Below are 92,691 nucleotides of genomic sequence, written 5' to 3'. Positions count from 1 at the left end.
ATCCATGGACATCACTGGCGCATCCGCTGTCGTCACCGGCGGCGCGAGCGGGCTCGGCCTCGCCACCGCCCGCGAACTGGCTGACGCAGGCGCACAGGTCGTGCTGCTGGACTTGCCGACCAGCGACGGCGAACAGGTCGCCGCCGCGTTCGGCGGATCGGCGGTGTTCGCCGCGGCCGACGTCACCGACGAGGTCGCGGTGTCGGCCGCGTTCGACGCCGCGGAAGCTCTCGGCCCCGTCCGCGTGGTCGTGAACTGCGCTGGCATCGGCACCCCGGCGCGGGTGCTGACCAAAGAGGGCAAGGCCGCGCCGCTGGCCGCTTACCGGAAGATCGTCGACGTCAACTTGGTCGGCTCGTTCAACGTCCTGCGGCTCGGCGCGGAACGCATGCTGCACGCGGACCCGGAAGGCGAGGAACGCGGAGTCGTCGTCAACACCGCGAGCGTCGCGGCATTCGACGGCCAGGTCGGGCAAGCCGCCTACTCGTCCAGCAAGGGCGGGATCGCGGGGATGACCCTGCCGGTCGCCCGGGACCTGGCGCAGCACCGGATCCGGGTCGTCACCGTCGCACCCGGCCTTTTCGACACCCCGCTGATGGCCACCCTTCCCGAGGAAGCACGGGTCTCGCTCGGCGCCCAGGTGCCGCATCCCAGCCGGCTGGGCGATCCCCGGGAATACGCTTCGCTGGTCCGGCACATCGTCGCCAACCCGATGCTGAACGGCGAGGTCATCCGGCTCGACGGCGCGATCCGGATGGCCCCGCGCTGATCCCTCCGGCACCGCCCGCTCCCGGCAATTCAAGGAAGAATCCACAGGAGTACCGATGTATCCCGGAACTTACGCGGAAACCGATCCGGACAGAGCAGCTGTCATCATGGCCGGCAGCGGGGAACGGCTCACTTTCGGCGAGCTGGAACGGAATTCTCGCCGGCTCGCACACCGGCTGCGGGCCGAGGGCTTTCGACGCGGAGACGTAATCGCGCTGTTGTCCGGAAACGATCCGCGCGTCTTCGAAGTGTACTGGGCCGCCCAGCGTTCCGGGCTGTACGTCACGGCGATCAACAAATTCGCCAGTCCTGACGAACTTCGCTACATCCTGGAAGACAGTGGCGCCCAGGCCCTTTTCCTCGGGCCGGGCACGGCCGACGCCGCGACCGGGCTCGTCGCCCGCGACACGGTCCGCTACGCGGTGGCGTTCGGCAGTCCGCCGAACGGCGAGGACGGCTGGCTCGACTACGCCGCCGAAATCGCGTCGGCGCCCGGCACGCCGCTCGCCGACCAGCCGCGCGGCGGCGACATGCTCTACTCGTCGGGCACGACCGGCCGGCCGAAGGGAATCCGGCCTCCGCTGCCCGATCGGCAGGTCGGCGAACCGGGCGACAGCATGGTCGCGGTGTTCGGCGACCGGATCGGGCTGGACGCCGAAACGGTGTTCCTGTCCCCCGCGCCGCTGTACCATGCCGCGCCGCTGCGGCTGTGCGCCACTGTGCAAGCACTCGGCGGCACCGTCGTCGTGATGGAGAAGTTCGACGCGCAAGCGGCGCTGGCCGCGATCGAAAAATATCGCGTGACCCACAGCCAATGGGTGCCGACGATGTTCGTGCGGTTGCTCAAGCTCCCGTTCGAGGTCTGTCGTCGTTACGACCTCTCGAGCATGAAGATCGCCGTGCACGCCGCCGCGCCCTGCCCGCCGGAGGCCAAGCAGCAGATGCTCGAGTGGTGGGGCCCGATCCTGCACGAGTACTACTCGTCGACCGAAGTCGCCGGAATGACCTGGATCAGTCCGGACGAATGGGCCGCCCACCCCGGGTCGGTTGGCCGGCCGATCCTCGGCATCCTCCGCATCTGCGACGAGGAAGGTCACGAAGTCCCGACGGGAACCGTCGGAACGGTGTACTTCGAACGCGACGAATGCCCCTTCGAATACCACAACGATCCGGAGAAAACCCGCACCGCCCAGCACCCCCAGCACGCGAACTGGACCACTGTCGGCGATCTCGGCTACGTCGACGACGCGGGCTTCCTCCATCTCACCGACCGCAAGGCGTTCATGATCATCTCCGGCGGGGTCAACATCTACCCGCAGGAGATCGAGGACGCCCTCACCATGCACCCGGCAGTCGCGGACGTCGCTGTCGTCGGCGTGCCCGACCCGGAGATGGGCGAGCAAGTGAAGGCGGTCGTCCAGCTCGCAGAAGGAAAGGCCGGGAGCCCGGAGCTCGAGGCGGAACTCATCGCACACGTCCGTTCCCGGCTCGCCGCGTTCAAAACCCCGCGGACCGTCGACTTCGTCGACAGCCTGCCCCGCACCCCCACCGGAAAACTCGTCAAGGGCCCGCTCCGGGACCGCTACCGGGCCGCTGCCCGCTGACCCCTCGTCGGAGGACGACCACCATGACCACCCTCCAGGGCCGCACCCTGCTCATGTCCGGCGGGAGCCGCGGAATCGGCCTCGCGATCGCGGTGCGCGCCGCGCGCGACGGGGCCAACGTCGTGATCCTCGCCAAAACCGACCAGCCGCACCCTCGCCTCCCCGGCACCGTGCACACCGCGGTCGCCGACATCGAACACGCCGGCGGGCAGGCGGTGGCAGTGGTCGGGGACGTACGGCGGGACGAGGACGCCGAGCGCGCCGTCCGGACCGCGGTGGATCGCTTCGGCGGCATCGACATCGTCGTCAACAACGCCAGCGCGCTGGACCTGCGCAGCACCGCGGACATCACGATGAAGAGCTACGATCTCATGCAGAGCATCAACGCCCGCGGGACGTTTCTGCTCAGCAAGCTCGCCATCCCACATCTGGCCAAGAGCGACCGCGCGCACATCCTCACCCTTTCCCCGCCGCTGGACCTTCGTCCGCAATGGGCAGGCAGCTACCTGGCCTACACGATGGCCAAGTACGGGATGAGCCTGGTGACCCTCGGACTCGCCGAGGAGCTGCGCGAGCAACGCATCGCCGCCAACTCGCTCTGGCCGCGCACCACGATCGCCACCGCCGCAGTAGCGAACCTGCTCGGCGGAGAGCACGGCGTTTCCCGAGCCCGCACCCCTGAGATCGTCGCCGACGCCGCGCACGCGATCCTCGTCCGAGACAGCACCGATTGCACCGGAAACTTCTTCATCGACGAGGACGTCCTCCGCGAAGAAGGCGTCACCGACCTCGCTCGCTACCGCGCCGGCGAAAGCGGCCAGCCACTCGACGCCGACCTCTTCCTCGACCCGATCGGAGACGGCCAATGAGCCTCGTGTCGTACACCTGCCGCGACGGCGCCGCCTGGATCCGCTTGACCGACAGCAGCCGGGGCAACCCGCTCAGCCAGGCCATTGTGGACGAACTGGCCACCGCGGTCCGGCAAGCCCGGCACGACGACGCCCGGGTCGTCGTCCTCGCCGCGGAAGGTCGCGCCTTCAGCGTCGGCGGCGACGTGTCCGCATTCGCGAGCGCCGACGACGTCGAACAGGCCATTGACGACCTGGCGGAAGCCCTGCATCGCACGATCAGCGAACTGCACCGGATGGACGCCGTGGTCGTCTCGGTCGTGCACGGCGCCGCCGCCGGCGCCGGCCTGGCACTCGCGGCGGCCGCCGACCTGGTCCTCGCCGGAGCGTCAGCCCGATTCACCCTGGCCTACACCAAACTCGGCTTCACTCCCGACGGCGGGACCTCGCTGCTCACAGCTTCGCTCGGGCTCCACCGCGCGCTGCACCTCGCACTCCTGAATCCGGTGCTGACCGCGGAGCAAGCCCACGCCTTCGGGCTGGTCGCCCAGGTCCACCCGGACGACGAACTCGCGGCGGCGGCGGAACAGGTCGTCCGACAACTCGCTGCGGGCTCGAGGGCGGCACAGGTCGCAACCAAGCGACTGCTCCGGGAGGCGGCTGCTCCAGCGGCCGAAACGCTGCTGCGCCGGGAAACTCTGTCGATCCGCGCACGGGCGGCTTCCCCGGACGGCCGTGAAGGCGTGGCTGCGTTCGCGGAGAAGCGCACGCCCGAATTTCCCTCGAACTAGCCGGGCTAGGACACGCTGCGTTGCTGCCGCTCGACGCCACCGCAAGACGGCGGCCCTCAGGCACATCCGTGTCCCGCAGGAAATTCGCGCCCGCTCACTTCCGGCCCGCGCGCGAGGTCGTAAAGCCTGGAATGGCCGAGCGGGGGTGCTCGCAGTCGAGATGCCACTTGGGGTGCGCGCCGGGCAGGCAAGCGGCGTGTCGTCGGATTCGCGGGCCGCCCGAGAGCGATCGCCCGACCGGATCAGATCGATGCTCGCGCCTCGCGTCTCATGCGATCGTGCTGTGCGTTCGCCTGCGAGGCTAGGATCAGCAAGCACGTTGCGTCAACCAGAATCATCCTTCGGCACCGCGGAATTCTTCCCGTCGCGCGACCGGTGCCAGATGACGCGCGTGATCGCCGAGCGCGGGCTTCCAGGCCGAGCGTGCGACGGCGGCCGAGTCCAGGCGCTAGTCCACGCAGGTGCCGTACTGTTGTTCCCTACCAATACGCAACTCGTGCGCACCGCCTTCGCTCGCACGAGCGGGCAGGCCCCGACAGCCTCCGGTTCAATGGCCTGAGCGAAGAGCAGGCCCGGACGATTCCTGCTCGGACCGAACCAGCTCCTGCCCCGGTTCCTGTTTCCGGGCCGCCCGGATCCGGTCGAGCGCGCCGCCCGCCGCCGCCTCCGTCACTCCGCCGAAAGAATCGTTACGACACAAGCGTTCCCGTCCATGCCCGCGGCTCCCCCGCCCATCGTCTCGACCAGCCCCACTCGGTGCCGGGCCACCTGCCGGTCACCGGCGTCCCCGCGCAACTGCCACGCGATCTCGGCCAGTTGCGCCATTCCGGTCGCACCGAGCGGGTGGCCGCGCGAGAGCAGGCCGCCGCTCGGGTTGACCGGCTGCGCTCCGTTCCGCGCCGTGTGGCCGGACGGCGCGAGTTCCGCGCCCTTTCCCCGCGGTGCGAGGCCGAGCGCCTCCAGCGTGACGATCTCGCCGATGGTGAACGCGTCGTGCACTTCGAGCACATCGACTTCCTCCGGCGAGCGGCCCGCTTGCGCGAACGCCTGTTCCGCGGCCCGCGCCACGCTGGCGAACCCCCATACGTCGGGGCTCCGGTGGTCCCACAGCGCGCCCGAGACCATCGCACTCGCCTCGACCCGCAGGTCGCGGGGGTTCCCGCGCGCACCGCCGACAATCGCCGCCCCGGCGCCGTCAGAGGTCGGGCAGCACTGCAGGAACGTCAGAGGTTCGGCGATCATCCGCGATTCCAGCACCTCGGCGACGGTCGGCGCCGAGGACCGCAGCTGCGCGCGCGGATTGTCCATCCCGTTGGCCTTGTTCTTCACCGCGATCGCCGCCAGCTGCTCCGGCGTCACACCGAACTCCGCGACGTAACGCTGCGCCTGCAGGGCATAGAGCCCGGGCAACGGCAGCGATGCCGCGCCCTCCGGGTCGCTCGCCTCGGGCACGATCGCACCGGAGAACAGCGTGGACATCTGGTCCACCCCGAGGACGAGCACGCACCCGAACCGCCCGGCCCGGACCGCTTCGACGGCTTCGTGGTACGCGCTTGTCCCGCTGGCACACGCGTTCTCGACGGTCCACATCGGAATTCCAGGCAGCCCGATTCCGCGCTGCACACGCGTGGCGACGCCGGGCGGGCCGAATACGGAGCCGACCACGATCGCCTCGATCTGGCCCGGCCTGACCTCCGCGTCCCGTACCGCCTCGGCGATCGCGTCCCAGGCCAGGCTTTCCACCCGCCGGTCGGGGAACCGGCCGTAGTCCGAAGTGCCCACGCCCCACAGCATCGGCTGGTTCACGAGCGCACCTCCTGCGCGGCCACCAGGTCGCCGCCGTCAGTCCCGGTGATCCGCGCTCGCGTACCCGGCGGCACCGCGGCCAGCTCCGCGAGGTGGACGAGCACCCGCGGCCCGTCGTCGAGATCGAGGTAAGCCAGGCCGAACGGGGCCCGGCGAACACCGACTGGAATCGCGACGACGGTGGCGGACCACACGGCGCCCGTCGGCGCGAAGCGCTCGGGTGTCACTTCCCCCTGGCACACCGGGCACCACGGGATCTCGTGCTGCGCCGAGGGGTACCGGCAAGCAGCGCACCGCACGCCCAGGACCGCGGTACCGTCGAACACCGGCCTCGGGTCGGCGACGGGCAACCCTCCGGCCGCCGCCCCGGACCGCCGTTTCGTCGGCCGTCCCACGCCCAGGTCCGTCATCAGTGGTCTCCCTCCAGAGTCAGGGAGAAGTCGCCCGCTTCAATGTGGAGATAGGCCCCTACCGACGTCTCCACCAGCTCGCGGATGAACCGGACCTGGCTGCCCGTCGGGGAGAAGTCCCGGTCCCGCCGCGGGGTGGCACGCATGACGTCGATATCGTTCTCCGGGACCAGCAGCCGCAGGATCAGCTCGTCGTCGCTGATCGACCGGCCGAACCGCTCGCGCAGCTCGGGCAGGCTCGGCTGCGGCGGTTCCCAGTTCTCGTAGCTCGCCGCCTTCGGCGAGCTCATGATGGTGTCGAGCACGTTCTCGTCGATCGGGGCGACGGGCTTGCCGTAGAAACCGTGCGCGTAGATCATCACCTCGTCCGGGACGACCGAATACCGGGACCCGGTCACTACGTTCAGCACCGCCTGGGTGCCGACGAGCTGGGAAAACGGTGTCGCCATCACGGGGTAGCCGAGTTCTTCGCGCACTCGGGACATCTCGTCGAGCACTTCCTCGAAGCGCTCCGCCATCCCGCGGTCCCGCAGCTGTGCCTTGAACGTGCCCGCCATGCCGCCCGGCAGCTGGTGCCGGTACTGGAAAAGCGAGTACTCCGCAGGTTGCCCGACCGGAAGATCCTCGTACTCGGCGACCCGCAGCAGATGCTCTTCCACCGGACCGAACCGCGACTCGTCGAGGTCCACGTCGAACCCGGCGTAGCGCAGGTTGGCGACCGTGTTCTCGGTGGAGGGCAAGGACACTCCCGCCGCGAGCGGCCTGCTCGCGGTGTGCACCCGGTCGGCCCCGGCGAGCAGGCCCTCGAGGTAGTTCAGCGGGGCGAGCGCGTTGTTGCTGTGAAAGTGGATTTCGACGGGCAGCTCACCGGCCGCGCCCTTGATCGCCGCGACCAAGGTCCGCGTGCGTTGTGGCGTGAGCAACCCGGCCGCGTCCTCGAGTTCGATGCCGTCGGCCCCGAGCGCGACGAGTTCTCGCGTGCGCGCCGCGTAGTACTCGTCCGTGTGGTACGGGCTGTCGGCGTAGAGGATGCACGGAAGTGCCTGCGCCCCTTCGGCTTGCACCGTCTTGACGAGCCTGCCGATCTTGTCGGTGTTGAACAGCCCGTCGTAAATCCAGAAGCTGCCGATGCCGTGCGCACACAGCCGTTGCACCCACAGGTCCATCACGCTGTCCGCCGTCAGGCCGAACGTGACGATGCCGTTGCTGCGGGTGCCCGCGCGCACGGTCGTCCGCGGCATGGCTTTCGACAGCGAGATGAGCTGCTCCCACGGGTCCTCTTTGCAGTGCCGCACCAGGACTTCGAAGATCGAGCTGCCCACGAGATCGATGGTGTGGAACCCGGTGCGGTCGAGCTCGGCGGCCATGGGCAGGCCCATGTCCTTGCGCAGCCGCATCCCCCACCAGCTTTGCGGACCGTCCCGCAGGGTCTGGTCCACGATCTCGATCCGGCGACGGGTTCCATCGGCGCCCCGCGGGGCGCAGTCCAAGTAGCTCATGCGCTCTTCTCCAGGTAGTCGGGCAGACCGCGTGTGGCGATCCAGTCGGTGGTGACGGTCGCGGCCCGGAAGTCGGGGTGGTCGAGTGCGGCGCGGGCGAACTCCGCCGTCGTCGGGACGCCGGTGACCCGCAGGGCGCCGAGCGCGGCCACCATCCGGTCCGCCGCCGCGTCCCGGTCCGGGCCGTGCGCGATGATCTTGGCCAGCAGCGAGTCGTAGAACGGCGTGACCACATACCCGGTTTCGCAGTGGCTGTCGACGCGGATGCCTTCTCCGTCCGGGGCGCGCCACTCGGCGACGGTGCCCGGGCGGGGGAGGAATCCGCGGGCCGGGTCCTCGGTGGTGATGCGGACCTCGATGGCGTGCCCGACGAGCCGGATGTCGTCCTGGGCGAGTTTCAGGCGCTCTCCGGCCGCGACGCGGATCTGCTCGGCGACCAGGTCCACCCCGGTCACCAGCTCGGTGACCGGGTGCTCGACCTGGATGCGGGCGTTGAACTCGAGGAAGGCGTAGTCGCGGGTGTCGGCGTCGTAGATGAACTCGACGGTGCCGGCGCTGTCCAGGCCGAGCGCCTCGGCGAAGCGGACGCCGCTGCCGCGGATGTCCTGTCGGATCTCCTCCGGCAGGTTCGGCGCCGGTGCTTCCTCGACCACCTTCTGATGGCGGCGCTGCAGCGTGCAGTCGCGCTCGCCGAGGTGCAGCACACTCCCGTGCTTGTCGCCGAGCACCTGGACCTCGATGTGGCGCGCGTTGCGGATGAACCGTTCGACATAGAGCCGGCCGTCGCCGAAGGCCGATTGCGCCTCGGCTTTCGCCGACGGCCACCGGTCTCGCAGTTCCGCCTCGGTCTCGATCACCGACATGCCCCGCCCGCCGCCGCCGGCCGCGGCCTTGAGCAGCACCGGGTACCCGAGTTCGCCCGCGGCGCGGACAGCGTCCGCCGCGGACTCCAGGACCGGCGAACCGGACAGCACCGGGATTCCCGCCGAGCGGGCCAGCTCCCTGGCTCGCGCCTTGTCGCCCGCCTGCGCGACCGCTTCCGGCCGAGGGCCGATGAACGTCAGCCCCTGCGCGACGCAAGCCGCCGCGAACTCGGGATTCTCGGAGAGAAACCCGTATCCGGGATGGACCGCGTCACAACCCGCGCCCACCGCCGCGCTGAGGACCGCGTCGGTCTTCAGGTAGCTCTCCGTCGCCGGGCCGGGCCCGACGCACACCGCGCGGTCGGCGAGCCGCGCGGCCATCCCGCCGCGGTCCACAGTGGACGTCGCGACCACCGATCCGATCCCGAGCTTCCGGCACGCGCGCACGACCCGGACCGCGATCTCGCCCCGGTTCGCGATCAGGACCCGGCGCACGCTAGTCATCGTCCGGCCTGATCACGAAGAGCAGCTGGTCGTACTCGACCAGTCCGGCGTTCTCGGCGCAGACTTCGACCACGACGCCGGATCGCGGGGCGACGACCGGGTTCATGAGCTTCATGACTTCGACGATCGCCAGCTGCTGGTTCGCCGTCACCGGTTGCCCTGGCTCGACGAACGGCGGCTCGCCCGGGCTCGGGGCGACCCAGAACGCGCCCACCGCGGGCGAACGGACCTCGACGCAGCCTGTCCGGTCCACCGGTTCCGGCACCGCCGACGCAGGAGAAGGCACGGGATCAGGTGCCGGCTCGGCGTCCGCCGAAGCCGCGGCGGATGCGGATGCCTCGGCGGGCGGCGGGGCGGGCCGGGCCGGCGCGGCCGGTGGCCCTTCCTTGCCCGCGGTGATCCGCATGTCGTCGAGTTCGAGCGTCATGGCGGTCCACCCGGACTCCTGGAACGACCGCAGGATCTCCCGGACTTCCCGGTGAGTGACGCGCTCGGAAATGGTCATGAAACGCTCCTCTGCTGGGCAATCGCGGCGAGCAGCACCGGCAGGCGATGCGGCGTCACGATCTCCTCGACGCCCGCGTCCAGCGCCGCGCGCACACCTTCCGGGGTGCAGAACACCGCGCCGCACACGGTTTTCGTGCCGGACGGGATTTCCGGGACGTCCCCGGCCGCCACGCTGTCGGCGTCGAACACCGCACCGGCGGCGGTGGTGCTCGCGGTCAGCGTCGTCGCTCGCTGCGCCCATTGCGTGAGCCGTCGCAGGTCCTCGTCCTCGCTCTCGTCGACGGCCTGCGTCGGCAGTTCGCCGGCATAGACGACACCGCAGGTCGCGTCCACCGTGACGGTGCGGCCGACAAGCGCATCCACTGTTCCCGCGCCGCAGCCGACGACGCACGGCGTGTCGAGCGCCCGGCTGACCACGGCGGCATGCGACGTCGCCCCGCCCTGCTCGGTCACGACGGCCGCGGCCGCGATCATGCCGTGCACGTCGTCCGGACTGGTCGATTTCCGCACCAGCACGCAACCCGGGTTCGCCTGCGCCGCTTCAGGCGTGTCCACGACGACGCCCGTGGCCACGCCCGGGCTCGCACCGACGCCCCGTGCCACCGCCTCGGCCGTCTCGGCCGCGCCGGGTGCGATTTCCGGCCGGAGCAGGGTCCGCACCTGCTCGGCGGTCACCCGTCGCACGGCCTCTTCCGGTTCGAGTACGCCCTCGTCGACCAGCTCGACCGCGATCCGCACTGCCGCGCGGGCGGTGCGCTTGGCCGGACGTGCCTGCAGCAGGAACAATTCGCCGTTCTGCACGGTGAACTCGATGTCCTGCGCGTCCCTTCCCTCGCGGTCGAGGCATTCCGCCGCGGCGAGCAGTTCCGCGTGCACCCGCGGCCAGCGCTCCGCCAGATACGCCAAGGGTTTCGGGGTGACCCGGCCGGACACGACGTCCTCCCCCTGGCCGCGCGGCAGGTACTCGCCATACGGTTCCCGCGCGCCGTCGACCGGGCTGCGAGTGAACAGCACCCCGGTACCCGAATCGTCGTCGAGGTTGCCGAACACCATCGCCTGGACCGTGACCGCGGTGCCGAGATCCTCCGGGATGCCGTAGTGCTTCCGATACGCGACCGCGCGGCGGGACCGGCTCGACCGGAACACCGCGGCGACGGCGGCGTGCAACTGCTCCCACGGGTCCACCGGCACCGGCTCGCCGATGTCGTCCGCAATAGCCGCGCGCACCGCGCCCGTGTCGGGCAGATCCTCGAGTTCTTCGGTGCAGCCCAGCACCAGCCGGCCGTAGAAGCCGGTGAACCGCCGGTGCACCTCAGCGGCGAACGCGGGGTCACCGGTCTCGGCGGCGAGCGCCGCTTCGACCGTGTCGTTGCACCCGAGGTCGAGGATGGTGTCCATCATCCCGGGCATGCTGACCGCGGCCCCGGACCGCACCGACACCAGCAGCGGACGTTCGCCCCCGCCGAACGTCCGGCCGAGTTCCCTTTCCAGCAAACGGATCCCGGTGGTCAGCTCGTCGGCGAGGCCGTCGGGCAGCCCGTCACCGGCGAAGTACGCCGCGCACGCCTCGGTGGTCACCACGAACGCGGGCGGCACCCGCAGCCCCAGCGAGCGCATCCGCCACAGGCTCCACGCTTTGCCGCCGACCAGGTCGCGGCTCGGCTCCGGCATGCCCGCCCGCGGGACGACCAGCCAGCGCAATCCCGTCGTCGCGGTCATTCCGGCCGCTCCCGTCCGGTCAGCCGCAGGAGGTGCTCGTGCAGCTGGAACCACACCGTGTGCACCGAATCCACGCGGACTCCGCTGACGTAGTCGGTCTCGCCGCCCTCGGCCCGGGTCAGCGCCGTGCCGATCCGGTCGAGGAAACGCTCTACCAAGGGGTCCGCCGCGCTGAGCGGCCGCAGGACCTTGGCCGTCTTCTCGTGCACCCGGCCCAGCTTGCCGACGATCTTGGCGTCGTAGCCGGCGTCCCCGTGGTCGTTGGGCACCCGGTCGCCGTCGACCTCCACCGTCTGCCAGTCCGTGGTGAGGCTCAGGATCTGCTTGTTCACCCCGGTTTCGAAGGCGTCCATCGCCTCGGTCACCGCGTCGTCCGCCCGCAGCGCGGCGAACGCCGACGGGTACACGCCGTCCAGGAACGCTCGCCCGGCCGGCGTGATCATGAAGCTCCCGCGTGCGGCGAGCACCGCCCCTTCGGAGACGGCTTTCTCGAGCGCGGCTTCGACGTCCGCGACCGCGAGGCCGTTGATGTCGGCGAGCTGTTCGGCTGTGCCGAGCTGACGCAGGGTCAGCGTGTGCACGGCCAGCTCGTATGTGTCCAACATGGACAGTCCTTTCAGGATCGTGCCGTCATCCGGTCGCGCACCTCGCGGCGCAGCGACTTGCCGACGGGGCTGGTGGGCAGCTCAGGCCAGATCTCGACCGTGCGGGGCCGTTTGAAGCCGGCGAGGCGGTCCGCGCAGAACGCGACGAGCTCATCGGACCCGACGGCGGACCGGGTGACGACCGCGGCGGCCACGCGCTCGCCCCACTTCTCGTCCGGCAGGCCGACGACCGCGGCCGCGGCGACCGCGGGATGGGCGAGCAGCGCGTCCTCGACCTCGCGGGGGTAGACGTTGAACCCGCCGCTGATGATCACGTCGTGCCGCCGGTCGAGCAGGTGCAGGTAGCCCTCGTCGTCCCAGCGCCCGATGTCGCCGGTGTGCAGCCAGCCGTCCGCCTCGATCGTCGCGGCGGTGGCCTCCGGGCGACGCCAGTACCGGCTCATCGTGTGCGGTCCCCTGGTCAGCACTTCGCCCACCTCACCGGGGCCGAGCACCTTTCCGTCGGTGTCGCGCACCTGCACCTCGACGAAGGTGTAAGGCTTTCCCGCGGCGGTCAGGCGTTCCGGGGTGTGCTCCCACGGCTGCAGGCACGTGATCGCCAGCGGCGCTTCGGCCTGACCGTAGAGCTGCGCGAAGACCGGCCCGAGGAGCTGGATGCCGCGGCTGAGCACCGTGGTGGCGATCGGCGCGCCGCCGTAGCAGATGCGTTCCAGCGCGAGGTCGGCGTTCGCCGTCGCCGGATCCTCCAGCAGCATCGCGATCATGGTCGGCACCATGAACGTCGCAGTGGCCCGGTATTCGCACGCGGCTTCGAGGAACGCGGCGGGCGAGAACTTCGGCAGCACTACGTTGGCCGCGCCCTTCACCAGATGCGGCAGGAAGAAGGCGCCGCTGCCGTGCGTGATCGGCGCCGCGTGCAGCATGACCGACCCCGGGTGCAGGTTCGGCAGCAGGTCCACCAGGAAGTTCGCCACCTCGGCCAGCTCGCTCGCGGTGGTCAGCACGACGGCCTTGGGCTTCCCGGTGGTCCCGCCGGTGTAGGCCAGCCGCAGCGGCTCGTCCGGCTCGCGGCGCACGTCGCAGGGTTCGGCCGGAGCCGACTCGATCAGGCCAGGCAGTTCTTCCGCGGTGATCGCGATTTCCGTCGGCGCGGGCGCTTCCCCGGCGTGGATCAGCGCCCTGGCTTGGGAATCCTCGATCTTGAACGCCAGCTCGCGCGCGGTTTCCCTGGCATTGAGCGGAACCCGCACGAGCCCGGACTTGGCCAGCGCGTAGTACGCGACCACACCGTCGATGCCGTTGGGCAGCAGCACCGCCACCCGGTCCCCCGGCTCCAGTCCGCGCGCGAGCAGCGCGTTGCCGAGGCGATCGGTCAACTCGTCGAATTCGGCGAAGCTCACGACGCGCTCGCCGTCGATCAACGCCGGCGCGTCGCCGTACTGGCGGCCCGCCCGGCGGATCAGGTCACCGATCTGCATCGCCGGCTCCGTGCAGGTCCGCCCGGCGCAGGCTCGAGCCACGGCCTTCGAGAGTGCGCGATCCCCGCTGTGCCAGGCGGTACAGCTCGTCGGCTTCCGGCGACCCGTGGTGCCATTTGACCCATTCCTCATCGCGGTACCGATGCGCGCCGTCCAAGACGGCCGGGGTGAAGCCGCGGGCCCGGCGGTTGTACTCGTCGAGGTCGATCCGGCCCGCCGTGGTCGTCCACAGCCCGTTCTTCGCGGGCAGGCTGCTGGATCCCGACAGGCGGTCGCCCGCGGTGGGCGCGAAGTCGTCGTCGGTGAGCACCGAGTACGGGATCCCGGTGAGCATGTTCTGGTTCAGCCCGGAATAGCGGGCCATGCCGTACTCGTTGGTCTTCTGGTGCGGGAATCCCAGCAGCCCTACCATTTCGCCCAGGTTGTCCCGGCCGTATTCGTCGTTCATCAGCGGCTTGAACCGCTGCACGCGGTCGTCCAGGGACAGCCAGTCCTCCTGGCGGTAGGTGCCGGCCAGATGCGCGAAGTCCTTGGCCACCGAGGAATACACGAGCGCGCCGGCGTCGATCATCTGCTCGCGGGTCCAGGTGGCGATCCGCTTCCACAGATCCGCGGTGGCCTCGTTGAGGATCTCGCGGTACTGCTCCATGGTTTCGGCGAGCGTCTCGGCGCTGTCCATGCCGACCGGCACGTACCCGTCGGACAAAGCGTCCGATGTGTACAGTCCGACCGCCGCGATGTTCGCCACGTCGTAGCTCGGCTCGGCTTCGAACGACGCCCAGTCGTCCATGAGGTGGAAGTTGGTGTCGGAGAAGACGATCGGGATCGTCAGGTTGGCGAACGGCAGCCGGGTCGCGATGCCGTCCAGCCACGGATAGTCGCCCTCGGTCAGCTCGAAGAAGTCGCGCACGATCAGCTGCCGGTTCTCGCCGAAGTTGTACGGGCCGCTGTTGTGCAGCCCGATCCGGCATTCGCAGTGGGCCAGGAACGCGTACTGCGACAGCTGCGCGACGAGCTTGGTGGCCGCGGTGTGCAGCCGGTCGCCGGGTCGCACGCCGTGCAGATCCGCTTCGAACACCTGCAGCGTCCGCTCGGGCAGGAATTGGCTGCGGTCGCCGAACTCCTTGTTGGTGGCGTGCCCGTCGTTGCGGTGGTACGCCAGGTTGAACCGGCGCGAGAAGTCGAGTACGTCCACCACGTCCTCGACCGCGTCGCCCGCGCGCAGCAGCCCCCAGTTCATCAGCATTTCCCGGCCGATGAGATAGAAGGCGGGCATCCCCCACGCCGCGTTGACAGTGTCCACTTTGAGGCTGACCTCGCGGGCGCGGTCGCCGAGCTCCTCCGCCGGGGTCGCCGCGTCGATCTCGCGCAGCAGCGTCGGCAGGCGGTAGAACGAGTTCAGGTAGCTCAGCAGCATGTACGGATTCATCGGGAACAGCTTCGACTCCTGCACGGTGCGCGTGATGCACAGCCAGTACGTGGTGTCGGAGAGGTTCCGCAGGTAGCTGTTGGTCTCCAGCAGGGACCGGTAGTTCAGCTCGGTCATCGTTCAGCCCTCGTTCCCGATCAGCCAGATCCGGGCGTGCCCGGTGTCGCCGGTTTCGTACGCGTCGGCCGCGGGCGGCGCCGCGGTCACCTCGATCTCGACGACGTCGCCGTCGGAGAGGGTGTCGATCTTGCAGTTCATCAATGTGGGCACGTCGTACTCCCGCGCGAGGATCCCCAGGTGGGAGCGCACCGTTCCGCCCAGGCAGACGACCCCGGCGAAACCTTCGATGATCGGCGCGGTGAGCGTGCCGCCGGAGTCGTCGATGACGGCGATGGTGCCCTCGGGGATCCCGTCGGCGAGATAGCCCATGACCTGTTCGATCTTGGAGATCAGCGCGACGGGGCCGGTGACCGACTCGGCCTTGCGGATCACGTTGTCCCCGACGCCGACCTGCCTGCGGCCGTCCGCGGCGCCTTCCGCGGCGAACGACTTGGCGGCGCGTTCGGGCCGCTTGTATTTGTCCGGTTCGGACTCCAGCGACACCGTCGCCGAGAAGTCGAACCGATAGCCGTCGTCGAGCGCTTCCTGCTCCACCGCTTGGGCGTCGGAACGGGAGAACAGGTCGAACTGCCGCTCGAACACCACGTCCTTCCATCGCGCGCCGGTCGCGGCGAACCGCCGCGCGGCCAGCTCCCGCACGGCGGCGTTGAAGCGGCCGGGCAGCGGCAGGATTTCGGCCGACCCCCATTTGGGAGGATTCACCGTGGATTCGGACATCGCCACCTCGCTGTGGTTCGTTGCCTTTCGCTGAAATCCAAAGCTAGGTATGCTGGCCGATGTGACACAGTCCACGTTGGTGGACAGTCCGGCGTCGACGATGACGGCCACGTCCCCGCAGAGCCGGGCTCGTTCGCCCAGACGAGCATCCCTGGCCAGGGATGACTACGAGCGCGCCTTCGACGTGCTCGAGCGGTGCGACATCGCACCTTCGGTGGTCGACTTCAAGGAGAGCGTCGTCGAGGCGCTGCAAGAACATTTCGCCCTCAAGCACGTGTCCTTTTTCGCCGGCGCGACGTTTCACAACGTATTCGGCGACGTCGCCCCGCTGACCGAGGGAAACACGTCGAAGATGCTGCCGGAGTACCAGGAGCGCTGGGCACGCCACGACGTGTTCGGCACCCCCGCGGCGACGCGGCAGCTGGTTTCCAGCGGGGTTTCTTCCCTGGCCGAACTCACGTCCCAGGCCGCGCTGCCCGCCTCGGCGGACGCGTACGTGCGGCATTTCCTCGTCGCCACCTGGCGGATGGAGACCGCGGCCGCGCTCCGCGTGGAGCTGCCGGACGGACATTTGGCGCTGATCGGGATGTTCGACCCGGCACCGGACAAGCTCGGGGCGCACGAACTGGCGACGCTTCGGCTGCTGAGCAGGCAGCTGTCGGTGATCTGCCGCAGCCTGCCGATGTCGCGCTCGCAGGCGGCGGTGAGCCGGCTGTCCGAGCGGCAGCGACAGGTCGTGCGGCTGGTGGCGGACGGGTTGTCGAACGCGCAGATCGCGGAAACCCTTTCGCTGGCCGAGGACAGTGTGAAGAAGTACGTGAGCCGGATCCTGGGTCTCACCGGCTGCCAGTCCCGGATGGAACTGGCGCTGCTCTCCCGCTCCTGCCGGACGTGACGAAGAAGGCCGCGGATCTTTCCGATCCGCGGCCTTCTTTTCCCGCTCCTGCTACAGGAACGAACTCTCCTTGGTCAGTCCGTACCGGGGATGTTCCCCGATGACCATCGATTCGAAAATGCCGTACCCGACAGCATCGCCTTCGCGGCACCGGATCACGCAGTCGCGCAGCTGGTGCACCTCCCGCGCCGTCTCGGGGTCGGACACGTCCGCGTACCGTTCACCATCCACATGGGACTCGCCGAGCCAGGTGCCGTGCCGGTGCCCCTTGAACCCGAAGTACAGGCCGGTCCCCAGGTGGAAACCGGTGTCGCTGGCCGCTTCGATCTCGACCGTGCGGGTCTCGCCCCAGCCGGCGTCGAAGGTCATCTTCCCGCCCAGCAGCCGCCGGTTCACCGGGTCGAACTTCAGCTCGTCCCGGACATGGTGCAACGGGGTCTGGGTACCGTCCGGTTCGTTGACGAACCCGGAGAAGTAGGTGGTCTCCCCGTCTACCCACTGGTGGTAATGGTGGATCTCGTAACCACTGCCGTCGGGCCGCTGCATCCACATCGGACTCCAGGTGAGCAGGAAGTCGCCGTCCAGCCGCTGCCTGCGGAACACGTCGGGAGCCGGCTCTCCGACGTCCATCCGCACGCCCCACGAATGGTCGCGGAAACCGAACCATTCGTCGTCGCGGACCTCGATCTGCTCGCCGTCGATCCAGATGTGCCCGCGCACGGTCGAAGACTGGTGGTAGCGCAGCAGATCCGAGCAGATCCGGAACCCGTCCGGCTCACGCTGGCCGTCCTTGGCCTCCAGGAACGGCGGCAGCACCCCGGTGACCGTGAGATCGAACCGGATCGGCAGCAAATGGTTCTCCCGCAGCACGAAACGCACCGCTTTCAGCGGCTCCAGCACCTCGTAGTCGAGCGGGCCCACCCCGACCCGGTCGGGCTCGCGATCCAGCCGCCTGCTCGCCCGGACGGTCAGCTGTTCTTTGCCGCGCGAGACCCCGGCGAACATGTCGATCACGTTGCGGTTGTGGTATTTCCCGATGCCGCAGTCGACCTGGAGCGAGCCGTCCCTCGCGAACAGCGACGCCCAGAGCTTCTCGGTCCACGAGATGTCGGCGTGCGCGATCGTCGCGAATGTCTCCGGAGTCTGATGACACAGCAGCTCGTCGGCCGGGACGATCTTCTGCATGGATTGGCGCACGACGCGCCTCCTTCCCAAGGACTAGCGGACGGGCGAGAACGAGCCCGGCATGTCGTTGGCCACCAACGCTGTTCCGAAGATCGCGGCGGCCTGGTCGTCGTCGTCGAAGGGGTCCGGGTACAGGGCGAGGGTGTCCGGCGACAGGGACCAGTCGATCTGGTCCGTCACCCCGGCCAGTGCCGCGAACGGGCGCAGGCCCGAGGTGTACATCGTGGTGGCGGCGAGGATCCGCTCGCGCCGGTCCATCGCGGCGAACCGCTGGTACAGCTTCATGTGGCTTTTGCTCAGTTCGGCTGCCACCTCCGGCCACGCCGTCGCGTCGAGCAACTCCCGCGTGCCGTCCGTCCGGTAGCCGAACACAGCGGCCTTGCGCACGGCGGTGAGCAGCTGGTCGGGTTCGGTGAACGTGGTGCCCCAGTCGTTGATCTCGAACTCCGTGAACGCCGAACGGTCGAACACGAGCGCCATCGTGAGCCCGGCGTACGGGGGTTCGAGGTCTTCTGCCCAGGGGTAGGCCCACGCGCTCGGGCCGAGCGACAGGTAATCGCGCACGATGGTCTGCTGATCGCCGGAGTACGGGTACGGCCCGGAATCGCAGATGCCGACGCGCGAATCGCAGAAGTACAGGAACGAATAGCCCGAAACGGTGGCGTTGAGCCGTTTGAGCGCCTTCGCGCCGGCCGGGTCGAGCGCGGTCGCGGCGTCGGTCAGCTCGGTGACGACCTCGCCGGGCAGGTAACGGTTGGTGAACCCCGCGTCCTTGTAGTCGAGCGTCCCGTCGCCGCGATGCGCGAGCGCGAGCCTGCGCCAGAAGTCCACGACCGCGCGGACCTCGTCGCGTCGTTCGTCCCGCCGGACCTTGCCCATGTTGATCAGGCACTCGCGGCCGCACAGGTAGTGGTAGCCGATCATCCAGATCCACAGCGGACTGACCTGGTTCGGGCCCGTGCGGAGCCGTCGCCCCAGCTCCTCCGCGGGCATCGCGGCGTCGATCGTCGCGACCCGGCGGGCGTAGCTGTGGAAGTCCTCGATCACCGAAAGCGACATGTAGGGCAGCATCGGGAACAGTTCGGAGGTGAAGCCCGAGCGGCGGGTCATCTCCGGCTTGAACGCGCGGCCCATGTGCTGCACCAGGTCGTCGAGCCGCTCGTCGGTGAGCTCCTCGGCGATCAGGGCGTCCAGCGCGGCCGGCGGGACGGTGAGGTCGAAGTCCTTCACCGCGATCTCGTCGCCGACCCGCCGGATGTAGTCCCACCACTGTTCGCGCACATCCGCGGAAGCGCTTTCCCGGACCACACCAGCACCGTCGTCGATGTCCAGGGTCACCCTCGTGCCGTCCGTCAGTTCCGTCAGGTCGGTCCCGACGAGGCAGGGCACCTCGAACTCGCGGGAGACGATCGCCAGGTGCGAGCGGAGCGTCCCGTCGCGGCAGATGATCCCGCCGAGCCTGCCGAGGATCGGGGACAGGAACGTGGTCCCGCCCGAAGCCACCAGCGCGACGGTGTCCTCCAGATCGCTGTCCAGCGACGCGATGACGTCCTCCGGCGAGCGGAAGTTGCGGATCGTCCCGGTCACCGGGGCGAAGGTGTAGGAAGGGGTTCCCTTGCCGATGATGCTCATGCCTGCCTGCCGATCGGACGGAAGCACCCGTCCCGGTCCTGGGGTACGAAGACCCCGCCAATGAGACTCAGCGCCAGCTCCGGGTCGCTGAACTTTCCATACGATGCCGCGATGCGCGGGCTGACGCTCCAGTCGATTTCGTCGTAGCAGCCGGCGAGCCGCGCCCACGCCTTGAGTTTCCACGCGTACATCTGGGTCGCGTAGAGGTTGCGCTCCCTGGGGTCGGTCTCGGCGAGGCGCTGGTACAGAGCGCGGTGTGCCTTGCGGATCGCCTTCGTGGCTTCCTCGACCTCGTCGGCGCCGAGCGGGCGCAGCTGCCCGCCGTCGGTGCAGAAGACGCGTGTTTCGAGGATGTCGGCCTGGTAGTCGCTCGGGGTGAACCACGCGGTCCCCCAGACATTGTTGTCCATCTTGACCGTGCCCGGAAGCCGGTAGGCGAGGACGAAATGGCGGTACGGCAGACTTTCCCGGATTCCGTCGACCCACGGGAAGTCTCCGTCACCGTCCAAACAGGTCTCCCGCAGCGCGAGGAACGTGCCGTCCTCCAACAGGTACGGGCCGGTGTCGCACACCGCGGTGCGCGCGTCGCAGTTCTCCAGGAAGGCGTATGCCGTCAGCCGCGCCCCGAACTTGCGGATACCCGCTTTGGTCGCGTCGTCGGCGGGCACGAGGTTGCCGCGGATTTCGGCCAGCAGCGCGTCGTCCACTACGTGTGAGCTGTCGGCGGGTTCGGCGTCCATGTTGAACAGCACTCCGTCGGTGCGCATGGCTATCGTGGCCTCGCGCCAGAAGCGCAGCACTTCCAGCTGGTCGTCCAGCCCGTCGGAAAGCGTGTTCTCGCCGAGGTCCACGAACAGCTCGCGCCCGGTCAGGTAGTGCAGTGGCATGGCGGCGAGATTGATGAAGCTGCGCTTGTTCCCGATAGGCAGTGCCTTGCGCACGAGTTCGGTCGCGCTCGCGTGCCTGGTGATGGCGCGGATGCGCTCCGGCACGCGGAGGTAATCCTCCATCATGGACATCAGGATGTAGGTGTTCATCCCGAACAGTTCCGACTCGAACACCGTGCGGGCCGACAGTTCGGACTTGTAGGCCGCGCCCGCCGTGCGCACGATCCAGTTCCATTCCTCGAGCGTGGGCTCGTAGGACGGGTCGGTGCAGATCGCCTCCACGTTGGCCGGAGTGCTCAGCTGCGCTGTCATGCGCTCACCGCCCCTGCCACGACGGCCACCTTCGCGGTCTCGGCGTCGGAGAGGTCGAGGACGACGGTGTCGCCGTCGGACACGGGCCTCGGCAGCTCGGCGGCCAGCACGCAAGGCACGTCGGACTCGCGGGAAAGGATCGCCAGGTGCGACTCCCGGCTGCCCGCGGTGCACACGATCGCCTTGAGATCGGGCAGGATCGGCGACAGGAAGGTCATCCCGCCCTTGCTGACGAACGCGATCGTGCCGGCCAGGTCGTCGTCGTCGATCGACAGCACGTCCGAGGTGTCGTTGAACCACCTCGCGGTGCCGCGAACCCGGCCGGCGGGGAAGAGATTCACTCCCGTGCCGACCTCGTTCAGCTCTCCGCTCATCGCTACTCCGTTCCGCCCCGACGCTGGGGAGTTCGGTTGTCTCGGACACGCGCGCCAGCGCAGAGCGGACGTTACGAGCGGGGTGAACTGCGCCACAGTGCACTTAGGGGGACATTGGTCCGCGGGCCGGCCCCGGCGGCGCTGAAGGACGAACAGCCCGGCGCGTTGAGGAACGCGCCGGGCTGCGGTGGGGGTGGTTCAGCGGTACCGCTCGTGCCGGGTTTCCCAAGAAGTTGCCAGTACCGCTCTCACGGACGAGGAGGTCGCGCGACGCCGGAGTCGCGTCACCAGGATCATTCCGTGCTTCGCCATCGGGTTGGCGAGGTACGCCCGGCGGCTTCGGCCTGAGGTCCAACGACGGTGCGAACATCGCGGGCTCAGCGGGACAGTACTGCCAGCGATTCCAGCGCCGCGCGGTAGATCCCGCGGATGGCTTCGCCCAGCGCCAGCTCTTCGTCGGCGGACTCGGCCACGAAATCGGCTTCCCACACCACTTCCGCCCCGTCGGCGTGGTCGCGCACAGTGAACCGGGAGCGGTACGAGCGCAACGCCAGCGGGCCGGACAGGTACTCGTAGACATAAGTCCGCGCGGCATCGTCGTGCTCGACGATACGCTCGCTCGCCACTCCGCCGCCGACGAACGTCGCGCGCCGCACATCGCCGTCCTGGCTCGACTTTTCGATCGCGGGCACCCAGTCCGCGATGTTCGCGGTGTCCCCGCCGGTCTTCCACACCGTCGCCGGCGCCGCCGCGATCACCAGGGTTTCGACCACTCGCATTGCTGTCCTCCACGCTCGTCGGGTTGCTGCGGCCGAACGCTACGAACCCGCGTGCCGAGCGCCTAGTCCGCTCTGGGGGACAGTCGTTCCCGCAGCTCGCGCTTGAGGATCTTGCCGCTGGGATTCTTCGGCAGGGAATCGGCGAACACCACTGACTTGGGCACCTTGAACCCCGCCAGCACCCGGCGGCAGCCCTCGATCACGTCGCGTTCGGTGAGCCCGCTCCCGGGTACCGCGACGACGACCGCCGTCACCGACTCGATCCACCTCGGGTGCGGCACTCCCACCACCGCGGCCTCCGCGACGCCGTCCACTGTGTACAACGCTTCCTCGACCTCACGAGTGGCGACGTTCTCCCCGCCCGTCTTGATCATGTCCTTCTTGCGGTCCACCACCCACAGGTAGCCCTCCTCGTCGAGGTACCCGAGGTCGCCGGAATGGAACCAGCCGCCGCGGAAGGCGTCCGCGGTCTGCTCCGGCTTTCCGTGGTAGCCGACGGTGGCGTGCGGGCTGCGGTGCACGATCTCCCCGACTTCGCCCGCCGGAAGCGGCCGGTCCGCGTCGTCGACGACGCGGGTCTCGACGTTCAGCGCCGCGCGTCCCGCCGAGCCGGGGCGGGATTCCTGGTCCTCCGGGCCGAGTGCGGTGGCCAGTGACGCCATTTCCGTCTGCCCGTAGAAGTTCCAGAACCGCATTTCCGGCAGGCGCCTCTTCATCTCCCCCAGCACTTCCACGGGCAACGCGGAAGCGCCGTAGTAACCCTTGCGCAGCGACGTGATGTCCGTCGAGCCGAGCTCGCGCAGCAGCGAGATCCACACCGTCGGCGGGGCGAACAGGTTCGTCACCCGCTCCGCCTCGATCGCGCGCAGCATCGCGGCCGGGTCGGGCCGGTCGAGGATGACACTGGTCGCACCGAGATACAGGTCCGTGGAGAGGAAATTGTCCAGCTGCGCGCAATGGTACAGCGGCATCGCGTGCAGCTCGACGTCGCTGCTTTCCATCCCGCCGGTGACGATGCAGCTGACGTACTGCCACATCAGCGAGCGGCTGGTGAGCATCGCGCCCTTCGGGCGGGATTCCGTGCCCGAGGTGTACATGATGCGGATGACGTCGTCGTCTCCGACGTCCACTGGCCGCGGTCGCCCGTCTGCGCCGGACCACTCCGCGAAGTCCCGCCACCCGGACGGAACGTGCTCACCGATCACCGCACGCACCCGGACTTCGTGCTCTGCCAACGCTTTCTCGGCCACCGGCAGCAGCGCGTCCTCGACCACGAAGGCATCGGCGCCACAATCACGCAGGATGTAGCCGACCTCGCCGCCGGTGAGCATGAAGTTGACCGGCACGAACACCACCCCGACGCGCGCGGCGGCGAAATCGAGCACCGGGAACTGCCAGCAGTTGTGCGACAACACCACGAGCGTGTCGCCGGGGCCCAGCCCCGCCGCCTGCAGCGCCGCGGCGACCCGGTCCACCACGCCGTCGAACTCGACGAAGGTGAGCCGGACGTCGCGGTGCACCACCGCCGTCTTGTCCGGGAAGCGGGCCGCCGAGCGGCGCGGGATGTCGGCGAGGCTGTGCGCACGCGCCCGTTCGACGGTCACGGGATTTCTCCTTCTTCCGTTGTGGAAACCCCGCGGGCAGCCCGGCCACAGGCCGCCCGCGAGGCAGTTTTCAGGCGGTGCGCAGGTAGCCGGGCAGGATCTCCTGCGCGGCCTCCACCAGGGTCATCGGATCGACCAGCAGGTGCTGGGTCGCGACGGCGGCGTCGCGGGTGCACCGGCCGAGCGCGCTGGGGTTGCGGATCGACTGGCTGCCGCCCCACCGGTGCGCGAACCCGACGACCTCGCTCGCCACCTCCTGGACCCACGTGGTGACCTGCCGCATCCGCGCGCGCTGCTCGGCGGTGATCTCCTCGCCCGCCGCGGCGGTCTGCTCCGCCTCGCCGTGGATGTCGTATACGTAGGCCCTCGCGGCCTGCAACAGCGCCTCGTACTTGGCGAATTCGCGCCGGAACAACGCCGAGTCGCCGACGAAGGTGTCGTAACCTGGCCGTGCCTTGCCCGAGGAAATGGTCACGATCTCCTGCAGCGCGCGGGTCGCGAGCCCGAGCGCGACGCCCGAGTGCCCGCCGACGCCGATGCCCAGCAGGCCCAGCTTGTACAGCGGCTCCGGCCGCACCGGGGTGGTGGAGAAGGTGTCCATCGTGTGCTTCTCCGGCACGAACACGTCGGTCACCGCGTAGTCGTAGCTGCCGGTGCCGACCAGGCCCATCACGTTCCAGTTGCCCAGGAACTCGACCTTTTCGCGCGGGACGAAGGCCACCCGGCACACCGGGTCGCCGGTCTCGGACACCAGGGGTTCGCCGTCGTCGCCGTGCACCACGAACCCGGCGCCGATCCAGCTGGCGTGCGCGGAACCGCTGGCGAATTGGTAACGGCCATTGACGAGATAGCCGCCGTCGACGCGCTTCGCCTTGCCGGTCGGCAGGATCATCCCGGCGGTGATGCCGGGGTTGGGCTGGTCGAAGATCTCCCGCGCGCCTTCTTCGCTGAAGAAGCCGACGGCGATGCCGGTGCTGAACGCGTTGGCCATCAGCGCCCAGCCGGTGGACCCGTCGGCACGGGAGATCTCCTCGATGACCTTCAGCGAGTCGACCATGCCGAGCCCGAGGCCGCCGTACTCCTCGGGCACCATCAGCCAGAACAACCGCGCTTCGATCAGCGCGTCGACGACGGGCCGGGTGATCGTGGTCTCGCGCTCGATGGTGTCGGCTTCGCTCTCGATCAGCGGCGCGACGGCCTTCGCCCGGGACAGGGCGTCCGTGGCCGGGCGGGCGAGGGTTCCGGTCATGTGCTTGGTCCTCTCTGACTGCACGTTGGGCGCCTTCGAGACTCCCGCCGGAACCGGGTCGTCACATCCGGGCCGCCACGTGGTCAGCCACCCGCTTTCCGCCATTGCGCGACCTGCGCGCGCCGGGACAGGCCGAGCTTGTCCAGGATGTGCTCGACGTGGCCCTCGACAGTGCGGTGGGAAATGACCAGTTTCCTCGCTATCTCCCGGTTCGTGAGTCCCTCGGCGACCAGTTCGGCGACTTCGGATTCCCGCCGCGACAGGCCGGACCCGCCCGGGCGGACCCGGTTGACCCCCCTCCGCTCGCCCAGCGCGAACTCGATAACCCGATCGCGTGACATCGCCTGGCCCCGCGCGAGCGCGGAGTCGTATCCCTTGTCTCCCAGCCCGTTCCGGGCCTGCCGTTCGAACCGGGTGCGCTGGTCGAGCCAGTGTTCCGAGCCGTAGAGCTGCATCCCGACCGATGCCCACAGCGTCTCGGCCGCACCGAGCAGGACCGCGGCCCGCTCGGCTTCCCCGCGCGCGGCTTCGCTCCATGCCAGCAGTTCCGTGGTCAGGGAAAGCCCGATCGTGTCGTCGAAAGGCTGCTTCATGCGCAGGCTCTCCGTCGCTCGCGCGACGGCTTCGTCATGGTCCCCGCACATCAGCGCGGCCAGGCCGAGGCCGTACACGGCATAGGACAACATCCAGCGCTCACCGTGTTGCTCGCACTGCGGGCGCAACTGCTCGAAATGCCGCAGGGCTTCGTGGGTGTCGCCGGCGAAGATGTAAAGCAGTCCTAAGTGGACACGCAGCGAACCGAGGAGGTCGAGGGGCGCCTCGGTGCCCTGATAGCGGTCCAGTGCCTCCAGCAGGATACGTTCCGAGCTGCCGAAGTCCCCGCCGAAGAACGCCACGAGCCCCTGCTCGTGCCGGTTGTAGGCCAACCCGAACGCGTCCCCGGCGGCCTCGGCGATCCGCATCCCTTCCGCCAGTGCGCGGCTCGCGGCGTCACGATCCCCTTGCAGCGTGGCTACGAGCCCGAGGGTGGCGAGCGCCCGCGCCCGGTCCGGCGAGGCGTCCCGCTCGAGGCCGAGCGCGCGTTCGAGCCAATAGCGGTGTTCGGTGAAGGAGAACCCGGCCGCCCAGAGGAACCACGGCGCACCGATCAGCCGAGCGCCGTCGCCGCCCCGCGCCAGCGCGGTTTCGAAGGCCGTACGCAGGTTCGCGTGTTCCAGGCGCAGCTTCACGCACCACTGCTGCTGGCGCTCGCCGAACCACTGCCTCGTGACGTCGCCGACCATCCGGGCGTAGTAGGCGTGGTGGCGGGCGCGCAGTTCGGCCGCCTGTTTGTCGTTCAGCTTCGCCTGGCCGTATTCGCGGAGTGTCTCCAGCATCCGGAACCGGACCTCGCCGTGCTCCTCCTCCCGCAGCAGCAGGGATTTTCCGACCAGGCCGTCGATCCCGTCGACGATGTCATCGTCGGTGAGCCTGCTGTCCTGACACACTTCCTCGGCGGCGGCGAGCGAGAAACTCCCGGCGAACACGGAGGTCCGGATCCACAGCTGGCGCTCCACCGGGGCGCACAGCTCGAAGCTCCAGTCCACCGTGGCCTGCAGGCTCCGGTGCCGCTCCGGGGCCGCCCGGTTCCCGCCGGTCAGCAACCGCAGACGATGTCCGAGCCGGTCGGCCAGCTCGGACAGCGACAGCACCCGCAGCCGCGCGCACGCCAGCTCGATCGCCAGCGGCAGCCCGTCGAGCTGCCCGCAGATCCGCCGCACCAGCGCGAGATTCGCGTCGTCCAGGGAGAATTCCGGCAGAATGTCCCGGGCGCGAGCGGCGAACAGCGTGACCGCGCTGTCCCCCAGCGGTGCCACGGCGACCGCGTGCTCGCCCGGGATCGCGAGCGCTTCCCGGCTGGTGGCGATGATCCGCAGTTCTTTCGCGCCGTGCAGCAGGAAACTGGCCAGTTCCGCGCACGCGCCGAGCAGGTGCTCGCAGTTGTCGAGCACGAGCAGCAGCTGCCGGTTGCGCAGATGGTCGACCAGCAGGTGCCGCGGGCTCGCGGAGCGGTCCCGGATGCCCAGCGCGTCGACGAGCGTCTGCGCCAGCAAAGCCGGATCCCGCAACGCGCCGAGTTCGACCCAGCGGACGCCGTCGGCGAAGGCACGGCGGACCTTGTCGGCGGCCTGGATGGCGAGCCGGGTTTTGCCGACTCCGCCAGGCCCCAGCAGCGTGACCAGCCGAGCCGAGCCGAGCACCTGCCGGATCGTGGCCAGCTCCCCTTCCCTGCCGACGAATTCGGTGAGCTGCGCGGGAAGTTCGGTACGCGGGCCGGGCGTGGCCGGGGCCGGCCCCTGCGCCTCGGCGCGCAGTGCGCGGACCCGGTCCTTGAGCACGGTCGTCGAGTGCTCCCAGCCGATCCGCACGGCGATCGCCGCGACCGTGATCGCCGGGTCCTCGGCCAGCAGCGCCCGGATGGCGGGCTCGTGGGCGTCGGCGACGGACCCCCTGGCACGCGGCGGCCCCGGGGGTTCGCCGAGCTGCAGCGCGCGCCGCACCGTGTTGCGCGAGATGCCCCGGTGCCGGGCGATCGCCTTGATCGGCATCCCGTCGGCGTGCAGCTGGCGGATCTCCCGCCAGTCCTGCGCATTCATCACGATGCCTCCTCGTCGAGGCGTCAGCCCGGTTGACGCGTGGCCAACTATGCGAGGCCCGCGGACTACGTGTCAAGGACGGCGGATGTTGACCCCCTCGGTCGTGGCACGCCCGGCGATCGCCCAGGTCAGCGCGCCGGGCCGGACACGTGGCGGATCACGGGCGTTCCCGGTACCGGTCCACCGCACGGCAGGGAAGCCTCGGCAGCAGAACCCGATCAGGAAGGATCCAGCATGAGCAGTCAGGACCCGGTGAAGGTCGCCGAGCGCTTCGTCGAGGCGTACAACTCCGGCGACCGCGATGCGCTCCTCGCGCTCTGCGCCGAGGACATCCACGTCGAACACCACAACCGCGGCGTGGATCTGAACGACCGCGACGCCTTCGGCGACATCATCAAGGGTTTCGAGGCGGCTTTCCCGGACAAGCACTTCGAGAACCGCCGCGCCCTGCACTCCGACGGCGACACCGTGGTCGTCGAGCACACGTGGGTGGGCACCGCACAGGCCGACGTGCCCGGGTTCGCGACCGCCGGCGAGGTGGCCCGCATCGACCTGTGCAGCCGCTACACCGTCCGCGACGGCCTCGTCGTCGAGTACCACGACTACGGCTGATCCGCGATGACTTTCCGGGCCCGGGTGGCCGGGGCGCTGGCGGACGGTCACCCGGTCATCCTTCTCGACGAGCACGGCACCGCCGAGCTGATGGTCGCCGCGGCACTGGCCACCACGGCCTCGCTGGCGTTCCTCATCCGGCACGGCTCCGGGTTCGTCCGCGTCGCGCTGACCGGGCAAGCGTGCGACCGGCTCGGTCTGCCACCGGTCACCGCAGGAGGTCCGCACCGGTGCGCTCAGGCGGTCGCGGTCGACGCCGCCGACGGCGTGAGCACCGGGATCTCCGCGGCAGACCGGTGCCGGACAGCGCGGTTGCTCGCCGATCCGGCCACCGAGCGCGGTCAGTTGCGCCGGCCTGGCCACACGGTCCCGTTGCGGGCCTGGCCGACAGACGGCGTTTTCGACGAGCCCGGCGTGGCCGAAGCCGGGGTCGAGCTCGCCCGGCTGGCCGGGGCCGAACCGGCGGCCGTCCTCTGTGGACTCGTCTCGCGCCGTGCCCCGTGCGAGATGGCGGGGCACGGCGAAGCGCTGGCCTTCGCCCGCCAGCACGACATCCCAGCGGTGAGCGTCACGGAACTGTTCCCGGCGCCGGAAAGGAGAGCAGGATGAGCGAGTTCGACGCGGTCGCGTTCCGGACGGCGCTGAGCCGCTTCACGACCGGGGTGGTCGTGGTGACCGCGCCCGGGCCGGTGGGCATGGTGGTCAGTTCCTTCACGTCGGTGTCGCTGGAGCCGCCGCTCGTGCTCTTCTGCGCGGGCAACGGTTCCTCGACGTGGCCGAGAATCCGGGAGTCCAGCCGGTTCTGCGCGAACGTGCTCGCTTCGGGCCAGGAACCGCTCGCCCGGCAGTTCGCGGGACCGGGCGACCGGTTCGACGGGGTCGGCTATCAGCCCGGCCCGCACGGCAGCCCGGTCCTCGACGGCGTGCACGCCTATGTGGACTGCGAGATCGCCGGGGAGTACCCGGGCGGCGACCACACGATCGTCGTCGGGCGCGTGCTGGGCCTGGACACCGGGCACGGCACCGGCCCGCTGGTGTTCCACCACAGCAGATTCCACGACGGCGCGTTGCTCAACCTCGTCTGAACCCGGGAAAAGCCCGGCCGTGCGCGCGGCCGGGCTTTTCCCGTGTGCTCACATCTTGCCGATCGCCCCCGCGTCCACGGGCAGCGAAATGCCGGTGACATATCGGGATTCGTCGGACGCCAGCCAGGCCACGGCGGCGGAGATGTCGCGCGGCTCGACCCACGGGATCGGCAGCACGTTCATCCCGGCCTGGCAGGCCTCCCGGAAGTCCTCGTGCGTCGGCGAGTCCAGGTCCGGCCGGAACAGCCGGTACATCGCCTCGTGGTCGATCATGTCGGTGAGCACCGACGTCGGCTGGATCGCGTTGCACCGGATGTTCTGGGCGCCCAGCTCGTTGGCGATGGAACGGGTGAGCCCGATGACACCGTGCTTGGCGGCCACGTAGTGCGCGAAGTTCGGGAAGCCCTGGGTGCCGCCGGTGGAGCTGATCAGCACGATCGACCCGCCGGTGCCCTGCTCGATCAGCGTCGGCACGGTGGCTCGCACCGTCTTCCACACGCCGGAGAGGTTCACGTCGATCATCGTGTCCCACTGCTCTTCGGTCAATTCGTGCACCGGCGCCGAGGAGAACACGCCGGCGTTGGCCACGACGACGTCCAAGCGGCCGAGTTCGGCCACCCCGTCGGCTACCGCCTCCGTCAGCGCCGCGAGGTCCCGCACGTCGACCTCTCGCGAGACCGCCCTGCGGCCCGCCTTTTCGATGTGCTGGGCGGTTTCGGCGAGGTCGGCCGAGGTCGCGCCGCGGTAGGCCGTAGTCGGCACCTTGCCGCAGATGTCCACGATGATCAGGTCGGCGCCCTCGTTGGCGAGCCGCACCGCGTGCGAACGTCCCTGTCCCCGGGCCGCACCGGTGACCAGCGCGACCTTGCCGTCAAGACTTCCCATTTCCCAACTCCCGTCGTCGTTAACGGTTCCGGGAGCGACACTGCCCGCCAACCCGGTCCGCACACGACCGGGCGACCACGTGGTCCGGTCCCCGGGTGCGGGGTCCGCCCTCCGCACGGCTCCCCTGTCCCCTGTCACTGCTCACGCCCAGTGCGCTGGCCTTACGTCTTTCCGGGTCTGGGCAATGCGACGGTCTCCGATCGTGTTGTTTGGACTGACGCACTTGACCATGGCGATGCTGGTCGGGTTAGCGTGCCCGGTCTGCTGCCGACCAAAGAGGTCGAGAGCCCGGCTTCGAGAACCGCCCGCCCGGCCCAAGATTTCGCCCAAGACGCAGAGGCGTCCCTGCCTAGCATTGGCAGGGCAGGCACTCGGAGGGCTGAGCGAGTTCGAAGGCGATTTCGAGATGACCAACGCCGCGGATGTCGTTCGTCTGGATCCGTCGGACCCGGCCTTCACAGCAGACCGGCACACGGCTTATCGCCGCCTGCGAGAGACTTCGCCGATCGCCCGCACCGTGGTGAACGGGCAGGATTCGTGGCTGCTCACCGGCTACGCCGACGTCGAAATGGCTCTCAAGTCCGCAAAGAACACCGTGCAGCCGCACCCAGGCGAGTTTCCCGCCCACTTCGGGACCGGGCCGACGGCGGAGTTCTACCGATTCTCCCTCCCTAACGTGGACGCGCCCGCGCACACCCGGCTGTGCGAGCTCGCGTCACCGGCGTTCCAGCCGCGGACAGTCAAGCGGATGCGGGTGCGGGTCGAGGAGATCATCGTGCGCGGGCTGGGCGAACTGCCCGGGCGCGACGAAATGGTCGGATTCGGGCGGGAGTGCGCGGTGAAGATCCCGGCGCTGATCGGTGCCGCCTGCTGCACGCGCCGATGCGGGAGGCGGGCAGGGTCTTGGACCGGATGCCGGGTCTCAACGCCGTGCTCAGCCAGGGCGAGATCACGCCCGAGCAGCTCGCGGAAGCCGACGCGGCGAGGCCGCGTGAGTCAACACCGTTGATGGCCGAACGAAAGGGGCTCGAACCTCCCCGCAAGCAGCAGACCGTAGATACCGACCAGCGCGCAGCCGAAGAGGATCGACAGGCTCCACACCCGGCTGTCGCGGATGACGCGCAGAACGGGCACGTGCCGCTGCCCGCCCAGTGCCTCGCGCTCGGATTCCAAAGCGGACTCCAGCCACGCCTTTTGCTCCGCGGTGAGCCATTTGACGTCGGCGGGGCGCTCGGCCATCGCGCGAAACGCGACCAGTCCGAGGATCATCGCGGCGGCGCCTGCCACGATGAACATCCATTGCCAGCCGGCGAGGCTCGCGAAGCGGTCCAGATACTTCATGAGCGCGGTGGAACTCGGGCCGCCCAGCACCGCCGCGATCGAATTGCCGATGATGTACCCGCCGACCGCCCGCGCACGGTAGCGCTCGGGGAACCACTTGGTGACGTAAACCGCGATGCCGGGCAGGAAACCGGCTTCCATCACGCCGAGCAGGAAACGCATGACGCAGAAGCTCGTATCGTCATAGACGAACGCGGTCAGCGCCGCGACCGCACCCCAGGTCAGCAGGATCCGGCCGATCCAGCGCCGCGCCCCGAACCGGTGCAGCAGCAGGTTGCTCGGCACTTCGAGCACCATGTAGCCGAGAAAGAAGATGCTGCCCGCGAAACCGAAAATCGAGGGGCCCAAACGCAGTTTGTCACCCATGTCCAGTTCGGCGAAACCGATGTTGCTGCGATCCAGGTAATTGAAGAACAACATCAGGAAAAGCAACGGAATCAACCGATGATACACTTTACGCACCGTGGGCGATTCGATCTGGTCAGTCATCGTTGACCCCATCACGCGCAGGCGGTTCCGCGAGTGCGCCGGGATTTCCTCAGCCTGCGAAGAGGGCGAAGTGCGCGTCCAAGATCGGGCCCTTGATCCAGTCCGGACTCGCTTCGACCAACCAGCGCGACTCCTTCTCAACCGTGTCGCACTCCGCGTCCGCCACCAGCGACGAGCTTCGGCAGTACGCGTCGCACAGCCGCACAATGCGATCGGCGAGTTCCTGCATACGCTCAGCGACATCCTCGGGCGGCAACGGCCCCAGACACTCAGCCGCGCCGAGACCCCGGCCGCAGCCGTCGAGCGAATCCCGTGGCTGAAAAACAACTGGTAACACCGTGGTTTTTCCCGCCGACTCCATTTCAGACCGTTCCGCGCATCGGGGCGCGGTCGGCGAAATCCGCATCAGGACATATCATGCATGGACGAGCCAAGAAATTGATCGCCGCCGCGAGTGCCGCGGTTCTGGCGGTCGCCGCGGCGATTCTCGGGGCCGGCAGTGCGTCGGCTTACGGCGGAGACGGCGCGATGGACGTGTACCAGCTCGCGATTTCGTTCAATTGCGACAATCCCGCGTTTTGCGGCAGCCAGAACCTCGGCGGGTTCTGGGGGTGGGGCGAACTCGACCACAACCCGGCGACCGGAGCCAACACCGGGGACGCGGAGCTCACCGGCTGCAGCCACGGCGCCTTCAACGGCGCGGCGCACACCAGCGCCGACGTGACGAAGTGGTGGGTCGGGCCGGGCAGCGCCGGGCCGTACACCTTCTTCACCGACGAAACCGACACTACGACCAGCCGCGGCCAGACCACGGTCACCAAGCTCACCAATGACGACATCGGCGTCCCGGCGATCCCGGGCCACTACTCGAGCAGCGAAATCTTCGGCTTCACCCCGCCTCCGGGCGTGAGCGCGCAGATCCAGGTTTCCTTCAAACCGGCGCACTGACGCGCCCCGGTCCCGGCGTTCCCGTCCGCGGGGGCGCCGGGACCGCTCAACAGGGCCAGCGAGCCGCGTCCAGGCTCCGGTTCTTGCGCATCGAACTGAAGCCCAGCGCCGTGGTTTCCGGGCAGAACTGCTCGTTCGGCAGCCGGTATTCGACGTGGAACACCGCTTTCCCGGCCCGGATGAACGGGACCAGCAGATCGCACTGGCCTTGTTCCGCGCACGATTCGTCGATCGAGAAGTCGAAGTCCGGCAGCAGGTCGCCGACCTGCTCCAGATCGTTCTTCAACGCGATCGACAGGCCGAGCCGGTGCGCGATCCCGGCCAGCATCCGGTTGTAGGAGAGCTGATCGGCTCCGGTCAGTGGGAAGCCGGTGTCCTCGGCGTAGGAGTCGGCGTTGTCGGCCTCGATCGCGTCGAACCCCTTGTCCCGGCACTGCCGGAACCGGGCCGTCATGATCGAGGCCAGAATGTCCTGGCGGCGGATGTCGAGCCACTGCTCGCCCGGCCAGCCGTCGTTCTTTCCTTTGACCGCAGGCGGAAACGCCGCGGCGTCGGGACGGAAGTCCTCGGCGGCGCCCGCGTTCACGTAGCAGACGACCTCGCGGCCCGCCCGGTGCAGCGCGGCGACGACGTCCGCGCTGTTGTCGACTCCGTCGATGTCGTAGACCTGGGCGTTCACCGTGGTGTCGACCGTCCCGCTCAGCTGCCATTGCCACGTCGTGCGCGGCGCCGGGATCCAGCGCTGTTTCCCGGCCACGACCGACGGCGGGACCGCGACGGAGGACGGGGCTGCCGCGCACGACCCCGCCACCAGGAAAGCCGCCAGGAAAGCCGCTAGGACGGAGAAGAAGCGAGCAGGCCGCCGGGCAGGCACTGCCATGGGTTGGCGCCCCCTTGGTCGGTGAGGTAAGCGTTCGCCGCGTTCCGGCGGATCGCGAGCCGCTCCACGTCCGCGAAGTACTTGCCGGGCACGGCGTGGACCAGGTGGAAGAACCGGTCGGCGGGCCAGCGGCGCACCCAGCGCGGGATTCCCGCGTCCACATAGGACCGGAACGGGCCTTCGAAGGTGCCGAGGAGATCCGCGTGCTCGGCGTAGCCCTCGGCCGGGTGGGCGCCGTGGTTGAACGCGACGACCCCCGCGCCCGCCGCGCGCACCGCGCGGGAGAGCGACGCGTAGTGCGGCAGATCGGCGGACAGCGCTGAGACCCGGTCGAACATCACGCCGTTCGCCTCGTACCAGTCGACGTACCGGTCGAACTCGGCGAGCACCTCGGCGGCGGGACGGCTGCCGTAGTCGGTGTCGACGTAACCCGCGACCGCGACCCCGGCCTCGCGCAGCCGTTCCAGCGGCCGCAGGAACGCCTCGTCGCACTGCCCGCCCGGACCACTCGCCGGGTTGAGCACGACGAGCCGGATCCGGTCCGGGTGCCGGGCCAGCTCGGCCCAGTCCCCCGGCCGCACGGTCGGGTAGAAGTACGCCGGCACGACCAGCTTGATCACGACGCGCTCCACAGGTCCGCGACGGCGTCCGCGAGATCCCGCCGGGGGCTCCACGGCAGCGTCCGCGTCGTGAGCGTGAGGTCGGCTTCCTGCCACGGGACGTCCGCCGACCGCACGGAGCCCGGCGCGTCCTCGTAGACCGCGCACCCGGCTCCGCTCGCTTCGAGCAGTTCCTTGACCAGCGCTCGCGCCGACAGTCCGCGGCCACTGCCGACGTTCAGCACCGGCGGGAGCGCCGGCACCGCGAGCGCGGCGAGCACCGCGTCGGCGACGTCGCGGGCGTCGACGAAATCCCGGACCGCGTCCAGCGGGCCCAGCCGGAGATCGCTGCCGTCGGCGACGGCCTTGCGCAGCGCGGCGGCGGCGCGACCGGGCAGGCCGCTGAGCGACGCGCCGGCGCCCACCGGGTTGAACACCCTGAGCACGACGCAGTCCAGGCCCCGCTCGCGCGCGTGCACGACGCTCTGGGTGCCGAGCAGCTTGGTCATGCCGTACGGGCCGATCGGCCGAGGACTCGCGTCCTCCCGGACCGGGACGCCGGGCGAACCGCGGCCGTATTCCGCGGCGGATCCCAAGTGGACCAGGCGGACGCCTCGGTCGGCCAGCGCCACGGCGTGCACCAGGTTCTCCGTCGCGGCGACGTTCGCCCGGGTCAGGGTTTCCGCGTCGCCGGCGACCGCACCCGCGCAGTTGACCACCGCGTCCGGCGCCACCTCGACGAGCAACTCGGCGAGGTCGCCGGCCACGCACGCGGAGAGGTCGAACAGATAGTCCCGGTCCGCCGGGCGCACCGGGCTGCGCCCCGCGGTGACCACGTCGAAGCCCCGCGCGCACGCGGCGCGCCGGACGTGGCCGCCGAGGAACCCCGACGCGCCGATCACCAGGACGCGCATGGCGAACCCTTCAGCAGGGTCTTCTTGAGGAGGTCGAACTCGGCGTTCGCGCGGTCGTAGTCGTCGGGCCGCCCGATGTCGAGCCAGTAGCCGTTGAACGCGTATTCGCGCGGCGGGACGCCCCGGGCGAGCAGGTCCAGGACGAGTTCGTCGAAGCCGAGCGGCAGGCCTCGGGTGTAGGGCAGGAGGGTCTCCCGGGACAGCCCGTAGACGCCCATGCTGACCCGGTAGTCCAGTTTGGGCTTCTCGACGAAGTCGACGACCACACCGTCCTGTGTGGACAGTACGCCGAAGTCCACCTGCACCTGGCGCTGGTACGTCGCGACGGTCAGCGGCGCGCCGCTCTCCCGGTGCCGGCCCAGCAGGTCCGCGAAGGAGATGTCGGTGAGCACGTCGCCGTTCATCACCAGGAACTCCTCCGGCAGCCGGTCGACCAGGTCCACCACCGGACCCATCGTGCCCAGCGCCGAACCCTGCTGGTGGTAGTCGATGTCCACGCCCCAGCGCCGTCCGTCGCCGGCGTAGGAGCGGACCAGCTCGCCGAGATGCCCGATCGCGAGCGTCACCCGGTCGAACCCGGCCTGCGCCAGCTGGGTCAGGACGATGTCGAGAATGGAGAACTCGTCCCCGATCGGCACGAGCGGCTTCGGCAGGCGCGTCGTGTAGGGACGGAGTCTGATGCCTTTGCCGCCGGCCATGATCACCGCGTGCATGATCGCCTCCTCGAAGTCACTGGTTGTATTCGTTCTGCCGGTACCGGGCCAGGTTGACCGGGTCGGAGAACCATTCGATGGTCTTGCGCAGTCCTTCCTCGCGGGTGTGCCGAGGACGCCATCCGGTGCGCTGCGTCAGCTTCGACGCGTCGCACACCAGCCGCATCACCTCGGAGTCCTTGGGACGCAACCGCCGCGTCTCCTCGACGATGTCGGCGCGGGCGCCCATCAGCCGCGCGATGTCGCCGACCAGGTCGCCGATCGACACCTCCGAACCGGACCCGGCGTTGAACTGCTCGCCGAGCACCGCCGACGCCGGGGCGGTGCCCAGCGTGACGAACGCCTGCGCGGTGTCGGTGACATAGGTGAAATCGCGCGTGGGTTCGGTCGCCCCGAGCCGAAGCTGCCGGGCGCCGGACGCGAGTTGCGTGATCACCGCCGGGATCACGGCGCGCGCGGACTGCCGCGGGCCGAAGGTGTTGAACGGCCGGAGCGTGACCGCGGGGACTTCGAAGCTCAAGTGGTAGGACTCGACCAGCTTGTCCGCGGCGATCTTGGACGCCGCGTAGGGCGATTGCGCCTGCAGCGGATGCTGCTCGCTGATCGGGACGCTGCGGGCGGTGCCGTAGGTTTCGCTGGTCGAGGTGTGCACGAGTCGCGGCGTGCGGCAGGCGCGCACCGCTTCGAGCACGTGCAGCGTGCCGATCGTGTTGGTGTCCACAAAGGACCGCGGAGCGGCGTAGGAATACGGGATCGAACCCAGCGCCGCGAGGTGGTACACGGTTTCGGCGCCTTCGACGAGTTCCCGGACGGTCCCCGGGTCGCGCACGTCTCCGAACACCACGTCGACGTTCGCGCGGATCTCCGGATCCACGGTGTCGAGCCAGCCCTGCGAGCTGTACATGTTGTAGAGCACCATGGCGCGGACTCGATGCCCGCGCCGCACCAGCGCCTCCACCAGGTGCGAACCGATGAAGCCCTCGGCGCCGGTGACGGCGGCAAGTCCCGTCATGAATCGATCCCTTCTCTGCATGGCTTCGCTACGTGTGCCGCGACGGCTTGCCCAGGACAGCCAGGGCGTACGCGCCGAAGAACAGGAGCAGCCCGACTGTGGCGGCCAATTGCGCGCGCAGCCCGAAGTCCCGGCCCGCGAACTCCAGCGCGAACGCGACCGCGCAGGCGGCCGGCGGAACGACCCGAAGTCGGGTGGTCTGCAGGAGCAGCGCGAGGAACATCGCGCCGCCGAGCGCCAGGTACGCGGCGATCTGCGGATAGGCGCTCCCGCCGGGCTGCGCCGGCCCGATCGCCCACGCGATCGCGGAGACGGCCGCGATGAGGACGGCCGTCGCGATCAGGTACTGCCCCAGTGCGGCAAGCAGGATCAGCCGGGCCCGGCGGCCGAACGCGCGCAGCTTTCCGGTGGCGCGCAGCAGCCGCCAGCTTCGCCGCCGGAACCAGAACAGCGTCCATTCGGCCGCTCCCATGCTGAGCGAGAGAGGAAGGGCGGCCAGCAGCGCGCCCGTGTTGATGCCGGTCCGGCCGGCACCCCACCCCGGCACCACGGGGAAGGCGATGAGCGCGGCTGCGGCCAGCCCGAACGAGGCGCTCGGCAGAGCGGCGACCAGGTCCGCGAACGCGAACGGCTTGCCCGCGCCTTTGCCGATGCCCCGCGTGACCCACATCGACATCGCGAGACCGCACAGCGGCGTCACCGCGAGCGCCCACGCGACCGGGACGGCGAACCCGTTCGGACGCCCCATCAGCAGGAACACTGCCCCGGCAAGGAAACCCGGCGTCAGGACGAGCAGCAGCAGCCGCTCCGCCCCCAGCACCATGAGCACGGTCGCGCTCAGCATGTACAGCCCCTGGCCGAAGCCGAAGGCCAGCGCGGTCAGTCGCGCGTCGACCACCAGCCCGGTGACCGCCATCGCCAGTGCGGCGACCGCCACGGTGCCCAGAAATCCGTACCGCAGCGTCAGTTTCGTCGCGGCGGCATCACCCCGCCCGAGCCGCGCGTAGCCGAGATAGGCCAGTCCTTGGCTGACCGGCCACGAAACCAGCATCGACACCAGCAGCACGGTGATCGAGCCGGGACCGCGGAGGAGACCAGTGGCCGCGGGGAAGAACATCGCGGGCAGGCTGTAGATCAGCCCGTGCAACGCCGGGCGGCCCAGCCCCAGCCGCCACGGATCCTCGGCGCCGGGCGGCTCGACCGGGTCGGCGGGGACGCGCCGGTGCATCTCCTCGGCCAGTTCGAACACGTCGGCGTAGCCGTACTTCTCCCGGACGGCCTGGTCGTTGAGCCCGTCGAACTCCAGCGCCGCGGCGATCTCCAGCGGGTCGACCGCCGACCGGCACACCGCGGCGAATTCCTGGCACAGCTCGCCGACCCCGTCCCGCTGCCCTCGGCGGCCCGGTGCCTCCAGCAGGGCGTGCGGCGGCACGGCCTGCTGGAGCCCGGACAGGGTCCCCGCGCTCATGCCGATTCCTCCGCGTACCGCAGCGGAAGACCGGAGCCGAGCCGCTCGTACAGTTCGTCGAACGTCTCCACGGCCCGGTCCACGGTGAAGAACTCGAGCGCCCGCGCCCGGGCCGCGGACCCGAGCCGCAGCCGGAGTTCGCTGTCGCGCAGCAAGCGCACGCACGCGTCCGCCATGGCGCGCGGATTCCGCGGCGGCACCACGATCCCGGTGTCCGCGATCGCCTCGGTGACGCCGCCGACGTCCGTCGCCACGCACGGCCGCCGGCAGGTCATCGCCTCGAGCACGCTGTACGGGAATCCTTCGGACAGGCTCGACAGCACGACCACGTGCCCCGCCTCGTAGGCGTCCCGGATGATCTCCACCCGTCCCTCGAACCGGGCGGCGCCGTCGATGCCGAGTTCGACGATGAGGTCCTCGCACTGCCGCAGGTATCCTTCGCGTCCGCCGGGCGGGGAACCGAACAGCCGCAGCTTCGCGGCCGGGATCTCCTCGCGCACCAGCGCGAAGGCCCGGATCAGCGTCTCGAGGTCCTTGATCGGATCGATGCGCCCGACCCACGAAACGGTCGGAGCCTCGGGTTCTTCTTCGAAGGCGGGGAAATCGTCCGGGTTCACTCCGTTGTAGACGGTCTTGATCGACTCGGCGGCGGCGCCGAGCCGCTGTTCCCATCGCGTGTTGTAGACGTTCCCGGGCGTGATCACCGCGGCTTCGCGGTAGCCGAGCGCGCAGAGATGGTGGAGGAACCTCAGGTAGAAGGCCTTGACCGGCCAGCGGTACGGGCCCTTGCGGGCGTGCAAGTACTGCTCCCGCAAATAGATGCCGTGCTCGGTGACGATCACCGGCATGCCGTAGCGCCACTTGACGGTCAGCGCGGGCAGCACGCCGAGCCCGTTGGTGACCGCGTGCACCACGTCGGCGGGCTCCGGCGGGTGCGCGAGCGGACGGAGCGAATGGTCGAGCAGTTGCAGCGCGGTGAGGGCGTCGTGCAGGCTCGGCCGCACCGGTGCGGTGTCCGGCCACTGCCCGCACCACAGCCGGGTGAACTGCTCGAACGCTTCGTCGGTCGCGAAGGCGCCGGTGAGGCTTTCGCTTTCCGCGTATTCGAAGAACGCCCGCAGTATTTCGCCGAACCGGGCGGGCGCCTCGGGCGAATTGTCCGCCAGCACGTCGACCAGCTCGGCCAGCAGGGCGGAGAAGCGCCGGCGACCGGTCCGGCCGGGCTTCCGCCCGGCCGGACCGCTTCCCCACAACGGGACGCTGAGGACGGACGCGACGTTCGCCGGGAGCTCCCACGCGGGCTGCTCGGCGCCGGTGGCGACGAGCGCGACCACGTGGAAGTCGTGCTCCGGCATGCCGCGGACGAGCTGGTCGCACCAGACACTGACCCCACCGAACTGGTGCGGGTAAGTGCCTTCGGTCATCAGCGCGACCTTCATCGCCGGCTCCTGTCTTACGGCGAGGTCGGGAACGGGGTGGACGGCAGGGTCAGCACCAGCGGGGAGGAGCCGAGCGTGGGGTACGCCGACCGTTCCCCGGCATAGGCGTTGCCGTAGGCCGGGCTGCCCTGTTTGGTCTGGGCCGGGGCGGTGAGCGGCGCCGACGTGCCCGCCGGCCCGGTGACGACGACCGACGTGCCCTGGACGTAGCCGGTCACCGTGCCGGCGTTCTGCGTCGCGGTCCACTGGCTCTGGGACTGCAGCGCCTGTCCTTCCTGGGTCATCGTCGCGTTGACGACCGGCGTGCTCGTCGCGAAGACAGTGCGGTAAGCCGACAACAGGCCGCTCGTGAACTGCAGCGCCAGGCGGTCCTGGGTCAGGTTCGACTGGTGCATGTAGTACGGCCGCGGGTCGTTCTGCAGCACGGTGCTCAGTGCGATCTGGATCGACTGCGGCAGGATGTAGGAATCCCATCCGGTGCTCGGGTCGAGCGGTGCGATGCAGGTGCTGGTCGTGCTGTTCTGGCAGATTCCGCTGCCGCCGTTGGCGGTGGAGGTGTAGATCCAGTTGTACTCGGAGACCTCCTGCGCCTTGGTGGCGACGTTGTAGAACACGTTGACCGGGTGCCGCGGCACGCCGAGCGCCGCGCCGACGGCCCGCTGGTTCGCTTCGCGGGAAGCGTCCAGCCCGAGCCACTTGACCCCGTCCGGGCCCAGCGCCGCGTCGAAGTTGGGGTTGTCGACCGGTTGCTGGGGCAGGATGAACGTGCCCGAGTGCTCCCCGGCGACCAGCTCGCCGCCGCGCACCGGGATCCCGTTCTGCTTGGCCCACTGGATGTTCTGCTTGATTTCGCTGTTGATGGTCGACGAGGGCACCCAGAGGATGTTCCCGCTGGAATCGGTCGCGCACCGCCACGGAATCACCGTGAAGTCCTGCTGACAGCCGAGGAACTGGTGGGTGTAGGTGTGGTTGACCCAGCGGAACTGGTTGACGCCCTGCAGCTGGAACTGCAGCAGCAGCGGGTCGAGCAGCGCGCCGTTGTCGGCGAGGTACTGCACCGAGGCGCCGCCGTTGTACAGCATGTCGAGCGTGAAGGTGTTCTGCTGCTCCCATTGGGCGGCGTACGAAGCGTCGGTCGCGGACATCCGCGCTGGCGTGGTGTCCGGCGTGCCGGCCGGGCAGGTCCCGTCGCCGGGGGTGCACTTCCCGACGTCGCTCCAGATCGCGTCGTAGTTGAAGACGTCGTCGATGTTGACGCTGAAGTAGTTGCGCCAGTATCCGAAGTGGACGCCCTTGGTCACCCAGTCGACGATGCCGTGCGCCAGATACCGGAACTGGCCTTGGTAGTAGTTGTAGCCGAAGCTGATCTCCAGCTGCTGCCGGTTGCCGGTGGTGTACACGCCGGCGAGCGTTCCGGTGGTGGCCGAGCCGGGGATCGGCGCGGTCAGGAACGACGTGAAGGACGACGTCGCGGTGTTCGCGAGCGGTTGCCCCAGATAGCCGTAGGACAGCGGGCCGCCGGGCTGGCCGTCGAAGGCGAAAGTTCCTTTAAGGTAACGGAACGCGTCCGCGCGCGCGGCAGCGGTGACCGTGGCGTTGACGCCGTCGAGCGACCCGGCGTAGGCCGGCGCGTTCATGCCGACGTTCGCGGTCGGGTAGACGTAGCTGTCCACCTCGCGCACCGCGTACCCGGTTTCGTAGTTCGTCAGCGCGGTCCGCTCGTCCGCGGACAACCCGGCCGGCGAATCGCTGGGCAGCACAACGCCTTCGAACTTCGCGTGCGGCGTGCCGTCGGAGAGGGTGTCGGCGAGGAACCCGCTGGTGATGACCGGGCGGGCGCTGTTGTTGAGGTCGACCACCGTGGTGGCGACGCCTTCGGACGCCATCTGCTGCCGGAGGCCCTCCACCCAGGGCGAACCGTCGGTGACGACGAGGACGTTCAAGTCGACCCGCGGCGGCCCCGCCGCGGCCGCGATGCCCGGCGCCACGACGAATCCGCAGCTGCATCCGAGCGCCAGCGCCAGAGCGGCAGCCGGGCGCCATTTCCTGAGATACTTCACGCCAACTCCTTCTCCCACTGTGTCGAAAGTCGGCCGAACGGCATTCGCGGTCCGCGGGAACCGGTCTTCCGTGCGACGCTAGGCGCGTGCGGCGCGACGCGGCTCATCAAGCAGGACGAGCGCCGTTACGACCGCGAACCGGTTGCCCGTCCGCCGATCCGTCGCACGACTGCCTTCCGTGACCGCGCGGTCGCGCGTTCGCCGCGGGCCGCATTCCCGAGGACACCGCGACCCGGACCGCCTCGAGGCTGCTGCCGACGCCGAGCTTGGTGAGGATCTTGTGCGTGTGGGTCCGGACCGTGTTGGTCGAGACGCAGAGTTCCCGCGCGATCTCGGAGCGCCGCTTGCCGTCGACCATGCTGGCCAGCACCTCGCGCTCCCGCTGGCTCAGCATGTCCAGCGGGCCGCTGCGGTCACGGGCCCGGCGGACGTCGTCGCGCAACGCGCGCAGCACCTCGCCCAGATGCACCGCCGGATACGTGCCTTGCCCGAGTCCCGCGGCGTGCAGGACCGACACGAGATGCTCGATCGTGCTGTTCTTCGGCACCCAGGCGATCGCGCCCGCCTTGGCGGCGACGACCGCCAGGTCGGTTTCGGTGCGATCGGTCAGCACCACGACGGACAGGTGCGGGAATTCCTCGGCCAGCCGGCCGAGCAGTTCCCCGGGATCGCCGCCGCAGTGCCCGATCTCGACGGTCGCGACATCGGGGCGCGACCCGCCCATCCGTTCCAGCAGCGCCGGGTCGTGCACGGCCGCCCCGCCGACCACGCAGACCCCCGGCGCGAGCGACAGCCGCGCGGCCAGCGCGTCGCGCAGCATCTGGTGGTCGTCGACGAGGAAAAGCCGCACCGGGGTCATCTCGTCACGATGCGCGGCGCGCACTCCGAAATCATCGTGCACGGACATGAGCACGGTCTCCTCCGATCGCGGGACCGCTGGGCCGGCGGCGCAGCCGGAACCGCTTGCGCCGCGCGGCGGCGAGGTCGTCGTAGAGGTCGTCGATGCGAGCCGCGACCGAGGCCATGCCGTACCGGTCGACGACCGCGGGCACCGTCTCGCGCGGGCGCGGCCCGGCTTCGATCTCCTTGCGGATCTCCGCCCGCAGGTCGGCCACTCCCCCGGGAACCTGCCGTGCCCGCTCGGTGGCGATGCCGTCGAGCGCGGGGCAGGCGGTGAACAGCGCCGGCATCCCGTTCGCCAGCGCCTCCAGCACCGACAGGCCGAACGTCTCCTGCGCGGAGGTGGAAACGTAAAGGTCGAGCGCGGACAGCATGGCGAGGCCGTCGGCCTGGTAGCCGGCGAAGAGCACGTGGTCGGCGACGCCGGCCACGGCCGCGATCCCTTCCAGGCGTTCCCGGTCCGCGCCCTGGCCGACGATCAGCATCTTGCACTTCTCGCCGAGCAGCGGAGCGGCGGCCTCGATCGCGATCTCGATCCGCTTGGCGGCGTCCAGCCTGCCCATCACGCCGAGCACGAACGCGTCCTGGTCGATTCCGAACCCGCTGCGGGCGTCCCGCCGGCGCACCGGGTCGAACACCAGGCCCTCGAACTCCAGCCCGTTGGGAATCGTGACGATCTTGCGTTCCCGCACGCCCCATTTCACGAGCCGCTCGCGCACGGTTTCCGACACCGCGATCGTGGCGTCGGAGAACAGGTCGGTGGCGAGGTACAGCGCGCGCACGCCCGCGGTCATCCGGCGGCGCTCGATGTGGGTCTCGCCGATCGAGTGCTCGCTGGTGACGACTACCGGCGTGCGGGCGAGCCACGCGGCGACCCGGCCGTAAAGGCACGCCCGGTACAGGTGGACGTGCACGACGTCGATCTTCTCGGTGCTTATCAGCCGCGCGAGCCGCAGCACGGCGGACAGTTCGGTGTTGCGGCGCATCCGCAGGTCCCGCACCCGGCCGCCGTCCTCGCGGATCATCGCGGCCACCTTGGCCGGGTTGTAGAGCGCGAGCACCTCCGCGTCGTTGCGGGTGTGCTGCAGCAGCATCCGGACCTGCAGTTCGGCGCCGCCCACATCCAGCCCGGTGATGACGTGCAGAACTCTCACGGTTCTCCTCCTTCGGATCGGCGCGATCGGCGCAGACCGCTGAACGGGGTGCCCGCGGTGCGGACGAGGATGACCAGATCGGTCCAGAGCGAGCGGTGTTCGATGTAGGCGTTGTCGAACCGGACCCGCTGCGCGATCGACGTGTCGCCGTGGAGTCCGTGCACCTGGGCCCAGCCGGTCACCCCGGCGGGCACCCGGTGGCGGTGCCGGTACGCGGGAACGCTCCGGTCGAACCGGTCGGCGAAGTACGGCCGCTCCGGCCGCGGGCCCACGAGCGAGAGGCTGCCGCGGAGCACGCACCACAGCTGCGGCAACTCGTCGAAATGGCTCGCGCGCAGCCAGTGGCGCAAGGTGCCGCGGCTGTCGTCGCGCACGGCCCAGCTGGTGTCCGGACGAGGATCGTCGAGGGTGCGGAGCTTGAGGACGGCGACCGGGCGGCCGTCCTGGCTGAGCCGGACCTGCCGGAACAGCACGGGGCGGCCGTGGCGCACCAGCAACGCGAGCATCAACACCGCGAGCACCGGGGCCGTCGCGAGGAAGAGGACGCCACCGGCGACCACGTCGAACAGCCTCCTGCCGAGCCTTCCGGTGCGCGGCGAGGCGAGCGGGAGCAGCGGGATCGCATGGATCTCGTCGCGGTGCCGGGCGGGAATCCGGGTGCCCAGTTCGTACAGGCGCGGCACGACCGACACCCGCGTGCGCCTGGTCCGGTTCGTGCGGAAAAGCTCGGCCAGGTCGGCGTCGGTCGCGGCCGGGAAGCAGACGATCACCTGCCGCACCCGGTGCCGCGCGCAGAGCCCGGGCAGGTCGGCGAGCGTGCCGAGCAGCGGGAGCTCCGACTCCGGCCCGGGCGGAAGCCGGTCGGCGAACCCCAGCGGGCACAGCCCGTATTCGGGATGAGCGGCCAGGATCCGCCCGGTTTCGACACCGAGAGCGCCGGTGCCGACGAGCAGCGCCGACTCGGCCACCCACCGGTGCCGTCGCGCCGCTCGCACCGCCGCGAAGCAGGCGAACCGCCCCAAGGCGAGCGCGGTGCCGGCCATCAGCGCAGTGCCCCAGTCCAGTCGGAAGGGCACGGCCGGAACCGCGACGGCAAAGGCGAGCCAGGGCAGCTCGTCGGACACGCGCAGGCAGATCCGCTGCCGCTGCGTTCCGGCGAGACGCAGGATCGCCAGCACCGCGCCGGCGTAAGCGACCTTCGGCCACCACGGGCCGCCGGTCGCCGCGAGCACGGCGAACAGGGCCCCCGCGTCGCACGCGGGCAGCGCGGCCGTGCGCGCGAACGAAGTCCGGAGCCGGGTGCGCCGCGGGATTTCCGCGATGCCGGGCCGGTCCGGGCTGATGCGCGCAACGGGCGCCTCGGTCGTCATCCGAACTGCTTCGCGACCGTCCGGGCCGCGTAGTCCGCGCCGTAAACGAAGCGCATGACCGGACCGAAGGAACTGGCGACGACCGGTCCGGCGAACCACAGCCCGGGGAGGCTGGACCGGAACCCGCCGTCGACCCACGGCGCTCCCCCGATCCGCCGCAGCTTCACTTGCAGCGCATCGTCGAGGAACGAAAGGTGCGCGACGGCGGGACGGTACCCGGTAGCGGCGATGACGTGTTCGGTCTCGAGCTGTTCGGTCGTGCCGTCGGCGGCGCGCAGGCGCAGGCGGGCCCCGCCGGCGACCGGCTCGCCGCCGACGATCGACCGTCCGAGCAGGGTCGGGAACTCTCCCTCGGCGCGCGTGCGCAGCCACGACGCTCCGGCGGGGCCGAGCGCGGTACGAGCCCGGCGGATCCGCACCCGCGGCGGCAGCGAGCGGTACACGCGCGGCCGCGTCGAGTAGAACCACGTGGACCACCCGGAACCGAGCCCCGCCTCGGGTTCGCGCAGCTTGCGCAGGAGCGGGCGGTCCGGCGGCAGCGGCGGGCCGTTCCACGCCACCTTCGAGGCCCGCGCCACGAGCCGGACGCTGGCGCCGCGTTCGTGCAGCAGGGTCGCGGTTTCCAGCGCCGATTGACCGGCCCCGACCACGATCACGTCCTTGCCGCGGAACCGGCCGAGGTCGCGGTGCGCCGAGCTGTGCGAGCAGACCTGCTCGGGCAGCCGGGCGAATTCCGCCGGCAGGTGCGCGAAGTGCTGGACACCGGGCGCGCACACGACGTGCCGGGTCCGGACGACCTCGCCGTCGTCGACCTTGAGCTCGTATCCGCCGCCGGTGCCGGTGATCCGCTCGACCGTCCGGTCTTCGAGGCCGGCGGCCTGCGCGGCCCGGAACCAGTCGCCGTAGGCGACGAACGTGTCGAGGGGAACCGGGACGCCGTAGTCGCCGTACTCCCTTCCGGTCTCGCGGCAGAACGCGGCGAGCGTGTGCGTGCCGGCCGGATCGGACAGATTCGACGCGAAGCCTTGGGACTTCAGGAACATCCCCTCCGGCATCGCATCGCGCCACAGATGCATCGGCGTCCCGAAGTGCCGGAACCGCACGCCCTTGCCGCGCAAGTGGGCGGCGATCGACAGGCCGTACGGACCCGCTCCGATTACGACGACTTCGGGTTGGCTGATCATCGGTTCCCCTTCCGGTGCTGCGCCGCGGCACGGCCGCGGCGGTGTCTCGGGGTCGGTTCGTCCGGCCGGTGCGCGGCCGGGAACGGACGGCGCAGGATCCGCCAGGCCAGGCGGGCACACATCAGGCCGAAGGGCGCCAGGTCGTCGCGGGCGAACCAGGCGAGTTCGTCGACTTCGCGCAGGGACCTCAGCCAGTCGCCCGGCCGCAGCTGGCTGCGGCGCCAGGAGCCCAGCGCGGCGAACGGGTCGTAGTTCTCCACGAGGAACCCGCGCCGGACCGGGTTTCCGACCGGGATCTCGCGGCCGGTGAGGTGCAGGTGGGCGGCGACCGCGACGTCCACCCCGGCGTCGTCGGCGAACAACCGGAACTGGGCGCCGAGCCGCGGGTTGAAGTCCAGCAGCTTGTACCGGCCGTCGCGCGGGTCCCGCCGGAGGTCGAGGTCCATGATCCCGCGGTAGGACAGCCGCTCGAGCATCGTCTGGACGGCGTCGCTCAGTTCGGCGTTCGGCTCGGCGGTGCCGAACGCGGTCAGCCCGGCCCCCGCCGGATAAGACCGGTGCTTGCGGCCGGTGAACGCCGGACGGCACACCGAATGCTCGTCGCAGTAGCCGTGGAAGAACCAGTCAGCCTCCGCGCCGCCGGGCAGGTACTCCTGGAGCATCAGCTCGGCGCGCTCCATCAGTCCCCGCAGTTCCTCGCGCGTGCGCACCAGATTCGTGCTCCGCGTCCGACCGGCGCCGGACGGCCGCCACGGGCGGACCAGTTTCGCGATCACCGGAAAGCCGTGCGCCGCGCAGAAGGCCTCCGCTTCGTCCCACGAGCGGGCGAGCGCGGTCGCCGGCGTGGGCACGCCGAGCCGCAGGCAGATCTCGTGCAGCGAGTACTTGTCGGCGAGCAGCGCCGGGAGCCCCGGATCCGGTTCGGGGAACAGGAAGGCTTCGCGCAGCTTCGCCTGGTACTCGGCGACGAACAGCGCGCCGGCGTCGTCGGTCGGCAACAGGACGGCGCGCTTGCCGATCCGTTCGCTGATCCGCAAGAGACCGGCCAGCACCCGTGCGGCGTCCTCGGTCCCGGGCCGCCACCGCCATCCGCCGCTGAGATAACGCGAAGCACCGGCCGGCGTGAACCGTTCCTCTTGCACCGCGTAGACCGGGACGCCGAGCCGGCCCAGCGACCGGATCACGCCGAGGCCGCCGTGGTGGAACACGTTGGCGTCGAGCTTCAGCACGAGCGCGGGCGTGGCGCGGTCCACGTCGGGCGGCGAATTCGGCTGGCGGCGCATCGGCTACTCCTGGGGCAGACTCGGAAGACGGTCACATGCCGGGATCGATCGAACCTCGCGCAACCGGACGAGGTTCCCTACGCACAGGGGACGGTTTCGCGTACTGGACACTCGCCTCGGCCAACCGCGCCAGCGTCTCCCGCAGATCGAAGAGCCGCCCCGCGCGGCGGGCGCCGGCCTGTCCTTCCCGCTCCGCTCGCGCCGGGTCCGCGAACCGCCGGAGGATTTCGCCTGCGAGTGCGGCCATCGGAACCGCGGCCCCGGTGTCCGGGCCGATCGCCTCGGCCAGTCCTTCGACGTCGGTGGCGACCACAGATCTCCCGCACGCCATGGCTTCCAGGACCGTCAGCGGGAGACCTTCCCAGCGAGAGGGCTGAACGACGACGTCGGCCGCGCGGTACCAGGGCCGAGGGTCGTCGACGCGGCCGACGGAACGGACGCCGGCGGCCGACGGCGCTTCGCCGGGGCCGACCAGGACCAGGTGCGCCGCGGGGAATGCGGCCCGGATCCGCGGCCAGCTCGCGACGAGACGGTCCTGGCCCTTTTGCCGGGTCAGTCGCCCGACGCATACCGCGACGGGCACGTCCGGGGCGATCCCCACCGCGTGCCGCGCGGCCGTTCTCGTCATCGCGCCGGGGCGGAACCGGGCGAGGTCCACTCCGTTGCGAATGACGGTGAACGTCCCTCCGACGCCCTCCCGCCGACCGGCTCGCGCCTCGCCGGTTCCGACGCAGACGGTCGCCGCCGTCCACCGAACCCCGTAGCGCTCCCAAACCCGTGCCGCGCGGGCAGATCCGCCGGCGGCGGCCAACCAGGACCAGCCGTGCGGCTGGAACAAAGTCGGCACGGCACCCCGCACCGCCAGCCGCCCGGCCAGACCGGCCTTCGCCGAGTGGAGGTGCAGCAGATCGGGTCGGAACGCCCGAACCAGGTGGCGCACCCGCCGCACCTCGGCCGCGGTGGCGGCTCCCGGGGTCCGGCCGGCTTGCCAAGGAAGCAGCAGGATGTCTTGGCGCGCAAGCGTTTCCCGCAGCGCAGAGGGGCCGGCGACGGCGACCCGCCAGCCGCGCGCCCGCTGGTCCGCGGCAGCTGCCGCCACGTAAGCCGCCGCGCCGCCGTCCGCGGGCTGGACGACGTGCAGAACCGAGAGCACCGGGTCAGTCCCTGACCGCGGGTTCGAGCCGGCTGTCCCCGGTCCGGATGCGGTGGCGCAGCCGCTTCGCGCGCAGCCGGAGGCCGGTGTCGCGGTCGCCGACATAGACTCGCGGAATTGCGAACCGCGAATCCCACGCGCTGTGCGAAACCGCGCAGGCATAATCGTATCGGGCTTCCCGAACGGACGTGATCGTTTTTCCGTCGACGTCGCCATAGGGATAGCAAAAACCCGTCACCGGCGTGTCGATCACGGATTCGAGCAGCTCCCGGCTGTGCAGCAGTTCGTCTTCGACTCCGTCCGGCGGGAGCGCGGGAACGTGGACATGCCGCATCCCGTGCGAACCGATCTCGATCCCCATGGCGACCAATTCCCGAAGATTTCTCGCGTCCATCAGGCGCTTGCGCGGACCGTCGCCGTCCCATTCGTTGGTGCCGCCGAGGCGGCCGGCGATCGCGAATACCGTCGCGGTGAAGCCGTACCGCGCGAGCACCCGCGGAACGTGGTCGAAGAAATCGAGGTACCCGTCGTCGAAGGTCAGGCCGACGAGGTCGCCGCCCTCGCCCCGGCGACGGCGGTCCAGCAGCGTCCGCATCGAGACGCCGCGCCGGCCATGGCGCCACAGCCAATGCATCTGCGCTTCGAAACGTTCGGGACGAACCGTGATGAGGTAAGGATCTTCGGTGTAGCTCGCGATCGAGTGATACATGAACACGAGCGGCATTTCGTCCGGCGGATCGCCCATCGGCCCTCCCGGTTCGGATCCGGCCCGGCGACGCCGCGCAGCCGGAGAACCATCGGACGGTAACGCGGCCGGAAATCCCGGCGGATCGGCAACGAGGACGATTGCGGCTCGCCCCGTTTCCGGAGATCACGTCGAGGAGGGCCGTAACCTTCCTCGCGCGGCGCACGATTAAAGGGCGTTACGAATGGCCGTCGGGGCGAGGTGCACAATGTCATCGGAACTTTTGCGGCACACCGATACCGGGCCTGCCCCGGGACTCTTCTCCGGTGATGTGCTGCACGATTTAGGACACGGCTTGTTCGCTTTGTCCTGTTTGACCGAATCGGTGCTGAATTCCGAGCGCCTGTCCGCCGGGGCGCACCGCCGGATCGCGGTGATTTCGGACGAGACCGCCCGCTTGCTGGCCTTGGTCCGGCAGGCGTCGGCAGCGGAGTGCGCACCGAAGCCGGTGGACGTGGTCGCCTTGCTCGAGTGCGCGGCGCAGATCGCGACGCAAACCGGCGGCGCGGCGGTGAAAGTGCGTGCCGACGAACCGGTGCTGCTCGTGACCGACGAACTGTCGCTGTGGCGTGTGATCACGAACCTGGTCGGCAACGCGGCGCGAGCGGCGGGCCCGGGCGGAGAGGTCGAACTGTCCGCCGAACCGGGTCCGCCGGTGACCGTCGCGATCGCCGACAACGGCCCCGGGTTCGGCCGCGGACCACAGGGCTGGGCTGCGCGGGGGCTGCGGATCGTGTCCGAACAAGCCGGTGCCGGAGGCGCTCAGGTGCGGTTCGAAGACCGCACGCCGCACGGCACTTGCGTCCGGCTCGTGTTCGCGACGCCGGCGGACTGACCCGATGGCGAGCCTGGTCATCGGCGACGACCACCAGCTGTTCGCGGACGCCCTCGGCACCGCGCTCGGCCAGCAGGGCTTCACCGTGCTCGCCATCAAGCTCACCCTCTCCGCCACGATCGACGCGGTGGCGGACCTGAACCCGGATCTTTGCCTGCTGGACCGCCACTTCTCCGACGGCGAAGGAACCCGCGCGGTCGCCGACGTCCGCAGCGCCGACCGGAACACGAAGGTCATCATCCTGACCGCGGACCGAGATCCGACCGGAATGGTCCTGGCGATGGCCGCCGGGGCAGCCGGATTCGTCCACAAGACACTGGGCCTGCCCGCCTTGGTCACCGCCATCCGCCGCGCTTACGCGGGCGACATCGTCGTGGAATTGCCTGCCGCGAGCCCGAGATCCCGAGGAGACATGGACGCCGTGCGGCTGGCGTCGTTCCTGACGACCCGGGAGCGGCAGTGCTTGGCATTGCTGGCAGAGGGCCTGGACACCACCGCGATGTCCTGGCGGCTGGGCGTGTCGGCGACGACGGTGCGGACGCATGTCCAAGCGGTGCTGACGAAACTGGGCGTCCACTCGCGCCTGCAAGCGGCTTCGCTGGCGGTCCGCCACGGCCTCGTGGACGGCGTGGATCTGCCCGCCCGGCACGGGAGCCACGAAGGCCCGCACTGACGGCGAGCGCAGGCATCGGTCCGGATGGCGCCTAGGTCATCCCTCTGCACCATTGCGCGATGAGACAGCGGCGATCATCAAGCGTGCGCATGCTCCCGCGCCAGCCGCCGGCGCCGATGGGCGGCCATCCGGACCGGGGCGTCCGTCCAGCCGTACCCGTCGTACTCCCCCAGCCGCTGGACCAGCGCGAGGAATACCCGGCCGCCGAGTACCTCCGTGCACACCTGCAAGTACGCGCCGTCCGGGTTTTCCTCGTGCAGCACTCCGAGTTCGCGGTACTCGGCGATCCGCTCGGCGGGCAGGTCCAGCCGAGCGGCCAGATCGGCGTAGTAGTTGTCCGGGATCGCCAGCAAGGGTGCGCCGGCAGCACGGGCGGCGCGGGCGGCGGCGACGACATCGTCCACCGCCAAGGCCACGTACTGCGGTTCGGACACCCCGGGCGCCCACTCGCCGCGCCGCAGCAGCGACACGGTCAGCGCGAGCCGGACGCGACGGTCGGCGTCCGCGACGGCCCGGCTGCGCACGAGGCCGAACGGCGCGGCGAATTCGCCGTCGGCGGCCGGTTCCAGTCCGAGCACGCTGCGGTAGAACAACACCGCCTCGTCGAAGTGGTCGAACGGCTGCGCCAGTCCTACGTGGTCGATCGCGGTCACGCCGATGCCCGGGGCTGTCTCGCCGGTCGGGACGAAGTCGCCGGTCCAGTCCTCTTCGGACCCGGTGCGGCAGAAGAACAACGCGGTCCCGTCGGGCGCGGTCACCGCGGCCAGGTCCGCCTCCGCCGGACCCCGTTCCCGCGGCAGCCGTGTGGCGTCGAGCCAGGTCGCACGGTGCGCGGCTCCGGACGGATCGGCGGATTCGACGGCCAATGCGCCGACCGCGGCCGGGGAGCCGGACCGGTTCACGAGAATCCGGGCGCTGCCCTGTTCCCACCGCTCGACCGGCTTCGTCCGATGCTGTCCGGTGCGCGCGAAGCCGAGCGCGGCCAGGACAGGGCTCAGACTGTCGTCCGCGGACAGCTCGACGAACGCGTGCCCGCGCACCGCGGGCGCCGGCGGGCCCGCGGCCGCCGGCAGGGTCGCCTCGGCCAGTGCGAGCAGCGAACGGTGCGCGTCCACGGCTGCCCGCGCCGGGTCTGCCTGCCGGAACACATCGTTGAAGACCTCCAGCGACAGCGGGCCGGAGTACCCGGCAGCCAGAACCGGGGCTAGGAAACCAGGCAGGTCGAACGCGCCCTGTCCCGGGAACAACCGGTGATGGCGGCTCCATTGCAGCACGTCCATCGACAGGTGCGGCGCGTCGGCGAGCTGGAGGAAGAACAGTTTCTCGCCGGGAATTCCGGCGATGCCCGCGGGATCCGAACCGCGCGAGAGGATGTGGAAACTGTCCAGGCACAGTCCCAGGGCGGGGTGGTCCGCCCGGCGGACGGCCTCCCACGAGCGGTCGTAGGTGTTCACGTGCCTGCCCCAGGCCAGCGCCTCGTACGCGATCCGCAGCCCGCGCGCGCCGGCGCGTTCGGCCAGCTCGCGCAGCTGCTCGGCCAGCACATCGAGGTCCTCGACCGCGTCGTCGGCGACCGACGAGCACACCAGCACGGTGTCCGCGCCGAGCTCCTCCATCACGTCGAACTTGCGCTCCGCCCGCCGCAGGTTCGCCGCGAACCGGTCCGGCACGGTCGAATCCAAGTCGCGGAACGGCTGGTACAGGTCGACCGACAGGCCAAGATCGGCGCAGCGCAGCCGCACTTCGCCCGGCGGCAGCGGAGACGCCACGAGGTCGGGTTCGAAAATCTCGACCCCGTCGAACCCGGCGGACGCCGCGGCGGCGAGTTTGTCCTCCAGCGCACCGGAAAGGCACACGGTGGCGATGGCGGTCCGGAAATCACGCGACACGGCCGGCACCTCCTTCGCCGCCGACCAGCTCGGCGAGATGCCGCAGCATCCTGGCCGGATCGGGTTCCCGTCCGCTGAACAACCGCAGCGCCTCCGCCGCCTGGTGCACCGCCATCCGCCCGCCGTCGAGCGTCCGGCAGCCGCGCGCGCGTGCCGCCCGCAGCAACGCCGTTTCCAGTGGCCGGTAAACGATCTCGGCCACCCACAGCTCCGGGCGAAGCACCGAGACCGGCAGCGGCAGGCCCGGGTGCTCGGCCATGCCGACCGGGGTCGCGTGCACGAGCCCGTCGGCGGCGGCCAGCGTTCGCTCCAGCGCGCTGGCCGGCGAGCCGATCGCCCGGCCCGAGCCGAATCGCGCCGCGAGGTCGTCCGCGAGGCGCGCCGCCCGGCCGGCGTCGACGTCGAGCACCGTGAGCGAACCGGCGCCGAGGCTCAGCAGCGCGTGCGCCGCGGCCGCCCCGGCACCGCCCGCGCCGAGCAGCACGACCCGGTCCAGCGGCGCGCCGGGCAGCCCGGCGACGAAACCGTCCCGGAAGCCGGACCAGTCGGTGTTGTGCCCGATCGCCCGGCCGCCGGAGAAGACCACGGTGTTCACCGCGCCGATCGCGGCGGCGTCCGGGGAAAGCTCGTCGAGATGCCGCAGGACGGCCTGCTTGGCGGGATGGGTGACGTTGACCCCGGCCAGGCCTTCCGCCGCGACGCGGGCGAGCAGGTCGCCGACGGCCTCCGGCGCCACGCCGAGTTCGTCGAGGTCGAACCGGGCGTAGGCGCAGTCGAGCCCGAGTTCGCGGGCCTCGCGCTCGTGCAGCGCGGGCGAAAGGGAGGGCCCGATCCCCGCCCCGATGAGGCCGGTCAGCAGCCGGCCGGGGCCGGAAGCCGGCCGGGTGGTGCGGTCCTGCGGCATGGAACTCCCTCGCCTCCGATGTATGTACCAGTTAGTTACTTGTACCGTGTCGGAGCGCGGAAGGGAAGCCGGCGGGCGGATATCCTCGGCGGCGTGAGCACAGCAGCGCAGGACGGCCCGGTCCGCGCCGAGGCGAACGGGTCCGCCGAGCCCGCGGAAAGGCAGCGCGACGCCGAACGCACCCGGGCGGAGATCCTCGACATCGCCACCGAGGAGTTCGCCGACCGCGGGTACGACGGCGCGCGCGTCGACGAGATCGCCGCCCGCACCCGCACCACCAAGCGGATGATCTACTACTACTTCGGGAGCAAGGAACGCCTCTACGTAGCCGTCCTCGAGCACGCCTACCAGGGGATCCGCGCCCTGGAGCAGCAGCTGGACGTCGACCACCTCGACCCGGCCCGCGCCATGCGCGCGCTCGCCGAACTGACCTTCGACCACCACGAATCGCATCCCGCGTTCATCCGGCTCGTCGGCATCGAGAACATCCACCACGCCGAGCACCTGCGCACCTCGCCGATCCTGCCCGGGCTCGCCGCGCCCGCCGTCGACGTGCTCGGCGGCATCCTCGACCGCGGCCGCGCGGCGGGACTGTTCCGCGAGGACGTCGACGCGCTCGACGTGCACATGGTGATCAGCGCGTTCTGCGTGTTCCGGACCGCCAACCAGCACACCTTCCAGGCCATCTTCGACCGCGACCTGCTGGATCCCGCGCGGCGCGCGCACTACCGCCGGATGCTCGGCGACCTGGTCCTGGAGTACCTCACCGCGCACGTCGGCCGGGCCTGAGACCCACCGGATCCCTCGCCGGGTCTTGACACCACGGGGTTCGCTAACTCACCATCCGGTACATAACCAGTCGGTACATTCCGAGTGGACGAACCCCGGCCGCCGCGCGCGGCCGCCAAGGAGGCAGACGTGGACGACGCCGTCCTGCGCCCGGATCCGGCCACGCCGGACTCCCCTCGCCGCACCCCGCGCAAAGCCGCCGTGTCCTCGTGGATCGGCAGCGCTCTCGAGTACTACGACTTCTTCATCTACGGGACGGCCGCGGCGCTGATCTTCCCGAAAGTGTTCTTCCCGCACGGCAACGCGGCCGCCGCGACCGTCGCCTCGCTCGCCACCTTCGGCGTCGCCTACGTGGCGCGCCCGGTCGGCTCGTTCCTCTTCGGGCACCTCGGCGACACGATCGGCCGGAAACGAGTGCTGCTGCTGACCCTGTCCGGGATGGGCCTCGCGACCTTCCTCATCGGCGTCCTGCCCGGATACAGCACGATCGGATTCGCCGCACCGATTCTGCTGCTGGTGCTGCGGCTGGTGCAGGGTCTCGTCGTCGCCGGAGAACAGTCGAGCGCCGGTTCGACGACCCTCGAACACGCCCCGCCGGGCAAACGCGCGTACTTCACCAGCTTCACCCTCGCCGGCACGCAGTTCGGGCTGATCCTGGCCACCGCGGTGTTCCTGCCGATCTCGGCGATGCCGAGCGAGGAACTGCTGTCCTGGGGCTGGCGGATCCCGTTCCTGCTCAGCGCCGCGGTGACGGTGGCCGGCTGGTGGATCCGGCGGTCCCTGCACGAAAGCCCGGAGTTCGAGACCGCGAAGCACGAACGCGCCACGCCCCGGGCTCCGCTCGCCGTGCTGCTGCGCCACCACACGCCGGACGTGCTCAAGATCGTGTTCAGCGCACTGGTGTCGGTGTCCAGCACCATCGTCACCATCTACTCGCTGACCTACGGGGCCTCCACCATCGGCATGTCCCGCACCGCGCTGCTGTGGATGATCATGACCGGGAACATCGTCGCGCTCGTGGCCATCCCGCTGTTCGGCAAGGCAGGCGACCGGTTCGGCCGCAAACCCGTGTTCCTCTTCGGCTCCCTCGGCGTGGCCGTGCTGATCTGGCCGTTCATCTGGGCGGTCAGCCAGAACAACCTGGCCCTCGTCTTCGTCGTCGGAATCCTGTTGTCCGGCATCGTGTACAGCGCCTACGGCGGCGTCGGCTACGCACTGTGGACCGAGCAGTTCGGCACCCGGGTCCGGATGTCCGGCGTCGCGGTCGGCACGCAGTTCGGCTTCGCGCTCGGCGGGTTCGCGCCGTCGGTCGCCGCCGCGCTGGCCGGGCCCAAGCTGGCGAACTGGATGCCCGTCGCCGCGCTGACCACCGCCGCCTGCGTGGTCTCCGCGCTCGCCGTGCTGACCATGCGCGAGACCTACCGCACACCGCTGGCCGACCTGGGCCGCCCGGTCTCCCGCCCCGCCAATGACGAGCGCACCGTCACCGCTTGACGCCCCGCGGGCGGGCGGCCGAACCGCCGCCCGCCCAGGAGTCCACATGCGACACCACCGGCTGCTGATCCTCAACGGCCCCAACCTGAATCTCCTCGGCACCCGCGAGCCCGACCTCTACGGCACGCACACGCTGGCCGACGCCGAACAACTCGCCGCGGCCCGCGCCAAGGAACTCGGCTACGAAACCGATTTTCTGCAGAGCAACTGGGAAGGAGCGCTGATCGACCGTCTTCACGAAGCCCGAGGCGCCACCGACGGCGTCGTGCTCAACCCCGGCGCGCTCACCCACACCTCCGTCGCCCTCCGCGACGCGCTCCTTGCGTCCGAACTGCTCGTCGCCGAAGTGCACCTCACCAACATCCACCGACGCGAGCCGTTTCGGCACCACTCCTACGTTTCCGACCTCGCCGAAGCAGTGATTGCCGGTGCGGGCATTCACGGCTACGCCTACGGAGTCGAGGTCTTGCACCAAGCTCTCGAACGCCGGGACGTCCGCTCGACGAGGCCGCCACCGCACGCAAGGCCCGGCGAACCTGCAGGCGCTGCTGGATAACGCCGTCCTGGGCACCCGATTCCAGACCGGCGGCTCCGAGCTCTGCGAGGCCGTTCAGTCGCAGGACCACGGCCGAGGGGTCAAGCGGAGGTCCGGCGAACCCGCTGGCGGGGCCGGACCTGGCTGGCCGGTGCGGACGGCTCGCCGGAGCAGCACCACGATGGGCGCCAGGCAGACCAGCAAGGCAACCACGCTGGCCTCCGGGCCACGGTCCCTGACACCGGGCAAGCCTATCCGCGCAGGCCGTCGGTCCGTACGCACCCGGGAGCCGTGAGCGGCATCACCCGGACCGCCGCCGCGGGAACCCGGCGGGCCTCGCGGCCGTTGACCGTACTTACGGCACCGTAAGTTACGGTCGCGTAGGTACGAAAGGTCGTCCTCATGCCGCTTTCCGAAAGCACGCGCTTGTTGCACGAACTGGAAGGGACGGTCGAGGAGAATCTCAACCGGCACCTCGCCGCCGCGCAGGAGTGGATGCCGCACGAGTACGTCCCCTGGAGCCAGGGGCGCGACTTCGCCGATCTCGGCGGGGAGGCGTGGGACCCCGAGCAGTCCCGGGTCAGCCCGGTCGCGCGGACGGCGCTCGAGGTCAACCTGCTCACCGAGGACAACCTGCCGAGCTACCACCGCGAAATCGAGCGCGCGTTCGGCCGCGACGGGGCCTGGGGCACCTGGGTGCACCGGTGGACGGCCGAGGAAGGCAGGCACGGCATCTGCATCCGCGACTACCTCCTGGTGACCCGCGCCGTCGACCCGGTCGAGCTGGAACGCATGCGGATGGCGACCATGCAGGCTGGCTACGCGACCGGCGACAAACCGCTGCTGCACGTCTGCGCGTACGTCTCGTTCCAGGAGCTGGCCACCCGGCTCTCGCACCGCAACACCGGCCGCTACACCCAGGACCCGCTCGCCGAACGCCTGCTGGCCAGGGTGTCCACGGACGAGAACCTCCACATGGTCTTCTACCGGAACCTGGTCAAGGCCGCGCTGGAGATCTCTCCCGACGCCACGCTGCGCGCGATCGCCGACGAGGTCCTGAACTTCGCGATGCCGGGCGCGGTGATCCCGAGCTTCGCCCGGAAAGCGGCGCTGATCGCCAAGGCCGGCATCTACGACCTGCGCATCCACCACGACGACGTCATCCTCCCGTTGCTGCGCTACTGGAAGGTGTTCGACCTGACCGGCCTCGGCCCGGTGGGCGAAACCGCGCGAGACGAGCTGGCGGCCTTCCTCGTTTCCCTTGGCACGCAGGCGTCCCGCTTCGAGGAACGCCGCGACGCCGCCGCCGCTCGCCGTGATGCCGCGAAAGGCTGAGGTCACCGCCGACGACGGGCCGCTCAGTCGCCCGAATCAGCCCAAATCACCATCATCGGCGTGAACCCGCCGAGCACCGACGCCGTGATGTTGTAGCTGATCGAGAGTCTGGTCGCCGCGGTCCCCGGCGGGGAGACGTCGGCCATCATCATGCCCAGCGGACCGACCCAGCGGTACTTCAGCAAACCCGCCGCGGCGTGGTCCGGTTCGACGACAAGGCCGCAGCTGAGCTGCAGTCGCGTTTAGACGCACTATTGGACGAGTTCGTCGCGCGCGACGAATCAGCTGGGCGCAGGCATCCGTTTCTGTGGAGCGGGCTCGAACGTCCTGGTGACGCCGACACTGCCGAGGGCTGACGGCTGGGCGCCTCTGCCTCGGCGTTGCCCCGGCGGGTGCCGACACTGGCGTTGGCTCAGCCGCTGGATCACTTGGAGCGCAAGGAAAACGATCTTCTACTCAGTGCCCGAACTGCCCGTCACGTGGGCGAGCACGTTGACGACGGTGCCGCCCGGGTCCTCGACGAAGAACCGCCGCACGCCCCACGGTTCGTCCGTGAGCGGATAGACGACGCGCAGCCCGCGCCGGACTGCTTCGGCGTGGGCTCGCTCGACTGCTTCCGGTTCGCCGAGGTCGATGCCCCAGCGCGGAACGGGGTCGGTGCCTCCGGGCGGAAGGACGAGCACCTGGGCGGCTGGGTGGTCGCTGCTGCGGAGGCCGAGAACCGGATATTCCATGGCGACGTCGAGCCCGAGGACGCGGACGTAGAAGTCGCGGGTCGCGGCGTCGTCGGGGCCTTCGGAGTAGGCGATGATGCGCTTGATCACCCGGTCAGCGTCGCAGATCGGGTTCGCGGAAGCTTGGAGAAACGGGAGCTAGCCGCCGGCGGAGTAGGCGATGCGGCGATGCCGTCCAGGGCGTTGGACTCGCCAGTGCCGCCCGCGCGACGACCGGCCGGAGCCCCGAGCCGTCAGCGCCAGATGACGCTCGGCGAACTGCTCCGCCGTGATGCTCATCAGGACGGGGTACTTGATCTCCCCGCGCCGCAACTCGGCGTCGCGGAGCCGGGCCTCCTCGCGAAAACCCAGCTCGCCGTGCAGCGACAACGAGGCGAAATTGCTGCCGTTGACGCTCACCTCGCACGCCCGGTACCGGCACCGCTCGAACATGAACGCCAGCAGCAGCGCGACGGCGTCGGCGGCGTACCCGCAGCGGCGGTGCTGCGGGCCGATCCCGATGCCGTAGCTGAACCGGCCGGCGAACGGGTCCGTTTCGACCCAGACCGACCCGACGAGCGTCCGGTTGTGCAGCGTCTCGATCGCGAAGTGGAAGCCGTCCGGGGAGGCGTGCCCGCGATGCGTCGCCCAGTGCCGGTAGCCGCCGACCTGCGGGTCCCGAGCCCGGACGGAGTCCCGGTCGAATCCGGCGAGGGTGCGCTGGTCGCCGGGGCGGACCTCGCGCAGCCGCACCTTCCGTCCGACCTCGTCGACCCGCCACGGGGCGACGGCGCCGGACCCGGCCCGCCGAGACACATTCGTGATCATCGGGAGTGATGGTACCGGGCCGCGTCCGGACCGCGGTCAGGAGAATCCCCGATCGGAGCCGGATCCCGTCACTCCTTGCAGTTTCCCTTGACCGGAACGGGTTTGCCCGGATCGAACTGTCCCGGGTCGGGTGTCAGCGAGGAGCCCGTGAAGTCCGTGTCGGCGAACGCGGGACCGAGCCGGTTGTTCTTGCGGGCGTCGCACGACACGCTGGTGAAGTACCCGTCGGACTTGCTCAGCCACAGGCCGCGGTCGCCCTTGTCCCACGACGAACCGCTGCGCACGACGTAGTCGGCGTCGGCCCGGACGAAGGGGTCCAGGTCGGCGGGCCCTTCGACGACGCGGCTGCCGGGATCGAAGGCGTAGGCCACCACATACGAGACGTGCAAGTACAGCTCTCCGGCCTCGCCCGGGCGCACGGTCATCGTCCCGGTCATTCTCGGCTGCACGGGCAGGAGGCGGTAACCGTCCTCCAGGTAGATCACGTAGCCCGGAGGGTTGGCCTGGAGCTCCGCTCGGGCGTTGGGAGCGAAAAGCCCGATGTACCCGTCCGGGTGATGTCCTTCCAGGACGTCCTTGTCGAACTGCGCGACCTCGACCGCGTGCTTCACCTGCGCCTGCGCGTCCCCGACCTGCTTCGCGGAGAACGAGCCGACCTTCGCCGGGGCCGGGATCGTCAGCCCGGCGATGCCGTCGGGCCAGTTCTGCGCCGGGGTCTTGTCGAACGGCCGGGTCAGGTCGACGTGCGCGGAGTCGGGGAGGTCGGTCGGCGCGGGCGCGGTGGTGGTCGCCGCGGGCACGGCGGGCGTGTTCCCGGCGATCTCCTCCGGACGCGTCCCCTGCTTCCACAGGTAAAACCCCGCCGCGGCCACGACGATCACGACCGCGGCGGAGATGGTCAGCCACCTGCGCCTGCGCGCCCGGCGACGCTGGCGGCGCAGGCCGGTCCAGGCTTCCTTCTCGGCGTGCCGCTGCCAATCCGGATCCATCAGATCCGGGTGATTCTCGATGTTGTGCTCGTCCACTCGCCCGCCTGTCTCGTCGATCCCGCACCCAAAGATCGACAGCCACGGGCGGGCGTTACGAGCCGCGGACCTTCGCAATCAATTCGGAATCCCGGCGGTCCTCAAATCAATTTGCACGGAATGTCGGCATTTTCGTCGAGGTGATACGAAGCGCACACGCGGTGGTAACCGTCCGCGATGACGAGGTCGTCGGCCGTCTCGAAACCGGGGTGGCCGTGCCCGCGGACGAGCAGGACCGGCGAGAGCGCCTTGCCGTCCTTGACCTTCTCGAGATCCTTCGCGACGTGCACGTTGTCCTCGGGCAGCAGCTTCAGCCTGCTGGCGCGCAGGATGTCCTTCGCTTTGCGGTGCGTCAGCTTCGCTTGCTTCAACTGCTCGACCAGGCCGGTCGCGGCCTCCTCGGGCGCGACGAGGGTGAGATAGTCGAATGCTGCCGGATAATCGTGCTCGTCCGGTTCGTCTTTCCAGTGTTCTTTCATGACGCCTCCCTCGATTCGACCTCTTGGGCAGCCTTGGCAGCGCGGGACGCGGCCCACGCGGTGACGCCGACGCTGATCAGCGCCGCGGCGAGGATCGCCCCGCCCTCGCCCGGAGCGAGCAATCGTTCGTGCGTGCCGATCGTGACCGCCGCGACCGGCACCCCCAGTTGCGCACCCGCGAGCACGGCCAGCGGCAACGGCTGTCCCAGCAGCCGCGTCGCGCCGTGGACCACGATCGACCCGGCCGCGATCAACGCCGCCAGCAGGAGCATCACCGGATGCTGGCCGAGCGCGCGCACGTCGAGCGAAGCGCCCAGCCACACGAAAAACACCGGTCCGAGAAAGCCGTCGGTCACCGCGAACAACTGCCGCGCGAGCCGGCGCGGCTCCCCCACCGCGGCCAGCGCGAGCCCCGCGACGAATCCCGCCAGCATCACCGACACCCCGACGAGCTGAGCCAGCCCGGCGAGTCCGAAAAGGACAATCAGCGCGACCCGGAGTTCGAGGCCGAAATGCCGGGACTTGCTGAGGTCGTGCGCTTTGTCGACGAGGCCGCGGGAATGCAGCCACCGCAAGATCGCGAACCACGCCGCACCGGCCGCGACCACCGCCAGCGCGCCCAGGGCCGCCCGCCCGGCCCGCTCCGGCGCCGCCGCCAGCGGCAACGCCACGATGCACGCCGTGTCCGCGATCGCGACCTGCACGATCAAGGCCAGCGCGGGCGGCGTGCCGAGTTTCGTCTCGTTCAGCACCGGCATCACCAGCGCTGCGGAACTGGACGCGAGGAGGACGGCGTAAAGCAGCCCGTGCCCGGTGCCGATGAGCGCCGCCACCCCGAATCCGGCGGGCACGGACAACACGCCCACGAGCGCGGCCAGCAACGCCCCTCGCCCGGCCGCGACGCGCAACGCCGGGTCCCGCAACGGCACGTGGCTGCCCGCGACCAGCATCACCAGCGCGAACCCGGCGGAGGCGACGTAGGAGAGGATCGGATCGTCGGCCTTCACCCAGCCGAACCCGGTCCGGCCGACGACGACGCCGAGCAGGATTTCCCCGACGACGATCGGGATCCGGGCGCGTTCCGGGGTGGCCAGCAGCGGCCCGGCCAGACCGGCGAGAAGGACGACGGCCATCGCGAACAGAGTCATCGGCACGCCTCCTCCCGCCGGGTATTGTCGCCCGGCCCGGCTTTCCGGACCACTCCCGTCACCTGGTTGCGGCGCGGCTGCGGCATCCGGAAATCCGGCGCTCGTCCGGCCCGGCACCGCGAACGTCCGGAGGGAGCTTAGTTCCAACGCCAGGAACTCAAGGCGGCACGATGGGCGGGGCTGAAGCGCTCCTGCCGAGGCCGAATGACCTCGCGGGCCCGGGCTGACTGGCGACGGGCCCTCCGGGTGCTGGGAGCGGGTTATCGTCCGCGAACAGCCGAATAGCGATAAATCGGGCGTTCGCCAGGCTTGGCGTCCTTTGTGGACGCTCAACAGCCGGTGCGGCCACGCGGCTTGACTCCCTGGCATCAAAGGGGCCCCTCACCGACCCCGAAGCCGCGCACAACGGCTACAGAGAAAACCACAATGCGGCCCGGTCCTAGCCGCCGACAACTGGCCAGCCGCGGAATGCCTCCGCCGAAACCCCGGGCGCCGACCGTCAGCGGCGGATCAGTCCCTGCTCCTTCCCCGCCGCCACCGCCGCGGTCCGGGAATCCACTCCGAGCTTCGTGTAGATGTGCACCAGATGCGATTTCACCGTCGCCTGGCTCAGAAACAGCCTCTTGCTGATCTCCAGGTTCGACAGCCCGTCCGCGACCAGCCCCAGCACCTCGATCTCCCGCGGCGACAACGCGGCCGCCGGGGTGCGCATGCGGTTCATCAGGCGGTGGGCGACCGCGGGGGCCAGGACGGTCTGTCCGGCGGCGGCGTTCCGCACCGCGGCGGCGAGGTCCTCCGGCGGCGCGTCCTTCAGCAGATACCCAGTGGCGCCCGCTTCGATCGCGGCCAGGATGTCGCCGTCGGTGTCGTAGGTCGTCAGGACCAGGACTTTCGGCGCGTCCGTCGCGGCGGTGATCTTCGCGGTCGCTTCGGAGCCGTGCATTCCGGAGCCGAATTGGAGATCCATCAGCACGACGTCCACCCCGGCGGCCAGGCGGACCGCTTCCGCGGCGGAGGACGCTTCGGCGACGACCTCCAGGTCCGGCTCGGTTTCCAGGACGGCGCGCAGTCCGGCCCGGACGACGGGATGGTCGTCGGCCAGCAGGAGGCGGATCATCGCGGCTCCACGGGGAAGCTCACGGCCAGTGCGGTGCCGGTGCCGGGCGACGATTCCACGGTCCACGAGCCGCCGAGGGACCGGGCGCGGGCGCGCATCGCGGGCAGGCCGAAACCGCTGCCGCTGCGCACTGCTTGCGGGTCGAAGCCGATGCCGTCGTCCACGGCGTCCAGGGTGATGCTCGTGTCCATGTAACTCAAGGTCAGCTCGGCCCGGCCGGCCGCGGCGTGCCGGACGGTATTGGCCAGCGCCGATTGGGCGATGCGCAGCAAGGCGACCTCGTACGCCGTCGGCACGTCGAACGGGGTGCCGCTGAGGTGAAAGTGGACAGTCAGGCCGGAACGTTGTTGCGTGGTCGCGCAGAGGCGTTCCAGCGCCGCGGGCAAGGAAGCGCCTTCCAACTCCACCGGGGCCAGGGCGTAGACGAGACGGCGGGCTTCGGTCAGGTTGTCTTGGGCGGCTTGCCGAGCCTGGGCGACGTGCGGGACCGCGGCGTCGGGACGGTCCGGCAAAGCGCGTTCGGCGGCGCGGAGCAGCAGGTGGATGCTCGACAGCCCCTGGGCCAGGGTGTCGTGGATTTCCCGTGCCAGCCGTTCGCGTTCGGCGAGGACTCCGGCGGAATGTTCCATCGCGGCCAGGTCGTTGCGGGTTTCGCGCAGCTCCTCGATGAGGTGCCGCCGTTGCTCGCTTTCGCGGTAGAGCACCTGGTAGCCGAGCACGGTGGCGACCGCGACGGCGGCTCCGAGCGCCGGGCCGATGATCACGCCGACGCTGAATCCGCCTTGGTGGCGCGTGAAACCGGCAATCGCGAGGACGGTGGTGAGCGCGACGACGACGAGACCCCAGCGTGTCGGCAGCAGATGCATCTGGAGGAAGTACAGCGGGAAAGCCAGCCACACCCCGTCCGGAGTGAGCCACAGCAGCACGAGCCACGCGATGCCCAGCACGGCAAGCCATCCGGCCGTCGCGCCCGGCACCCGGCCGACGCGGGACAGCAGCGGGCCCGCGGTGTAGACGCCGCCCATCACCAGCGCACCCGCGAGCACCGCGGGTGCGTTCGGGAGGCCTTCGGCGAACGCGCGCGCGACGGCGAGCACCAGCAGCCCGGCCAGCAGGAGGTGCAGGCAGACGCGCAGCACGCGCAACGGCCGGTCGAGGGTGTGCGGGTTCACGAAAGCCTCCTGCCTCGATTGTCCGGGTCCCGAGCGGAATCCGCATCAATCGAAAGGTTGAGCGGCGAGTGCACCCATCGATTCCCAGCCGGCCATCCGCAGCGCGATGTTCCCGCGCACCGGCCGGACGAGGCTGGGTGGCACACCGAGAAGGAAGGGACGCACATGTTCGTCGCGTGGCGGGATCTGCGCTTCGCCAAGGGCCGGTTCGCGTTGATGGGGACCGTCGTCGTGCTGATGACGTTGCTGGTCGGGCTGTTGTCCGGGCTCACCGCGGGGCTGGCCGCGCAGAGCACGTCCGCGATCACCGGATTACGGGCCGATCACCTGGTCTTCGCCGAACCCGGCCGCGGATCCCTCTCGTTTGGACAGTCCACAGTGACCCGAGAGCAGGCCGAGCAGTACGCCCGGGTTCCCGGAGTGACCAGCGCGGAGCCGATCGCGATCAGCACGGCCAGCGCGGCGGTCGGCGGGCGCACCGCCACGGTGGCGGCGTTCGGGGTCCGGAACCCGAGCCCGGGCACGGCCGTGTTGTCCACCGGCGCGGCCGACGCGTTGAAGGCCACGGAAGGCGATCAGCTCACCCTGCAAGGCCAGAAGGTCACCGTGACCGCCATCGCCGGAGACGACTCCTACAGCCATCTCCCGGTGGTGTGGACGCATTCCGCCGGTCCAAACGCGACAGTCCTCGCGGTGACCACCGACCCGTCCACCGATTTCGCCGCGGCGGACGCGCGCCTCGGCACTCGCACCGTCGCGAAGGACGACGCGTTGTCCGCGATCGGTTCCTACTCGGCGGAAAACGGCTCGCTCCAGCTCATGCGCGGGTTCCTCTTCGTGATCGCCGCGCTGGTGATCGGCGCGTTCTTCACCGTGTGGACGATCCAGCGCAGCCGCGACATCGCGGTGCTGAAAGCGCTCGGCGCGACCACGAAGTACCTGCTGCGCGACGCACTCGGCCAAGCCGTCGTGCTGCTGATCGGCGGAACCGTGCTCGGGACCGGGCTCGCCGCCGCGCTCGGAGCGGTCGCGTCGGGAACGGTGCCGTTCGTGCTCGGCGCGGGCACCTTGCTCGGCCCGGCCGCGGTGCTGGTGGTCCTCGGTGTGCTCGGGGCCGCGCTGGCGGTCCGTCGCATCACCTCCGTCGATCCGCTGACCGCCCTCACCTCCGGAGCGCACTGATGAGCCTGCACCTGTCCGGCGTCACCCTCACCTACCCCGACGGCGATTCCCGTCTCACCGCGCTCGACCAGGTCGACCTCCACGTGCCTGCCGGGAGCGTCGCCGCGGTGGTCGGACCGTCCGGGTCCGGCAAATCGAGCCTGCTGGCCGTCGCCGCGACGCTCATCCGGCCGGATCGCGGACGCGTGGTCGTCGGCGAGGTCGACACCGCGGACCTCGACCGGGCCGCGCTGGCGGACCTGCGTCGCTCGACGATCGGGATCGTGTTCCAGCAACCGAATCTGCTCGCCTCGCTCACCGCGGTGGAACAGCTGGAAGTCATGGCGCACCTGAACGGAACGCCGCGTCGCGAGGCGACGAAACGAGCGAGGGAGCTGCTCGACGCGGTCGGGCTCGCCGACCGGGCCATACATCGGCCGGGGCGGCTTTCCGGCGGACAGCAGCAGCGGGTGAACATCGCGCGCGCGTTGATGAACGAGCCCGCGGTGCTGCTGGTCGACGAACCGACGAGCGCGCTGGACCAGGACCGCGGCGCGGCGGTGATCGATCTGCTCACTACGATCACGCACCAACAGGCGACGGCGACCGTACTGGTCACCCACGACCGCTCCCACCTCGAAGGGGTCGACTCGGTGCACGAGGTCGTCGACGGACGGATCCACCAGCCGGCCCGGGCCGGCGCCGAGGAGAACCGATGACGAAGAAGATCTACTGGGCCGCCGCGATCTACACGATCCTCGGCCTGCTCGGCGGGCTCTACTACCGCGAGCTGACCAAGGCGAGGAACTTCACCGGCGACACCCAGCTGTCCATTGTGCACACCCACCTGCTCGCGCTCGGGACGCTGGTGTTCCTGATCGTCCTGGTGCTGGACAAGGTGTTCGCGCTCTCGGAGACGAGGTCGTTCGCGCCGTTCTTCTGGATTTACCACGCCGGGATGCTGATCACGGTCGGCGGAATGGTCGTGCACGGCACGCTCACCGTGCTGGGCAAGGAATCCGGCGCGGCGATCGCCGGGATCGCCGGGCTGGGGCACATCCTGCTGACGGTGGCGTTCGTCCTGCTGTTCGTCGGCCTGCACGGCCGGATCTGGAAGCCCGCCGAGACGAAAGCCTGACGTACCGTGAAGGACTCCTTGCGGGAATCTGGTTCCCGCAAGGAGTCCTTCACGGACTTACCGGCGGCGGAAGGTGAGCGCCGCGAGGCCGGCGCCGACGAGCGCGATCGCCGCGGAGCCGACGAAGGCGACCGAGTAGCCGCTGGTCAACGCCGCCGGGTCGCCGAGCGCACCCGCGCCCGAAGCCGCCGCCAGCGCGGTCATCACGGCCAGCCCCAGCGCCGAACCCACCTGGTAGCCGGTGTTCACGATGCCCGACGCGAGCCCGCCTTCTTCCGGCCGGGCCGCGGAAATCGCCGTGCTGAGCGACGGGATGAACGCCAGCGACATCCCCAGCGCCGCGACGAGCGACGCGGGCAGGACGTCGACCCAGAAGCTGCCGTCCGCGCGCACCAGCGCGAGCCAGCCCAGTCCGGCCGCCAGCAAGAGCAGTCCGGCGACGATCGGCGGCTTCGGGCCGAACCGGCCGATCACCCGCGGGGCCAGCGCGATCATTCCCAGCATGATCAGCGCGGTCATCGGCAGCAGCGCGGCGCCGGCCGGGAAGGCGCGGAAGCCGAGCACCTGCTGCAGGTAGAGGTTCAGGAAGAACCACATCGGAATCCACGCCGCACCCAGGAAAACCTGCGCCAGGTTCGCAGCGCCGAGCCGGGGAGCGCGGAAAATCGACAACCGCATCAGCGGAGTGCGTGCTTTCGCTTGCCGCACCACGAAACCGGCCAGCAAGACGAAACCGGCACCGAGCGCGATCCAGGTTTCCGCGGCCGCCCAGCCCGCTTCCGGAGCGCGGACAATCCCGTACACCAGCGTGCCCAAGCCGAGGGTGACAGTCAGCGCGCCGAGGACGTCGACGGCGCCGCGGGTTCCCGCCGCTCCCCCAGGCAGGACGGCCCGAGTCGCGAACAGGGCGAGCAGCGCGATCGGCACGTTCAGGTAGAACACCCACGGCCACGACAGGTACTCGGTGATCACTCCGCCGAGGAACACCCCCGCGGTACCGCCGGCCGGAGCCGCCGCGCCGTACAGTGCCAGGGCTTTGGTGAGTTCCTTCGGATTGCTGCCGAAGAGCATCATCAACAACGTCAGCGCGGACGGGGCGATGAGCGCGGCTCCCGCGCCCTGTACGACCCGGCCGGCGAGTTCGACCGGCACGTTCCCCGCGGCTCCGGCGAGCACCGAACCGGCCAGGAGAATGGCCCACCCAGCGGCGAAAAGCCTTCTGGCGCCGAACAAATCCGATAGTCGCCCGCCGAGCAGCAGCAAGCCGCCGAAGGCGATCACGTAAGCGTTGAAGACCCAGGACAGGGTGCTGGGCGTGAAGCCGAGGGCGTCGCGCATGCGCGGCAGTGCGACGCCGATGATCGAGGTGTCCATGATCACCATGAACTGGGCCAGGGCGATCAGCCCGAGCGCCCACCAGCGGAGGGTGTTCGGCCGGGTTTCTTGTGCGGTAGTCATCGTTTTTCGCTTTCTCTTCAAGGGGAACGGCAGCAGCACGGCATCCGGCGGCTCAGGCGAGTCCGGCGTCGAGGACGAACGCCGCGGTACGCACGACGCCCTCGGCCTGGAAGTCCAGGTACAGCAGGTACCGGCCGGTCGTCGGGGCTTCGGCGTGGAAGCGGATCTCCGGCCCGGGCTTCCCGTCGGCGAGCGCGTGGATGTGCAGGTAAGCGAGGTCGCCCTGGCGCAGCGCGACCAGATGCCCGAACGACCCCAGATACGGCTCCAGATCGGTGACCGGCTGTCCGTCGCGGGTCACGCGGGCGGTCAGCATCGTTCCGGCGCCGGCCGCGAGCGTGCCTTCGAGGGTCACCTCGTAGCCGTCGACCACGCTCTTCGCGACCGGTTCCGGGGCCTGCGGCTGGTAGTCACCGGCCACCTCGACCGTGCGCGACAGCGTGACGCTCTCGCCGCCCGCCGGGGTCAGATCGGTGAAGACCCGGTAGGTGCCCGCCGCGTCCCACGTCCAGGGGATCGTCCATACGCCGGTCTCCGGGTCGAGCACCGGATGACGGTGCCGGAAGTGCGCGCCGTCGGTGCGAACCACGATCAGGTGTAACTGCTTGCCGTGCGCCTCCTCGTATTTGGTGACCGGTTGTCCACCGGCGGTGGCGACGGTGAACGAAAGCTCGCCGTCCTGCCCCGCGCGAGCGGGGGCGTGCACCACGCCGAGCTGGACCTCGCCGGCCGAAAGTGCGGTGCCGTTGACGTTCATCGGTTTCTCCTTCGCTCGTTCTCGACGGCACGAACTTTATACCCCTAGGGGGTATCTGGAAGTGTGTCGTGGGTCTCAGTCCGGGCGACGCCGGCCCTTGTCTGCGCCTGCGCCCGGCGTTACGCTTCGTCAACGGCGGTGCGCCCGCACCGCCCGTTCCGTTCGCTCTCGAGGAGGTGCGCGTGCTTCTGACTTCCGGACAGCTCGCCGACCTCCGTCAGCGCACGCGCCAGTCCGCCTGGAACAAGGGGCGCGTCGCGCACGGCTGGCCAACGCGGCCCTGAGCGGTCTCCCCGCTCGGTCGCGCTCTCGCCCGGGACCCCGGGTCCCGGTGCCGTCAGGCCTCCGCCTGACCACTCTTCACGGTCCCCTGACCCGCGCCGATCCGGCGCGTCGGCGGCCGTGGACCCAGCCGAGAAAAGACGAGAGGAACTCCGATGGTCGACCCCGAGGTCACCGTCAACGGGAAACGCACCGCGATCGGCGACGTTCCCGTCCACACCACGGCACTGGACTGGCTCCGCGGACAGGGCCTGACCAGCTGCAAGGAGGGCTGCGCGGAAGGCGAATGCGGCGCGTGCGCGATCCTGGTCGCGCGCCCCGGCGTCGCATCCCCGACGGACCTGGTCGCGATCAACGCGTGCCTCGCCCCGGTCGGTTCGCTGGACGGGCAGGAGGTGTGGACGGCCGAGGGTCTCGGGTCCACTGAGGACTTGCACCCGGTCCAGCACGAAATGGCCGTGTGCGGCGGATCCCAGTGCGGGTACTGCACTCCTGGGTTCGTCTGCAGCATGGCGGCCGAGTACTACCGCAGCGACCGCGACGCGACCGGCGACGACCACGCGCCGAACGGCTTCGACATCCACGCGCTGAGCGGCAATCTCTGCCGCTGCACCGGATACCGGCCGATCCGCGACGCCGCGCACGCGCTCGGTGCTCCTCCGGCCGAAGACCCGTTGGCGCAGCGGCGAACCTGCCGCGCACCAGAACCCGTCGCGACGCAACTGCATGACGGCGGCCGGGACTACCTTCGCCCGGCCAGCTGGGCCGAAGCGCTGCAGCTGCGCCACGACCGTCCTAACGCGACTTTCGTGGCCGGGTCGACGGACTGGGGCGTCGAGGTGAACATCCGCGGCGTGCGAGCGGACTGCGTTGTCGCCATCGATCGCGTGCCGGAGCTGCAGGTCCTGGACATCGGCGCGGACGCGATCGAGATCGGCGCCGGGCTGAGCCTGACCGAAATGGACCGCCGTCTCGGCGGACGGGTGCCGCTGCTGAGCCAGCTGATCCCGCAGTTCGCGTCCCGGCTGATCCGGAATGCCGCGACCCTCGGCGGAAACCTCGGCACCGGTTCGCCGATCGGCGACTCGGCACCGGTGCTGCTCGCCCTCGGCGCAAGCGTTGTCTTGTCCTCTGTAGACGGAGAGCGCGAGGTGCCGCTCGCCGAGTACTTCACCGGCTACCGGCAGAGCGTCCGGCGGGCCGACGAGCTGATCCGGTCGGTGCGGATTCCCTTGCCGCTGGCCGGAACCACCGCGTTCCACAAGGTCGCGAAGCGGCGGTTCGACGACATTTCCAGCGTCGCCGTCGCGTTCGCGCTTGACATCGAAGACGGTCTCGTGCGCACCGCGCGGATCGGGCTCGGCGGGGTCGCCGCGACGCCGATTCGCGCTATCGAAACCGAAGCCGCACTCGTCGATCAGCCATGGAGCGAGGAAACCGTCCGCGCCGCGGCGGAAATCCTGCGCGGCGAGGGCACGCCGATGGACGACCACCGAGCGAGCGCTGCCTACCGCGCCGCGACTTTGGGCCGCAGCTTGCTGAAACTTCACGCCGACTCCCTGGAGGGGGCACGAGCATGAGCGCCTTGTCCGAACGCCCGGAAAGCCCGTCCATCGGGATCGCCCGGCCGCACGAAGCCGCCGCAGCGCATGTCCGGGGCACCGCGTTGTACACCGACGACCTCGTCGCCCGCACCAAGGACGTGCTGCACGCGTACCCCGTACAGGTAAACGAGGCCCACGCGAAGGTGCTCGCGATCCGCACCGAAGCGGCCGAAGCCGTACCCGGCGTGGTTCGCGTCCTCACCGCGGCGGACGTCCCCGGCGTCAACGATTCCGGCGTGCACCACGACGAACCGCTGTTCCCGTCCGAGGTCATGTTCTACGGCCACGCGGTGTGCTGGGTGCTCGGCGAGACGCTGGAGGCGGCACGGCTGGGCGCGGCGGCCGTCGAGGTGGACACCGAGGCGCTGCCGTCGCTGGTGACAGTCGGCGAAGCGATCGCCGCGGGCAGTTTCCAGGGCGAGCCGCGGGTGGTGGCACGCGGCGACGTCGACCCGGCGCTGGCCAGTTCGGCGCACGTTTTCCGCGGCGAGTTCGACTTCGCCGGCCAGGAGCACTTCTACCTGGAAACCCAATGCGCACTGGCCCACGTCGACGAATCCGACCAAGTCTTCGTGCAGAGCAGCACGCAACATCCGTCGGAAACGCAGGACATCGTGGCGCACGTGCTGGGTAAGCACAGCCACGAGGTCACCGTGCAGAGCCTGCGGATGGGCGGCGGGTTCGGCGGCAAGGAATGGCAGCCGCACGGGTACGCCGCCGTCGCCGCGCTCGGAGCCACGCTCACCAGACGTCCGGTGCGGCTGCGGCTCACCCGCACGCAGGACATGACGATGACCGGCAAGCGGCACGGTTTCCGCGCCGAATGGAGCGTCGGTTTCGACGCCGACGGCAAGCTGCAGGCCCTCGACGTCGTGCTGACCGCGGACGGCGGCTGGAGCCTCGACCTGTCCGAACCGGTGCTCGCCCGCGCGCTGTGCCACGTCGACAACGCGTACTGGATTCCGCACGTCCGCGCGATGGGGCGGATCGCGAAGACGAACAAGACGTCGCAGACCGCGTTCCGCGGCTTCGGCGGGCCGCAGGGCATGCTGGTGATCGAGGACATCCTCGGCCGCTGCGCACCGCTGCTCGGCATCGACCCGGCTGAGCTGCGGCGGCGCAACTTCTACACCGAAGGCCAGGACACGCCGTACGGGATGCCGGTCCGGCACCCGGAACGCCTCCACCGGATCTGGCAGCAGCTGCTGGACTCGGGCGACGCCGAACGTCGGCAGGCCGAGATCGCCGCGTACAACGCGAAACACGCGCATGCCAAGCGCGGCCTCGCGATCACGCCGGTGAAGTTCGGGATTTCCTTCAACCTCACTGCGTTCAACCAGGCCGGCGCGCTGGTGCACGTCTACAAAGACGGCTCGGTGCTGATCAACCACGGCGGCACCGAAATGGGCCAGGGCCTGCACACGAAGATGCTACAGGTGGCCGCGACCGCGCTGGGCGTGCCGCCGGAGAAGGTGCGGCTGGCCCCGACCCGGACGGACAAGGTGCCGAACACCTCGGCCACCGCGGCGAGTTCGGGCGCGGACCTCAACGGCGGTGCGGTCAAGAACGCCTGCGAGCAGATCCGCGACCGGCTTGTCGCCGTCGCGGCGGGCAAGCTCGGAGTCCCGGAAAGCGACGTCCGGATCGTCCGCGGCGCCGCGCGCACGTCCTCCGGCGAGGAAATCGGCTGGGACGAGCTCGTGCACGCGGCCTACTTCGACCGGGTGCACCTGTCGGCCGCCGGGTACTACCGGACCGAGGGGCTGAGCTGGGATTCCGCCACGATGAGCGGATCGCCGTTCAAGTACTTCGCCTACGGCGCGGCGCTGGCCGAGGTCGAGGTGGACGACTTCACCGGCGCGTACCGGACGCGGCGGGTCGACATCGTGCACGACGTCGGCGACAGCCTGTCCCCGCTGATCGACATCGGCCAGATCGAGGGCGGCTTCGTGCAGGGCATGGGCTGGCTGACGCTGGAAGACCTGCGCTGGGACGAATCCGACCGGCCGTCTCGCGGACGGCTCGCGACCCAGGCGGCGAGCACGTACAAGCTGCCGAGCCTGTCGGAGATGCCGGAGGAATTCAACGTCACGCTGCTGGCCGACGCCGCGGAAGAAGGCGCGGTCTACGGCTCGAAGGCGGTCGGCGAGCCGCCGTTGATGCTGGCCTTCGCGGTGCGGGAGGCGTTGCGGCAGGCGGTCGCCGCCTTCGGAGAGCCCGGGCGAAGCGTCGATCTGGCTTCTCCGGCGACGCCGGAGGCCGTGTTCTGGGCGATCGACCGCGTCGTCACCGCCGCTCCGGAGATCGAAGCGCAGGTGCCGGATCTGGTGGGCCAGCCATGAACTGGATCAGCGCGGTCCAGCACCTGCGGGACGCGGGGCTGCCGGGCGTGCTCGTCACCGTGACGTCCTCGCGCGGGCACACCCCGCGCGAGGGCGGCGCGAAAATGGTGGTCGGCCCCTCGGAATGCCACGGCACGATCGGCGGCGGCAATGCCGAGGCGGTCGCGATCGACCGGGCCCGGGAACTGTTGCGGGACAACGCGACCGCGCCGGTGCTGCAAACGCTTTCGCTGTCCGACAAGGCTCCTTACCAGCACGGCGTGCAATGCTGCGGAGGGACGATGACGCTGTTGTTCGAGCCGCTTCCGGTGCGTCCGGCGGTGGCGGTCTTCGGGGTCGGGCACGTCGGCCTGGAGCTGGCGCGGGTGCTCGCCCGGCACGAGGTCTCGCTGCACCTGATCGACAGCCGGCCGGAGCAGCTGACCGCGGAACGGCTGGCCGTGCTCGACGACGCGGTGGCGAGCGTGCACGTCCACCAGGTCCCGCTGCTGCCGGAGACGGTGCTCGCGGAGCTGCCCGCGGGCACGCACGTGCTGATCATGACGCACGACCACGCCGAGGACATCGCGCTGTGCGACGCGGCTCTGCGCAGCGGCACGTGCGGGTCGGTCGGCCTGATCGGGTCCGCCGGGAAATGGTCGCGGTTCCGGAAACGCCTGACCGACCTCGGCCACGACGAGGCGGCGCTGTCCCGGATCACGACCCCCATCGGGCTCCCGGACCTGACCGGGAAGGAACCGGCGGTGATCGCGGTGAGCGTCGCGGCGGCGCTGCTGCGGAAATTCCAGGCGCGGGTCCAGCCGGGAGCCCTTCAGGCGTAAATCGCTTGCCTGCCCCCGGGAGCACGACTGGGATACGGGGAGACACCGTCAGCTCCTGGGGGCCTCCTGCCATGGAAATCCGGCACAACAACGACTACGAGCTCTTCTTCAGCACCGTCCAGGCCGCGTTCGGCCGCTACTGGACGGACTCGGCGGGCAGCGGCATCCTGGGCGCTTTCGAGAGCGAACGGAGCTTGATCGCCCACGCGGCGGACGGGAAACCGGTCGGCACCACCGGCGCGTACTCCTTCGACCTCACCCTGCCAGGCGACGTGCTCTCCCCCGCCGCGGGCGTCACCGCCGTCGGCGTGCTGCCGACGCACCGGCGGCAGGGAGTGCTCCGCGCGATGATGCAGGAGCACCTCGCCGACGTTCGCGCCCGCGGAGAGTTCCTGTCCGTCCTGCTCTGCTCCGAAGCGGTGATCTACCGGCGCTTCGGCTACGGACCAGCGACTTACACGGAGCGGATGACCGTCGAACGGCACCGCTCCGCTTTCGCCGCACCACGCGGGGGCACTGCGGTCGCGACCGGCTCCGTCGAACTGCTTCGGCGCGTCGACTGCGCGGAGCTGCTGGAAGAGATCTACGACCGCTACCGCCGCACCCAGCCCGGCGCGCTTTCGCGACCGCACCGCTGGTGGGCGCTCGGCGCGGGACATCCGCCGACCGGCCCGGAGCCGCGGTACCTCGCCGTGCACCGGGACGCCGAGGGCACCGCGGACGGGTACGCGAGCTACCTGGTCAACGGCGACACCCTGACGGTCGACGAGGTCATCGCGGTCGACGACGCCGCTTTCACCTCGCTGACCCAGTACCTGCTCGGGCACGACCTGGTCAAGAAGATCGAGTTCAAGCACCTTCCGCCAGGGAACCCGCTGCGCTGGCAGTTGGCGGATCTGCGCGCGGGCGAGCCGGCCGAAACGGACTGGCTGTGGGTGCGGTTGCTGGACATCCCGCGCGCCCTGACCACGCGAGGCTGGTTCACGGACGGTTCGCTGGTCCTGGACGTGACGGACCCGTTCCTGGAGGAGCACGGCCGGTACCGGCTGACGGTGCGCGACGGGAAGGCGGAGTGCGTGCGGACGGACCTCGCGCCGGACCTGTCGCTGGACGTGAGCGATCTCGGGTCGATCTATCTCGGCGGGACGCTGCCGAGCGTGCTGATCCGGGCCGGGCACATCCAGGCGCACCACGGCGAGGCGCCCGGGCTTGCGGACGCGCTGTTCCGGTCGGATCGCGCGCCGCACTGCGTGCACTGGTTCTAAGCCAGCACCTCAGCCGCCAACCGGCGGGCGTAGGCGGCGTCGAGCCCCTCCGGACGGAACAGGATCCGGTACATGATCGGCGCCACCACCCGGTCCATCACCGTCTCCGCCGGCGGGGCCGCCTCGCCCCGGGCGACCGCCCTGGCCAGGACGACTTCCACCTGGTCAGCGGCGTACGCCGAGCATTGCCCGGCGTTGCTGCCGTCCGGATCGCCGAGCAGCGCGTCGCGGATGTAGGCGCGGCCCGCCGGAGAGGCCATTTCGTCCAGGAACAGCTCGGTCCACGCCGCCAGGTCCGCGGCCAGCGAACCGTGGTCCTCCGGCGGCGCTTCCGGGCGCAACCGTTCGACCGCGACGTCCGACAGGAGTTCCTGCAGGTCGCCCCAGCGCCGGTAGATCGTCGACGGCGTGACGCCCGCCCGCGCCGCGACCTGGGGTACGGTCAGCGCGTCCCGGCCCGATTCGGCGATCAGGTCGCGGACGGCGGCGTGCACCGATTCCTGGACTCGCGCACTGCGCCCGCCCGGACGCACCATCCGCTTCTGGCTCACCGTGCCACTTTAAGGCGCGTCCGTTCGAGTGCGTGTCCGGTCCGCAGCAGCACCTGCTCGCCGTGCGGCCGGGCGAGGAGCTGCAGGCCGATCGGCATTCCGTCGAGGTCGTCGCCGATCGGGAGCGTCAAGGCCGGTACGCCGGTGATGTTCGCGGGGGCCGACAGCCGCACGTACGCGTCCGAGACCGCTTCGACGGTGCCATCGGACCAGGTGACCGTTTCCTGACCAGCAGGGACGGCGGTCATCGGAACGGTCGGCGCGGCGAGGACGTCGATCTCTTCGAACAGTCGAGTCCATTCCTGGCGCATGAGGGTGCGGGCGCGTTGTGCGCGCAGGTAGTCCCCCGCGCCCATCAGCTCACCGGCTTCGAGCAGGACCCGGACGTCGGCGGCGTACTGGCCGGGCACCGTGCGCAGGGTTTGTTCGTGATACGCCGTGGCTTCCGGAACCATCAGGCCCCAGTGCGTTGCCTGGAGGTAGCGCGTCAGCGGGATTTCGACGTCGACCAGCTCGGCCCCCAGCTCGGCGAGGCGGTCGATGGCGTCGCGAACGGCGGCTTCCACCGTCGGGTCGATGTGGTCGAAGTAGTAGTTGCCGGGGACTCCGACGCGCAGGCCGGTCAGGTCGTCGCCGATCGGGAACGACTGTCCAATCAAGACAGACAGCACGAGCGCGGCGTCCTCGACGGTGCGGGTGATCGGGCCGACGTGGTCCAGCGACCAGGACAGCGACGTCACGCCGTGGCGCGGGATGAGGCCGTAGGTCGGCTTGAGGCCGACGACTCCGTTCAGCGCGGCGGGCACCCGGATCGAACCGCCGGTGTCGGTGCCGAGGGCGAATGTCGCGGCGCCTGCTGCGACAGCTACCGCGGAACCGCCGCTCGATCCCCCGGCCACGCGGGAGGGGTTGCGGGCGTTGTGCGTCTGCGGAGTCGTGAGCCCGTAGGCGAACTCGTGCGTGTGGGTTTTGCCGAGGAGGACTGCTCCGGCGGCCTTGAGCTGGGCGGCGACGGTGCTGTCTTGTTCGGCGCGATGCCCGGCGCGGACCTGGGAACTGGCGGTGGTCGCGGTTCCGGCGACGTCGATCAGGTCCTTCAAGCCCATCGGGATGCCGTGCAGCGGGCCGCGGATCTGCCCGAGCGCGGCCGCTTCGGCCCGGACCCGATCTGCGTCGACCGCGACGTACGCGTGCAGCCGGGGTTCTACCTCGTCGATGCGAGCCAGGACGGCCTCGACTAGCTCGACGGGCGACACCCGCCGGTCCCGGATCGCGGCGGAGGCTTCGGCGAGGGTGAGGTCAGCGAGCGACATGCCGGACGTCCTCCTCCGCACGATAGGTGGAAGCCGGTGGCGTGTCGCCGAAATCCAGGTCGCGTAGGACTCTCACCACGGAGTGGATGTGGTTGGCGACGGCGGCCACGGTGGTGTGCCGCGCCGCAGCCAGCGGCAGTCCGGCACGGGCGGCCAGGCTCGCTGCCTCGTCGGGGGTCAGGTCGGACACGGAGACTCCTAAAAGCTAACCATTTGCTTTAAGCGACCGTAGTCGCTACCGTCGCTTAAAGCAAACAAGTTGCGTTAAGGAGGAACGGGGCATGTCCTGGACCGTCGGTGAGATCACTGTCCATCGGGTCGACGAGATCGAATTCCCCGCCGAGACCGGACCGTGGCTGCTGCCCGGCGCGACCGCCGAGGTCGTCTCGGGCGAGGACTGGCTGCGGCCGGACTTCGCCGACGGCGGCGCGATCCGCTTGCACAGCCACAGTTTCGCGTTCGAGAAGGACGGGAGGAAAATCCTCGTGGACACCGGGATCGGCAACGGGAAAACCCGCGCCAACCCGGCGTGGCACGACCTCGACACCGGGTACCTGGACGCGCTGGCGGCCGCCGGGTTCGCTCCGGACGAAGTGGACCTGGTGCTGCTCACCCACCTGCACGCCGACCACGTCGGCTGGAACACCCGCGAGCAGGACGGCGAGTGGGTGCCGACGTTCGCCTCCGCCCGGCACGTCACTGCCCGCGCCGAACGGGAGTTCTGGGCGGGCTACGACATGGACGCGCCGCGGCGGCAGATGTTCGAGGATTCCGTGCTGCCGGTGGAGCGCGCGGGGCTGCTGGACCTGGTCGACGTCCCCGCGGACGGCGTGGAAATCGTGTCCGGCGTGCGGTTGCTGCCGACGCCCGGCCACACCCCGGGCCACGTCTCGGTCGAACTGCGCAGCGCCGGCGAGACCGCGCTGATCACCGGGGACGCGGTGCACCATCCCGTGCAGTTCGCGCACCCGGAAATCGGCGCGTCGGTGGACATCGACCCGGCGGCGTCCGAGAAGACCCGCCGCCGCCTCCTCACCGAACTGGCCGACTCGGAAACTCTCGTGCTGGGCACGCACTTCACCCCGCCCACCGGCGGGCACCTGGTCCCGCACGGTTCCGGCTACCGGCTGGTGGAAAAGCCGTGAAGGACTCCTCGCGATATTCCCGCAAGGAGTCCTTCACGGACTTCAGCACAGGTGGCTCGGTGCGCTTCGGCGTTGTCAGTCGCGTCCGAACCGAACACCGCTACGGCCGTACACCTCGAGATCGTCAGTCAACGGGCGCACGAACTTCTTCCACCGTTTTCCCCGCCACCGAACCAAGATCGACCGACTTCGTTTCTTTCGCGAGCAACGAAGCCACGAGCGAAATCAGGCCCATCACCGCCAGGTACGCCCCGATCGCGTATCCGGTGCCGAACTTCGCGTACAACCCGATCGCGATGATCGGAGCGAGCGAACCCGCCAGCACCGACGCCAGGTTGTACGCCAGCGAAACTCCGGAATACCGCACCTCAGTCGGGAAAAGCTCCGCGAAGAACGCTCCGATCACCGAGCTGTACGCGGCGAAGATGAGCAACCCGCCAGCCACCGCGACCATGATCAGGCCGGGGCTCCGCGTGTCGACCAAGGCGAAGAACACGAACGCCCACACTACGGTCGCCACCGAAGCGACCACGTAGATCGGCCGCCGTCCGACCCGGTCGGCCAGCAGGGCGAACAGCGGAATCGTCACGACCGCGCACGCCTGCCCGACCAGCACCGCTGTCAGCCCGACCGAACTGTCCATTTTGAGCACAGTCGTGACGTAAGTGATCACGAACAGCGAGAACAGATAGAACCCGGCGTTCTCGCCGAAACGCGTCGCCGCGGCGAGCAACACGCTACGCCAGTGCTTGCGAATCACCACGCCCGCAGGCAGCCCCTGGGGTTTCGGCGCGTCGTGGAACAGCGGAGTTTCCGCGACGTAAAGCCGCAGCCACAACCCGATCAAAACGAGCACCGCGGAAAGTCCGAACGCGAGCCGCCAGCCCCAGGACAGGAACTGTGCCGACGGCATCGCCGCGCCGAGAACCGCCAGCACACCGGCGGCGAGCAGATTTCCCAGCGGCGGCCCGACATTCGGCCACGAAGACCAGAACGCCCGACGCGCGCTGCCGCCGTGCTCGGACACCAGCAGCACCGCCCCGCCCCATTCGCCGCCGAGCGCAAACCCTTGCACCAGGCGGCAGACAACGAGCAGCAACGGCGCGAGCACGCCGACCGCCTCGTAAGTGGGCAGCAGAGCGATCAAGAAGGTCGAAGCACCCATCAAAAGCAGGCTGGAGATGAGCGTCGACCGCCGTCCCTTGCGGTCGCCGAGGTGGCCGAGCACGACCGCGCCCAGCGGCCGGGCGAGGAATCCGACGGCGTAGGTGGCGAACGCGAGAACCGTGCCGACCAGCGGGTCGTGCGACGGGAAATACAGTTTGTTGAAGACCAAAGTGGACGCGGTGCCGTACAGAAAGAAGTCGTACCATTCGACGGCGGTGCCGGCGAGGCTCGACGCCGCCACCACCCCCAGCCGCGTGTGCGGGCGTTTTCTGTTACGTTCGCGAGAGGTGTCAGGCATTTCGGCTCCTGGAGTCGGAGGGTCCGTGACGCGGATGAAGTGCTGGTGCCGGAAGCCTCGGTGGCTGTTGCCGCAGCCACCGAGGCGTATTCCCCCCTCGGGAACTGCCTCAGAAGAACCAGTGCACGGGCTCGTTGGCCCGGTCGGCGAGGTCCGCGAACCGTCCCCCGTGGAACGCCAGCGGTTCGCCGTCGCGCTCGCACACGCTGCGCACGTGCCCGAACACGACCACGTGGTCGCCGGCGACCAGGTGCCGTTCGACGTCGCATTCGAGGTGCGCGAAGGCGTCCGGGATCACCGGCACGCGGTGCCTGCCCTCGGTCACCTCCAGTCCGGCGAAGTGGTCCTCGCCGCGGCGCGCGAAGCGCAGCGCGAGCTGTTCCTGCCGCGCGGACAGGATGTTGACCGCGAACCGGCCCGCCTCGACGACGGCGTCGGTGCTGCGCGCACCGATCGTCAGGCACACCAGCAGCAGCGGCGGATCCAGCGAAACCGACGTCAGCGAGTTGACGGTCATCCCGTGCGGCACCCCCGCCCCCCGGGTGGTGACCACCGCGACGCCGGTGGCGAAACGCCCCATCGTGCGGCGCATCGTCATCGGGTCGACCTCGGCCTCGGAAGTCGACGGAGTGGTGATCATGGGGTTCTCCCTTGCGGAGGGTCAAGCCGGGTAGCGGACCTCGAATGTGACGACCCCCTCGTCGGTCCGCCACGGGCCGTGCGGCATGCCCGGCGGACGGCAGGCGTACATCCCCGCGGTGAACGTCCGGCCGAGCGTGAGGTCGGTGAACGAGCCCTCGAGAATGTAGACCTCCTCCCAGAAATCGTGTTTCTGCACGCCCATCGGCGTCGAATCGGCACCGGGTTCGTAGCGCAGGATCCGCGTCGCCACCCCGGTTTCCGGGTCCTTGGCGAGAATCCGTTCGGTGATCTTCGGGTCGTCGCCCGGGCACACCGTGAAGGCGACGTCGGTCACCGGGAAGAATTCGTGTTCCGGTTTGTTCATCGGGTGATCGCTCCGTCGAGGTCGTAGCTGGAGAGGAAGGCGTCGATGTCGCCGAGCACGCCGTCGAAACCGTAATTGCGGAAGGCGTAGCCCTTCACCACGAAGGGCGCGCCGGCGTAGAACATCTCGTACTGGTGATGGCGTCCGGCGAATTCGCTGCCGACGACGTCCCAGGCGAGCTTGAACAGCTTCACCCGCTCCTCGGCGGGCGCGGACGGGCTGTAAATGTATTTGTCGATATCGGCACGGGTCTCCGGATTCGTCAGGTCCGCGACGCTGGAGGGCACCTGCAGCACCCCGCCGCCGACCAGGTCGCGCAGGATCGCCAGCAGCCGCGGGTACAGCTCGGCCTGCAGCCCCATCGCGCCGTACACCGCGCGGGAGCCGGGCCGCCACATGCCGTTCTCGTCCGGTTCCGCGGTGTATTCCGCCGCCAGCACCGCGGATTCCACAATGGACGTGAGACTCGCCAGCTCGCCGAGTTTCTCGACCACGCCGGGGAATTTGTCCACCCCGTTGACAGCGGCGACCTTGCGGGCGAGCCCGGCGATGAACTGCGTCTTCACCATGAACCGGATCTGCGCCTGCCAGTTGCCGAACACGTGCGCGCCGGTGTCGAAGAACTGCCGCCGCAACCCCGCGACATCGCGATAGACGAACACCCGCTCCCACGGAATGAAGACGTCGTCGAAGACCACCAGCGCGTCGGTTTCGTCGTAGCGCGAGGTGAGCGGGTAGTCGTATTCACTCGTGGCAGCCGGCGCGTACGGACGGCGGCAGTAGAGTTTAAGCCCTTCTGCGTCAACGGGAACCGCGAAGCCGAGCGCGAAGTCAGCGTCCTCCGGGCCGAGCGGCTTGATGCAGGACACGAAGATCTCGTCGGCCACCGCGCCGCCGGTCGCGAGCATTTGCGCGCCGCGGATCACGATGCCGTCCTCGCGCTCCTCCGCGACCCCCGCCTGGATCAGGTCGCCCTCCCAAGCGTGCGCGGTGGTAGCCCGTGACACCTGCGGCGGAATGATCGCGTACGAGACGTACAGATTCTCCTCCAGCACGCGCTTGTGGTACGCGGCGATGTTGGCGGAAAAGTCCCGCTCCCCTTGCGAAAAGGCCTCCGGGTGCGCGGAAAACGCCGCGACGAAAGCGCCGACGTGGTCCGGGCTGCGCCCGACCCAGCCGTGCGTGTGCCGCGCCCAGACGGTCGCCGCTTCCCGGTACGCCTTCAGGTCTTCCCGGCTGCGCGGCGGCGTGAACAGGCGGTTCACGGTGGACCCGGTCGCCGGGTCGGTGACCGAGATGCCGTTCTCCGGGTCGGCCGCGAGGTCGAACAGTTCCGCGATGGTCTTCGCGATCGGCGCGAACGCCGGGTGATGGGCGACGTCCTCGACCGGCGCGCCGTCGAGATAGATCCGCCGGGGGCCTTTCAGTGCGGCCAGATAGTCGGCTCCGCTGCGCATCACTCGCTCCTCTGTTTCGTTTCGTAAGCGTGGGTCAGGGTCGGGCCGCCGGGCAGCTCCAGGTGGATGCGCCAGTACGCGCCATAGGTGAACTCGCCGCCAAGCAGCGGCAGGGTGCCGCAGTACAGGGCGAAATCGCCGTCGACCGGACCGAGCCGGTCGAGCAGATCCGCCGGATGCCGCAGCGCGGACAGTTCCCCCTTCTGGTACGGACATCCGTCCACACTGGAGTCCGCGACGACGTGGTCCCAGTCCGGAATGGACACTTCGGGACCTAGCTCGGCGACCACCTCCCCGAGCGGCTTCGGACAGGCCGCTTTGGACAGTTCCACGCCGTCCCGCTCCAAGTCGCGGTCGGTGTGGTCGGATCCGACGCCCAGAAAATACCTTCCCTGGTGCCGGATCAGCACCGGCTCGACCTCCCCGGACGTCCCCGGCGCGCTCACGCCGACCACCGGCTCGGTCGTCAGCAATTCCGGATCCAGGCGGTAAAACGCGGGCACCGATTCCGGCCGCGGCACGCCGATCGCCGCCAGTTCGGCGATGTGCTCCTCGACCGCGGCCTCGTCGCTTCCGGTGTATCCGGCCACCACCAGCCGCGCCGGAGTGAAGGCCAGTTCCTCCCCGGTTCCCGCGACGTGCAGGGCAATCGTGCTCATACTCCCGCTCCCGTGAAGTCTGCTGTGGACACCGGCCACCGCCGGTCGGCCAGCACCGGGAACTCCGCCCGTACGGTGTCCACAATGGATTGGTCTATTTCGCAGCGCAGCACTTCCTCGCCCGTGCCCGCCTCGGCCAGCACGGTCCCCCACGGGTCGACGATCCGGCTGGTACCAGCCAAGTCGACGCCGCCGCGCTGGGTGCCGGCCGCGTTGACCGCGATCACCACGACCTGCTCTTCCACCGCACGGCACGAGGTGAACATCCGCCAGTGCTCGCGCCGCGCCGCCGGCCACGCGGCCGGAACCACGACGGTCTTCGCGCCTCGGTCCACCAGCCCGCGCCACAATTCGGGAAATCGCAAGTCGTAACAGGTCGTCGCGCCGATCGGCCCGAGTTCGGTCTCGGCGACGCTGAGGGAATCCCCCGGCGTGAGCAATTCCGCCTCACGCGAGGCATAGCCGAAGACGTGCACCTTGCGATAGGTGTGCGCGATGGTGCCGTCCGGCGCGAGCAACACCGCGGTATTGAACAACCGCCCGGCCTCGTCGCGCTCGACCAGACTGCCGAGATGCACATACGCACCAAGGCTTCGCGCCCACTCGCGCCCCGCCGCGACCGTCGGCCCGTCGAGCGATTCCGCTTCGTCCGGATACGCGTCGAACGAGAAATACCCCGCCGCCCACAACTCGGGCAGCACGACCAGCTCGGCTCCGCGCGCCGCCTCCACCAACCGCCCGGCCCGCACCCGGCGGTCCGCGGCCGTCTCGTCCGGCGGGCTGGCCAGCTGCACCAACGCGACCTTCACAGCCGCTCCCCGACCCGCAACGCCGTCATCGTGCTGGACAAATGCTTCGCCAGCGCTTCGCCTGCCGCGGCCGGCTCGCCGCCCCGCAACGCTTCGACAATCGCCGCGTGCTCAGCCAGCACCGTTTCCGCCCGCGTCTCGCTGCCCGCGACCGCGCGCAGCCCCATCCGGACCTGCCGGTCCCGCAACGATTCGTAGAACTCGGCCAGCACGGGATTCCCGGCACGCCGCACGATCGCCCGGTGGAACGCGCGGTCGAACTCGATGAACCGCACCGGTTCGTCGACCACTTCGCGCTGCTTCGCGAGAACGTCGTCCAGTTCGGCCAGGAAGGCCTCGTCGACGCGCTCGGCGAGCTTGCGGACGCACCAGTCCTCGACCAGCTCGCGCGCCTCCATCACCGCCCGCACCTCCGCGTCGGAGATCGGCGGCACGAACGCGCCCTTCTTCGGCACGATCTCGAGGAACCCCTCGGCCTCGAGCCGCAACAGCGCCTCCCGGACCGGCGTACGCGACGTCCCGGCCGCCTCGGCGACCTCCGACTCGGTGAGGAACGTCCCGCCGTCGCGGGGCAGCTCGGCGATGCGCTGCTTGAGGAACCGATAGGTGACGTCCTGCGCGGATCCGGCCCGCCCAGCCTGTCGTACACTGCTCATGGACAAGATGTATACATCACGCATGGCAGGCGGGCAAGAGGCGTTTGCCGAGGTGGCACCGGTGGGACCGAGCGGGCTCGGCCTTCCGGGGAGGGGTCTCCGGACCTGCGGGGCCACCGGATCGCCTGCTTCGACTCTCCCGGCTGAGCAGCCTTGGTCCTCACCGGGTGGCACTCCTTCCCCGTGCCGACGCCGCGCGGGGAGCGCCCGTGACGGTTGCCGAGCGACTTCTCGCGTCCGGGCAACGTGGTCACCTCGGCCTCACCAGCTAGCCGAAAAGTGCCTTCTTGGCACCATGATCACCTCGGCTTACCGTTCCGGAGTCAGCACGAAACCTGCCAGGAGTGCTCCGTGAACCACTTCGTCATCACGGGCGCGCGCGTCTTCGACGGCGAGAATTCGCTAGGAACCGTGGACGTCGAAGTCGCCGACGGCAAGATCGCCAGCGTCGGAGGCGGTCACCCCGACGGGGTTGAGCTCATCGACGGGTCCGGTGCCACCCTGCTGCCCGGGCTCATCGACGCGCACACCCACACCGGCGCGGAGTCGCTCCGCCAGGCGTTGGCATTCGGGGTCACCACTGAATTCGACATGCTTTCGATGCCGCACCAGATGATTCCGTTGCGCAGCCAGGTCGCCGCGTCGAATGACCTCGCGGACGTGCGTTCTCCGTCCATCGGGCTCACCCCCGCGGGCGGGCATCCGCATCAACTGAGGAAGGGCGAAGGCGACCCGCCGTGGCCGACTGCCACCCGTCCGGACGAGGTAGCGGCGTTTGTCGAGGCCCGGATCGCGGAAGGGGCCGACTACCTCAAGGTGCTGGTGGAGGACGGACGGCTGTTCGGAAGCGACACGCTGCCCCGCCTCGCTCCCGAGTTGGTCGATGCGACGGTTCGCGAGAGTCACCGTCGCGGGAAAATGGTGCTGGCGCACGCGATGACCGCGGAAACCGCCGAGCAGGTCGTCGACGCGGGAGTGGACGGGCTCACTCATCTCTTCTTCGATCGGCCGCCCACCGTGGAGTTGATCGCAAAGGTCGCTGCTGCCGACACGTTCGTCATTCCCACGTTGACGGTGATCGCGTCCATCACCGGCGAGCCCGCCGGTCGACGGCTCGCTGAGGATCGGCGGGTTTATCCCAAGCTGGCTCCAGAATGGCGAGACAACCTGTGCGGCGCGATGGCCACCAGCCCCCGTTCGTACTTCGACTACGCACTGGAAACGTTGGCCGCACTCAAGGAAGCCGGGGTCAGCATCCTCGCGGGCACGGACGCGGCACACCTCGGCGCGCCCGGGATGGCCCACGGAGCGAGCCTGCACGACGAACTGCGCCTCCTGACGACGGCGGGATTCACACCGGCCGAAGCCCTGCGAGCAGCGACCTCCGTCCCAGCGCGGCGCTTCGGACTGACCGACCGAGGCCGCATCAAGCCCGGTCTCCGCGCAGACCTCGTACTGGTCGCCGGCGACCCACGGCCACCATCGGCGACACCCTCTCAATCCGCCGCGTCTGGCGCAACGGCTCCTGACGCGCCTCGTCGGCTGGGCCAGGCCACGCGGTCGCGCACGCCGGATCCGGTGGCGGCAGGTCATGCGCGGTGCCACGCTGCGTCCACGCGATATGCCGCTCACCACGGGACCTTCCGACGACCCCAACGTCCCGACCGCCATGCGGCATCCCGCCGACCGCGCCGCATCCCGATCGCCGCAGAACGGTCCCGTCACTACACAACATTCGATGCGCCACGCAGCATCCCGGCCACTCCGCAACCTACCGATGGCCACCCGGCGTCGCCGCCGCCGCGCAGGATCTCCAGTCAGCGCGCAACATTCGTGCCACCACGCGACCTCGCCGCGATGACAGCGTGCCAACCACCCGCAGGATCCCAGCCGCCACAAAGCATCCCGACAACCATGCGACATCTCGACGACCACGCGACGGCCCCGGCCACAGTGCGGAAACCCGGCGACCACACAGCCTCTCGGCCGACAGGTCACATCCCGACGACCGCGCAGCATCCCAGCCACCACACAGCATCCCGACGACCGCGCAGCATCCCAGCCACCACACAGCATCCCGACGACCAGCCATCACACGACGGCCCACCGACCGGCCAACGCCCGCCACCACACGGCATCCCGACGACCGGCCAACGGCCGCCGCCAGCCGACGACCCGACAACTGGCCAACGGCCGCCGCCAGCCTCCACTCGGCGACCCGACAACTGGCCACCGCCAGCCTCCACTCGGCGACCCAACAACCAGCCACCGCCAGCCTCCACACGACGACCCAACAACCAGCCACCGCCAGCCGCCACACGACGGCCCGACGACCGGCCATCGCCAGTTACTGCGCGGCCGCGGCGATCAACGCCTCCAGCCCCGACGCCTGGGTCCGCCAATCCACCGCGTTCGGCGTGCTGCCATCCCACCGTTCGCCGATCCGGTTGAGCGAGTCACGGTCCCGCGACCAGATCGAATCCGCTTGCTGCCGCACGAAATCCCGGTACTTCTGGTCGCCGATCGCTGACGCTAGATCGCCGAAATAGCGCAGGAAGATGCCCTTGAATTGCTTCTGATTATCATCACAGGAGCCGGTATCACACGATTCTACCAGCACTCTGTCCGAGGTGAGACCGATCATTGCCGCATCTGCCAGTCGGCGGGCGGCATCCACATAGGACTGATCACCGGTCGCTCGCCAGAGTTCGGTGAAGCCGCCGATGGCCAGGCCCTGGTTGTAGGTCCAAACCGTCTGGCCGTTGTTCGCGCAGCCGGAAGTCAGGCCGTCGTTGACCAGGCCGGCCGAGTTGATCAGGCCGCTTCGCAGGTACCAGTCACCGGCCGTGCGGGCGCGCGCGAGCCATTCGGTGTCGCCGTCTAGGCGGCGGTGCAGGGCGGCCGCGAGGCGAAGGTAGAGACCGCTGGTGACGGCATTTTTGTACGTCCGTTCGCGATCCCACCACACTCCCCCGCCGCAGGTGCTGGGGTCCCAGAAACCGTGCACGTAATCGGCGATTTTCGTGGCTTCGGCGAGATACCGGGTGTCGTGCGTACGGTCGTAGGCCGCGAGCCAGGCCAGGCCCCACCATGCGGTGTCGTCGATCGATCGGCTGATGAAGTCGCCGTCGATCGGGTCGGAGCTGCGTGCTCCGGCGGGGAACGCCGCCCGGTTCACGTCGAAAACCCTTGCCAGTACCGGGTCCAGGTCGGGCACTCCGGAATCCGCCAAGGCGGTCACCGCAATTGCCGAATTCCACCAGCTCGACGGCCACCAGGCTCGGTAAATGTCCTGTGACCACAGCAAAGCGTCGACGCCGGCGGCGACTCGAGACGGGACGGGGCGTGCCCACTCGGTGCAGGTGCCCTCTTGGTGAGAGGCTTGCCGGCCGCACGCCCGAACGGCGCCCCCGTTCATCCGTCCGCGTGGATCTCGGGCGGCGAACGTTGCGGTCTGTGTCGCGGTCGCCCCGGCGGGGACACTCGTGCGGCCGAGGGACGAGCCGTCGGGCCAGGTGGCGCCTGCGTCCCACGACCGGTCGAGCCAGGTTTCATCGCCGGGGCCGCCGGAATCGATGCTGGCCCAGGCCATTCCGCGGTCGTCGAAGTGGAGCCGGACGGCTCGACCGAAGATCGTCGCGCCCGGCACCGGCTGGTGGTCGCCGACACCGGGTGGGGAACCGTCGCACGCTGCGGCGCACACGGTCGGGTAGATCCAGGCCGTGCACGCGACCGCTTGTGCGTCTCCGCAGGCCCGGAGCAGGCCGCGGCGGTGGCCGACCGGGTCGGTGAGGTTGTACATGAGCGTGCGGGTGCCGGTCCAGGTGTCCGGAATGCTCGCTTTGCCCAGGAGGCCGTCCCAGGTGCGGCCGCCGTCCCAGGACCGGTCGAGCCACACCGCGTCGCCGGTGCGGCCGTTGTCGATGCTGGCCCAGGCCATTCCGTCCGGATCGGACACGTGCAGCCGCAGCACCCGGCCGTTGATGTCCTTGTCCGGCAAGGGGAAACTCTCCTGCGCTGCCCGCGACGGATCGAGGGTGTCGCACGAGAGCGCGCAGAAAGCGGCGGTGTCCGCGGCCGCGCGCGGGACAGTCAACGAGGCGAACACGAGCAGCAGTACGAGCACGGTCCGCATGGACTCGTCCCCTCGGCCGGGTGAATTTCCGCCCAGAATAAGAACCCGCGCGGGTGCCGGTGAAGCCCCGCGCGAGGTTCTGTCCCGTTCCGGACAGCCGGGTTAACCCGATCAGCCGCCGGTGCTCTGGCGCCGTCCCACCGAACGGCCGATGAAGTACCCGATGATGAGCCCGACGATCAGACCGATCGCGATGAAGAAGATGACGGTGGCGGCGGCGATTTTCCCGACTGTGCCGAGGAACCCCTTGGCCTCGAGATCGGTCGCGATCGCCACGGACTGGGTCAGTGCGTAGTGGGTCATGCCTCACAGGATGGCATCGGGCGCGGTCAGGCGCTCGGGGACGCACCGAGGGCGGGGGATGCGGGCGCGTCGTTCAGTCCTTGACCGGGGTGAGCACGAACCCTTCGTCGTCCTGGTCGTCGACCGGAGCCCGACGCCGCGAGACCCGCGCCGGTTCAGGCTCGCGCGGTGCCTCCTGGGCGGGCTGGGGAGCTTCCGGAACGTCGTCCAGCGCCAACTCGTCTTCGACGGCCGCCGCGACCGCCGGGACGCACCCCGCGCGGACGGCCCGCAGACCCTGCTGCAACGCCAGCGAGCCAGCCTCGGTGCTGAGCCGCGAGATCTCGGCGGCCAGCGCGGCGGGGCCCAGTTCGAGCGCGGACTCGCCGATGTCCAGGTGGACGAGCATGCCGTGCAGGTTCACCGTGACGCTCAATCCCTCGCCACTAGCCGTCGCGCGGATGGCGGCGAGGCCTTCGGACAGGCCCAGCTGATCCGGGATTTCCTCGGCGATCTCGATCAGCTCGTCGATGCCTCGCTCGTCTCCGGCGGGATCGGCTGCCTCGACCAGTGCACGGGACTCGCCCGGAGCCTCGGGACCTTCGCCCGCGAACTGGCCCGAAAGCCCGGCTGCCCCTCGCTCGAACGCGGCGGCTCGCTCCTCGATCACCGGCTGAGCTGGGTGCCCGCCGGGCGCAGGCCGCGCCGCTGCGGCGACCTCCGCACCGCCAGAACCGCTCTCGCCTGCGGCCGCGCGCTGGTCCTCGGCCGGGTTGCCCCAGTTCGCCTCCGTCATCACACCCTCCACGTGTCCGGGGTGGTGTTTTCGGCCCGGTCGGCCAGGCCTTCCTCGGTGCCGAGGCCGAGACGGCTCAGTTCGGCACCGCTGAGACCGCCGGAGCCGCCGAGATCTCCTAGTTCTGCTTCCAGGGCTCGGCGGGCGCGTTCGTTCGCCTCAGCGGCAGCCTCGCGTACCGCGCGCAGGATCGTGTCCGCCAGCCGGGGACCGCCGCCGCGGAGGGCGTCTGCGGTCAGTTCCAGGGTGCGCAGGGCTCCGCCGGGCGCGACCTCGACTGTCACCCCGGCGTGTCGCGCCGTGCCGGTGATGCTCACTGCGGGTGCACCCCGCCGTAGAACTTGTGCAGGTCGCGCGGCAGCGTGTACGTGAGGCGCTCGACCTGGTCGTTCGCGTTGCCCTCGATCGTGGTGATCTTGTTGCCCTCGACTTTTTCGATGATCCCGATGTGGTGGCTCTCGCCCCACGACGGACCGTCGCCGAACAGGATCGTGTCACCCGGGCGGGCGTTGTGCGCGAGCGCGGCGCGGTCGTAGGCGAGGTGGTGGCGCTGGCCCCACTTGTAGACGTCGCCGGTGAAGCCGTACTTCGGGATGTCCACCCCTGCGGAGCGCCACATCGACGTCGCGAAGTACGCGCACCACGGCTGTCCGGTCGGGCCCCATTTGTTCCGGTTGTTCGGGCCCTCGTGGTAGCCGAGGTTGTGCTGCGCGTGGTCGAGGATCTCGTCGACCTTCCTGCTGTGGCTCGCGTGCGTGGACCCGTGGTGCTGCTGGTGCTTTTGGTGCGCTTCGTGCTTTTTATGCTGCTCGTGCTCGCGATGCTTCCCCGGCTTGCCGCGGTGCGTTCCGCCCGGGTCGGCGACGCCGTCGTGGTTCAGGTCCTTCTGCAGCGCGCGCAGCTTCCGGGCTGCCTCTTCCATCTCCGTGCGGGCGTTCTTCAAGTGCCCGCCGGATTCCTTCAGGTACTTGCCGGCCAGGTCGGCCACGTCGGCGATCGCCATCAGCAGCGCGGCCGGGCTTCCGTTGCGCGCCAGGACGTATCCGGCATCGATGATCTTCCGCGCCTTCGCGGCGAACTCGTCGATCAGCTTGCCGGTCGCCTGGTGCCGCCCGGCGAGCGCGTCGGTGACCTCGCCGACCACCTTCGCTCCGTGCGTGCTCGCCTGCGCGGTGACCTTGAGATCGCGGCCGAACTTGTCAGTGTCGTGTTCGAACGCCGGATTCGCCTTGCTGTGCCACGTGTTCAGCAGCGCGTGCGCGGCCTTGCGCTGCGCCTCGTACTGTTCGGTGATCTCGTGCGCGGCCTGCTGCAGCGCGTGCTGCGCGGCCTGCGACTCCGCGGCCTTGCCCTGGAGCTTGCCGTGGTGCGTTTTCATCTCGTCCGCGAACAGCGTCGCGACCCCTGCGGTGTCCAGCACGGATTCCCCCTCAGCCCAGAATGCCCTTGATGTCGTGTTCGCGGATCGCCGCGCCGGCGTCGGCATCGGCGCCCGCGTACGCCTGCCGGGCCCGGAACACCGAAGCGCTCAGCGTGCGCGCGTGCGCCCCGGTGGCGCGCACCTGCGATTCCAGCGAACGGCTGAAATCCCCCAGCGCGTCGGAGAATCCGGTTTCCTGGCCGACCTTCCCGAAGCTGTCCTTGGCGATCCCGGTGACCCGGTGCACCGTCTTCCTGCCGACCGAAACCAGTTCGTCCGCGACGTGCTCGGTGGTGCGCTCGTAGGCGAGGAACTGTTCGAGATCGGCCTTGAACCCGCCGCCCTTGCCGCCCTTGCCGTGGTGCGGTTTGTGCGTGCGGTGGTCGGCTTTGTGGGGATGATGGCCGTCCTTGCCGTGGTGGCGGGTGACATCCTCGGCGGCCTTGCGCGCGGCGGCGAGATGGCTTTTGTACGCGCCGTTGGTGTAGGTGGACCACGGCTGGAAGCTGGTGCCGTGCCCCGAAATGGCCCAGGCCGCCTTGGCGTTCTCGTCCGCGTTGAACAGTTGGTCGTTGGAGTGCAGATGGAACTCGTGGCGGCGGGCGGGCCCGAGCGAGCCGAGCATGTTGACCTGCCACAGCCCGTACGAGTTGTCCGGCGGGGTCCCGTTGTGCGCACGGGGGTTCCCGCCCGATTCCGCCAGCGCCACCGCGACCGCGGTGGTCAGCGCGTGCCCGCGGAACCCCGCCCGGTACGCGTGCCGGGCGATTTCCTCGGCCGACAACTTGCTCATCTCCTGCCCCCTTCAGCAGGGCGCTTCGCCGCTGCCTTAAGTGAGACGGAACCCTTCGTCTGCCGGTTCCCTAGTCCCCCGAACGGACGACACCCCGCGTCCGAGTTCCTGTATCCGGTCGGCGAGCCACGCGTGGTCCGCGGGCGCGAGGGTGACCCATTTCGTGCCCGCGGACTCGCGCACGACCGCGCCGTACCGGCCCGCCTCCGTGTCGTACCAAGCGACCACCGGCGAACGGCCGCCCGGACCGTTGACCGCGAACTGGCCGTACGCGACGCGCGGCGTGGCGACGAGCGTCGAAATCGCGCGCAGATCGCGACCGGTGAGACCGGCCCGGCCGAGCACTCGCTCGAACGCACCGTGCCCGTGGTCCGCAAACGCTTGCATAGCTTCGGAAAAGGCCTCGCGCGGCAACCGCACCGCGTTGCCGGGCCCGGGTTCGGCGGGGCCGATGACACTCGCCGCGAGCTGCGGGACGTCGTCCGGCAGGCACGGCCGCAGCGCGAGTTCAGCCGCGTCGAGAACCGCCAGCACGCCGAGTTTGCGCCCGGCCGCGGCGAGCGCGCGCAGCGGCGGATCGCGGAACACCAGCAGGTCGACCGAAAACGCCGGTTCGGCCAGCACCGCGAACACCTGGCCGAGCCGCGGATGCGGTTCGTCCTCGTCGTCGAGCAGCCCGGCCGCCGCGAGACTCTCCGCGACCTGCGCGCCGAGCCGGTCGCGTTCGTCCATCGTCTGCCCGTGCGACGGCACTTCAAGCGGATACGGCGTCGGACCGAGGTCGAAGTCCGACCACAGCAGGTCGAATTCCAGATGCGAGAGCGCGATCCCGTCGACCTCGGGCAGATGTCTGGCCATCCCGCCTCACTCGCCCAGCACGGGCGGGTACGCGTCCGGCAGGTCCTCGAGGAAGTCGAAGGCGCTGCCCTTGGTGTAGCGGTTCTGGTGGTCTTCGGAGCCCTCGCCGCGCTGGCCCGCCATCGGC

General features: G+C 69.9%; 90 protein-coding genes. 25 read left to right on the top strand and 65 right to left on the bottom strand.

The window, feature by feature from the left end; all coding sequences use genetic code 11:
- Window positions 1-4 precede the first annotated feature (4 nt).
- Genes H5411_RS23310 through H5411_RS23295 form a run of 4 tightly spaced genes read left to right on the top strand, consistent with a single transcriptional unit; the run spans window position 5 to window position 4,011 of the window.
- Window positions 5-769 carry an SDR family NAD(P)-dependent oxidoreductase gene (locus tag H5411_RS23310; protein ID WP_101438742.1) on the top strand — a complete coding sequence of 255 codons (765 nt, stop codon included), beginning with the start codon at window positions 5-7 and terminating at the stop codon, window positions 767-769.
- 55 nt (window positions 770-824) lie between these two features.
- The gene (locus tag H5411_RS23305) at window positions 825-2,372 is read left to right on the top strand and encodes an acyl-CoA synthetase (protein WP_101438741.1); all 1,548 of its coding nucleotides are present in this window, start codon (window positions 825-827) and stop codon (window positions 2,370-2,372) included.
- Between the two features lie 23 nt (window positions 2,373-2,395).
- The gene (locus H5411_RS23300) at window positions 2,396-3,241 is read left to right on the top strand and encodes an SDR family oxidoreductase (protein ID WP_101438740.1); all 846 of its coding nucleotides are present in this window, start codon (window positions 2,396-2,398) and stop codon (window positions 3,239-3,241) included.
- Window positions 3,238-4,011 carry an enoyl-CoA hydratase-related protein gene (locus tag H5411_RS23295; RefSeq protein WP_101438739.1) on the top strand — a complete coding sequence of 258 codons (774 nt, stop codon included), beginning with the start codon at window positions 3,238-3,240 and terminating at the stop codon, window positions 4,009-4,011. The genes H5411_RS23300 and H5411_RS23295 overlap by 4 nt, the downstream gene beginning before the upstream one ends.
- A gap of 669 nt (window positions 4,012-4,680) precedes the next feature.
- Here H5411_RS23295 and H5411_RS23290 read toward each other — a convergent pair.
- Genes H5411_RS23290 through H5411_RS23245 form a run of 10 tightly spaced genes read right to left on the bottom strand, consistent with a single transcriptional unit; the run spans window position 4,681 to window position 15,668 of the window.
- Entirely contained in the window at window positions 4,681-5,817 is a 1,137-nt protein-coding gene (locus H5411_RS23290) for a thiolase family protein (protein WP_101438738.1), read from the bottom strand.
- The gene (locus H5411_RS23285) at window positions 5,814-6,227 is read right to left on the bottom strand and encodes an OB-fold domain-containing protein (RefSeq protein WP_101438737.1); all 414 of its coding nucleotides are present in this window, start codon (window positions 6,225-6,227) and stop codon (window positions 5,814-5,816) included. The genes H5411_RS23290 and H5411_RS23285 overlap by 4 nt, the downstream gene beginning before the upstream one ends.
- On the bottom strand, window positions 6,227-7,726 hold the full coding sequence (locus H5411_RS23280; RefSeq protein ID WP_101438736.1) for a carboxyltransferase: 1,500 nt from the start codon (window positions 7,724-7,726) through the stop codon (window positions 6,227-6,229). Before H5411_RS23280 ends, H5411_RS23285 begins: the two co-directional genes overlap by 1 nt.
- The gene (locus tag H5411_RS23275; RefSeq protein ID WP_101438735.1) at window positions 7,723-9,093 is read right to left on the bottom strand and encodes an acetyl-CoA carboxylase biotin carboxylase subunit; all 1,371 of its coding nucleotides are present in this window, start codon (window positions 9,091-9,093) and stop codon (window positions 7,723-7,725) included. The genes H5411_RS23280 and H5411_RS23275 overlap by 4 nt, the downstream gene beginning before the upstream one ends.
- Window positions 9,086-9,598 carry an acetyl-CoA carboxylase biotin carboxyl carrier protein gene (locus H5411_RS23270; protein WP_101438734.1) on the bottom strand — a complete coding sequence of 171 codons (513 nt, stop codon included), beginning with the start codon at window positions 9,596-9,598 and terminating at the stop codon, window positions 9,086-9,088. Before H5411_RS23270 ends, H5411_RS23275 begins: the two co-directional genes overlap by 8 nt.
- The gene (locus H5411_RS23265) at window positions 9,595-11,319 is read right to left on the bottom strand and encodes a pyruvate, phosphate dikinase (RefSeq protein WP_101438733.1); all 1,725 of its coding nucleotides are present in this window, start codon (window positions 11,317-11,319) and stop codon (window positions 9,595-9,597) included. The genes H5411_RS23270 and H5411_RS23265 overlap by 4 nt, the downstream gene beginning before the upstream one ends.
- Window positions 11,316-11,924 carry a hypothetical protein gene (locus H5411_RS23260; protein ID WP_101438732.1) on the bottom strand — a complete coding sequence of 203 codons (609 nt, stop codon included), beginning with the start codon at window positions 11,922-11,924 and terminating at the stop codon, window positions 11,316-11,318. Before H5411_RS23260 ends, H5411_RS23265 begins: the two co-directional genes overlap by 4 nt.
- 11 nt (window positions 11,925-11,935) lie before the next feature.
- The gene (locus tag H5411_RS23255) at window positions 11,936-13,402 is read right to left on the bottom strand and encodes a class I adenylate-forming enzyme family protein (RefSeq protein WP_101438731.1); all 1,467 of its coding nucleotides are present in this window, start codon (window positions 13,400-13,402) and stop codon (window positions 11,936-11,938) included.
- Window positions 13,389-14,948 carry a hypothetical protein gene (locus tag H5411_RS23250; RefSeq protein ID WP_101438730.1) on the bottom strand — a complete coding sequence of 520 codons (1,560 nt, stop codon included), beginning with the start codon at window positions 14,946-14,948 and terminating at the stop codon, window positions 13,389-13,391. Before H5411_RS23250 ends, H5411_RS23255 begins: the two co-directional genes overlap by 14 nt.
- Before the next feature lie 3 nt (window positions 14,949-14,951).
- Window positions 14,952-15,668 carry a PEP-utilizing enzyme gene (locus tag H5411_RS23245; RefSeq protein ID WP_101441194.1) on the bottom strand — a complete coding sequence of 239 codons (717 nt, stop codon included), beginning with the start codon at window positions 15,666-15,668 and terminating at the stop codon, window positions 14,952-14,954.
- A gap of 61 nt (window positions 15,669-15,729) precedes the next feature.
- Here H5411_RS23245 and H5411_RS48995 point away from each other — a divergent pair, with 61 nt between their 5' ends.
- Entirely contained in the window at window positions 15,730-16,563 is an 834-nt protein-coding gene (locus H5411_RS48995) for a helix-turn-helix transcriptional regulator (protein ID WP_208637467.1), read from the top strand.
- A 51-nt stretch (window positions 16,564-16,614) separates the two neighbouring features.
- Here H5411_RS48995 and H5411_RS23235 read toward each other — a convergent pair whose 3' ends face one another.
- From H5411_RS23235 to H5411_RS23200, 8 genes are all read right to left on the bottom strand, one after another.
- The gene (locus H5411_RS23235) at window positions 16,615-17,760 is read right to left on the bottom strand and encodes an Rv3169 family protein (RefSeq protein ID WP_208637466.1); all 1,146 of its coding nucleotides are present in this window, start codon (window positions 17,758-17,760) and stop codon (window positions 16,615-16,617) included.
- A 21-nt stretch (window positions 17,761-17,781) separates the two neighbouring features.
- On the bottom strand, window positions 17,782-19,380 hold the full coding sequence (locus H5411_RS23230; RefSeq protein WP_101441193.1) for a PEP-utilizing enzyme: 1,599 nt from the start codon (window positions 19,378-19,380) through the stop codon (window positions 17,782-17,784).
- Entirely contained in the window at window positions 19,377-20,579 is a 1,203-nt protein-coding gene (locus H5411_RS23225; RefSeq protein WP_101438727.1) for a hypothetical protein, read from the bottom strand. Before H5411_RS23225 ends, H5411_RS23230 begins: the two co-directional genes overlap by 4 nt.
- Window positions 20,576-20,953 (bottom strand): PEP-utilizing enzyme, encoded by a 378-nt coding sequence (locus tag H5411_RS23220; protein WP_101438726.1) that lies wholly within the window; start codon window positions 20,951-20,953, stop codon window positions 20,576-20,578. The genes H5411_RS23225 and H5411_RS23220 overlap by 4 nt, the downstream gene beginning before the upstream one ends.
- Before the next feature lie 377 nt (window positions 20,954-21,330).
- Window positions 21,331-21,732 (bottom strand): SRPBCC family protein, encoded by a 402-nt coding sequence (locus H5411_RS23215; protein ID WP_101438725.1) that lies wholly within the window; start codon window positions 21,730-21,732, stop codon window positions 21,331-21,333.
- Between the two features lie 62 nt (window positions 21,733-21,794).
- On the bottom strand, window positions 21,795-23,336 hold the full coding sequence (locus H5411_RS23210; RefSeq protein WP_101438724.1) for a fatty acyl-CoA synthetase: 1,542 nt from the start codon (window positions 23,334-23,336) through the stop codon (window positions 21,795-21,797).
- Between the two features lie 70 nt (window positions 23,337-23,406).
- Window positions 23,407-24,585: an acyl-CoA dehydrogenase family protein gene (locus tag H5411_RS23205; RefSeq protein WP_101438723.1), complete on the bottom strand. Its 1,179-nt coding sequence runs from the start codon at window positions 24,583-24,585 to the stop codon at window positions 23,407-23,409.
- Window positions 24,586-24,668: 83 nt separating this feature from the next.
- Window positions 24,669-27,221: an ATP-binding protein gene (locus H5411_RS23200; protein WP_101438722.1), complete on the bottom strand. Its 2,553-nt coding sequence runs from the start codon at window positions 27,219-27,221 to the stop codon at window positions 24,669-24,671.
- A 234-nt stretch (window positions 27,222-27,455) separates the two neighbouring features.
- On the opposite strand from H5411_RS23200, the gene H5411_RS23195 reads away from it, so the two are divergent.
- Genes H5411_RS23195 through H5411_RS23185 form a run of 3 tightly spaced genes read left to right on the top strand, consistent with a single transcriptional unit; the run spans window position 27,456 to window position 28,918 of the window.
- Entirely contained in the window at window positions 27,456-27,833 is a 378-nt protein-coding gene (locus tag H5411_RS23195; RefSeq protein ID WP_101438721.1) for a nuclear transport factor 2 family protein, read from the top strand.
- Window positions 27,834-27,839: 6 nt separating this feature from the next.
- The gene (locus tag H5411_RS23190; RefSeq protein ID WP_101438720.1) at window positions 27,840-28,442 is read left to right on the top strand and encodes a 3,4-dihydroxy-2-butanone-4-phosphate synthase; all 603 of its coding nucleotides are present in this window, start codon (window positions 27,840-27,842) and stop codon (window positions 28,440-28,442) included.
- Window positions 28,439-28,918, top strand: coding sequence for a flavin reductase family protein (locus tag H5411_RS23185; protein WP_101438719.1), 480 nt, complete (start codon window positions 28,439-28,441; stop codon window positions 28,916-28,918). Before H5411_RS23190 ends, H5411_RS23185 begins: the two co-directional genes overlap by 4 nt.
- Window positions 28,919-28,966: 48 nt before the next feature.
- Here H5411_RS23185 and H5411_RS23180 read toward each other — a convergent pair whose 3' ends face one another.
- On the bottom strand, window positions 28,967-29,803 hold the full coding sequence (locus H5411_RS23180; protein ID WP_101438718.1) for a mycofactocin-coupled SDR family oxidoreductase: 837 nt from the start codon (window positions 29,801-29,803) through the stop codon (window positions 28,967-28,969).
- 406 nt (window positions 29,804-30,209) lie between these two features.
- Here H5411_RS23180 and H5411_RS23175 point away from each other — a divergent pair, with 406 nt between their 5' ends.
- Window positions 30,210-30,812: a cytochrome P450 family protein gene (locus tag H5411_RS23175; protein ID WP_143271457.1), complete on the top strand. Its 603-nt coding sequence runs from the start codon at window positions 30,210-30,212 to the stop codon at window positions 30,810-30,812.
- On the opposite strand, the gene H5411_RS23170 is transcribed toward H5411_RS23175, so the two are convergent.
- On the bottom strand, window positions 30,800-31,633 hold the full coding sequence (locus tag H5411_RS23170; RefSeq protein WP_101438716.1) for an MFS transporter: 834 nt from the start codon (window positions 31,631-31,633) through the stop codon (window positions 30,800-30,802). The genes H5411_RS23175 and H5411_RS23170 overlap by 13 nt on opposite strands.
- A gap of 49 nt (window positions 31,634-31,682) precedes the next feature.
- The gene (locus tag H5411_RS23165; RefSeq protein ID WP_143271456.1) at window positions 31,683-32,039 is read right to left on the bottom strand and encodes a hypothetical protein; all 357 of its coding nucleotides are present in this window, start codon (window positions 32,037-32,039) and stop codon (window positions 31,683-31,685) included.
- A gap of 11 nt (window positions 32,040-32,050) precedes the next feature.
- On the opposite strand from H5411_RS23165, the gene H5411_RS23160 reads away from it, so the two are divergent.
- Window positions 32,051-32,581 carry a hypothetical protein gene (locus tag H5411_RS23160; protein WP_101438714.1) on the top strand — a complete coding sequence of 177 codons (531 nt, stop codon included), beginning with the start codon at window positions 32,051-32,053 and terminating at the stop codon, window positions 32,579-32,581.
- A gap of 46 nt (window positions 32,582-32,627) precedes the next feature.
- Here H5411_RS23160 and H5411_RS23155 read toward each other — a convergent pair whose 3' ends face one another.
- From H5411_RS23155 to H5411_RS23085, 15 genes are all read right to left on the bottom strand, one after another.
- Window positions 32,628-33,461: an endo alpha-1,4 polygalactosaminidase gene (locus tag H5411_RS23155; RefSeq protein ID WP_101438713.1), complete on the bottom strand. Its 834-nt coding sequence runs from the start codon at window positions 33,459-33,461 to the stop codon at window positions 32,628-32,630.
- Window positions 33,416-34,081, bottom strand: a complete 666-nt coding sequence (locus H5411_RS23150; RefSeq protein ID WP_158242538.1) for a spherulation-specific family 4 protein — start codon at window positions 34,079-34,081, stop codon at window positions 33,416-33,418. The genes H5411_RS23155 and H5411_RS23150 overlap by 46 nt, the downstream gene beginning before the upstream one ends.
- A complete protein-coding gene (locus H5411_RS23145; protein ID WP_101438711.1) occupies window positions 34,078-34,974 on the bottom strand; it encodes an NAD-dependent epimerase/dehydratase family protein in 897 nt (298 codons plus the stop codon). Before H5411_RS23145 ends, H5411_RS23150 begins: the two co-directional genes overlap by 4 nt.
- Window positions 34,959-35,687: a nucleotidyltransferase family protein gene (locus H5411_RS23140; protein ID WP_101438710.1), complete on the bottom strand. Its 729-nt coding sequence runs from the start codon at window positions 35,685-35,687 to the stop codon at window positions 34,959-34,961. The genes H5411_RS23145 and H5411_RS23140 overlap by 16 nt, the downstream gene beginning before the upstream one ends.
- A gap of 16 nt (window positions 35,688-35,703) precedes the next feature.
- A complete protein-coding gene (locus H5411_RS23135; RefSeq protein WP_101438709.1) occupies window positions 35,704-36,699 on the bottom strand; it encodes a GDP-mannose 4,6-dehydratase in 996 nt (331 codons plus the stop codon).
- A 28-nt stretch (window positions 36,700-36,727) separates the two neighbouring features.
- Window positions 36,728-38,167, bottom strand: coding sequence for a hypothetical protein (locus H5411_RS23130; RefSeq protein WP_101438708.1), 1,440 nt, complete (start codon window positions 38,165-38,167; stop codon window positions 36,728-36,730).
- A complete protein-coding gene (gene pelF / locus H5411_RS23125; protein ID WP_158242537.1) occupies window positions 38,164-39,606 on the bottom strand; it encodes a GT4 family glycosyltransferase PelF in 1,443 nt (480 codons plus the stop codon). The genes H5411_RS23130 and pelF overlap by 4 nt, the downstream gene beginning before the upstream one ends.
- A 14-nt stretch (window positions 39,607-39,620) precedes the next feature.
- Window positions 39,621-41,666 carry a hypothetical protein gene (locus tag H5411_RS23120; protein ID WP_183124975.1) on the bottom strand — a complete coding sequence of 682 codons (2,046 nt, stop codon included), beginning with the start codon at window positions 41,664-41,666 and terminating at the stop codon, window positions 39,621-39,623.
- A 106-nt stretch (window positions 41,667-41,772) separates the two neighbouring features.
- Complete coding sequence (locus H5411_RS23115; protein ID WP_244194800.1) at window positions 41,773-42,573, bottom strand: response regulator transcription factor; 801 nt, start codon at window positions 42,571-42,573, stop codon at window positions 41,773-41,775.
- Window positions 42,557-43,720 (bottom strand): glycosyltransferase, encoded by a 1,164-nt coding sequence (locus tag H5411_RS23110; RefSeq protein WP_183124974.1) that lies wholly within the window; start codon window positions 43,718-43,720, stop codon window positions 42,557-42,559. The genes H5411_RS23115 and H5411_RS23110 overlap by 17 nt, the downstream gene beginning before the upstream one ends.
- Window positions 43,717-45,090, bottom strand: a complete 1,374-nt coding sequence (locus H5411_RS23105; protein ID WP_101438704.1) for a sugar transferase — start codon at window positions 45,088-45,090, stop codon at window positions 43,717-43,719. Before H5411_RS23105 ends, H5411_RS23110 begins: the two co-directional genes overlap by 4 nt.
- Window positions 45,087-46,274 carry an FAD-dependent oxidoreductase gene (locus H5411_RS23100; RefSeq protein WP_101438703.1) on the bottom strand — a complete coding sequence of 396 codons (1,188 nt, stop codon included), beginning with the start codon at window positions 46,272-46,274 and terminating at the stop codon, window positions 45,087-45,089. The genes H5411_RS23105 and H5411_RS23100 overlap by 4 nt, the downstream gene beginning before the upstream one ends.
- The gene (locus H5411_RS23095; RefSeq protein WP_183124973.1) at window positions 46,271-47,557 is read right to left on the bottom strand and encodes a carboxylate--amine ligase; all 1,287 of its coding nucleotides are present in this window, start codon (window positions 47,555-47,557) and stop codon (window positions 46,271-46,273) included. Before H5411_RS23095 ends, H5411_RS23100 begins: the two co-directional genes overlap by 4 nt.
- A 31-nt stretch (window positions 47,558-47,588) precedes the next feature.
- Window positions 47,589-48,710 carry a glycosyltransferase gene (locus H5411_RS23090; RefSeq protein ID WP_158242536.1) on the bottom strand — a complete coding sequence of 374 codons (1,122 nt, stop codon included), beginning with the start codon at window positions 48,708-48,710 and terminating at the stop codon, window positions 47,589-47,591.
- 4 nt (window positions 48,711-48,714) lie between these two features.
- Window positions 48,715-49,455, bottom strand: a complete 741-nt coding sequence (locus tag H5411_RS23085; protein ID WP_101438701.1) for a polysaccharide deacetylase family protein — start codon at window positions 49,453-49,455, stop codon at window positions 48,715-48,717.
- Window positions 49,456-49,663: 208 nt separating this feature from the next.
- Between H5411_RS23085 and H5411_RS23080 the strand changes: the two genes are divergently transcribed.
- Together H5411_RS23080 and H5411_RS23075 are read left to right on the top strand one after the other, a co-directional pair.
- A complete protein-coding gene (locus H5411_RS23080; protein ID WP_143271454.1) occupies window positions 49,664-50,290 on the top strand; it encodes a sensor histidine kinase in 627 nt (208 codons plus the stop codon).
- A gap of 4 nt (window positions 50,291-50,294) precedes the next feature.
- Window positions 50,295-50,963: a response regulator gene (locus tag H5411_RS23075; protein ID WP_101438699.1), complete on the top strand. Its 669-nt coding sequence runs from the start codon at window positions 50,295-50,297 to the stop codon at window positions 50,961-50,963.
- Between the two features lie 77 nt (window positions 50,964-51,040).
- On the opposite strand, the gene H5411_RS23070 is transcribed toward H5411_RS23075, so the two are convergent.
- Together H5411_RS23070 and H5411_RS23065 are read right to left on the bottom strand one after the other, a co-directional pair.
- Window positions 51,041-52,852 carry a sugar phosphate isomerase/epimerase and 4-hydroxyphenylpyruvate domain-containing protein gene (locus H5411_RS23070; protein WP_101441190.1) on the bottom strand — a complete coding sequence of 604 codons (1,812 nt, stop codon included), beginning with the start codon at window positions 52,850-52,852 and terminating at the stop codon, window positions 51,041-51,043.
- A complete protein-coding gene (locus H5411_RS23065; protein ID WP_101438698.1) occupies window positions 52,842-53,756 on the bottom strand; it encodes a shikimate dehydrogenase in 915 nt (304 codons plus the stop codon). The genes H5411_RS23070 and H5411_RS23065 overlap by 11 nt, the downstream gene beginning before the upstream one ends.
- Window positions 53,757-53,948: 192 nt before the next feature.
- Between H5411_RS23065 and H5411_RS23060 the strand changes: the two genes are divergently transcribed.
- From H5411_RS23060 to H5411_RS23045, 4 genes are all read left to right on the top strand, one after another.
- A complete protein-coding gene (locus tag H5411_RS23060) occupies window positions 53,949-54,545 on the top strand; it encodes a TetR/AcrR family transcriptional regulator (protein ID WP_376772211.1) in 597 nt (198 codons plus the stop codon).
- A gap of 129 nt (window positions 54,546-54,674) precedes the next feature.
- The gene (locus tag H5411_RS23055) at window positions 54,675-56,039 is read left to right on the top strand and encodes an MFS transporter (protein ID WP_101438696.1); all 1,365 of its coding nucleotides are present in this window, start codon (window positions 54,675-54,677) and stop codon (window positions 56,037-56,039) included.
- Between the two features lie 46 nt (window positions 56,040-56,085).
- Window positions 56,086-56,595, top strand: coding sequence for a type II 3-dehydroquinate dehydratase (gene aroQ / locus H5411_RS23050; RefSeq protein ID WP_101438695.1), 510 nt, complete (start codon window positions 56,086-56,088; stop codon window positions 56,593-56,595).
- A gap of 381 nt (window positions 56,596-56,976) precedes the next feature.
- The gene (locus tag H5411_RS23045; RefSeq protein ID WP_183124972.1) at window positions 56,977-57,909 is read left to right on the top strand and encodes an acyl-ACP desaturase; all 933 of its coding nucleotides are present in this window, start codon (window positions 56,977-56,979) and stop codon (window positions 57,907-57,909) included.
- A gap of 23 nt (window positions 57,910-57,932) precedes the next feature.
- Here the strand turns inward: H5411_RS23045 and H5411_RS23040 are convergent, their stop codons facing one another.
- The 8 genes from H5411_RS23040 to H5411_RS23005 form a co-directional block, all read right to left on the bottom strand.
- On the bottom strand, window positions 57,933-58,094 hold the full coding sequence (locus H5411_RS23040) for a hypothetical protein (RefSeq protein WP_183124971.1): 162 nt from the start codon (window positions 58,092-58,094) through the stop codon (window positions 57,933-57,935).
- A 267-nt stretch (window positions 58,095-58,361) separates the two neighbouring features.
- The gene (locus tag H5411_RS23035) at window positions 58,362-58,733 is read right to left on the bottom strand and encodes a VOC family protein (RefSeq protein ID WP_183124970.1); all 372 of its coding nucleotides are present in this window, start codon (window positions 58,731-58,733) and stop codon (window positions 58,362-58,364) included.
- A gap of 48 nt (window positions 58,734-58,781) precedes the next feature.
- Entirely contained in the window at window positions 58,782-59,375 is a 594-nt protein-coding gene (locus H5411_RS23030) for a GNAT family N-acetyltransferase (RefSeq protein WP_183124977.1), read from the bottom strand.
- A 143-nt stretch (window positions 59,376-59,518) separates the two neighbouring features.
- Window positions 59,519-60,475 carry a hypothetical protein gene (locus H5411_RS23025; RefSeq protein WP_183124969.1) on the bottom strand — a complete coding sequence of 319 codons (957 nt, stop codon included), beginning with the start codon at window positions 60,473-60,475 and terminating at the stop codon, window positions 59,519-59,521.
- Window positions 60,476-60,576: 101 nt separating this feature from the next.
- Complete coding sequence (locus H5411_RS23020; protein WP_183124968.1) at window positions 60,577-60,954, bottom strand: hypothetical protein; 378 nt, start codon at window positions 60,952-60,954, stop codon at window positions 60,577-60,579.
- A complete protein-coding gene (locus tag H5411_RS23015) occupies window positions 60,951-62,102 on the bottom strand; it encodes a cation:proton antiporter (protein WP_183124967.1) in 1,152 nt (383 codons plus the stop codon). The genes H5411_RS23020 and H5411_RS23015 overlap by 4 nt, the downstream gene beginning before the upstream one ends.
- Window positions 62,103-62,601: 499 nt before the next feature.
- A complete protein-coding gene (locus H5411_RS23010) occupies window positions 62,602-63,219 on the bottom strand; it encodes a response regulator (protein WP_101438689.1) in 618 nt (205 codons plus the stop codon).
- Window positions 63,216-64,391 (bottom strand): sensor histidine kinase, encoded by a 1,176-nt coding sequence (locus H5411_RS23005; RefSeq protein WP_101438688.1) that lies wholly within the window; start codon window positions 64,389-64,391, stop codon window positions 63,216-63,218. Before H5411_RS23005 ends, H5411_RS23010 begins: the two co-directional genes overlap by 4 nt.
- Window positions 64,392-64,556: 165 nt before the next feature.
- On the opposite strand from H5411_RS23005, the gene H5411_RS23000 reads away from it, so the two are divergent.
- From H5411_RS23000 to H5411_RS22990, 3 genes are read left to right on the top strand one after another with little or no spacing between them, the layout of a single operon-like run.
- Window positions 64,557-65,573, top strand: a complete 1,017-nt coding sequence (locus tag H5411_RS23000) for an ABC transporter permease (RefSeq protein WP_101438687.1) — start codon at window positions 64,557-64,559, stop codon at window positions 65,571-65,573.
- Window positions 65,573-66,271, top strand: coding sequence for an ABC transporter ATP-binding protein (locus H5411_RS22995; RefSeq protein ID WP_101438686.1), 699 nt, complete (start codon window positions 65,573-65,575; stop codon window positions 66,269-66,271). The genes H5411_RS23000 and H5411_RS22995 overlap by 1 nt, the downstream gene beginning before the upstream one ends.
- On the top strand, window positions 66,268-66,690 hold the full coding sequence (locus H5411_RS22990) for a DUF2871 domain-containing protein (protein WP_101438685.1): 423 nt from the start codon (window positions 66,268-66,270) through the stop codon (window positions 66,688-66,690). Before H5411_RS22995 ends, H5411_RS22990 begins: the two co-directional genes overlap by 4 nt.
- Before the next feature lie 57 nt (window positions 66,691-66,747).
- On the opposite strand, the gene H5411_RS22985 is transcribed toward H5411_RS22990, so the two are convergent.
- Window positions 66,748-68,148: an MFS transporter gene (locus H5411_RS22985; protein WP_101438684.1), complete on the bottom strand. Its 1,401-nt coding sequence runs from the start codon at window positions 68,146-68,148 to the stop codon at window positions 66,748-66,750.
- A 52-nt stretch (window positions 68,149-68,200) separates the two neighbouring features.
- Complete coding sequence (locus tag H5411_RS22980; protein WP_101438683.1) at window positions 68,201-68,905, bottom strand: hypothetical protein; 705 nt, start codon at window positions 68,903-68,905, stop codon at window positions 68,201-68,203.
- A 437-nt stretch (window positions 68,906-69,342) separates the two neighbouring features.
- On the opposite strand from H5411_RS22980, the gene H5411_RS22975 reads away from it, so the two are divergent.
- The 4 genes from H5411_RS22975 to H5411_RS22960 all read left to right on the top strand — a co-directional run bounded on the left by H5411_RS22975 (window position 69,343) and on the right by H5411_RS22960 (window position 75,219).
- On the top strand, window positions 69,343-70,767 hold the full coding sequence (locus tag H5411_RS22975) for a xanthine dehydrogenase small subunit (protein WP_101438682.1): 1,425 nt from the start codon (window positions 69,343-69,345) through the stop codon (window positions 70,765-70,767).
- On the top strand, window positions 70,764-73,133 hold the full coding sequence (gene xdhB / locus H5411_RS22970) for a xanthine dehydrogenase molybdopterin binding subunit (protein ID WP_101438681.1): 2,370 nt from the start codon (window positions 70,764-70,766) through the stop codon (window positions 73,131-73,133). The genes H5411_RS22975 and xdhB overlap by 4 nt, the downstream gene beginning before the upstream one ends.
- Window positions 73,130-73,954, top strand: a complete 825-nt coding sequence (gene xdhC, locus H5411_RS22965; RefSeq protein ID WP_101438680.1) for a xanthine dehydrogenase accessory protein XdhC — start codon at window positions 73,130-73,132, stop codon at window positions 73,952-73,954. The genes xdhB and xdhC overlap by 4 nt, the downstream gene beginning before the upstream one ends.
- A gap of 71 nt (window positions 73,955-74,025) precedes the next feature.
- Window positions 74,026-75,219, top strand: coding sequence for a GNAT family N-acetyltransferase (locus H5411_RS22960; RefSeq protein ID WP_101438679.1), 1,194 nt, complete (start codon window positions 74,026-74,028; stop codon window positions 75,217-75,219).
- Here H5411_RS22960 and H5411_RS22955 read toward each other — a convergent pair.
- Genes H5411_RS22955 through H5411_RS22945 form a run of 3 tightly spaced genes read right to left on the bottom strand, consistent with a single transcriptional unit; the run spans window position 75,216 to window position 77,273 of the window.
- Window positions 75,216-75,770 carry a TetR/AcrR family transcriptional regulator gene (locus tag H5411_RS22955; RefSeq protein WP_101438678.1) on the bottom strand — a complete coding sequence of 185 codons (555 nt, stop codon included), beginning with the start codon at window positions 75,768-75,770 and terminating at the stop codon, window positions 75,216-75,218. The two genes, H5411_RS22960 and H5411_RS22955, sit on opposite strands and share 4 nt — an antisense overlap.
- Window positions 75,767-77,083, bottom strand: a complete 1,317-nt coding sequence (locus H5411_RS22950) for an amidase (protein WP_101438677.1) — start codon at window positions 77,081-77,083, stop codon at window positions 75,767-75,769. Before H5411_RS22950 ends, H5411_RS22955 begins: the two co-directional genes overlap by 4 nt.
- Window positions 77,070-77,273: a hypothetical protein gene (locus H5411_RS22945; RefSeq protein ID WP_101438676.1), complete on the bottom strand. Its 204-nt coding sequence runs from the start codon at window positions 77,271-77,273 to the stop codon at window positions 77,070-77,072. The genes H5411_RS22950 and H5411_RS22945 overlap by 14 nt, the downstream gene beginning before the upstream one ends.
- 91 nt (window positions 77,274-77,364) lie before the next feature.
- Here H5411_RS22945 and H5411_RS22940 point away from each other — a divergent pair, with 91 nt between their 5' ends.
- On the top strand, window positions 77,365-78,228 hold the full coding sequence (locus H5411_RS22940; protein WP_101438675.1) for an MBL fold metallo-hydrolase: 864 nt from the start codon (window positions 77,365-77,367) through the stop codon (window positions 78,226-78,228).
- Window positions 78,229-78,352: 124 nt separating this feature from the next.
- Here the strand turns inward: H5411_RS22940 and H5411_RS22935 are convergent, their stop codons facing one another.
- The 7 genes from H5411_RS22935 to H5411_RS22905 all read right to left on the bottom strand — a co-directional run bounded on the left by H5411_RS22935 (window position 78,353) and on the right by H5411_RS22905 (window position 84,280).
- Window positions 78,353-79,693, bottom strand: coding sequence for an MFS transporter (locus tag H5411_RS22935; RefSeq protein ID WP_101438674.1), 1,341 nt, complete (start codon window positions 79,691-79,693; stop codon window positions 78,353-78,355).
- A 109-nt stretch (window positions 79,694-79,802) separates the two neighbouring features.
- The gene (locus H5411_RS22930) at window positions 79,803-80,333 is read right to left on the bottom strand and encodes a flavin reductase family protein (protein WP_101438673.1); all 531 of its coding nucleotides are present in this window, start codon (window positions 80,331-80,333) and stop codon (window positions 79,803-79,805) included.
- Between the two features lie 21 nt (window positions 80,334-80,354).
- Window positions 80,355-80,699 carry a cupin domain-containing protein gene (locus H5411_RS22925; protein WP_037814846.1) on the bottom strand — a complete coding sequence of 115 codons (345 nt, stop codon included), beginning with the start codon at window positions 80,697-80,699 and terminating at the stop codon, window positions 80,355-80,357.
- Window positions 80,696-82,156: a 4-hydroxyphenylacetate 3-hydroxylase family protein gene (locus H5411_RS22920; protein WP_101438672.1), complete on the bottom strand. Its 1,461-nt coding sequence runs from the start codon at window positions 82,154-82,156 to the stop codon at window positions 80,696-80,698. Before H5411_RS22920 ends, H5411_RS22925 begins: the two co-directional genes overlap by 4 nt.
- Window positions 82,156-82,815: a DUF2848 family protein gene (locus H5411_RS22915; RefSeq protein WP_167442041.1), complete on the bottom strand. Its 660-nt coding sequence runs from the start codon at window positions 82,813-82,815 to the stop codon at window positions 82,156-82,158. The genes H5411_RS22920 and H5411_RS22915 overlap by 1 nt, the downstream gene beginning before the upstream one ends.
- The gene (locus H5411_RS22910; RefSeq protein ID WP_101438670.1) at window positions 82,812-83,624 is read right to left on the bottom strand and encodes a carbon-nitrogen family hydrolase; all 813 of its coding nucleotides are present in this window, start codon (window positions 83,622-83,624) and stop codon (window positions 82,812-82,814) included. Before H5411_RS22910 ends, H5411_RS22915 begins: the two co-directional genes overlap by 4 nt.
- On the bottom strand, window positions 83,621-84,280 hold the full coding sequence (locus tag H5411_RS22905) for a GntR family transcriptional regulator (protein ID WP_101438669.1): 660 nt from the start codon (window positions 84,278-84,280) through the stop codon (window positions 83,621-83,623). Before H5411_RS22905 ends, H5411_RS22910 begins: the two co-directional genes overlap by 4 nt.
- A 351-nt stretch (window positions 84,281-84,631) precedes the next feature.
- Here H5411_RS22905 and H5411_RS22900 point away from each other — a divergent pair, with 351 nt between their 5' ends.
- A complete protein-coding gene (locus H5411_RS22900; RefSeq protein WP_101438668.1) occupies window positions 84,632-86,731 on the top strand; it encodes an amidohydrolase family protein in 2,100 nt (699 codons plus the stop codon).
- Here H5411_RS22900 and H5411_RS22895 read toward each other — a convergent pair.
- From H5411_RS22895 to H5411_RS22865, 7 genes are all read right to left on the bottom strand, one after another.
- Entirely contained in the window at window positions 86,628-88,415 is a 1,788-nt protein-coding gene (locus tag H5411_RS22895) for a glycoside hydrolase family 76 protein (protein WP_101438667.1), read from the bottom strand. The two genes, H5411_RS22900 and H5411_RS22895, sit on opposite strands and share 104 nt — an antisense overlap.
- A 111-nt stretch (window positions 88,416-88,526) precedes the next feature.
- Window positions 88,527-88,718: a hypothetical protein gene (locus H5411_RS22890; protein ID WP_101438666.1), complete on the bottom strand. Its 192-nt coding sequence runs from the start codon at window positions 88,716-88,718 to the stop codon at window positions 88,527-88,529.
- Between the two features lie 73 nt (window positions 88,719-88,791).
- Window positions 88,792-89,493 (bottom strand): hypothetical protein, encoded by a 702-nt coding sequence (locus H5411_RS22885; protein WP_220817332.1) that lies wholly within the window; start codon window positions 89,491-89,493, stop codon window positions 88,792-88,794.
- Window positions 89,493-89,810, bottom strand: coding sequence for a YbaB/EbfC family nucleoid-associated protein (locus H5411_RS22880; RefSeq protein WP_101438665.1), 318 nt, complete (start codon window positions 89,808-89,810; stop codon window positions 89,493-89,495). Before H5411_RS22880 ends, H5411_RS22885 begins: the two co-directional genes overlap by 1 nt.
- Window positions 89,807-90,913: a CHAP domain-containing protein gene (locus tag H5411_RS22875; RefSeq protein WP_312878551.1), complete on the bottom strand. Its 1,107-nt coding sequence runs from the start codon at window positions 90,911-90,913 to the stop codon at window positions 89,807-89,809. Before H5411_RS22875 ends, H5411_RS22880 begins: the two co-directional genes overlap by 4 nt.
- Before the next feature lie 10 nt (window positions 90,914-90,923).
- The gene (locus H5411_RS22870; RefSeq protein WP_183124966.1) at window positions 90,924-91,706 is read right to left on the bottom strand and encodes a transglycosylase SLT domain-containing protein; all 783 of its coding nucleotides are present in this window, start codon (window positions 91,704-91,706) and stop codon (window positions 90,924-90,926) included.
- Between the two features lie 36 nt (window positions 91,707-91,742).
- Window positions 91,743-92,564, bottom strand: a complete 822-nt coding sequence (locus H5411_RS22865) for an ESX secretion-associated protein EspG (protein WP_183124965.1) — start codon at window positions 92,562-92,564, stop codon at window positions 91,743-91,745.
- Window positions 92,565-92,691 lie beyond the last annotated feature (127 nt).

This window comes from Amycolatopsis echigonensis, assembly GCF_014174495.1.
GTDB classification, from domain to species: domain Bacteria; phylum Actinomycetota; class Actinomycetes; order Mycobacteriales; family Pseudonocardiaceae; genus Amycolatopsis; species Amycolatopsis echigonensis.
The sequence above is the reverse complement of the archived record's forward strand: the minus strand, read 5'-3'. Positions and strand labels throughout refer to the sequence as shown.

Coding starts and splice junctions, on each gene's coding strand:
- H5411_RS22940 (WP_101438675.1), top strand. CDS start 77,365: ATGTCCTGGACCGTCGGTGAGATCACTGTCCATCGGGTCGACGAGATC.
- H5411_RS23010 (WP_101438689.1), bottom strand. CDS start 63,219: ATGATCCGCCTCCTGCTGGCCGACGACCATCCCGTCGTCCGGGCCGGA.
- xdhC (WP_101438680.1), top strand. CDS start 73,130: ATGAACTGGATCAGCGCGGTCCAGCACCTGCGGGACGCGGGGCTGCCG.
- H5411_RS23135 (WP_101438709.1), bottom strand. CDS start 36,699: ATGACGGGACTTGCCGCCGTCACCGGCGCCGAGGGCTTCATCGGTTCG.
- H5411_RS23270 (WP_101438734.1), bottom strand. CDS start 9,598: ATGACCATTTCCGAGCGCGTCACTCACCGGGAAGTCCGGGAGATCCTG.
- H5411_RS23215 (WP_101438725.1), bottom strand. CDS start 21,732: ATGCGAGTGGTCGAAACCCTGGTGATCGCGGCGGCGCCGGCGACGGTG.
- H5411_RS23295 (WP_101438739.1), top strand. CDS start 3,238: ATGAGCCTCGTGTCGTACACCTGCCGCGACGGCGCCGCCTGGATCCGC.
- H5411_RS23185 (WP_101438719.1), top strand. CDS start 28,439: ATGAGCGAGTTCGACGCGGTCGCGTTCCGGACGGCGCTGAGCCGCTTC.
- H5411_RS23075 (WP_101438699.1), top strand. CDS start 50,295: ATGGCGAGCCTGGTCATCGGCGACGACCACCAGCTGTTCGCGGACGCC.
- H5411_RS22890 (WP_101438666.1), bottom strand. CDS start 88,718: ATGACCCACTACGCACTGACCCAGTCCGTGGCGATCGCGACCGATCTC.
- H5411_RS23170 (WP_101438716.1), bottom strand. CDS start 31,633: ATGACTGACCAGATCGAATCGCCCACGGTGCGTAAAGTGTATCATCGG.
- H5411_RS22935 (WP_101438674.1), bottom strand. CDS start 79,693: ATGCCTGACACCTCTCGCGAACGTAACAGAAAACGCCCGCACACGCGG.
- H5411_RS23195 (WP_101438721.1), top strand. CDS start 27,456: ATGAGCAGTCAGGACCCGGTGAAGGTCGCCGAGCGCTTCGTCGAGGCG.
- H5411_RS22865 (WP_183124965.1), bottom strand. CDS start 92,564: ATGGCCAGACATCTGCCCGAGGTCGACGGGATCGCGCTCTCGCATCTG.
- H5411_RS23100 (WP_101438703.1), bottom strand. CDS start 46,274: ATGATCAGCCAACCCGAAGTCGTCGTAATCGGAGCGGGTCCGTACGGC.
- H5411_RS23310 (WP_101438742.1), top strand. CDS start 5: ATGGACATCACTGGCGCATCCGCTGTCGTCACCGGCGGCGCGAGCGGG.
- H5411_RS22915 (WP_167442041.1), bottom strand. CDS start 82,815: ATGAGCACGATTGCCCTGCACGTCGCGGGAACCGGGGAGGAACTGGCC.
- xdhB (WP_101438681.1), top strand. CDS start 70,764: ATGAGCGCCTTGTCCGAACGCCCGGAAAGCCCGTCCATCGGGATCGCC.
- H5411_RS23095 (WP_183124973.1), bottom strand. CDS start 47,557: ATGCGCCGCCAGCCGAATTCGCCGCCCGACGTGGACCGCGCCACGCCC.
- H5411_RS23115 (WP_244194800.1), bottom strand. CDS start 42,573: ATGTCCGTGCACGATGATTTCGGAGTGCGCGCCGCGCATCGTGACGAG.
- H5411_RS23165 (WP_143271456.1), bottom strand. CDS start 32,039: ATGCGGATTTCGCCGACCGCGCCCCGATGCGCGGAACGGTCTGAAATG.
- H5411_RS23000 (WP_101438687.1), top strand. CDS start 64,557: ATGTTCGTCGCGTGGCGGGATCTGCGCTTCGCCAAGGGCCGGTTCGCG.
- H5411_RS23145 (WP_101438711.1), bottom strand. CDS start 34,974: ATGCGCGTCCTGGTGATCGGCGCGTCGGGGTTCCTCGGCGGCCACGTC.
- H5411_RS23020 (WP_183124968.1), bottom strand. CDS start 60,954: ATGAAAGAACACTGGAAAGACGAACCGGACGAGCACGATTATCCGGCA.
- H5411_RS23180 (WP_101438718.1), bottom strand. CDS start 29,803: ATGGGAAGTCTTGACGGCAAGGTCGCGCTGGTCACCGGTGCGGCCCGG.
- H5411_RS23130 (WP_101438708.1), bottom strand. CDS start 38,167: ATGAGCGCGGGGACCCTGTCCGGGCTCCAGCAGGCCGTGCCGCCGCAC.
- H5411_RS22990 (WP_101438685.1), top strand. CDS start 66,268: ATGACGAAGAAGATCTACTGGGCCGCCGCGATCTACACGATCCTCGGC.
- H5411_RS22895 (WP_101438667.1), bottom strand. CDS start 88,415: ATGCGGACCGTGCTCGTACTGCTGCTCGTGTTCGCCTCGTTGACTGTC.
- pelF (WP_158242537.1), bottom strand. CDS start 39,606: ATGAAGGTCGCGCTGATGACCGAAGGCACTTACCCGCACCAGTTCGGT.
- aroQ (WP_101438695.1), top strand. CDS start 56,086: ATGCGACACCACCGGCTGCTGATCCTCAACGGCCCCAACCTGAATCTC.
- H5411_RS22930 (WP_101438673.1), bottom strand. CDS start 80,333: ATGATCACCACTCCGTCGACTTCCGAGGCCGAGGTCGACCCGATGACG.
- H5411_RS23275 (WP_101438735.1), bottom strand. CDS start 9,093: ATGACTAGCGTGCGCCGGGTCCTGATCGCGAACCGGGGCGAGATCGCG.
- H5411_RS22925 (WP_037814846.1), bottom strand. CDS start 80,699: ATGAACAAACCGGAACACGAATTCTTCCCGGTGACCGACGTCGCCTTC.
- H5411_RS23220 (WP_101438726.1), bottom strand. CDS start 20,953: ATGAGCGGAGAGCTGAACGAGGTCGGCACGGGAGTGAATCTCTTCCCC.
- H5411_RS23285 (WP_101438737.1), bottom strand. CDS start 6,227: ATGACGGACCTGGGCGTGGGACGGCCGACGAAACGGCGGTCCGGGGCG.
- H5411_RS23155 (WP_101438713.1), bottom strand. CDS start 33,461: ATGGCAGTGCCTGCCCGGCGGCCTGCTCGCTTCTTCTCCGTCCTAGCG.
- H5411_RS23045 (WP_183124972.1), top strand. CDS start 56,977: ATGCCGCTTTCCGAAAGCACGCGCTTGTTGCACGAACTGGAAGGGACG.
- H5411_RS22885 (WP_220817332.1), bottom strand. CDS start 89,493: ATGACGGAGGCGAACTGGGGCAACCCGGCCGAGGACCAGCGCGCGGCC.
- H5411_RS22870 (WP_183124966.1), bottom strand. CDS start 91,706: ATGAGCAAGTTGTCGGCCGAGGAAATCGCCCGGCACGCGTACCGGGCG.
- H5411_RS23245 (WP_101441194.1), bottom strand. CDS start 15,668: ATGTCCGAATCCACGGTGAATCCTCCCAAATGGGGGTCGGCCGAAATC.
- H5411_RS23175 (WP_143271457.1), top strand. CDS start 30,210: ATGACCAACGCCGCGGATGTCGTTCGTCTGGATCCGTCGGACCCGGCC.
- H5411_RS23265 (WP_101438733.1), bottom strand. CDS start 11,319: ATGACCGCGACGACGGGATTGCGCTGGCTGGTCGTCCCGCGGGCGGGC.
- H5411_RS23225 (WP_101438727.1), bottom strand. CDS start 20,579: ATGACAGCGCAGCTGAGCACTCCGGCCAACGTGGAGGCGATCTGCACC.
- H5411_RS22950 (WP_101438677.1), bottom strand. CDS start 77,083: ATGTCGCTCGCTGACCTCACCCTCGCCGAAGCCTCCGCCGCGATCCGG.
- H5411_RS23105 (WP_101438704.1), bottom strand. CDS start 45,090: ATGACGACCGAGGCGCCCGTTGCGCGCATCAGCCCGGACCGGCCCGGC.
- H5411_RS23230 (WP_101441193.1), bottom strand. CDS start 19,380: ATGAGCATCATCGGCAAGGGAACCCCTTCCTACACCTTCGCCCCGGTG.
- H5411_RS23085 (WP_101438701.1), bottom strand. CDS start 49,455: ATGGGCGATCCGCCGGACGAAATGCCGCTCGTGTTCATGTATCACTCG.
- H5411_RS23255 (WP_101438731.1), bottom strand. CDS start 13,402: ATGCAGATCGGTGACCTGATCCGCCGGGCGGGCCGCCAGTACGGCGAC.
- H5411_RS22995 (WP_101438686.1), top strand. CDS start 65,573: ATGAGCCTGCACCTGTCCGGCGTCACCCTCACCTACCCCGACGGCGAT.
- H5411_RS23205 (WP_101438723.1), bottom strand. CDS start 24,585: ATGACCGGAACCCTCGCCCGCCCGGCCACGGACGCCCTGTCCCGGGCG.
- H5411_RS23190 (WP_101438720.1), top strand. CDS start 27,840: ATGACTTTCCGGGCCCGGGTGGCCGGGGCGCTGGCGGACGGTCACCCG.
- H5411_RS22920 (WP_101438672.1), bottom strand. CDS start 82,156: ATGCGCAGCGGAGCCGACTATCTGGCCGCACTGAAAGGCCCCCGGCGG.
- H5411_RS23300 (WP_101438740.1), top strand. CDS start 2,396: ATGACCACCCTCCAGGGCCGCACCCTGCTCATGTCCGGCGGGAGCCGC.
- H5411_RS23015 (WP_183124967.1), bottom strand. CDS start 62,102: ATGACTCTGTTCGCGATGGCCGTCGTCCTTCTCGCCGGTCTGGCCGGG.
- H5411_RS23260 (WP_101438732.1), bottom strand. CDS start 11,924: ATGTTGGACACATACGAGCTGGCCGTGCACACGCTGACCCTGCGTCAG.
- H5411_RS23280 (WP_101438736.1), bottom strand. CDS start 7,726: ATGAGCTACTTGGACTGCGCCCCGCGGGGCGCCGATGGAACCCGTCGC.
- H5411_RS23140 (WP_101438710.1), bottom strand. CDS start 35,687: ATGCACGCGGTGATCATGGCCGGCGGCAAAGGCATCAGACTCCGTCCC.
- H5411_RS23305 (WP_101438741.1), top strand. CDS start 825: ATGTATCCCGGAACTTACGCGGAAACCGATCCGGACAGAGCAGCTGTC.
- H5411_RS23250 (WP_101438730.1), bottom strand. CDS start 14,948: ATGACCGAGCTGAACTACCGGTCCCTGCTGGAGACCAACAGCTACCTG.
- H5411_RS22960 (WP_101438679.1), top strand. CDS start 74,026: ATGGAAATCCGGCACAACAACGACTACGAGCTCTTCTTCAGCACCGTC.
- H5411_RS23080 (WP_143271454.1), top strand. CDS start 49,664: ATGTCATCGGAACTTTTGCGGCACACCGATACCGGGCCTGCCCCGGGA.
- H5411_RS23160 (WP_101438714.1), top strand. CDS start 32,051: ATGCATGGACGAGCCAAGAAATTGATCGCCGCCGCGAGTGCCGCGGTT.
- H5411_RS22975 (WP_101438682.1), top strand. CDS start 69,343: ATGGTCGACCCCGAGGTCACCGTCAACGGGAAACGCACCGCGATCGGC.
- H5411_RS23065 (WP_101438698.1), bottom strand. CDS start 53,756: ATGCCGCAGGACCGCACCACCCGGCCGGCTTCCGGCCCCGGCCGGCTG.
- H5411_RS23200 (WP_101438722.1), bottom strand. CDS start 27,221: ATGAATGCGCAGGACTGGCGGGAGATCCGCCAGCTGCACGCCGACGGG.
- H5411_RS22980 (WP_101438683.1), bottom strand. CDS start 68,905: ATGAACGTCAACGGCACCGCACTTTCGGCCGGCGAGGTCCAGCTCGGC.
- H5411_RS22905 (WP_101438669.1), bottom strand. CDS start 84,280: ATGAGCAGTGTACGACAGGCTGGGCGGGCCGGATCCGCGCAGGACGTC.
- H5411_RS22985 (WP_101438684.1), bottom strand. CDS start 68,148: ATGACTACCGCACAAGAAACCCGGCCGAACACCCTCCGCTGGTGGGCG.